Origin of the sequence: Streptomyces sp. HB132, assembly GCF_016909575.1 — a bacterium.
Classification (GTDB): domain Bacteria; phylum Actinomycetota; class Actinomycetes; order Streptomycetales; family Streptomycetaceae; genus Streptomyces.
The window spans coordinates 514,290-625,763 of record NZ_JAFBGA010000003.1 but is presented as its reverse complement, the minus strand read 5'-3'; the positions used below and the strand labels follow the sequence as shown (position 1 = coordinate 625,763).

Here is a 111,474-nt window from a genome sequence, read left to right as displayed (position 1 = left end):
GGCGGGGAGCGGAAGTCACGTGTGTGGTGTTGTCTCGGAAGCCTCGTGTACCTGACGGCCGCGGTCGCGTGAGAAGTCGACGAGCATGACGTGGCGGGGGTTCCCGACAACTGTCAGCAGGTTCTTGTACATGGTGCACATGCGGTCCTCGATCTCGTCGAGGTTCTGGTCGACGACCTGGGTGATGAGGGTGAGACCGGCCCATGCTCCGGCCAACTGATGCGCTGTCATCGGGATGTCCACATCCGGTCCCAGCTCGCCCTGCGCCTTCGCCTCGGTCAGCTGCTGGATGCTCAGTGTGATCCAGTCGGGCCACGGGGTGCCGTAGGTGGTGGGCGCGTCGCGAGCGATGGACAGGCGCAGGGCGGCCCGCAGGCCGGGCTCCCTGGTGGTGCGGTAAATCATGAGCATGCCTGTGTCGACGATTTCCTGGAGCTTGATGCTCTGAGGGGCCAAGTCTATTTCCAGCGTGCTCTGCAGCAGTTTCTTCGCCAGGTCCTGCTTCGACGTGAAGTGGTAGTAGAAAGCGCCCTTGGTCGCTCCGGCGGCGGCGATGATGCGGTTGACCGATGCCCCGCCGTAGCCTCTGGCCTCGAATTCCTGTCCGGCCGCGTCGAGAATCTTTTGCCGGGTCAGTCCGGCGCGACCCTTGGTCGGTTGTCCAGGCCTTGCGCGGTCTGCCATTGCCGCCCCGCCCTTCGTTCGTCTGTCGCGGTGTCGTGGCACGGTCGTGCGCGATGCTCCCGCCGCTGCCCTCGTCGCGGCAGGGCCGAGGGGACGGCTGGATCAGAGCCGGAGCGCGCGCTGCGCGACCCACTCAAGATCACTTCCGCATTCTTCCAGGCGGGGCGCCGGAACGCACAGTTCGCCCTCGCCGGCCCAGGGCGGCGAGCAGGACCCGACGCAGGCGGGGGCGAGCGCCCTGGGCCGGGGGCTGCCTCGTGGTCCCTCACCGGCGTACTCGACGGCCTTCGTCGTCCTGCTCCTCACGCTGCGCGCCTCCTCGGAGTCGCGGGCTGTCGTGGGGCCCATGGTGCCGGTGAGTTACCTGACTTGACCGTGCGCCGAGTGACGTCGCACACTGTGGCCCGCGAGAACAGACCAGGTGGTCTCCTGGGGGTGGCCTCTGGGGACGATGTCGCAAGAACGTTGCGCGCAGCGGTAGTTGGGGCGTATGCGGATTACCCGCAGAGGCTGCTGGTCTGGACTCCGATGCGTAGCGGGGGCTGCCGGACATGGCAACGCTTCTCGCTCGCCGATGGCCCCGGCTTGATGGACCAGGTGGGCCGCGTTCCACGTGTTCGAGCCGGTCCGGGTCCGGGGCGGTCGACGTGACGACGTGGGCCCGAGGGAGACGTGGATGGATTTTCTGATACAGGCAGGTGCCACAGGAGTGCCCCTCGCCGCAGCCCTGGCGGGCGGGAGCGCAGCGATGTACTACCGGCGCCGCGCGAGGAAGCTGGAGCACCGTGCGACCCGGCTGGCACGGGAACGGAACGCCGAAGCCGCCGACCTCGAGGCCGTCGCGGTCGCGCTCGACAGGCTGGCCTACGAGGTCGTGCCGGCCATGGTGCAGGCCGACCCGGAGGCGCGCATGCGCTTTCCCGGCCTGCTGCCGACATCGATCGAGGGCTCCGCCGTCGGCGAACGGTTGACCGCGCTCGCACAGTCACTGGGACACGCCGTCCAACAGGTTCGCGCCGAGGAGGCCACGGGGGCCGCCGACCGGCTGGCCGAGACGCAGAGGGCGGCCGAGGAGGCGACCTGGGCGGTGGTGCGTGGTGTCGCCACCTCCATGGTCGCCATCGCGTCCCGACTGAGCCGGCAGGTCAGCATGGGTGCGCGTGAACACGCCGACGACCAGGCGTACGCGTCACTGATGGCGATCGACCGGCACGGCCAGCAGCTGCTGCTCGCGGCGCAGAACTACCTGGTGCTCAGCGGCGGGAAGTTGTCGCGGAGATGGCCCGACTGCACGGTGGTCGACGTGGTGCGGGCGGCCATGGGTTACCTGGAGGGTTTCGAGCGGATCGAGCACAAGGAGTCAGGGACCCCGGGGACCGCCGTGACGGCCCGGGCCGTGGGCCCTGTCATCCACGCCTTCGCGCTGCTGCTCGACAACGCACTGCGCTACTCACCGCCCACCGCGCACGTGGAGGTCCGCCTGACCGAGGGGTACCACGGGGTGACGGTAACCATCGACGACGCGGGGATGGGCATGAGCCCCGAACAGGTCGCCGAGGCCCGGGAGGTGTTGTCGGGGGCGCTGGTGAACGACATCGCGCTGGAGGCGCAGCCCCGCGTCGGCTTCCGAGTGGTCGCGGCGCTGGGCCGGGCCTACGGGTTCCAGGCCGACGTGCAGGCACTTGCCTTCCAGGGCACCCGTGCGCTGCTGTTCCTGCCGAAGTCACTTCTGACAACGGTGGCGGAGCCCGCACCGTCGCCGCCCGCCCCGGATGTGCCGCCGGTGGCATCCGCCACCACCGAGAACGGCCTGACGGTTCGCCGGCCCCGCCGCGCGGCACCGCGGCGCACGACCGCCGCGGCCGGACAGGAGGACCTCGCCTCGGCTCAGCCCGGCCGGGCGAGTGTGGCCATGGCCTGGGCGCACGGGATCGGCCGGGGACGCCAGGACTCCGTCAACGACGACTGACTGACAAGGGAAAGTGACCATGGGGATGACCTTCGCGAACACCCACGCCAACGCATTGGGCTGGCTCCTCGACGAGAGCCTGGGCAGCCTCAGCTCCGTGCGGTGCGCCGTACTGATCAGTTCCGACGGCCTGCTGCACTCCCGTACGGCGGATCTGCCGCAGGACGCGGCGGAAAAACGGGCGGCGATGGGTTCGGGACTGCTCGGTATAGCGAGGGAGTACGGCGCCGTGTCCGAGGGCGGCGGGTGCCGTCAGGTACTGATGGAGCTGGAGGAGCGCCTGTGCCTGATCGGACAGGCCGGGACGAACATGCTGCTGCTGGTGGAGACGACCGGACCTGACGCCGACATCGCTGTCATCGCGGGGCAGATGGAACTGCTCGCCCGGCGCGTCGGCCAGCACATGAGGGTCGCGGACCGGCTGCCATCCGAGCACGCCCCGCGCCAGTGACCGGTCCGCGGCCGGACCCCGACCTCGTACGTCCCTTCGTCCGCGCCGGCGGGCGGGACCGGCCGCCGGCATCGGTGCGGCTGGAAACCCTGGTGCGTGCCGCCGGCGATGCGTGCGGCACGCTGCCGCCGGACGCCCACCGGGTGATGGACCTGGTCGGCGGGGCGCGGGGTGCGCTCGCGGTCGCCGACATAGCAGCCGCCCTGGACCTGCCCATCGCCACGGCCCGCATCCTCGTGGCCGACCTGCTCGACTGCCGCAGCCTGGCCACCCCGATCAGTACCCGCTCACATCAGCCCGACATCAGTGTTCTGCAGGAGGTGCTGCGTGGTCTCCGCGCACAGGTATGACCCCGCTCCGACCACGGCCACCCGGTCGGCGAAGATCGTGGTGGCGGGCAGCTTCGGCGTGGGCAAGACGACGTTGGTGGGCTCCGTCTCCCAGGTGGAGCCGCTGCGTATGGACGAGCCGATCACCGAGGCCAGTACAGGCGTGGACGACCTGCGCCGTACCCCGGCGAAGACCACCACCACCGTCGCGATGGACTTCGGGCGCGTCGCGATCAACGAGGACCTGGTGGTGTACGTGTTCGGCACCCCGGGCCAGACACGGTGGCGGTGGCTCTGGAAGAGCCTCGCCGAAGGCGCGCTGTGTGCACTGGTCCTGGTCGACACCCGCAGCCTGGATGAGTCCCACGAGGTACTGGATCTGGTGGAGGACCTCGGCGTGCCCTACGGAGTCGCCGTGAACACGTTCGACGGCGCGTCCCGGTACCCGACGGACGAGGTCCGCCAAGCCCTCGCGCTGGCGGAGGACGTGCTGCTCACTGTCTGCGACGCCCGTGAACGGGTCTCTTCCCTGAATGCTCTGATCGACCTGATCGAGCACCTGACCGCGTCCCACCCCCTGGAGCTTCAGCCGTGACCCCTCACACGCCTGCCTCCCATGTCCCCCTGTGGGACGAGGCGTTCGCCGCGGACCCGCACGGTGCCTACAGGCAGATGCGAGCCAGGTACGGGCCCCTGGTCCCTGTCGAACTCGCCCCCGGAGTGCCCGCCACACTCGTCATCGGCTACGCGCAGGCCGTACGCATCCTGCACGACGAGCCGCGCTTTCCTGCGGACCCGCGGCAGTGGCAGACCTCGGTGCCCGACACCTGCCCGGTCAAACCGATGCTGGAGTGGCGGCCCAACGCGATCCGCTCCAGTGGCCGCGAGCACGCCCGGTACCGGGAGGCGAACAGGGCCGCCCTCCATGGCGCCGACCAGCATCGGCTGCGCGGACTGGTCGAGCAGGTCTGCGAGGAGGCCATCGGCGGGTTCCAGGGCCACGGTCAGGCCGACCTGCTGAATCAGTTCGCCTGGAAGGTCGCCTTCGATGTCCTGTCCGAACTTCTCGGCTGCCCCGACGGCATAGGGAACCGCATCGCCAACGGAATCATCGAGCTCTTCGACGGAGTGAACGCCATCCGCGGCAACGAGATCCTCGGACAGGCGGTGGCCGACCTCGTCACGCTCAAGCGGCTACGGCCCGGCAATGACGTCACCTCCCACCTGCTCGCACACCCGGCGCAGCTGACCGACACGGAGATGAGCCACCAGGTCGTCACCCTCTACGGGGCGGGGATCGAGCCCGTGGTCAACCTGATCACCAACACGCTTCTGCAGTTGCTCACCGACCCGGTGGTCTCGGGGGACGTCCACGCCGGTGGCGCCTCCGTCCGTGAGGCCCTGGACCTCGTCCTGTACCGGGACCCGCCGATGGCCAACTACTGCGCCTCCTATCCGCCCCATCCCGTGGAGATCGACGGATACCTGCTTCCCGCCCACCAGCCGGTCGTCATCTCCATGGCCGGCTGCAACAACGACCCCGCCGTGGGTGCCCCTTCTTCCGGCAGCCGTGCCCATCTCGCCTGGGGTGCTGGACCGCACGCCTGCCCCGCCCGCCCGATCGCCCACCTCATCGCCGAGACCGCCATCACCCACCTCCTGGACGCCCTGCCCACGATGGTGCTCGCCCGCCCGGCGCAGGACCTCACCTGGCGGCCCGGCCCCTTCCACCGTGCGCTCACCCACCTGCCCGTGACCTTCCCTGCCGTCACCAGCCACTGAGGACTCCATGACCCCCTTCAGCGAAGAGCCCCTCGTTCTCGACCCCGCCGGCGCCGACCGGCACGCCGAGCACAGGCAGCTCCACGCCCGCGGGCCCGCCACCCCGGTCGACATCCTCGGCGTCAAGGCCCACGCCGTCTCCGATCCGGACCTGCTCAAGGAGATGTTGACCAGCCCCGCCGTATCCAAGGACGGGCGTGCGCACTGGCCGATGTTCGCGGAGGTCGTCCAGACCTGGCCGGCCGCGCTGTGGATCGCGGTGGAGAACATGTTCACCGCCTACGGGCAGGACCACCGCAGATTGCGCCGGATGGTCGCCCCGGCCTTCTCGGCCCGCCGGATCAAGGCGCTGACCGATGTCGTGGAGGACGTGGTCGACGGCGTCCTCGACGAGCTCGACTCCACTTACGCCGCCGGCGAGACCGTCGACCTGCGCGAGCGCCTCGCCTATCCGGTCCCGATCGCCGTCATCGGTAACCTCCTCGGTATCCCCGCCGGTGACCTGGCCCGATTCCGCACCGTGATCGACGGCGTGTTCGACACCACCCTCACCACCGAAGCCGCGGCCGCGAACACCAAGGCCCTGTACGAGATCATCGGACAGCTCGTGGACACCAAGCGCGCGGAGCCGGGCGAGGACCTCACCTCCCACCTCATCGCCGTTCGGGACGGTGACGGCGACGGCAAGGGCCTGACCGAAGCCGAACTCCAGGGCACGCTCCTGCTGATGATCAGCGCCGGGTACGAGACCACCGTCAACGTCATCGACCAGGCGATCAGCCTTCTGCTGACCCACCCCGAGCAGCTCGACCACCTCCGGTCGGGCCAGGCGAACTGGTCCGACGCCGTCGAGGAGACCCTCCGTCTGGAACCGCCCGTCACCCACGTGCCCCTGCGTTACGCGGTCACCGACGTCCCTCTCGACAACGGGCGGACGATCGCGCGTGGTGAGGCAATCCTCGTCTCCATCGGCGCCGCCAACGTCCACCCCGACTGGCACGGTCCCACCGCAGGCGACTTCAACGTTCAGCGCGCGAACCACGACCATCTCGCCTTCGGCTACGGCATGCACTTCTGCCTGGGGGCCCCTCTGGCTCGCCTGGAGGTCGCCACCGTCCTGCGCCGCTTGTTCGAGCGGTTCCCCCAGATCGCCCTCGCTCCCGATCGTGGCGATCTGGCACCTCTGGGCTCCCTGATCAGCAACGGCCACACCGCCCTGCCCGTCCGGCTCCGCCTGCCCGGGACGCCGTCGGACTGAGGTAGATCCCCTCGTGTCCCAAGTGGGTACCTCGCCGGGCGACGCGGTCCCGTCCGTGACGCGTTCGGCGAGGTCGTCCGCTCGAGGAGATGTTGCGTGACGTCACGAGCGACAGGTGTTCCCGCGTCAGCCGGCCCGCAAGTCCGTGCTCGACAGGATCGCCGCCCACGGAAGCTCCCTCCCGGCCGGTTCCTGACGTGGTTCGTGCAGAGGCCAGACATCCGCCCCGTACACCAGGGACACGCCGGCCCTGCGCAGCGTCCCGAGGTGTCCCTCCCATGCCGGGTGGCGTGCGTGTGCCGCGTTGATCCTGGGGAACACCACCACGGGTACGTCGAGGGTGCCGAGTGCTTCGCCCACCTGGGTCAGTGCCTGGTTGTCGGCGATGCCCGTCGCGAGCTTGGCGACGTAGTTCGCGCTCGCCGGTGCGACGACGTAGCGGTCGGCGACGGGGTGCGGACGGGGCTGCGCCGGCAGACGGGGTGTGTCCCGCACCGGCAGGCCGGTCAGTGACTCGAGTCGGTCCAGTTCACCGTTCGCCCTCAGCCAACGGCCGGCGGTCGGTGTGAGGGTCACGGCCACCTGCCAGCCGAGCGCGAGGGCCGGTTCCACCAGCCCGGTGCGAAGCGTCTCGAGCCCGTCGGTCGCCGTACCCACGACGCCCAGCACTCCGCGGCTGTCCACGCCCACCGTTCCTCCACCTGCCTCGGTCCGCCACTCGGCCGGTAGTACATCAGAGACGCGCACCGGACACCGGTCGCCGCCGCATGCCGGGCCGTGACTCAGCCGGCGATGCCGAGATCCTCACGCATGATGCGGTGCATGGCGCCGAGTTTCGGGTCTGCGGCCTTGAGGTCCAGGAGCAACCGCACGGCCGTCTCGCCCTCGCGGGGCAGACCGCGGTCGATGCGCTTGAGCGCGGCGTCCACCCCGGCCAGGACCACGTTGAGTTCACGGGAGGCGGCGAGGACGGCGTCGGGAACCATCATCTGGGCCTCGGCGTACCGGTCGCGGTAGTCGCGTCGGCCTTCCTCCAGCTGGGCCCGGTCGTCGTCGGTGTAGACGCCGTCGCGCATGCGGTGGAGGGCGTCCTTGAGGAGCGTGTGGAAGTGACCGGTCGCCCGGTTCATCGAGGTGTACGCGGTACGCCGGTCATCGAGCAGCCGTCGTCTCTCCTCCGCCTGTCCCTCCGCCGCGCGCTGGCGCTTCGTCACCCAGCTCGTGATCACCGGTGCGAAGAGCGTGCCGAGCACTCCGACGACCGCGGTGACCATGGCGGCTATGGCTGCACTCATGCCGATGACCCTAGTCATGCGCGCCCCGGACCGTCGCGGTGATCAGGGGACCGGTGCCGGGCGGGGCGTCCGGCGGGTCCCCGTGTCCGGCACGGGAAGCGTCGATGTGCGGGTCCTCGCGTCGATCCACCGGTCCCCGGGACGCTCGGGCGGGCCCCGGGATGCGAGCGGGCGAGGCGCAGGGGACCGTGGAGGCATGTCCGAGCATCCCCCCGTGATCGTGTACCCGCCCTCGTCGACCGGTGGGCGGCGGGTGACCGTGCGGGGGCAGATCGTCGGGCTGGCGCACGGGCGCGGGGACGTCGCCTCGTTCCTTCGGCGCGCCGGGCTCGCCCGGGGGGCCGATGAGATCGACCTGGAGCAGCCGGAGTTGATCGAGTGGCGAGGCGGAGACCTCGACACCTGGAGGTGAGCCCCCGTGAAATTTCGTGGAGCACACCGGCATGAGGCTTCACTCGAACCTCCCCCCGGCTACTACGGGGCGGGCGACGGCACTCCCGACGCCACGCAGCGGGGCCTGATCCTCGACTGGGTGGTGAGCCGACGGGTCGCGGCGGGATGGCGGGTGGAGTCCCGGTCCGGGAGCCAGGCCGTGCTGGTGCGCGGGCAGCCGGTCAATCACGTGCTGCACGCCCTTCTCACGGCCTTCTCCTGCTTCGTGTGGGGCGCGGTGTGGGCGGCCCTGGCACTGACCTGCAAGGTCGAGAGGGTGGTGCTCACCGTCGACGCACAGGGGCAGGTCATCACCGTGGGGGCGCCCTGAGCAGGGCCACGGCTGTCACCCGAACGGGTGCGTCCGGGTCGTGGCCGGTGAGGACGTCGCACAGGGTCGGAGCTGCCCGCAGCGGTGTGGGGCGGCCCGTCCGAGTGGAGGAACCGATGACCCAGTCAGCATCCGCCCCCGGCCCGTCGCGCCCCGCCGCCCCCGGCCCCGACAGCCCCTGGGCGGCGAGCGGCGCGATGTTCGCGGGGGTCGTGCTCCTCGTCGACGGCGTGCTCGCCGTCGTCAAGGGCATCGCGGGCGTCGCGTCCGACGACGTGTACACGCGCATCAACAACTACACGTTCGAATTCGGCATCACCGCCCGGGGACGGATCCACCTGATCCTCGGTGTGATCCTCGCGTTCGTCGGATGGAGCGTCCTCGAGGGCGCGGCCCGGGCCTGGGGCGTCGGTATCGGACTGGCCGCGCTGAACCTGATCGCCAACTTCGTCCGGCTGCCGTACCAGCCGGTGTGGGCGATCATCTCCGTCGCGCTGGACACCTTCGTGATCCGGGCCCTGTGCGCCCACCGGACGAAGCCGGTCATCTGACGTGGCCGCGGGGCGAGGCGGCCTGGAGCCGGACGCGATCACGGCGCTGGCCGCCGACGCGTACGTCTACGGTTCGCCGCTCGTCCGCCGGCTGTCGGCCGTCCAGGCCTGCCTGCGGGACGGCTGCGGAGCGCCGGCGCCCGCGGAGTTCAACGACTTCGCCCACGCGGACGGGCCCGCCACGCCGGGCACGCACGTCCCGTTCGCCCCGGCGGACCTCGTCGACGCCCTCGCCCAGCTCGACCTGTCCGGAGGCCCGGTCAGGCTGCACGTCCCCGACACCGCCGGGGCGTACTTCGTCCTGCAGTTCGTGGACGCGTGGAGCAACGCCTTCGCCTACCTCGGGCCCCGGGTGACCGGCGCCGGGGAAGGGGACTGGATGATCGTGCCGCCCGGTTGGGCCGGCACCGTGCCCGACGGGGTGTCGGGGGTGATCGACGCGCCGACCTCCGTCGTCTCCGTCGTCGGCCGCCTGGCGTGCGACGGGCCCGAGGACATGCCCCGGGTCAGGTCCCTCCAGCAGGAGCTCACGCTCACTCACCTCGGTGACAGGGCCCACCGGACCAGGCTCCCCGCGACCGAGCCGGGAGTGCCGGGGGAGCTGCGGTTCTTCGAGGAGCTCCGGGTGTGGATGGGCGACTTCCCGCCCTCCCGGGCCGACCGCGCCTACCAGGACCGCTTCCAGCCCCTGGGACTCCTGGAGGAAGGCATCTCGCCGTACGTCTCGGCCGGGCCCGGCCTCGTGCGCGCGCTGGGCCGAGGGCTCGCGCTGGGCAGGCTCCGGGTGGAGGAGGTCGCCCGCCGCACCGCGGTGACCGCCGACGGCCCGCCGGGCGCCTGGCAGAAGCACCCGCACCTGCGCGACTACAACCTGGACCACTTCGGAGTCGGCACGCTCGGACCACCGGAGTGGGTGATCTCCGACCGGGAGGCGTCGTACCTGGTCAGGGCTGTCGCGGCCCGGCGAGGCCACTGGCTGCCCCACGGGTACGAGGCGGTCTACGCGCACACCTCCCGTGACTCCCGGGGCCGCCCCCTCCACGGGGCCCACCGCTATGTGCTGCGCCTCGCCCAGCCGCCGCCGGTCCGGGGGTTCTGGTCGCTGACCGCGTACGACAGCCCCGGGGGTCACCTGGTCGCGAACGCCGCGGACCGGTACGTGATCGGGGACCGGACACGCGGGCTCGTCCACGGTGCTGACGGCTCGCTGACCCTGCACCTCTCCGCGGAACGCCCGGCTGACCCGGTCGAGGCGGCGAACTGGCTGCCGGTGCCCGCGGGCGGCTTCCTGCCGGTGATGCGACTCCACCTTCCCGACCAGGCCGTTCTCGACGGGAGATACGTCATCCCGCCGGTGGATCCGCTCGGGGACGGGCCGTCGCGTAGGTCCTGAGGCGTGATGTCAGTGGCGCGTCGCACACTGGAGGCATGTGCCGCAGCATCAAGACGCTTCGTCCGCCAGCCATCCCCGAAGAGGCCACCGAGGAGGAGATGAGAGCGGCCGCCCTGCAGTACGTGCGCAAGGTGTCCGGCTTCCGTGCGCCCGCCGCGCACAACCAGGAGGTCTTCGACCGCGCCGTGGCAGAGATCGCCGAGGCGACCCGGCGGCTGCTCGACGGTCTGGAGATAAGGGGCGCCGCCCGGGGCTGAGCGGCGGGGGCGGCCCGGTCCGGGTCTCAGACTCCTGCCGGGGCTCCGCCGGCCGCGGGTGTGTGGGCGGGGCGACGGACGACGAGGGCCGCCAGGGTGCCCGCCAGGAACAGGGCGAGGACCGACACGGCGGTGCCCAGCCAGCCCGCGCCCAGCCACTGACCTCCGAAGTAGCCGAGCCCCACGCTGTACACCGCCCAGGCCACTCCGGCCACGGCTGACCACGGCAGGAATTCCTTGATCTTACGGTGAGCGGCGCCCGCGCCCAGGGAGACGACGGACCGGCCTGCCGGTGCGAAACGGGCGATGACGACCAGCACCCCACCGCCGTGGCTGAGCGCCGCGCCGAGGCGTTCCTGCGCGGAGGTGAGCCGACGCGACCGGGCGATGGCCCGGTCGAGGCGCTCGCCGCCGCGCCAGGCCAGGCGGTAGGCGACGAGGTCGCCGATGACCGAGGCGGTGGCCGCGCAGAGGGTCAGGACCAGGAGCGAGGGGACCTGCCGGGCGGCCTCCCCGGCAGTGGCGGTGACCGTGGTGGTGCTCGCGGCCGCGGCCGTGGCCGCGGTGATGACGAGTACACCGCTGGGGAGGACGGGCAGGAAGACGTCCAGGAGTACCGAGAGGGCGACCACCGCGTAGATCCATGGGCTGCCGGTCAGCGCACCCACACTCTCGAGCACTGTCCACTCCCCGTTCCCCGAATTCCGTGCCGACGCTGCGTGGTCGCAGGGCGGAGAGCCGCGACGCCACGACGCCGCAAGGGGAGCGGCAGGAGCGGTAGGGCCAGCTGTACAGCGTACGCCTGCCGTTCACCCGGTTCACCTGGTATTCACCGGCTGGGCGGTCGATGTCGTGCAGCTCACCACGACTCCGGCCCTCCGCCTCGGAGGGCGGGGGGCCGGAGTCGTGGGACGTGGGGTCAGACCGAGACGGTCCGTGCCTTCTCGCGGGCGGGCTCCCCCTCGGGCTCGGAGCCGTCGCGCGAGGAGAACAGCCGGTCCACGGCCACGGCGCCGGGGCCGGTGAAGACCAGCAGCAGGAAGGCCCAGCAGAAGACGGCGGAGGCCTCGCCGCCGTTCTGCAGGGGGAACAGCGACTCGGGCTGGTGCACCTTGAAGTACGCGTAGGCCATGGAGCCGGAGGAGATGAGCGCGGCGACACGGGTGCCGAGGCCGAGCGCGACCAGGGTGCCGCCGACGAGCTGGATGACCGCGGCGTACCAGCCCGGCCAGGTGCCGGTGGGGACGGAGCCGCCGCCCGCGGAACCGCCGAGGACCCCGAAGAGCGAGGCGGCACCGTGGCAGGCGAAGAGGAAGCCGATGACGACACGGAAGAGGGCGAGTGCGTAGGGCTGGGCCCGGTTCAGGCGTATGGACATGGGGGGTGGGGCTCCTTCGGTCTGGGGACGTGAACCGATCGGGGCCCATCAGGTTAGGGAGACCTGAATTGTGCTTGCAAGTTCAACATTCTGTCGACTGGCTGAAAATTGGTCATTCGTTCGATGTCAGCGTGCACTCCAGAACGCCCTCGAGCTGTGCCCCCGTGGACCTGGCTCTGGCCTGAACCAATGACAGTGCGGCTTTCCGGCCGTGCAGTGTGAGGGTCATGAGCTGATTGCCGAACCAGGGTCCGCCCGTCTTGCGCCAGCGCATCGGCGGGCGCCCCGTCCGCCCGTGGAGCGCCAGCGCGCGCCCGAGCCATCGGCCCGCCCGGCTCCAGCCGAAGCGGAAGCCGGCGCGTATGTAGCCGGGGACGGAGTTGTGGACGGGGGAGCAGGTCAGTTGCAGGACGCGTGCGGTGCGGGTGCCGTCCGGGACGGAAGCGGACCACTGTGGTTCGGCGATGTAGGCATGGTGCACATCACCGGAAAGCACGCACACCGTCGCCGGTGCGTCCGGACCGCGGCCCGCTTCCCTCAAAAGCTCCGAAAGGTGGCGGAAGGACTCCGGGAACGCGGCCCAATGTTCCAGGTCCGCGGCCCGCCGTACCTTTTCCCCGCGGCGCGCCCAGCGTTCGCCCCGCTCGCCGCGGCACAGTGCCGCGTTCCACGCCTCCGCGTCATGGACGAGAGGCGGCAGCAGCCACGGCAGTGAGGTGCCGACCAGCAGATGGTCGTAGGCACCCGGGTCGGCGAGCATCTCGTCCCGCAGCCACCGGGCCTCCTCGTCGCGGAGCATCGACCGCTGCTGTTCCTCGAGGGTCCGGGCCGCCCGGGTGTCCACCATGAGCAGCCGTACTCGGCCGAAAACGCGCCGGTAGCTCCACCGGACCCGTGCCGGATCGGCGTCCGCGGCCGCCGCGTGGTCGCGCAGGGTCTCGGTGCCGTCCGGCACGGCGCGCACGGCGGCGTAGACCGGGTCGGCCTCCAGGGCGTCGGGGGAGAGGTTGCCGAGGTGCTGATAGACCCAGTAGGACATGAGCCCGCTGACGATCCGCTCGTGCCACCACGGCGTGCGACGCATGTCGCGGACCCAGGCTTCGCTGGTGTTCCAGTCGTCCACGACGTCGTGGTCGTCGAAGATCATGCAACTGGGGACCGTGGACAGCAGCCACCGCACGTCCGGGTCGCGCCAGGACTCGTCGTAGAGGTGGGTGTACTCCTCGTAGTCCGCGACCTCGGCGCCGGGGGCCTCGGACAGGTCGCGGCGCGCCGCGAGCCGTCGCCGGGTGGCCTGCGAGGTCTCGTCCGCGTACACCTGGTCGCCGAGCAGCAGGAGGACGTCCGGGCGTACGGCCGCGGGGTCGGCGGCGAGGTGCGTGGCGAGCGTGTCCAGCGCGTCGGGGCCGATCGGGTCGTGCCCGTGTGCGGGCGGGGCCGCCCACCGGCAGGAGCCGAAGGCGACCCGCACCGGACCCGCCTCGTCCGGCTGCGGTACGGCGGGCGTGCTGATGGTGCTCGGCGGGAAACGGGAGTCCTCGGGCGGCCACACGCGGCGGCCGTCGAGCAGCACCTCGTAGGGCGTGGTCGAGCCGGGTGTCAGACCCGTCACCACGACGAGGGCGTAGTGGTGCCCCTGGACGGCGAACGTGGGCGCGGCGCCGGCCGCACCGTCCGCGCAGCGCACCTCCGCCGTGCAGGGCCTGGTCGCCTCCACCCAGACCGTCGCCCGCGAACCGGACTCCCAGTCGACGTACCTCAGCAGTGGTCCCAGGCGTAGCCCGGCCATGTGTGCCCTCCTCGCGTCGCCGTGACCGATGGCTCCGTAGGGTACGGAACGACGGAGGAGGGCGGGTGGTTCCGCCGGGGCGGGAGGGGTCAGCAGCCGTTGAGCACGGACTGCAGGGCGCTCTTCTCGGTGGAGTCGACGGTCATGTCGTAGTAGTGCTTCACGTGCACCCAGGCGCGGGCGTAGGTGCAGCGGTAGGCCGTGCGGGACGGGAGCCACTCGCCCGGGTCCTGGTCGCTCTTGGACTGGTTCACGTTGTCGGTGACCGCGATGAGCTGAGGACGGGTCAGGTCGTTGGCGAAGGACTGCCGCTGGGCGGTGGTCCAGCTGCTGGCGCCGGAACGCCAGGCCTCGGCGAGCGGGACCATATGGTCGATGTCGAGGTCGGACGCGGCGGTCCAGGTGGCTCCGTCGTACTCCGAGTACCAGCTGCCACTGGTCGCGGCGCACGCGGAGTCCTGTACGACGCCGGTGCCGTCGCGCTTCAGCACCACTTCACGGGTGTTGCAGGCTCCCGACTGGGTGATCCAGTGGGGGAACTTGTCGCGGCTGTAGCCGGACGAGGAGCCCTCGGCGGAGACGCTGAGCTGGCCCAGATACGTACGGGCGGTCGAGGCGCTGACCGGGGTGGGCATCGCGGCCTGGGCGGTCGGGGCCGTGAGGAGCCCCGTGGTTGCGGCGAGCGCGGCCGAGGCGGCGACGACGGCTATGCGACGCGCGTAGATACCTGACATGTGAACTCCCTTGACGTGGGGGGATGTTGCGTCGGTGGCCTGCGGAGCCAGGCCATCGTGGCGGCGCCGGGTTTCGGTGGGGTGGTCGCCAGGTAACAGAGTGACGACATGCGCACGTCACATCAAGGGTTTGGACGATCGCGCTGACGTCCCGTCCGAAAGGTGTTCGAGGAGCGGTGTTGACGGACCGAAGGTTCCGGGGGAGGTCCGGGCCCGTGTGCGGCCTCTAGGGTGGCCGGGTGCTGCTTCCGGTCAGTCCCCTGCTGGGCGTCGTGCTCGCCCTGCTCCTGGTGTCCGCCGTCGCCGTCGCCGCGTGGGCCTCGCTGGGCCGGGCCCGCGAGATCGCGGTCGCCGGGCTGCGTGCCGCGGTCCAACTGGTGGCCGTCTCCCTGCTCATCGGCTGGGTGGTGGACTCCCTGGGGCCGTTGCTCGGCTTCCTGCTGCTGATGTTCGCCGTCGCGGTGCGCACCTCGGGCCGGCGGATCACCGCTAACCGCACCTGGTGGTGGGCCGCGCTGCCGATCGGCGCGGGCGTCGTGCCCGTGGTCCTGGTGCTGCTGCTCACCGGGCTCCTCCCGGTACGCGGCATCGCGCTGATCCCGGTCACCGGGATCCTCATCGGGGGCGCGCTCACCGCGACCGTGCTCGGCGGGAGGCGCGCGCTGGACGAGCTCGGCACGCGGCGGGGAGAGGTGGAGGCGGCCATGGCGCTCGGCCTGCTGGACCGGGACGCCCGGCTGGAGATCGCCCGTCCCGCGGCGTCGGACGCGCTGCTGCCGGGGCTGGACCAGACCCGGACCGTGGGGCTCGTCACCCTGCCCGGGGCGTTCGTGGGCATGCTGCTGGGCGGCGCCTCGCCTGTCGAGGCGGGCGCCGTGCAGCTCTTCGTCCTGGTGGCCCTGCTGGCGGTGCAGGTGGTAGCGGTCGCACTGGTACTGGAACTGGTCGCGCGGGGGCTGCTGCACCGGGAGTGAAGGCGCCGCCCGAGGTGTGCCGGAGGGCGGTCCCGGGCCGGGGGCTCAGGACCCGGGACGGACCGCCGGGGGGAGGGTTACGGAGCGTCGATGTGCAGGCGGATCGAACCGCCCGCGCCCGCTTCCACCCGGAGCCGCGTCAGGTCCTCCACATGGGCGTCGGGGGATAGGGCGGCCGCGCGCGGGCCGACGCCCACGACGCGCATGCCGGCTGCCCGGCCCGCCGAGATGCCCGCCTCGGAGTCCTCGAACACGATGCAGTCCGCGGGGTCGAAGCCCAGCTCGGCCGCACCCTTGAGGAAGCCCTCGGGGTCGGGCTTGCTGGCTCCCACCATCTCGGCGGTGACGCGGGTCCCGGGCATCGGCAGGGCCGCAGCCGTCATCCGGGCGCGGGCGAGCGCCTCGTCGGCCGAGGTCACGAGCGCGTGCGGGAAGCCCGCGATCGACGTCATGAAGGCGGCCGCACCACCGATGGGCACGACGCCCTCCGTGTCGGCGGTCTCCTCGGCCAGCATGATCCGGTTCTCCGCGTGGTTCTGCTCCATGGGGCGGTCCGGAAGCAGGGCGGCCATCGTGGCGTAGCCCTGGCGGCCGTGGACCACCTTGAGCGCGGCTTCGGGGTCGAGGCCCTGCGCGACCGCCCAGCGGCGCCAGCAGCGCTCCACCACCGCGTCGGAGTTCACGAGGGTGCCGTCCATGTCCAACAGGAGGGCGCGGGCTTCGAGGACGGTGGCCGGCATCGGCATGCTCCAGAGCGCGGGGGAACAGCTCGTGGCTGCGGAGGAAGAAAACAAGCAGCCCCGCCCGCCGGTCAGGGAGAACGAGCGGAGGCTACTTTGTTCCCACACGATACAAAAACCTGCGCCGAAACGCCAATCCGGTGGCCGGAAGCGTCGGAGCGAAGCCGTGCCCCCTCAGGAGCGGCGTCCCCCGCCGCTCGTCCGCGCCTCCAGGGCGCGACGCGTCTCCGGGCCGTAGACCCCTGGCGGGTCGCTCCTGACCGACACCCACCGCTGGTACTCGGCGACGGCCTCCTCCACACGCTCCGAGTATTCGCCGTCCTCCGGCCCCCGGTAGACCCAGGCCTCCTGCAGTCGCCGCTGGAGCTCGGAGACCTCGGCGCCGCGGTCCCCGCGTCGCAGCGTGGTCCCGGAGGCCTCCTCGGCGGGCGGCACCGCCGCCGCGGTGGTGGGAGCCCTGGTCGCGGACACGGAGGGCGCCGGCGACTTCGACGGGGCCGCGACGCGCGACGGTGACGGGCTCGCGGACGGGGGCGCGGTCGCCGAGGGCGATGCCGACGCGGACCGGGGCGGCGTGGCCGAGGGGGTCGTGGACGTTGCCGCCGACGGAGACGCGGACACGGAGGCGGCCGGCCCCCCGCTCACCTCCGGCGTGCTCGTCGCGACCTCCGACAGCGCCGCGTCCGTGGTGTCCTCGCCGTCGAACAGTCCGCCGGCGAACGCGGCCGTTCCCACCACCGCGGCGACCGCCGCCCCCACGGCGACCACGGCGAACGGCCGCCGACGGCGCGGCTGCACGGGATCCGGGCCACCGCCCGCATGGGCCGCGGCCGTCCGCCGAAGGGTCTCGTCCGCGACGACGGCGCCGGGCGTCGCGCCCGGCCCCGGCCCCGGCGCTTCGCCCGCCGCACCGTCCAGGAACAGCGGCGTCGTGACGGCCGCCGCCGGGACGGCGTGGTCCTGCGTGTCGTCGCTGTGCAGCCTCACGTACGGACGGATCCGCAACGGGTGGAAGTCCTCGGCCGCCGCTATCTCCGCCGCACGGGCGGCCTGCACGCCCCGCGCGGCCTCACCGGCGCCGCAGGCGCACCCGGCCCCGGGTCTCGCGCTCTGTTCGCCACCGCACTCCGGGCATACCTGTCCGGTCATCGTGGGTTCCCCTCCCCTTCGAACTGCCTGCGATTATGCAGGCCGTCGCGGGGAAGCCCAACGCCCGTAGTGTCGCTCGGCAGGCCATAACGTCACACAGCGGCCAGGATGGGGGTGAAGCGGACCCGAGGAGACGTTCATGGCCCAGCAGCTGAGCCCGCCACCCCTTGCAACGGGCGAGGGGCGGTCCCGGCGGAGCGTCCTGGTGTCCATCGGCGCGCTCCTCCTCGGCATGCTGCTCGCCGCACTCGACCAGACCATCGTGTCCACCGCTCTTCCCACCATCGTCAGCGAACTGGGCGGGCTGGACCATCTGTCGTGGGTGGTGACCGCCTACATGCTGGCGGCGACCGCGGCCACCCCGCTGTGGGGCAAGCTCGGCGACCAGTACGGACGCAAGAAGCTGTTCCAGACGGCCATCGTCATCTTCCTGGTCGGCTCCGCGCTCTGCGGCATGGCCCAGAACATGCCGCAGCTCATCGGTTTCCGCGCCCTGCAAGGACTCGGCGGCGGCGGGCTGATGGTGCTGTCGATGGCGATCGTCGGCGACATCGTCACCCCGCGCGAACGGGGCAAGTACCAGGGCCTCTTCGGTGCGGTGTTCGGTATGACCAGCGTCCTGGGGCCGCTCCTCGGCGGCTTCTTCACCGAGCACCTCAGCTGGCGCTGGGTCTTCTACATCAACCTGCCCATCGGCGTCGTCGCGCTGCTCGTCATCGCCGCAGCCCTGCACATCCCGGTCCGCCGCACCAAGCACCGCATCGACTACCTCGGCACCTTCCTCATCGCCTCCGTCGCCACCTGCCTGGTCCTCGTCGCCTCCCTCGGCGGCACCACCTGGGACTGGAGCTCCCCGCAGATCGTCGCCCTCGCGGTCCTCGCCGTGGTGTTGCTCGTGGCGTTCGTCGCGGCGGAGCGCAAGGCGGACGAACCGGTGCTGCCGCTGAAGCTGTTCCGGATGAGGACCTTCAGCCTCGTCGCCGTCATCAGCTTCGTCATCGGCTTCGCGATGTTCGGCGCCATGACCTATCTGCCGACCTTCCTCCAGGTCGTGCACGGCATCAGCCCGACCCTGTCCGGTGTGCACATGCTGCCGATGGTCTTCGGGCTGCTGCTCACCTCGACCGGGTCCGGCCAGATCGTGAGCCGGACCGGCCGCTGGAAGGTCTTCCCGATCGCCGGAACCGCCCTCACCGTGGTCGGTCTGCTGCTGCTCCACACGCTCTCCGAGACCAGCTCCACCTGGACGATGAGCCTCTGCTTCTTCGTCTTCGGGGCCGGGCTCGGCCTGGTCATGCAGGTGCTCGTACTGATCGTGCAGAATTCCGTCGGCTACGAGGACCTCGGCGTCGCCACCTCGGGGGCGACGTTCTTCCGGTCCATCGGCGCGTCGTTCGGAGTGGCGGTCTTCGGCACCATCTTCACCAACGGGCTGACCGGCCAACTCGAGGACGCGCTCAGCGGCCGTTCCCTTCCACCCGGCGTCGACGCCGGGGCGCTGGCCGCCGACCCCCGGGCCATCGGCCGGCTGCCCGCGGATCTGCGGCCCTCCGTTCTCAGCGCCTACTCGACGTCGATCACCGACGTCTTCCTCTACGCGGCACCCGTCGTCCTGGTCGCGTTCGTCTTCGCCTGGTTCCTCAAGGAGGAACCCCTGCGCGGATCCGTGACGGCGCCCGACAGCAGCGAGACCCTCGCCTCGAACCCGGTCCAGCGTTCCTCGTACGACGAGTGCGCCCGCGCCCTCTCGGTGCTCGCCACCCGTGAGGGACGCCGGGAGATCTACGAGAAGATCACCGAGAGGGCGGGCTACGACCTGCAGCCCGCCTCCAGTTGGCTGCTGCTGCGCATCAAACGGCACGGCACCGTCGAACCCGGCCGGCTGGCCGAGGTCGCACCGGTGCCGCTGAGGGTGATCACCTCGGCAGCCCGTCAGGTGGAGGGGCTCGGCTACGCCCGGCGTGAGGGGATGCAGCTGGTCCTCACCGAGCGGGGGGCGGAGGCCGTGGTCCGGCTGTCCCAGGCACGGGAGGAGTCGCTGGCCGAGCTGCTGGGCGACTGGTGGGGTCCGGACCGGCCCACCGACCTGGTCCGCCTGGTGACGGAGCTGTCGGCCGAGGTGAGCGGATCGAGCAGGGAGCGTCCTCACATGCCCGAACCGCGGCGCGACCACTCGGCCGGCTGACTCCTGCCCCGGGGCTCAGAGCTCCTTGGCGAGCCAGTGTTCCGCGTAGGGGCCCTGGTTGAACGCCGGGACCTGCCGGTAGCCGTGCTTCGCGTACAGCCCGCGCGCCTCGACCAGGTCGTCGCGGGTGTCGAGCCGGATCCGCCGCACCCCGTAGGCCCGCGCTGCGCTCTCGACGCCCGCGAGCAGCCTGCCGCCGCCGCCCGTCGAGCGGAAACCGGGCCGGACGAACACCCGGGTCAGTTCCGCCGTCGCCGCGTCGACCAGCAGGAGGCCCGCGCAGCTCGCCGGTTCACCGTCGTACCGTCCCACCAGGAACTCCCCGGTCGGCGTGGCGAGCAGGTCGACGCCGTCGTCCTTGAGGCCGTCGTCGATCTCCGCCGCGGTCGCCGGCCGGCCCCAGTAACGACTCGCCACCTCGTCGTAGTAGTCGCGCCGCAGCAGTGTCGCCTCAGGGGTGCCGAAGTGTTCGGGGGTCACGGTCCAGGTCATTGGTCCATTCTGTCCAGGGTGTGACGGGAAGACGAACCGATAAGCGCAGGGGGAGACGATGACGGCGGACAAGGCCCTCGAAGCGGCGGTCCAGCGGCTCGGGGCGCGGTGGACGCGGGAGCTGGCGCGGCCGGGCGGGAGCAGCTTCGTGTGCTCGCCCGCCGGACTGTGGCTGGCCCTGACCGCCGTCGCCGCCGGTGCCCGCACGGAGACGGCCGCGGAACTGCGTGCCCTGCTCGGCGTGGCCGGGCACGAGGCGGCCGCCGTCGTGACGGAGGCGGCGCGGGACTGGGGGCGCACCGAGGCGCTGAACGCGGCGACCAGGGTGTGGAACAGCGTGCCGCTCCACGAGGAGTACGAACGCTCGCTGCCCGACGTCGGGTTCGGCCCGGTGGACGTCGCGGAGGCCGACGCGTGGGTGCGCGAGCGGACCGGCGGCCTGATCGAGCGGCTGCCGCTGTCCCTCGGTGGGGACGTCGCGCTCGCCCTGGTCAACGTCCTGGCCCTGGAGGCGTTCTGGCAGGTGCCGTTCGACACGGCGCGCACCCGTGACGTCCCCTTCACCGACGCGGCGGGTACGACCGTGCCGGTGGGGACGATGCACGCCCCGGTCCGGCCGCGGGACGTGTGGACGGTGTCGGGCGCGTACGTCGTCGAGCTGCGCTGCCGTGCGGAGCCGGGCGGTCCGCCACCGGCGCGGGTCAGGTTCGTCCTGGGCGAGCCGGGCGGGGGTGCCGCCCAGGTCCTGCCCCTGGCGTGGGCCCCCGAGGAGGAGCGTGACCCCCTGGATGCCGAAGCGGTGACCTTGTCGCTGCCGCGCTTCACCCTGCGGACAAAGATCCGCATCACGGACCAGTTGCCGGCGCTCGGCGTGCGGCGGGCGACGGACCCCGCGGCGGCGGACTTCTCCGGCCTCTCGCCCGTACGCCTCCACATCTCCGAGGCGGTCCAGGAGGCGGTGGTGAGGATCGGCGAGAAGGGCGTGGAGGCCGCCGCGGTCACGGTCGTGGCGACGAGGGCCGCAGCCCCGAGGCCGCGTGCGGTGAGGCACATCGCCTTCGACCGGCCCTTCGGAGTCGTCGTCCTGGACGGGGCGTCGGACGTGCCCCTCTTCGCGGGCTGGCAGGCGGACGCCCCCCGGGGCGAGGGCTGACCCGGCGCCCCGGCGGGCGGACCGCGCCACGGAAGCCACCGAGGTCCCACCCACCGGGATGCGGGGCATCGTTTCGGCAGACCGGTGGTGACAGTCAGGCGAAGAAGGGGTTGATTGTGTCTACCTCATAGGGCAATGCGAGGCTTCATCCGCACATACCCGGGCCGAGGGGCAGTGCATGGAAACGGGAGGGTCGGCGCAGCGTGACAGATGCGGAGCGCAGTGTGCGGGGGTACGGGGCGGCGGAGCCGGGGAGCGGAGTGCTCACGCCGGACCGGGCCGGATCAGGTGCGATCCACCGGAAGGATCCCAGGGTCGCGGCTGCCGCAGCCGTCCTCTGGCTGCTCGTCGGCTTGCTTGCGGTACGGCAGGTGGCCGTGGTGCTGCGCCGTCCGCCCGGCGAACGCCTCGCCGATCTGGAGACCTGGACGGGTGCGACCGGGGTCCTGCACATCGCGGGATCCCTGTACGACCCGGGCAGGTTCACCGGGACACCGTTCGCCGGGCTGGTGCTGAAGCCGTTGACGGTCTCGGCGGAGCAGGCCCTCGGCGTCGTATGGACGTTCGGCTCGTTGCTGCTCGTCGTCCTGCTCGGTCATGTCGTCGTGCGCGCCCTGCCCGCACCTGTGAGCCGGCGCACCGCGTTCCTGGCCGCGCCCGTCGCGATCACCCTGCTGATGGTGTCGCTGCCCGTCCGCAACACCCTGTACCTGGGCCAGACCAGCGTCCTGCCGGTCCTGCTGGTGCTCATCGCCTGCTTCGCCGCACGCGGTGAGCGCCTCCCGGGCGTGCTCACCGGTGTCGCCGCCGCCCTCCAGCCCGCCGTCCTGCTGTTCGCCGTCCTGTTCTGGCTCACCGGGAGACGCCGGGCCGCCGTGAGCGGCGGCGTCACTTTCGCCGTGTGCACCGCGCTGGCCTGGGTGGTGATGCCGCGTGACTCCTGGGCGTACTGGGTGCACCATCTCGCGGGCGCGGGACTCGGCGAGCGACCGGACGGTCTGGCCAACCAGTCCCTGCACGGCGCGCTGCTGCGGTTCGGGCTCCAGGGGCCGGCCGAGATCGCCGTGTTCCTGGCCCTGGCCGCCGTCGTCGTCATTCTCGGGCTGCGCCGCGCGGCCCGCTACGCCCGGGACGGGCAGCTGCTCCTGGCGGTGGCGGTCACGGGCTGCGTCGCCGTCGCCGTGTCGCCCACCGCCTGGCAGCACCAGCTGCTCTGGGTGCTGCTCGCCGTCGTAGGCCGGGTCGGCACCCGCGCCTCGGACCGGCTGGTCTGGCCGGCGGTCGTGGTGCTCGTCCTCACCCTGCCCGGGAAGGCGCTGCTGCCGAACGTCGGCGTGATCCTTCCCGTACGCGACAACATGCTGCTCGTCGCCGCGCTCGGCGCCGCCTGCGCGGTGCCCTTCCTGTCCCGCACCTCGCCCCACTGGCACGAGCCGGTCCCCACGGACCACGCGAAGCCGGTGCCGGCGCGCTACGCGTGGGTGCCGCTCCTGCCGTTCTGGCGCCGGGTCCTCAGCCGCCCCAACCTGCTGCTGGAGCTCCTGCTCATCAGGGTCGTCTACTCCGCCTACGCGAAGGTCCGGCTGGCGGCGACCGCCGGGCGTTCCACCGCGGAGGAGCACGGCCGGCAGATCCACGCGGCCGAGCAGTGGCTGCACATCGACATCGAGCACTGGGCCAACCACACCGTCGTCGGCCTCCCCTGGCTGCGCGACTTCTTCGACTACTACTACTCGACGTTCCACTTCATCGTGCCGCTCGTGATCCTCGGAGTGCTGTACGCGCGGCGGCCCTCGGACTACCGCTGGGCCCGCAGCACCATCGGCTTCGCCACGGTCCTCGCCCTGGCCGGGTTCTGGTTCTACCCGCTGGCGCCCCCGCGCCTCATGCCGGGACTCGGCTACATCGACACGATCCACGGGGTGCAGGACCTCGACAGCCCCGATTTCGGGGCGCTGACCGCCGTCACCAACCAGTATGCGGCGATGCCGTCCCTGCACTTCGGCTGGTCGCTGTGGTGCGGTGTCGTGATCGTGTTGCTCGCGCCGAAGGCATGGATGAAGGCGCTGGGGCTGCTGCACCCGCTGTTCACCGTCTCCGCCATCGTCGCCACGGGAAATCACTGGGTGCTGGACGCGGTAGGCGGGGCGGTCGTGGTGGCCGCCGGCTTCGGACTGACGTACGTCCTGGCCGGACCGCGCAGGCTCCAGGCGGCCACCGGCACCGGCACAGGTAGCGGCACCGGCGTGGCCGAACGGCCGGGCCGGGAGGGTGTGGACGGTGTGGACACGCCGGTACCGGAAGCGGCGGGCAGCAAGGCGTAGGGACAACCGTGCCCGCGTCCGCGGAGAGGGACACCCTCTGTCCGCGTCCGCGGAGAGAGACACCCGGTCCGCGTCCGCGGACGGGCCCGAGGGGTGCGGGGGGCGGCCCTCATGAGCCGCCCCCCGCACCCCTCGGGCGTTGACCGCCACGTCCCCCGAGGCGCAGTGGGCGTCAGGCCCCGACCGAAGCGTCGGCCTCCGCGGGCACCCCGGTGCGCCGCTCCCCGAGCTGCTCCGTCGGCACGTGGGCCGTCTCGCGTGCGGAGAGCGCGGCGATGACCGGCGGGACGCAGAGCAGGGCGGCGAACAGGGCGACACCGGCCCAGTTGTCGCCGTCGGGGCCTGCGATCTGCGAGGCGAAGGCAACGGCGAAGCCGGCGATGGCGAAGCCGGTCTGGGTGCCGATCGCCATGCCCGAGAGCCTGACCCGGGTGGGGAACATCTCGGCGTAGAAGGCGGGCCAGATCCCGTTGGCCGCGCTGTAGACGACGCCGAAGACCAGTACTCCGAGTACCAGCGTCAGCGGATAGCTGCCGGTGGAGATCGCCCACAGGTACAGAGGCATCGCCACCGCGCTGCCGACCGCTCCGACGAGGAAGACCGGCCGACGTCCGACGCGGTCGGAGAGCCTGGCCCACAGCGGGATGGTGAACAGGGCGACCACGTTGGCCAGCGCGCCCACCCACAGCATGCCGGTGCGGCTCATACCGACGGCGTCGCCGGTCGCGTACGACAGGGCCCAGACGGTGAAGATCGTGCTCACCGTCGCGATCACGGCGGCGGCGACGACCCGCAGGACGTCGGCCCAGTGGTCGCGGAGCAGCACGGCCAGCGGCATCTTCGCCACGCCCTCGGTCGCCGCCTGCTTGGTGAAGACCGGGGTCTCCTCCAGGGTGCGGCGGATGACGTAACCGGTGACGGCGACGGCGACGCTCAGCCAGAACGGGATGCGCCAGCCCCAGGAGAGGAGCTGTTCCTCGGGAAGGGCGGCGACCGGGATGAAGGCCAGGGTCGCGATCAGCTGACCGGCCTGGGTCCCGTTGATGGTGAAGCTGGTGAAGTAGCCGCGCCGGTGCGGGGGCGCGTGTTCCAGGCTCATCGAGTTGGCGCTGGCCTGCTCACCGGCCGCGGATATCCCCTGCAGGATCCGCAGGACGACGAGCAGGACCGGGGCGGCCCCGCCGATCTGGTCCCGGGTCGGCAGGCAGCCGATGAGGAAGGTCGAGATGCCCATCAGCATCAGCGTGAAGACCATGATCTTCTTGCGGCCGAGCCGGTCCCCGACGTGACCGAGGAAGAGCGCGCCCACCGGACGGGCCGCGTAGGCGACACCGAAGGTGGCCAGGGACAGAAGGGTCGCGTTCGCCGGGTCGGACTCGTCGAAGAAGACCTTGGGGAAGATCAGCGCCGCCGCGCTGCCGTAGATGAAGAAGTCGTAGTACTCCAGCGCGCTGCCGATCCAGGCGGCGAGCGCGGCCTTACGGGGCTGGGCCGGAGGCTCGGAGGGTGGGCCGGAGGAAGGGTCGTGAGCGGTCACGTCGAGCTCCTTCGGGGGACGTTCCGTGCGGGGAGGGGCGAGCGGACCCGGCTAACTAACGCACTAGGTAGTTAGTTGCAGATGGCTAGGGATGTTGCGAGCAGTTGACGCCCCTGTCAAGAGTTCGCGCAGGATCCGACCCCGGTCCCCTCGGGCGTCCGTGCCCCGTGTTCCCGTGAGGTCCCGGTCGCCCGGCCGGCCGCCTTTGCCCTACGCCGCCCGGTCGGCCGTGAGGTACGCGATGATCATGTCGCCCAGCATGGCCCGGTAGTGCTCCCGCCGCCCCGCCTCCACCAGGTCACGCCCGAAGAGCGCGCCGAAGGTGTGCCTGTTCGCGATGCGGAAGAAGCAGAACGAGCTGATCATCGCGTGCAGGTCCACGGCGTCGACGTCCGCCGTGAACAGTCCCGACGCGCGCCCCGTGTCGAGGATGCGCCGCAGGACCTCGATCGCTGGGGAGCCGATGCGGCTCAACTCGGCGGATGCCGCGATGTGTTCGGCCTCGTGGATGTTCTCGATGCTCACCAGGCGGATGAAGTCGGGGTGGTCCTCGTGGTGGTCGAAGGTCAGCTCGGCCAGCCGGCGGACCGCCGCGACGGGGTCCAGGTGCTCGACGTCAAGCAGTTGTTCGGCCTCCCGGATCCTGCTGTACGCCCGCTCCAGGACCGCGGTGAACAGCTGCTCCTTGCCGCCGAAGTAGTAATAGATCATCCGCTTCGTGGTGCGGGTGCTGGCGGCGATCTCGTCGACCCGGGCGCCCGCGTAGCCGGTGCGGGCGAACTCCCGCGTAGCCACGGTGAGGATCTCGTCCTTGGTGCGCGCCGCGTCGCGGGTCCGTACGGCGGGCTGGGCGGGTCCTTCGGTGCTGGTCATCCGGATCCTTCGCGGCAGGCGGTGCGTGCTCGCGATTCTAGAGGCGGTGTGCCGGGCGGCCGATTCGGCCCGAGGGCTTCCCAGGGCAGCCGCCTTTGGGTATTACTAACTAACCAGTCCGTACACTGAGTTCCACGGGAAGTGAACGATGCCGAACCCACCGGTCCCGCCCCCGGGCGTTCCCGTGCTCGTGCTGAACGGACCCGGTCTCGATCCGCTGGGCCTGCCCTTCCGTCACCCCAGCCACGTCCCGGCCGTGGCCGGCACCGTCATCCGCGGGGCGGGCGCACACGGTCACGCCCCGGCGCCCGCCCACCTCGCCCATCTCCTGGAGGAAGAACCGATGAGCCCGGACTCCTATCTCGTCGGCCTCATCGGCTCCGGCATCGGCCCCTCCCTCAGCCCCGCGCTCCACGAGCGCGAGGCGGACCGGCAGGGGCTGCGCTACCTCTACCGCCTCATCGACATCGGCGCGCTCGGAGTCCCGCCGGAGAGGACGGGTGAACTCGTACGCTCCGCGCGTGACATGGGCTACGACGGCCTCAACGTCACCCACCCCTGCAAGCAGCAGGTCCTCGCCCACCTCGACGCACTCTCCCCGCAGGCCGAGGCGCTCGGCGCGGTCAACACCGTGGTCTTCGAGGGCGATCGCGCGATCGGTCACAACACCGACGCGACCGGCTTCGCCGCATCCTTCGCACGCGGGCTGCCCGACGCGCGGCTGGAGCGGGTCGTGCAGCTGGGAGCGGGCGGCGCCGGTGCCGCCGTCGCCCACGCCCTCCTCGCCCTCGGCGCCGGCCGACTGACCGTGCTGGACGCCCTGCCCGACCGGGCGGCGGCCCTCGCGGCCTCTCTGAACCACCACTTCGGACCCGGCCGGGCCGCCGCCGCGGACCTCCTGGACATCGCGGCCCGGACGTCGGGCGCCGACGGGCTGGTCAACGCCACCCCCATCGGCATGGCCGCCCACCCCGGACTCCCGCTCCCCGCGGACCTGCTGCACCCCGCGCTGTGGGTCGCCGAGGTCGTCTACCGGCCGCTGGAGACCACGCTCGTCCGCACCGCCCGCGCCCTCGGCTGCCCCACCCTCGACGGCGGGGGCATGGCCGCCTACCAGGCCGCCGACTCCTTCCGGCTCTTCACCGGCCGCGAACCCGACACCGCCCGGATGCTCGACGACATCGCCGACCTCACGTCCGCGCACTGAAGCCCGCAGGAGGACCGACATGCGCACGTCCATCGCCACCGTCTCGCTCAGCGGAACGCTCACCGAGAAACTCACAGCGGCCGCGCGCGCGGGCTTCGACGGCGTCGAGATCTTCGAGAACGACCTGACCGGCAGCCCGCTCGGCCCGGAGGAGATCAGGGAACGGGTGGCCGATCTCGGTCTGACGATCGACCTCTTCCAGCCGATGCGCGACATCGAGGCCGTCCCCGCCGACGAGTTCGCCCGCAACCTGCGGCGCGCCGAGCACAAGTTCCGGCTGATGCGGCGGCTCGGCGCCGACACCGTCCTGGTCTGCTCCAGCGTGTCGCCGTACGCCGTCGACGACGACGACCTCGCCGCCGAACAGTTGCACCGGCTGGCGGACCTCGCACAGGAGTCCGGTGTCCGGGTCGCGTACGAGGCGCTGGCGTGGGGCCGCCATGTCAGTACGTACGAGCACGCCTGGCGCATCGTCGAGGCCGCGGACCACCCCGCCCTCGGGATCTGCCTGGACAGCTTCCACATACTGGCCCGGGGATCCGACGTCACGGGGATCGATGCCGTCCCCGGCGACAAGATCTTCTTCCTGCAGCTCGCCGACGCCCCGCAGATGGCCCTGGACGTGCTGCAGTGGAGCCGCCACCACCGCTGCTTCCCCGGCCAGGGCGACCTCGACGTCGCCGGGCTTGTGCGGGCCGCCGTCCGCGCCGGATACGGCGGACCGCTCTCGCTGGAGGTGTTCAACGACGTCTTCCGCCAGGCCGACGCCGGCCGCACCGCGGTGGACGCCCGGCGCTCGCTGACGCTGCTCCAGGAGTCGGCGGGGCTCACCGCCCCGCCGGAGCCGGTCGTTCCCACCGGGTTCGCCTTCGTCGAGATCGCCACGGCCGACACCGCGAGGATCGCGCCCCTGCTGACCGCGCTGGGCTTCTCCCGTACGGCCAGGCACTCCGGAAAGCCGGTGGACCTCTGGGAACAGGGCGAGGCCCGCATCCTGCTCAACACCGACACCGGCAGCCACCGGCCCGAGCCCTCGCTCACCGCGGTGGGCCTGGAGAGCCCCCACCCCGCCGGGGCCTCCGCGCGGGCCGAGTCACTGCTCGCCCCCGTCCTGCCCCGGCGCCGCGCCCCGGGCGACGCCCCGCTGGACGCGGTGGCCGCGCCCGACGGCACCGAGTTCTTCTTCTGCGTCACCGAGCGGCCCGCAGGTGCGGAGCGGCCCGGGGACACCGGGCGGCCCGGAGCTGTCGGAGACGGTGCGGGCCCCGGCTGGATCGGCGACTTCACGCCCGCCCCGCACACCCCCGCCCCCATCGGGATCACCCGGGTCGACCATGTCGCGCTGACCCAGCCCTGGCACCACTTCGACGAGGCGACCCTCTTCCACCGCGGTGTGCTGGGCCTTCGCCCGCACGCGAGCGTCGACCTCGCCGACCCGTACGGACTGCTCCGCAGCCGCGCCGCCGGCAACGAGGACGGCACCGTGCGCATCGCCCTCGGCGTCGGGGCGTCGCCCACCCAGGACCTGGCCCGGGGCGGGCGCCCCCAGCACGTCGCCCTGATCACCGACGACCTCGTCGCCACCGTCCGCCTCGCCCGCGCGGCGGGCGCCCGGCTGCTGCCGGTGCCCGCCAACTACTACGACGACCTGGCCGCGCACCACGAGTTCGCCCCCGGGGAACTGGAGACCTACCGCGAGCTCGGGATCCTCTACGACCGCGACAAGAAGGGGGAGTTCCGCCACTGCTACACCGTCACCACCGGCCGGGTCTTCTTCGAACTCGTCGAGCGCGGTGGCGGATACGACGGATACGGCGCGCGGAACGCCCCCGTCAGGCTCGCCGCGCAGCACGCACAAGCCGAATGATCAGTCCGCCGGGGTGTCGAAGCCCGCTCGCGCGCCGAACGCTGCGCGACGCGTCGCCCGGCGCAGGGCCCTCAGCAGGGTGGGACCGACGGCCGCCGTCAGAGCCACGGTGAGGACGGCGCGGCCCAGGTCCCAGCCGAGCGAGGTGGCGGTGCAGTAGGCGAGGAAGCGGACCAGGTTCTCGTGGACCGGGGCGCCGGCGACGAAGGAGATCCCCGAGCCGAGCCCGGGCACGATCGTCCAGCCGTACAGATTCATCACCGTGCCGTACGCGAACGCCGCCACGAACCCGTACCCCGCCAGCATCAGCAGCTCACCCCGGCCGCGCAGCCCGTCCGGGCGCGGCAGCAGGCCCGCGCCCATGGTGAACCAGCCCATCGACAGCATCTGGAACGGCATCCACGGTCCGACCCCGCCCGTGAGCAGTGCCGAGGCGAACATCGTCACCGAGCCGAGCACGAATCCGAAGCCGGGACCCAGCACCCGGCCGCTCAGCACCATCAGGAAGAACATCGGTTCCAGGCCGGCGGTCCCCGCGCCCAGCGGACGCAGTGCCGCCCCGACCGCGGCGAGCACCCCCAGCATCGCGACGGACTTCGCGTCCAGGCCCGAGTCCGCGATCGTGGCGAGCACCACCCCCACGAGCAGCACGAGCAGGACGGCGAACAGCCACGGCGCGTCCTGCGCGTGGGCGAGACCGGAATCCGCTCCCGCCAGGAGCGGCCAGCCGAACGCGACCAGCCCGACCGCGCTGATCAGGACGAGCGCGGCGACGGCGTGCGGACCGAGCCGCACCGGCCGGGCCGACCCGGCCGTCACGCGAGGTCCTCCAGAGCCTTCCGTACCTGCGAGACGGTGAGCCACTCGCGGGGCGCCAGGATCTTCGCGGTCTGCGGGGCGAACGCCGGGGAGGAGACCACGACCTGCCGGGCCGGACCGTCGGCGACGACCTCACCGTCGGCCAGGATCACCACCCGGTGCGCCAGCTCCGCAGCCAGCTCCACGTCGTGCGTCGCCAGGACGATCGCGTGGCCCGCACCGGCCAGTCGCCGCAGTACGCCGACGAGCCGCGCCTTCGCCGCGTAGTCCAGGCCGCGCGTCGGCTCGTCCAGGAGGAGGAGCGGGGGCCGGGCGGTGAGCACCAGGGCGAGTGCCAGCGCGAGCCGCTGGCCCTCCGAGAGATCGCGGGGATGGATGTCGTCGGGCACGCCCGGCAGCAGTTCGGAGACCAGCGCGCGGCAACTGCCCGCGGGTGCCTCCGCGTCGGAGTCGGCCGCCGCGCACTCGGCGGCGACCGTGTCCGCGTACAGCAGGTCGCGCGGCTCCTGCGGGACGAGCCCGACCCGGCGCACCATGTCACCCGGCGAGGTGCGGGACGGGTGCAGACCGCCGACGAGGACGGACCCCGTGGAGGGCACGGTCATCCCGACGAGTGCCGACAGCAGGGTCGACTTGCCCGCGCCGTTGCGGCCCATCAGGGCCACGGTCTCGCCCGGCGTGACGGTGAGCGTCACCCCGCGCAGCGCCTGGACCCGACCGTGCCGCACCCCGAGTCCCTCGACCCGGGTGACGGTGTCCTGGACCGGGGCCGGCTGCCCGGCCGCCGCCGGACGACGGCCGAGCAGCCGGCCCAGGAAGCCGGGGCGGGCCGTGGCCCGGGCGGGGAGCGGCGCCACCACCGCGTCCGCCGGGTCCTCACGCGCGGGCGGTTCCACTCCGGCCAGTCGCTCCCGCAGGTCCACCGCCCGGCGCCGGGCGTCACGCACCGAAAGCGGCAGCGGATCCCAGCCCACCAGCCGGCCCAGGGCCACCACCGGCGGCCGGACGGGCGAGAGCGCCATGATGTCCGCGGGCGCCCCCATCACCGGCGCGGCGCCGGGTGCGGGCAGCAGGAGGACCTGGTCCGCGTACTGCACCACGCGCTCCAGCCGGTGCTCGGCCATCAGCACCGTCGTGCCCAGGTCGTGCACCAGTCGCTGGAGGACCGCCAGTACGTCCTCGGCCGCCGCCGGGTCCAGCGCGGACGTCGGCTCGTCGAGGACCAGTACCCGTGGGTGCGGGGTGAGGACCGAGCCGATCGCGACCCGTTGCCGCTGGCCCCCGGAGAGCGTGGCGATCGGCCGGTCGCGCAGCTCGGCGAGGCCCAGCAGATCCAGCGTCTCCTCGACCCGCCTCCGCATGACGTCCGGGGCCAGGCCCAGCGACTCCATGCCGTACGCCAGCTCGTCCTCGACGGTGTCGGTGACGAAGTGGGCGAGCGGGTCCTGCCCCACCGTGCCGACCAGATCGGCGAGTTCGCGCGGCTTGTGGGTCCGGGTGTCACGGCCGCCGACCGTGACCCGGCCGGTCAGGACGCCGCCGGTGAAGTGCGGCACGAGACCGGACACGGCACCCAGCAAAGTCGACTTGCCGACACCGGACGGGCCGACGGCCAGCACCAGTTCGCCCTCGGGAATCGTGAGGTCGATGCCCGACAGGGTGGGGCGTCCAGCGCCCTCGTACCGCACCGAGACCTGCTCGAACCGGATCACGTGCGCTCCTTGGAGTCCGAGAGTGAAGGGGGAAGCGGGGCCACAGCCGCGGGCAGCAGCCCGACCAGCACGGCGGCGGCCGGCCACAGCGGCAGTACGGGGGCCGAGAGCGGGACGACTCCAGGGCGCAGCGCATCCGGGGCGACGGCGCCCGCCCAGATCATCGCCGCCGCGACGGCGGCGCCCGAGGCCGCGACGAGCCAGGCGCGAACGCCCCAGCGGTCCGGCCGGTAGCGGGTGCGGACCGAACGGCGTCCGCCGAGCCTGAGCCCGGCCATCGCCGCGACCAGTCCGGCCAGCAGCAGAGGCAGCCCGTGCACGGCGCCCTGCGCGGCGAGCAGCCCGTACGTCCCCGCGCACACGCCCAGCAGCCCGCCGAGCGTGAGCACGTGCGTGGTGCGGCGGACGGCGGGCGGGACCTGCGCGGTGCGCCCGTATCCGCGCGCGTCCATGGAGGCGGCGACGGCCACCGAACGCTCCAGCGCGCCCTCCAGCACCGGCAGCCCGATCTGGAGCACCGCCCTGATCCCGCCGGTCGGACGGCCGCGCAGCCGGCGGGCCGTCCGCAGCCGCGCGACGTCGGCGACCATATTCGGCGCGAACGTCATCGCGACGACGACGGCGACGCCCACCTCGTACAGGGCGCCTGGCAGGGACTTCAGCAGGCGGGCCGGGTTGGCCAGCGAGTTCGCCGCACCGATGCAGATCAGCAGGGTGGCCAGCTTCGCGCCCTCGTACAGTGCGAAGACCACCTGCTCCGCCGTCACGCGGCCGCCGATCCTGACCCCCTGGGCCCAGCCGGGCAACGGCACCTCGGGCAGGGCGAACAGGGTGTGCGTGCCGGGGACGGACGAGCCGAGGAAGACGGAGAAGACCAGCCGCACGGCGACGACGACCAGTCCGAGCTTGATGAACGCCCCGTACGAACGGGCCCACGGCGCGTCCGTGCGGCGCGCCGCCACCACATAACCGGCCACCCCCACCAGCAGACCGAGCAGCAGGGGGTTCGTCGTACGGGACGCGGCGGTCGCCAGCCCGAGTGCCCACAGCCACCAGGCCCCGGCCGGCAGCGCGTTGCCTCGCGTCGCTCCGGGAGCGCGCAGGGCAGGGGGGAGCCGGGCCGGGCCGGTGGCGCGGGTCATCGGCGGCGGCGGGCCCGCAGCACGGCGGCGACGCCGAGGACGAGCACCGCGCCGACGCCGGCGAGCACACCCACGGACGGGCCGCCGCCGTCGCCGTCGGAGGCGGAGCCCTCGTCCGGGGTGGCTCCGTCGTCGGCGGAGGGCGTCCCGGCCGGGCCGGTGGCCTCCTGGGACCCGCCGTCCCCGGTCTGCTCACCGCAGCCGGACCGCGGGTACCCGGAGATCGCGCAGAGCATCGCCGAACTGTCGTACCGCAGGGGCTTCGCCACCGCGGCGAGTGCCTCCGCCGTGCTCGCGCCCGGGGCGACCTGGGCGCAGGCGGTACGCGGCACGGGCGGCTTCTCACCGGCCGGCGCGTCCGCCGCCGTGCCCGGGTCGATGACCAGCGCGATCCGCTTGAGGCCGTCCTTCGCCGGGGTGCCCGCGCAGACGGCCCCGAAGTCCGGTGCGCGGCGCGGCTGCGCCGAGTCCTGGGAGTCCTCGCTCACAGAGAACCGGAAGCCCTGCACCGCGCCGTCGTCCGGCCGGACGACGGAGGGGCCCTGGGCGGCGTACGTCCAGCCCTTCCCGCCGTCGCCCTCCCAGAACGACCAGTAGCGGTAACCGGCCGCCTGCGCGCTGCCCGCGCCCAGCACGGCCAGGACGGCGCCGACGAGGAGGAGCAGCGCCGCTGTGGCCGGCGGGCGCCTCACAGCTGCTGGTTCTTCCGGCGTCCGCTGAGCAGGAAGCCGATGCCCGCGCCGAAGGCCAGGCCGATGCCGATGATCCACCAGAGGCCGAGCCCCTCGTCCTCGCTGCTCGTGTCCGCCGGCTTCTCGGGGGCCGTCGCCGTCGGCGAGGGCACGGCGGTCGCGGCGGGCGCCGGGCCCGTGGCGTTCAGCTGCCGGACGAGGTCGACGCCGCCGAAGTCACGGGCGTCGGTGCCGGTCGCGTGGGCGGCGAGCACCAGCTGGGCGGTGGCGGCGGGGCCGCCCTCCTTCGCCCAGCCCTGGGCGTGCTTCTCCAGATACGCGACGGCCGAGGCCGCCTTGTCCTTGTGGCCGGCCGCCGCCAGCGCCACGACCGCGTCCGCCGTGTTGCCGAAGTCGGGCTGCGGCGCCGAGTCCTCGGCGCCCGGCATCGGCGGCAGGTTCAGATGTCCTGACCCGGCGAGAGCCTTCGCCAGGTAGGACGCGCCGTTCTGCGCGGACTGCTCCGCGGTGAGGCCGGTGCCCTCGTGGCAGACGGGGGCCTTCGCCGCGTTGTAGTTCCCCGCGGCCATGCCCTTGCCCATCGAGCCCAGGACCGCGGCCGCGGTGGCGTCCGCGTTCGCGGTGAGCTCGCCGTCCTTGCCCGGCTGGTAGGCGAACGCCCCGCCGTCCTCGCCGCCGCAGGGCAGCGCGAAGGTCCGCAGGGCCGTGTACGGCGTCTTCCCGCCCGCCTTGGTGACCTCGACGAGCGGCACACCCGCCCGCGCCAGCGCTCCGGTCACCACAGCCGTGGAGTTGGCGTCGCTCGGGCTGCCGGGGTTGTAGCCCCAGCCACCGTCCTTGTTCTGCACGGACTTCAGCCAGGCGACCCCGTTGTCCACGGTCTCGCGGTGCACACCGAGCTCGACCAGGGCCTGGACCGCGGCCGCCGAGGCGTTGGTGTCCGCGACCGTCCTGGAGTCGCAGGGCGCGGAGGCGTCGCGGTACGAGGCGAAGGCCCCGCTGTCGCACTGCTGGGCGACGAGCCAGTCCACCGACTGCGTGGCGGGCGTGACCAGCTCGATCTTCTGCGCGAGGAAGGCCAGCGACTGCCGCCACACCCCGTCGTACGTCGGGTCCTTGGTGCCGTACAGCCCCGCCGGGAGGTCGGGCGTGGAGGGCGACGGACTCGGCGCGGCGACCGCCGTCGGGGCGGCCGCTCCACAGAGCACGACGGTGAACGCGAGCGCTGCCGCGCGACGGCGTACGGACATGAAGGGCTGGGCCTCTCGAATGGGTTTCCCCTGCTCGAGCTGAGCCGAGCGCGTAGGGGTTGGGTCGGTGCCGGATTCGCACCGGCTTCCCCCTGTACGGGCAAGATGACGACCCGCCCACTCTACCGGGGCACTTCCTGACCCCTCCGCGCGGACAGCCTCACCGCGCACGCCCTGGGCCTTCCCAGCAGGTCAGAGCCATGGGAAACTCCGGCGGGGGTCACACGGGCGCGTGCCCGTGGGGGAGGAACGACCGGAGCGGGAAGCATTCAGTGCGCGGAACCAGAAGAGGCACGGCGGCCGTCGCCGTCGTGGCTGCCGGATTCATGACGGTGACGGCGGGCTGCGGCCTCACGGATGAGAGCGAAGGCGCCCCCGCCCCGTCCCCGGAGCCCACGCCGGCGTTCACCACACAGACGGTCGCCGACGAGATAGCCGGCCTCGCCCTGGCCGGTGGGCTCCCGGAGGGGGACACCTCCACGGCCGGACTGCCGAAGGGCGCCTGGCGCACGTGCGTCGCACCCTGGACCGGCGACGCGCCGGCGGCCGGGGCGGCCGACGCCTTCGAGGCGACGGTGATGCGGCTGCGGCAGCACGACTGGGAGATCGTCTCCAGCCACGCCGAGCAGGAGATCACCTACCGCACCCTCGCCAAACGCGGCTGGAAGCTGTACGCCCGGCACTACACCGGGGAGGGCGCCGGCGCCGGGCAGACCGTCGCCCTCACCGCCGTCGAGGACGGCTGCCGGCTGCCGAAGAGGGTCAGGGGCGACTACGAGGACCCGGCCTGACAGCCGGAGTCCGCGATCACGAAGTATCCCGCCGGGGACTCCCGGAGGGTGTGGGTGACGAACACGTTGTACAGCCCCATGTCCTGCCCCGACCCGTTCGCGTAGGAGTGGCCGCCCGAGGTGTGGGCCCGGCGGGCCGTCACGTGCGCGTAGTTCGTCGCCGTGAAGCACCGGGCCGGGGTGGCGCCGCCCGAGGTGGTCGCGGTCACGGCCGACGAGCCCGCCCCGGCGGACCCCGAGGAGCCGACGGCGGCCACGGTGTAGCGGTAGGAGGTGCCGGCGGTCAGCCCGGTGTCGGTGAAGGACGCGGAGGCCGTGGTCGTCACCTTCGCGCCGTCGCGGTACACCGCGTACGAGGCCGCGCCGGTGACCGCGTTCCAGGCCAGTGAGGCGCTGCTGTCCGTGACCCCGGTGACCTTCAGGCCCGCGGGCGCGGGCAGGCCGTCCCCGCCGCCCGACGCGCCCTTGTCCAGTCCCCAGAACACGCCGGTGTGGTACGACGAGCAGATGGTGTTCAGGAAGTACGCGGCCGTCGACCCGCACTGCCCGGTGCCCGAGCCCGGGTTCACCGGCAGACCGTGCCCCATGCCGGACACCAGGAACGTCTCCACCGCGGACCGGCCTGACGCGTCCTCGTAGACGCTCCGGGTGGTGTTGCCGGGCAGGCTCTGTGTGCTGGACGGGGTCTGGCCGATGCCCCAGACGTCGGTCCACTGGTCGCGCAGTGCCGTGGCGTTCGCAGGGTAGACCGTGTAGTCGGAGGTGCCCTGCCAGATCGCGACCCGGGGCCAGGGACCGGTCCAGCCCGGGTGGGAGCCGCGCACCTTGTCGCCCCACTGGGCGGGCGTGAGCGCCGGCGGGCCCGTCTGGCAGCCGGACGCCGCGGCCTGGCTGGTGGCGCACTGCGCGGGCAGCCCGGAGGCCACGGATCCGCCCGCGAAGACGTCCGGGTAGGCGGCCAGCAGATCGGCGGTCATCCCGCCGCCCGCCGACAGCCCGGTGACGTAGACGCGGCGGCCGTCGGAGCCGTACGTCTGCTTCGCGTACTCGACCATCTGCACGATGGACGCGGCCTCGCCCTGCCCCCGCGTGCTCTCGTTGCGGTCGAACCAGCCGAAGCAGGACAGCGGGTTGTTCGCCGAGGTGGTCTGCGGGAAGACGACGTCGAAGCCCCACAGGTCGGCGTACTGGGGCCAGCCCGAGTTGGTGTAGTACGCGTCGGCCGACTGGGTGCAGCCGTGCAGGGCGACCACCAGGGGCGCGCCCGCGGGCACGCTGTCGGGGGTGTACGCGAACATCTGGAGACTGCCGGGGTTCGAACCGAAGCCGGTGACCTGCTGGAGCCCTGCGGCGGCCGGGGCCGCGGGCGCGGCGACGGCGGACACCGGATGCGCGGCGAGCAGGGCGAGCAGGCCGCAGACGGTCGTGGAGGCGACGCGGCGGAGCAGGCGTCGAAGGATCGGTGGGCGCACGGTGGGGACTCCTCGTTCGGACGTGCGGGCATGCGGACTGCTGCCGGAACCTATGAGCCGGGGCCGCAGTCGCCCATGTGGGCGGCTGACACCCGCCGCGCACCGCTGTGTGCGGCGCTCCTCTTGCGTCCGCCGCGGCCGGGCGGGCACGCGGAGGGCCCGCCCGGCCGCACCATGTCGGCCACCACCATGGGGACGCGCCGGGGTGTGTGCACCGACCCCGTGTGATGCGGGCGGCGACGTCCTTACGGTGACGCTCATGGAGACTTCCCGGACCCCCCAGCACGACCCCCGCACGCTCGCCGGACGCACCGCCCTGGTCACCGGGGCCGCGAGCGGCATCGGACTGGCCTGCGCCGAGGCGCTCGCCGCCGCGGGGGCCCATGTCCACGTGGTGGACAAGGCGGGCGACGCCGCCAGGAGCCTGGCCGAACGGATCGGCGGAACGGCCTGGGTGGCCGACCTCTCCGTGGCCGAGGCGGTGGACGCGCTGCCCGCCGACGCGGACATCGTGGTCAACAACGCGGGGCTGCAGCACGTGGCGCCCGTGCACGAGTTCCCGCCGGACCGCTTCGCGCTGATCCACCGTGTCATGGTGGAGGCACCGTTCCGCATCTTGCGCCGGACCCTCCCCGGCATGTACGAACGCGGCTGGGGCCGCGTGGTCAACATCTCGTCCGTGCACGGGCTCCGGGCAAGTCCCTACAAGTCCGCCTACGTATCGGCGAAGCACGCGCTGGAGGGGCTCAGTAAAGTGGTCGCACTCGAAGCGGCGCCGCACGGCGTGACGAGCAACTGCGTCAGCCCCGGCTACGTCCGCACCCCCCTGGTCGAGGACCAGATCGCGGACCAGGCCCGCAGCCACGGCATCTCCGAGCAGGAGGTGGTGGGCCGGGTGCTGCTGGAGCGCAGCGCCCTCAAGTCGCTGATCGAGCCCGCCGACGTCGCGGGTGCCGTGCTGTGGCTGTGCGGGCCCGGTACGGGGCACATGACCGGCAGCTCCCTCACGATGGACGGCGGCTGGACCGCCAACTGACCACCGACCCCACCCCCGATACGCTGGAAGAACGATGGCCGCACATGTCTGAACCGTCCCCCTCCGCCACGCCCCTCCTGGCCCGCCTCCTCGACCTGCTGGCCGACGACGCCCCCGCCGAGGACCTGGGCGCCGTCACCTCGGAGGCCAGGGCCGCCGGTGTGCCCGCGGCCGAGCTGGCCGAGGTGGAGAGGGCGGCCGCGACCGCCCTGCGGATCAGGGGTGCCCTGCGCCAGCACCGGCGCAGGGAACTCCAGCTCACCGCCCTGTTCGACACGGCGGGGGACCTGGCGGCCTCCCGGGACCTGGACGACGTGCTGAAGGCGATCGTGCGGCGGGCCAGGATGCTGCTGGGCACCGACACCGCCTATCTCACGCTCCCCGACGAGGAGGCCGGGGACACCTACATGCGGGTGACGGACGGGTCGGTGTCCGTGCTGTTCCAGCGGCTCCGGCTCGAGCTGGGCGAAGGCCTAGGCGGACTGGTGGCACAGACCGCGAGCCCGTACGCGACACCCGACTACCGCACCGACGAACGCTTCCGCCACACCCGCAACATCAACGCGGGCGTGCTGGACGAAGGCCTGGTGGCGATCCTCGGCGTGCCCCTGCTGCTCGGCTCCAGCCGGGGCGGCACGGGCAAGGTCATCGGTGTCCTCTTCGCGGCCGACCGGGCCGCACGGGTCTTCAGCCCCGACGAGGTGGCTCTGCTCTGCTCGCTCGCCGCGCACGCCGCCATCGCCATCGACACGGCCCAGGCGCTGGACGACACCCGGGCCGCCCTCGCGGAACTCGCCGGGGCCAACGCGGAACTCGCCGAGGCCAACGCCGCCGTACGCGCGCACTCGGCCGCCATGCGGCGCGCCGAGGAGGCCCACGACCGGCTCACCGACCTGGTGCTGCGCGGCGGCGACGTGAAGGACGTCGCCGTGTCCGTCGCCGGCCTGCTCGACAGCCCCCTGACCATCCACGACCCCGGCGGGCGCCCCATGGCCGCCGTACGGCCCGACGGCACCGGATTCGCCGTCGACAGCATGGACGCCGGGTGGCTCGCCGGCACCGCCGAGGAGTCCCGCCACGGGGCGCGGGCCGTGCACCGCGACGGGCGGTGGATCTGCGCCGTGCTCGCCGGCCAGGAGCTCCTCGCCAGCCTGGTGCTGCACCGGCCGGACCGGCTCGACGACTCCGACCGCCGGCTCTTCGAACGCGCGGCCGTCGTCACCGGCCTGCTCCTGCTGCTGCGCCGCACCGTCGCGGAGACCGAGAACCGGATACGGGGCGAGCTGATCAGCGACCTGCTCGGCGACCCGGACCGCGACCCGGCCGGCCTGGCCGAGCGGGGGCGGCGCCTGGGCATCGATCTGGACCGGCCCCATGTCCTGCTCGTGGCGGAGGCGGCGGCCAGGGAGGGGCTCGGCGGCGCCGCCATGCGGTACCTGTTCGGTGGGGACATCCACGGGGTGAGCGCCGAACACGCGGGCACCGTCGTGCTGCTGATCGACTGCGACGACGGCACAGCCGCGGCCGACGCCGCACGCGCGGCGGCCGCACAGCTCGGCCACCTCGTCCAGGCACCCGTCACCGTCGCCGGCACGGGCCCCGCCCGGGGCGCCCGAGAACTCGCCGCCGCCTACGCTGAGGCCGCGCGCTGCCTGGGTGCCATGCGGGTGCTGGGCCGCGAGGGCGAAGGCGCCTGCGTCGGCGAGCTCGGCTTCCTGGGCGTCGTCCTGGGCAACGCGAAGGACGTGGACGGCTTCGTCGCCGCGGTGCTGGGCCCCCTGCTGCGCTACGACGAGCGGCGCGGCACCCACCTCGTACGGACGCTGCGGGCGTACTTCGGCGCGGGCGGCAGCCTGATCCGGGCCAAGGACGAACTGCACGTCCACGTCAACACGGTGGTGCAGCGCCTCGACCGGATCCAGGTGCTGCTGGGCCGCGACTGGAACGAGCCCGACCGCGCACTGGAGCTGCAACTCGCCCTGAGACTGCATCTCCTGTCGGGTGGCCGGGACCGCTGAGACGCGGCCGGCCCGGCCTCAGCGCGGGACGGACGCCGCCCGCAGCAGGGCGCCGGCGACCTCGCCGGCCCCCTTGTCGCCCGTCAGCACCGTGTAGTGGTTGACGTCCTCGACGCACACCGCGCCGACGCGGGTGCCCGGCTGGCCCGCCGCCGCGAGCCGGGACTCGTCGTACAGCCCCTGCTCCTCGTTCATCAGGCCCCGCTGAGCCCACAACAGCGTCGCGGGCCGCGGCAGTTCGCGTACGGCCGCGAGCACCTCCTCCTGGAACAGGCCCACCCCGTCCGTGCGCACGGCCTCCAGTCGGCAGCCCGAGCGCAGCGCGGGCTCCTCGCCCGTCAGGTCGCGCTGGATGTACGCCTCCACCTCCGGCGACCAGGCGTCGCCCCCGAACGCGGGGTGGGCCCGCCAGAACGACCGGTAGGCGTCCCGGTCGGGGAACGTCATCGACAGCCGGTCCATGGCCGGCCCGATCACGGCCGTGATCAGTTCGTCCGCCGACAGGTGCGTGGGTGCGGGAAAGCCGAACCCGCCGTCGACGAGCACCAGTTCGCCGAACTGTGCGGGATGGCGGACGGCCGCGAGCGCCGCGACGAACGCCCCCATCGAATGGCCCGCCAGCACCACCCGGTCCGGGCCGAGCGCCCCGGCCAGGGCGGCCGTGTCGTCGGCGTGGGCGGCGATGCCGTACGGGCCGGGCAGCCCGGCACTGCCGGCCCGGCCACGCAGGTCCGGGGCGACCAGCGTGACCCGGCCGTCGAGCAGCCGGGCCACCGTGCCCCAGGACAGCGCGTTGGCGGTGATGCCGTGCAGGGCCACGACGACCGGCGCGCCGGGATCGCGGGCGGGCCAGCGCAGCGCGGCCAGTTCACCGCCGGTGACGGGGACGCGGATCTCCTCGTACGAGGTCACTGGTTCTCCTTACGGGGTCGGCGCAGACGGGACGGCAGCCGGGCCAGGCCACCGGGCAGCAGGTGTACCACGGCCACGAACAGCACCCCGAGCAGGAACAGCGGCTGGGAGAGCGGCACGCGCAGGACAGCGGGCAGATCGGCGACGGCGCCCGATCCGGCGAGGTCGCCGAGCCGGTGGTCGGCCCAGGTGTAGAGGATGCCGCCGGCCATAGGTCCCCAGCGGGTGCCCGATCCGCCCAGCACCACCATGACGAGCAGCGACAGGGTGAAGTCCGAGGTCGTCGTCTGGGGCGTGGAGCCGCCCGTCAGCAGCAGGTGCACGAGTCCGCCCGCCGCCGCCAGCGCGCCGGCCAGCACGAAGGCCGTCAGCTTGAAGCCGTACGGCTTCAGGCCCAGCACCTCCACCCGGCGTTCGTTCTCCTTGATGCCCTCCCAGACCCGGCCGGTGGGGGAGCGCACTGCCCAGCGGACGACCCCGAGGGTGAGGACGAGGTAGGCCAGCGTGATCCAGTACAGATTCGCGGTGTGGTCGATGCCGACCAGCCACGAGGGCAACAGTTCCGCCGGGGCCGCCCGGCCCTCCTCGCCGCCGGTGAGGCCGCCCGGATTACGGGAGACGAGGATCGAGCCGGCCTGCGCGAAGGCCAGCGTCACCATGGAGAAGCCGATGCCGGTGACCCGCAGGCTCACCGAGCCCAGCACCAGGGCGAGCGCGGCGCCGGAGCACAGGCCGAGGACGGCGGCGGCGGCGAACGGCAGGCCCGCCTCCAGCAGGAACATGTTGGTGGCGTAGCTGCCCGCCGCGAAGTACAGCGCGTGCCCGAAGGACAGCAGCCCCGTACGTCCCAGCAGCAGGTCGTAGCCGGTGGCAAGGGCGCCGAAGAGCAGGCAGGTGGCGAGGAGTTGCAGGCTCCCCGGGCTCCCGACCGGACCGTCCAGCAGCCCGGGCAGGGGCAGCGCGCTGAAAGGCGCGACGATCAGGAGCACCAGGACGGCGGCGGGCCACCATCGCAGCGCCCGGGCCCTGTCGCGCCCGGGCGCCGGGGGCGCGGCGGTGGGTGTGGGTACGGGTGTGGTGGCGGTGCTCACGCGAGCCTCCCGGTCAGTCCGCGCGGCCGGACGAGCAGCAGCGCGGCGAGCAGGACGACGACCGCCAGGTCGCCGAGGCCCGCTGCGGTGTAGTAGTTGGCGAACTGCTGGACCAGGCCGATGACCACGGCCGCCACGGCCGCACCGGTCACCGACCCCATGCCGCCCGTGACCACGACGACGAAGGCGAAGATCAGCAGCGAGGTGCCCTGCCGGGGGTCGACCGAGCCGAAGTACAGGCCGCCGAGCGCGCCGCCCAGTGCGGCGGCGCACCCGCCGATCGCGAAGACCAGCGTGAACGCCTTGCGGACGTCGATGCCCAGAGCCGTCACCATCGCCCGGTCCTCGACCCCGGCACGTACGACCAGGCCGTGCCGGGTCCGTCCGAGGAACACCCGAAGGGCGACCAGCACGACGAGCGCCGCCGCGACGAGGACCAGCCGGTTGACCGGCACGTCCGCGCCCAGCAGCCCGAAGGTGCCGGACAGCGCCTTCGGGCCGGGGAAGGTCCGGGCGTCCGAACCCCAGATGCCCGACAGCAGCGCGGGCACGGCCAGCCCCACCCCGACCGTCGCCAGCACCTGCTCGCGCGGCCGGGTGTACAGCGGGCGTACGACGGCCAGTTCCAGCACCACGGCGGCCAGCGTGCCCACCGCCGTGCCGAACAGGACCGCGAGCGCGAAGCCCCAGCCGCCCGGTCCGGCGCCGGGAAGATTCCCGGACGCCGCCCACCAGGTGCCGTACGCGCCGATCGAGAGCAGCGCGCCGTGGGCGAAGTTGAGCACGTCCATCAGGCCGAAGATCAGCGAGAGCCCCGACGCGATGAGGAAGTACAGCGCTCCCAGACCGAGTCCGGTCATGGTGAGCAGCACGATGGTGGACATCAGGAATCCGCCTCCGCGGTGAGTGGGGCGAGAGGGCCCTGGCCGACGCCGAGCAGCCGGCGGGTGGCCTCCGCGTCGCCCAGCAGTCCGGCCGCAGGGCCCTGGTGGGCCGTTCGTCCGTCGGCGAGCACCACGCAGTGCTCGGCGAGCCGGCGGACGACGGCGAGGTTCTGTTCGACGAGCAGGACCGGCACCGCCTCCGCGGCGCGCTCCAGGACCTGGGCGACCTCGGTGACGACCTTGGGGGCCAGGCCCTTGGTGGGCTCGTCCGCGATGATCAGCCGGTTGCCGTTGAGCAGGGTGCGGCCGATGGCCACCATCTGCTGCTGGCCGCCGGACAGGGTTCCCGCCAACTGCGACCTGCGGAGCTTCAGTTCGGGGAAGAGCTCATGGACCAGGCCGTACGCCGGCCCGTCCGCGCCCCGGCGCTCGGCCAGCCGCAGGTTCTCCGCGACGGTGAGGCCGGCGAAGACCCCCCGGTCCTCGGGGGCGTATCCGATGCCCCGGCGGACCAGGGTGTGCGTGGGCAGGCCCACGGTCTCCTCCCCGTCGAGGAGGACACTGCCGGCGCGCGGAACCAGCCCGAGCACGCCGCGTACGGTCGTCGTCTTGCCCGCCCCGTTGCGGCCGAGCAGCGCGGTCACGCCGTGGCGTGCCACGTCCAGGTCGACGCCGTGCAGGATGTGCCGGCCGCCTATGAGGACGCGCAGGTCGCGTACGGCGAGCAGGGGTGCGGGGGACGTGTCCGCGGGGGGTGTGCTCACAGCCCCTCCCCGAGGTAGGCCTGCTGCACGACCGGGTCGGCGGTCACGGCGCCCGGGGTGTCCAGGGCGAGGAGACGGCCGTGGTGCATCACGGCAAGCCGGTCCGCCAGACCCAGCAGGACGTCCATGTGGTGTTCGACCATGAGTACGGTGCGGCCCTCCTCGCGGTGCAGCGTGCGGATCAGCTCGGTGAGGGCCGGGACCTCCTCGGCGCTCACCCCGGCCATCGGCTCGTCGAGCAGCATGAGCCGGGGCTCGCCCACCAGCAGCACGGCGAGTTCGAGCTTGCGTTTCTCTCCGTGGGAGAGCTCTGCCGCCGTGGCCCCCGCGCGGTGGCCGAGGCCCGTGCGCTCCAGTACGCCGTCCACCTCGGTGGTGTACGGGGACGCGCGCCGCCAGAGCCGGTGCGAACCGCCGTTCCTCGCCTGCGCGGCCAGCCGGACGTGCTCGGCCACGGTCATCTGCGGCCAGAGGCTGGAGGTCTGGAAGGTGCGCCCGACCCCGCGCCGCGCACGGGTGTGCACCGGCAGGCCGGTCAGGTCGGAACCGTCCAGCGCCAGGGTCCCCGCGGTGGGCAGGGCGATACCGCTGATCAGGTTGAACAAGGAGGTCTTGCCGGCCCCGTTGGGACCGATGAAGGCGAGGAACTCGCCTTCCCGGACATCGAGGGTGATGTCCTCGACGATGGTCGCCCCGCCGACGCGCCAGCCGAGGCCGTCCAGCCTCAGCACTGGGGTGTCCACCCGCGTGGTGGCGGTGCCGGATACCGTCACGGGTCAGCCCGCCGAGGGCTTCGCGGGCGGTGCCACCGCGTCCATCGGCTGCGTGCTCACCAGCTCGGGCCTCGCGGCCGCTCCCGTGCCGTCGAGCCTGGCCACGAACATCGGCTGCACGAGCGCGTGGTCCTCGGCACGGATCCGCTGCCGGCCCTTCACCCCGTCGAAGCTCCAGCCCTCCAGGGCCTTCACCATGGCGGCCGTGTCGGTGGCACCGCCCTCCTCGACGGCCCGCACGATCATCTGCGCCGCGGTGAAACCGTCGGTGCTGAACAGGTCGGGGGTGCCGCCCGCCTTCTCGACCCCGGCGATCATGGCCTTCTCCACGGCGTTGTCGCCGCCCGCACCGGGAAAGTAGTGCGCGAGGAAGGAGACTTTCGTGCCTGCCGCTCCGAAGACCGGGTACGAGGCCGTCCCGGCCAGCCCGGTGACGACCTTGCCGGCGTTCAGCACGCCCTGCTGGTCCAGCGCGGTCCACAGCGCCGGAGCGGTCGCGCCGGCCCATGCGACGAAGACCAGGTCGGGACCGCCCGCCTTGACCTGCCGGGCGAAGGGCGTCAGGTCGGTGGCGCTCGGCGGAGCCAGCACCGAGCCCACCGTCGCGCCCCGGGCACCCAGGACCGCCTTGACGGCGGCGACGTTGGCCTGGCCGAAGGTGGAGTCCTGCGCGAGGACGGTGACCTTCCTGCCCTTCGGGTCCCCGAGGATGGTGCCCGCGGTGAGGATGTCCTGGTAGGACTGCCGTCCTGACCGGAAGGTGTAGTCGTTGATCCCGGTCACGGCGTCCGTGGCGGCCGGGCCGTTGACGTAGAGCACCTTGTTCTGGGCGGCCAGCGGGGCCATCTGGAGGGCGACGCCGGAGTCGGTGGTGCCGGCCAGCACCTTGTAGCCCTTGCCGATCAGGTTCTTCGCGGCGGAGACCGCCTTGCCGGGGTCACCCGCGTCGTCCTGTTCGGTGACCTCGATCGGGTGGCCGCCCGCCTTGCCGGTGCCCTTCGTCGCGTGGTCGAGGCCCGCCATGAACCCGTCGCGGTACTGCTTCCCGTACGCGGCGAGCAGTCCCGTACGGGAGTAGACGAGCCCCACCTTCACGGCCTCGTCCCCGTCCCCGCCCTTGTCCGACCCGGAGCCCTCGCCCGCCTGCCCGGCGGCGGTGCATCCCGCCAGGAGCAGGCCGGCGGCGCCGAGCGCGAGGGCGGTCAGGGATCTTCTCTGGACGGTGCCTACGGCTCTGCGACGCATGGTGACCGGCTCCTCGACAGGGTTCGGGTGATGTCGGCCGAACCGTACGAACACCGTGGCGCCGTCGACATGGTGCAGGGAACCTCACCTGGGCAAGTGCCGGTGTGGGCAGGGCACATGGGCGTGGTCGGGCGGTTGTCGGCGCGGGGCGGCGTCAGCGTGTGCGGGGCGGGAGGTCGATCAGCCCGCACACCGTCTCGATGTCCCGCTTCACCTGCGCGATCGACTCCCGCCCGGACAGCCAGGTGATCAGCGCCGAGAGCCAGGTGTGCTCGATGACGCGGACCACGGACAGCTGCTCCTGCGTGGGCTCCTCCAGCCCCATCGCGTCCAGGACGATCGCCGTCGTCAGCCGGGACACGGCGTCCACCTCGGGGCTCACCCCGCGGTCCGCGAAGGTCAGTGCCCGCACCATGGCGTCCGCCAGATGGGGATCGCGCTGGAGTGCCCGGAACGCCCGCATCAGGGTTTCGGCGACCCGCCGGGCGGCGTCCTCCCCGGCGGGCGGCTGCCTGCGGAGCGTGACGTGCAGGTGCTGGAGCTGGTCCTGCATGATCGCGACCAGCAGATGGACCTTCGACGGGAAGTAGCGGTACAGCGTGCCCAGGGCGACCCCGGCGGCGTCCGCCACCTCACGCATCTGAACGGCCTCGAAGCCGCCCCGCCCGGCGAGCTGTGCGCCGGCCCGCAGAATGCTGCGGCGACGGGCCTCCTGGCGCTCCGTCAGGGGAGGCGCCGCCGGCCTGGCTTCCGCTGTCATCTGTCCCCATCCCCGTCTGTCCCCGTCGCAGAGGGAGAACCGGTTCCCTGTCCGGCCGGGCGCCGGTTTCCGGGCGCGCACAGCATGCCAGGGCATCCGTCGTGGCGCGAATCACCTGATCCGGCCGTCACGCCGACGCTACCTGCCGGTAGATTCGGTGCGGGTTGAACGAACGAGTCTGAAACTTGTTCTAGATTAGCGCGACCGGTTACGCTCCGGCGAAAACGCAGTGATGAAGGGGGCCGAGTGTGACCGCTGAGGCCATAGAGTCGGGCCCCCTCGCGGGCGGTGGCGCGTCGGACACCGACGGTGACCGGCCGTTGCGGATCGCACTCCTGACCTACAAGGGCAACCCCTTCTGCGGAGGCCAGGGCGTCTACGTCCGCCACCTCGGGCGAGAGCTGGCCCGCCTCGGCCACAGCGTCGAAGTGATCGGTGCCCAGCCCTACCCGGTACTCGACGAGGGCGTCCCGCTCACCGAGCTGCCGAGCCTCGACCTCTACCGCCACCCCGACCCGTTCCGCACCCCGGGACGCGGGGAGTACCGCGACTGGATCGACCTCGCCGAGGTCGCCACCATGTGGACCGGCGGCTTCCCCGAGCCGCTCACGTTCAGCCTGCGGGCGCGGCGGCATCTCCTCTCCAGGCGCGGCGAGTTCGACGTGGTGCACGACAACCAGACGCTCGGTTACGGCCTGCTCGGAGACCTCGGCGCACCCCTCGTCACCACGATCCACCACCCCATCACGGTCGACCGCCGACTGGACCTGGACGCCGCGGAGTCGGTGCGCCGCAGGCTCTCCGTGCGCCGCTGGTACGGCTTCACCCGGATGCAGAAGCGCGTCGCCCGCCGACTGCCCTCCGTCCTCACCGTCTCCGGTTCGTCGCAGCAGGAGATCACCGAGCACCTCGGGGTGCGCCGGGACCGTATCCGGGTCGTGCACATCGGTGCCGACACCGACCTCTGGGCGCCCGACCCCTCGGTCGCCGAGGTCCCCGGCCGGATCGTCACCACCTCCAGCGCCGACGTCCCCCTCAAGGGCCTCGTCCACCTCGTGGAGGCTCTCGCAAAGCTCCGTACCGAGAACCCGGCGGCGCACCTCGTGGTCGTCGGCAAGCGGGCCGAGGACGGTCCCGTCGCCCAGGCCATCGAGCGCTACGGACTCGGGGACGCCGTCGAGTTCGTCAAGGGCATCAGCGACGCCGAGCTCGTCGACCTGGTCCGAAGCGCCCAGGTCTCCTGCGTCCCTTCGCTCTACGAGGGGTTCTCGCTGCCCGCCGCCGAGGCCATGGCCACCGGGACCCCGCTGGTGGCGACCACCGGCGGCGCCATCCCCGAGGTCACCGGGCCCGACGGGGAGACCTGCCTCGCCGTGCCGCCCGGCGACGCGGGGGCCCTGGCCGCCGCGCTCGGCCGGCTCCTCGGCGACCGTGAACTGCGTGCCCGCCTCGGAGAGGCGGGCCGCGCCCGGGTGCTGGCCAACTTCACCTGGGCCAGGGCCGCCCTCGGCACCGTCGAGCTGTACCGTCAGTCGATCGCAGCCCGGGGAGCCCGCAGGTGAGCACCCCCGCGGCTCCCGGAATCCGTACCTCCGACCTCGAAGGCAGGCCCTCGTGCTGACCGTCGACTTCACCCGCTTCCCGCTCGCCGCAGGCGACCGGGTGCTCGATCTGGGCTGCGGCGCCGGCCGGCACGCCTTCGAGTGCTACCGGCGCGGCGCCCAGGTGGTGGCCCTCGACCAGAACGCCGAGGAGATCCGCGAGGTCGCGAAGTGGTTCGCCGCGATGAAGGAGGCCGGTGAGGCCCCCGCCGGTGCGACCGCCACCGCGATGGAGGGCGACGCCCTCAACCTGCCCTTCCCCGACGCCTCCTTCGACGTCGTCATCATCTCCGAGGTCATGGAGCACATCCCCGACGACAAGGGTGTGCTCGCCGAGATGGTCCGCGTGCTGAAGCCCGGCGGCCGGATCGCGATCACCGTGCCCCGCTACGGCCCCGAGAAGGTCTGCTGGACGCTCTCCGACGCGTACCACGAGGTCGAGGGCGGCCACATCCGCATCTACAAGGCCGACGAACTCCTCGGCAAGATCCGCGAAGCGGGCCTCAAGCCCTACGGCACCCACCACGCGCACGCGCTGCACAGTCCTTACTGGTGGCTGAAGTGCGCGTTCGGGGTGGGCCGCGACGGCGAGGACGCAGCGCTGCCGGTGCGCGCCTACCACAAGCTGCTGGTCTGGGACATCATGAAGAAGCCCCTGGCCACCCGGGTCGCCGAGCAACTGCTCAACCCGGTCGTCGGCAAGAGCTTCGTGGCGTACGCGACGAAGCCGCACCTGCCGAAGGCCGAGGCGTGAGCACGCCGGAGCAGACCGAACACCTCGTCCTGCCGGGTGTCCTGACGGCCGAACAGGCCGCCGAGACCGTGGCGGCGCTGCTCGCGGTGCAGCGCGAGGACGGGGCGCTGCCCTGGTTCCGCGGCCACCACCTGGACCCCTGGGACCACACCGAGACGGCGATGGCGCTGGACGCGGCCGGTGAGCACGAGGCCGCCGCCCGTGCCTACGCCTGGCTGGCCCGCCATCAGAACGAGGACGGGTCCTGGTACGCCGCCTACCACGACGGTGACCCCGGCAGCCCGACCGACCTCGGGCGCGAGAGCAACTTCTGCGCCTACGTGGCCGTCGGCGTCTGGCACCACTACCTGGCCACCGGCGACGACGCGTTCGTCGACCGGATGTGGCCGACGGTCTACGCTGCGATCGAGTTCGTGCTGGGGCTCCAGCAGCCGGGCGGCGAGATCGGCTGGAAGCGCGAGCCCGACGGCGCCCCCGTCACCGACGCCCTGCTGACCGGCTCCTCCTCCATCCATCAGGCGCTGCGCTGCGCCCTGGCGCTGGCCGAGGAACGCGAGGAACCGCAGCCGGACTGGGAGTTGGCGGCCGGGGCACTCGGCCACGCGATCCGCTGCCACCCCGAGCGCTTCCTGGACAAGAGCCGCTACTCGATGGACTGGTACTACCCGGTCCTCGGCGGCGCCTTCACCGGGCCCGCCGCGACGAAGCGCATCGAGGAGGGCTGGGACAGCTTCGTGGTCCCCGGCCTCGGCGTGCGCTGCGTGCTCCCCAACCCCTGGGTGACGGGCGGCGAGAGCTGCGAACTGGCCCTGGCGCTCTGGGTGACGGGGGAGTCGGACCGCGCTCTGGAGATCCTCCAGTCCATCCAGCACCTGCGGGCCGAGGGCGGCCTCTACTGGACGGGATACGTCTTCGAGGGCGAGCGAGCCGTATGGCCGGAGGAACTCACCACCTGGACGGCCGGATCACTGCTCCTCGCGGTGGCCGCGCTCGGGGGGGACGAGGCGACCACCGCGGTCTTCGGCGGAGAACGGCTGCCGACGGGACTGGAACCGGACTGCTGCCGTGAGGAGCCCGTCGGCTAGGAGCGGCGGAGGCGTCCCGCCACGGCGTGTCCGATGAACAGGTAGACGACGGCGGCCAGGCCGTAACCGGTGACGACGCGTGCCCACGCCTCGTCGAACGTGAACAGGTCGTAGGACCAGCCGGCCAGCCAGTGGGCCGACTCCTGCACGAACTGCACCAGGTCGTTGCCCCGGTTGGCGTCGAGCAGGTACATCAGGATCCAGAGAATGATGATGAAGGCCATGATGTCCGCGACGACGGCTATGACACGTGCGGCGGTACTGCTTCCTGAGCCAGTTCTGGGAGACATGCTCTCCGGATTGCCGCTTTACCGTAGGTGAAACCCTGCGGATGGCGCCGGGTTGCGGACCGTTCCCCCACGGGTGAGCCCAGCTGAAGACCCTCCACCTTCCAGCTGGGCATATAACCGGCTGAACAGACCTTCGGACGCCGCATAGGGTGCGGGGATGACTCTCCTTGCGTACGAGCGCTACTGCGACGAGATCCTCGTCCAGACCGACCTGCTGGGCGCACTGGTCAAGGACGCCGACCTGACGCGCCGGGTCCCGAGCTGTCCCGACTGGAACCTGCGCGAACTCGTCGTGCACGTCGGCGACGCACACCGCTGGGCCGGTGAGATGGTCCGCGGCAGGGCGGCCGAGGAGCTCCCGGAGGACCAGGTCGCCGGCGCCGGGGGTCCGGCGGGCGATGACGCGGCCGCCCTGGCGGGATGGCTGACCGCAGGTGCCGCCGCGGCCGTGGACGCTCTCCGTGAGGCGGGCCCGGACACCGAGGTGTGGACCTGGGGATGGGAACGCCGGACCGCCTTCTGGGCCCGGCGCATGGCCCATGAGACCGTCGTCCACCGGGCGGACGCCGCCCTCGCCACGGGGACGGCGTTCGAGGTCGCCCCCGACCTGGCCGCCGACACGATCACCGAATGGCTGGAGATCGTCGCCTTCGTCCAGTCGAACGGCGACCCGGAGGCAGCCGAACTGCGCGGCGGCGGAAGGTCCTTGCACCTGCACGCCACGGATGTCCCGGCGGCGGAGTGGCTGATCGACTTCGGAGACGACGCCTTCACCTGGCGCCACTCCCACGAGAAGGCGACCGTGGCCCTCCGGGGGCCGCTGACCGAACTGATGCTGGCCTTCAACCGCAGGCAGAAGCCGGACGAGGGCGGACTCGAGGTCCTGGGTGACCGGGGGCTCCTGGACTTCTGGCTGGACAGGTCGTCCTTCGGCTGAGACGGCCGGTACGAACGCGGCGCACGGCCGGGTACGACAGTGGCCCCCCGCCCGGAAGGGCGGGGGGCCACTCGCGTGCGGCGGCTCAGCCGCGCTGGATGCCCGAGGTGTCCTGGAGGACACCACGGCGGCCGTCCTGCGTCTGGGCGATGAGCCCGGTGCCACGCTGCTCGACCGCGAGGTACCACGTGCCGGGCGCGAGTTCGGCGATCGGGTTGGGGGCGCCGTCCTCACCGTGCAGCGGGCGGGCCACCGGTACCGCGAACCAGAAGGGCGTGAAGTCACCGGCCGGCGCTCCACCGCTCTGCGGAGCCGCCGCCTGCTGCTGCGGCTGGCCGGGCTGACCCTGCTGGGCGCCGTACGGCTGCTGCTGGCCCGGCTGGGCGCCGAACGTCTGCTGGCCACCGGGGTAGCCGTAGCCCGGGCCGGGCTGCTGGCCGTAGGCCGACTGCACGGCCTGTGCCGGGCGCGGTGCGCCCATCAGCGGGGCCTTGAGCGCCGGGACCAGCGGAGTGGCCACGGCGCCGCCGGCCAGCACCAGGGTGGCCAGCAGGCCGAGGATCAGACCGGCGCCCGCGTCACCGGCGTCGATGATCGTCCAGAACATGGTCCACAGGGAGAACACGGTGAACGCGGCGCCGAACTGGCCGAGTTCGAAGCCGACCACCTTGCGGCCCGGCATCGCGCGGCTGACGATCAGCAACGCCGCACCGATGATGCCGGCCAGGTAGATGCCCATCAGGACGGAAAGGCGGTCCCAGGCGTTCGCGCTGTAGCCCGAGCAGTCCGCGCCCGAGGGGCAGTCGTAGCCGGAGAGGTCGAGGAAAGAGGCGATGAACAGCACGACCGCTGCTCCGATCACCACGCCGTCGCCTCGGGAGAGGGAGCGGATATTCACGTGAAGGTCCTTAGTCGGTCGTCTCGTCGGGGCGGTCGTCGATGCCGCCTGAACGGCGGGTACGGCGCGAAGCTCGGGGCGGCTCCTCATCGTAGGGATGAATCTATCGTCTGCCCGGGCGGGTTGTGATGCTGCCCGGACCTCGGACCGGCTTTCCGCCCGATGTCATCACCGTTCGCGCAGAACTACTTCTTCAGATAGCTGCTGATGCCCCCGGCGATGCCGAGAGCCGCCTTCTGGCGCCAGCCCGCGCTGGTGAGCAGGGCGGCGTCCTCCGGATCACGCATATTGCCGCATTCGACGAACACCTTGGGCACCGTCGACAGATTCAGGCCGCCAAGATCGTCACGGGTGTCCAGTCCGGTGCCACCGCCGATGTAATTGGAGGCGGCACTTCCGGTGGCGCGTACGAAATTCCCGGCGATCCGTACTCCCAGCTCACGGGAAGGTGTCACGATCTTCGCGGTGTCCGCGCCGCCTCCGTCCACCGCGGCGGGGAGAATGACGTGGAATCCCCGGTTCCCGGTCGCGGAACCGTCGGCGTGGACCGAGACGACCGCGTCGGCCCGCTCCTTGTTGCCGATCCGCGCCCTCTCGTCGACGCACGGGCCGAAGGGGCGGTCGCCGTCCTGGGTGAGGACGACCTCGGCGCCCTGTTCCTCCAGCAGCGTGCGCAGCCGCCGGGAGACGTCGAGGGTGAACCGGGCTTCGGCGTAACCGGAGTCGGTGGCCGTTCCCGTGGTGTCGCACTCCTTGCGCCCGGTGCCGATGTCCACCTGGCTGTTGATCTCCCGGGTGTGCTCGCGGTTGCCCGGATTGTGCCCGGGGTCGATCACCACGGTGCGGCCCGTGAGCGGACCCCGGGGCAGGGGCTCGGCGGACGGGCTCGTGGCCGGAGCCGATGGGGCCGTGGATGAGGGAGGGGAGGACGGCGAGGGCGATCCGGTCCGGGTCGCCGCCCCCGGTCCTGCGGCGGGGCTCTGCCCGCCGTCGCCCGCGCACCCCGCGGCGGTCAGGCAGGCGCAGGCCAGGGCCGCGACCACGGACACGGGCCTCCGGCGCGTGTCCGTGCGCGGTGAGGGGGGAACGAAGTCTGCGTTACGCACGTCGCGATGCTACTCGTGCGGTTCAGATCCCCGTCCCCGTACGCCGCAGTACGCGCAGTGAGTCCGTCACCGAGATCTCGGTGAACGCACCTGATTCCAGGGCGCGTTGATGCACGCGGTACGGAGCCTGACCGCCGTCCGCCGGGTCGGGGAACACGTCGTGGATGACCAGCAGACCGCCGTCCGCGACCTTCGGGGCCCAGCCCTCGTAGTCACCGTTGGCGTGCTCGTCGGTGTGTCCGCCGTCGATGAAGACGAGGCCGAGCGACCCGCCCCAGACGGCCGCCACCTGCGGGGACCGTCCGACGAGCGCCACCACGTGCTCCTCCAGACCCGCCCGGTGCAGGGTGCGCCGGAAGGCCGGCAGCGTGTCCATCAGGCCGATCTCCGGGTCCACCACCGACGGGTCGTGGTACTCCCAGCCCGGCTGCTGCTCCTCGCTGCCCCGGTGGTGGTCGACGGTCAGGGCCATCAGCCCGGCCGCCCGGGCGGCGGCCGCCAGCAGGATCGCGGACCGCCCGCAGTAGGTGCCGACCTCCAGGAGCGGCAGCCCCAGTGCCGCTGCCTCTGCCGCGGCGGCGTACAGGGCGAGCCCTTCGTGGACCGGCATGAAGCCCTTGGCGGCCTCGAAGGCGGCGAGGACCTCCGGCTCGGGACGGGCGCAGGACTCGGCGGCCACGGGGTTCCTCCTGGTGGGGCGGTGGATCGGACGGCGTCCCATGGTGCCGTACGCCCCCGTGATACGGATCGGCGGGGCGTACGGGAGTACGCCCGGGTCAGCGTCGTACGGGTGCCTCGGCGGCGACCGGGGCCCGCTCCGCCGCGGCGAGCGCGTCGCCCGCGCTGCTGGCCAGCAGCACCGGGCGGGGCGGCCGCTGGGCCGGGAGGAACGCGGCCAGCACGAGGCCGATCAGCACCGCCCCCGTGGCGATCATGAACGAGGTCCGGAAGCCCTCCATGGTGGGGACCTCGACCGACCCCATCCGCACCGAGGTGTTCGCCAGCACCATGCCGATCACCGCACTCGACATCGAGGTGCCGATCGACCGCATCAGCGTGTTCAGACCGTTGGCCGCGCCCGTCTCCGACGCGTCGACCGCGCCGATGATCAGGGCGGGCAGCGAGGAGTACGCGAGCCCGATGCCCGCGCCGAGCACGACCGCGATCACCACCGTCTGCCAGGCCGCGCTCATCAGGCCGAGCCCCGCGCCGTAGCCGACGGCGATGACCAGCATGCCCAGGATCAGAGTGGTCTTCGGGCCGCGGCGGGCGGAGAGACGGGCGTACAGCGGGGCCACGAACATCATGGTCAGGCCCAGGGGTGCCACGCAGAGCCCGGCCACCACCATGGACTGGCCCAGGCCGTACCCCGTCGCCGAGGGCAGCTGGAGCAGCTGCGGCAGGACCAGCGACACGGCGTAGAAGGCGACCCCGACCATGATCGAGACGAGGTTGGTGAGCAGCACCTCACGGCGGGCGCTGGTCCTCAGATCTACCAGAGGCGCCGGTGAGCGCAGCTCGAACAGGCCCCACAGCACCAGGATCAGCAGGGACGCGGAGATCAGTCCGAGGGTCAGCGGAGAGGTCCAGCCCCAGTCGCCGCCCTTGGTGACGGGCAGCAGCAGGCAGACCAGGCCGAGGGAGAGTCCCAGCGCACCGACGAGGTCGAAGCGTCCGGGCGCGCGCAGCGGGGGCTCCGGCACGACGAGGACGGTCAGGGTCATGGCCAGCACCCCCAGCACGGCCGAACCGAGGAAGAGCGCGTGCCAGTCGGCGTGCTGGGCGATGACCGCGGCGGCGGGCAGTGCGAGTCCACCGCCCACGCCTATGGAGGAACTCATCAGGGCCATCGCCGAGCCGAGCTTCTCGCGCGGCAGCACATCGCGCATGATGCCGATCCCCAGCGGAATGGCCCCCATGGCGAAGCCCTGGAGCGCCCGGCCGACGATCATGATCACGAGGTTGTCCGTGGAGGCGCAGACCAGCGAACCGACGACCATCACGGCGAGGCTGGCCAGCAGCATCCGCCGCTTGCCGTACAGATCGCCGAGCCGCCCCATGATCGGCGTCGCGACGGCCCCGGCGAGGAGGGTGGCGGTCATCACCCAGGTCGCGTTCGCCGGGTCGGTGCCGAGGAGGGACGGCAGGTCCTTGATGACGGGGACGAGCAGGGTCTGCATCACCGCGACGGTGATCCCCGCGAACGCGAGCACGGGAACGACGCCGCCGCCCTTGGTCCTGGGCGGATCGGAGAGCTCTCCCGCGTGCTGTCCGTTCGTCGTCCGTTGCATACGTGTGGCCTCCGGGGCAGGGGGGAGAAGCGGGGGTCCGAGCGGGGTGGAGCGTGCGGTGGCATGCCGACGGGCAACGCCGACCGCCAAGTGTGTGCATGCTGAACGCTTCCGTACGCCCGCGTTATTCCGGTGAACGCGTCGTGAAAAGAGGAAAGTCGGCGAAGGTCCTACGACCGGAGGCGGAGGGCCGAGGGGCCGGAGGGGGACCCGAAACCGATGTATTGGACACGGGTGGCCTGCGAGTATGACACCCATGGTTGACGTCTCCCCGCCCACGCCGCTGCCCGCCCGGTCCAGAACCCGTACGTGGGCCGTGGTCGTCGCGGCCTGCACCGGCCAGTTCCTGGTCGTCCTCGACGTGTCCGTCGTCAATGTGGCGCTGCCGTCCATGCGCACCGACCTGGGCCTGAGCGCACCCGGACTGCAGTGGGTCGTCAACGCCTACTCGATCGCCTTCGCCGGCTTCATGCTGCTCGGCGGCCGGGCCGCGGACATATACGGCCGGAAGCGGATGTTCCTGACGGGGCTCGGCCTCTTCACCGCGGCCTCGCTGGCCGGCGGATTCGCGCAGGAGGGCTGGCAGCTCCTCGCGGCCCGCGCCGGGCAGGGACTCGGCGCCGCCGTACTGTCCCCGGCGACGCTCACGATCCTCACCGCCGCCGTCCCCGAGGGCCCCGCGCGCACCAGGGCGATCGGCACCTGGATGGCGGTCGGCGCGGGAGGCGGCGCGGCCGGCGGGCTGATCGGCGGGGTGCTCACCGACACCCTCTCCTGGCGGTGGGTCCTGCTCATCAACGTGCCGGTCGGCGTCCTCGTCCTCGCCGGAGCGGCGGTGTGGCTGGCCGAGGGCCGGGCGGGCGACCGGCGCCGCGTGGACCTGCTGGGCGCGCTGCTCGTCACGGCGGGCCTGGCGACCACGGCGTACGGCATCGTGCAGACCGAGGCCTCCGGCTGGACCGCGGCCGCCACCCTGGTGCCCCTGCTGGGCGGACTGGCGCTGCTCGGCGTGTTCGTCCTCGTCGAGGCGAGGGTGGCCGCGCCGCTGATGCCGCTGCGGGTCCTCGGAGTGCGCGCCGTCTCGGCGGCGAACGTGTCGATGCTGCTGCTGGGTTCCGCGACCTTCTGCATGTGGTACTTCATGACCGTCTACGCCCAGAACGTGCTGGGATACACGCCGTTGCAGGCCGGGTTCGCGCTCGTCCCGAGCTCCGCCGCCGTCTTCATCGGAGCGAAGGCCGCGCCCGCGATCATGGCGCGGACCGGAGCCAAGCCCCTGGCCGTCGCCGGTGCCCTGGTCGCCGCCGCCGGCTTCGGCTGGCAGTCCACCATGACAGAGCACGGCTCCTACCTCACCTCGGTCTGCCTCCCCGGTGTCCTCATGATGGCCGGGGCCGGACTGGCCTCCACCCCGTTGGCCACGCTCGCCACCTCCGGTGCGGCACCCGGCGACGCCGGACTCGTCTCCGGGCTGGTCAACACCTCCCGCACGATGGGCGGCGCGCTGGGCCTCGCCATCCTCTCCACGGTCGCCGCGGCTCGTACGGCGGGCTCCGAAGGGGCCGCCGAGATCACGGCCGGATACGCGCTGGCCTTCCGGACCTCCGCCGTGGTGCTGGTGGCCGGAGCGGTGATGATGCTGCTGTGGCTGCCTGGACGGCGCGGGGGTAAGGACACAGGCGGACGGCCGGACGTGCGGGCCGGCGGCCGGGCGGCACGCCACGGGAGCGAGCCCGCACCGGCGCTGCACTCGCCGGAGGCGTAGCGCCTCCCGCCCGGTGCGAGGGGCGGGGCGGCAGGCGCCGGCGTCAGAGCCAGCCCTGCTGACGTGCCGCGCGCATCGCCTCCATGCGGTTGCGGGTGCCCGTCTTGCCGATGGCCGAGGAGAGGTAGTTGCGGACCGTGGACTCCGACAGGCTCAGCCTCGCGGCGATGTCGGCGACCGTCGCCCCGTCCACGGACGCGTTCAGCGCGTCCCGCTCCCGTGGGGTCAGCGGGCTCGGGCCCGCGCCCAGGGCGGCCGCGGCCAGCGCCGGATCGATCACCGTCTCGCCGCCCAGTACCTGCCGGATCGCCTTCGCCAGCTCCCCGACCGGGCCGTCCTTCACCAGGAAGGCCGAAGCCCCGGCCTCCATCGCACGCCGGAGATAGCCCGGCCTGCCGAAGGTCGTCAGGATCATCACCCGGCAGTCCGGCACCTCCGTACGCAGATCGGCGGCCGCGTCCAGGCCGCTGCGCCCCGGGAGTTCGATGTCCAGCAGCGCCACGTCCGGGCGGGACAGCAGCGCCTCGTCAACGATCCTGTCCCCGGCGGCCACCTGGGAGACCACCTCGAAGTCCGGCTCCATCCCGAGCAGCAGGGCGAGCGCGCTGCGCATCATGCCCTGGTCCTCGGCGAGCAGGATGCGTACCGAACCCGTGGGGCGGTGGTCCTGCGGCATCTCGTTCACGAGTAACAGCGTATGGCCGGTGGCCTGTTGCGGCGGCGCGACGCGGCGGGGCGCTGATGGCGCCCCGCCGGGTTTCGCCCGTGCCTCTCGGTACCGGCTCGGCCTCCGGACGTGCAGCGGCTGACAGCAGTGCGGAATGTTATTTGGAGCGCGTTCACATATGGAGGGCGGCCGCCCGGGGCCGCGGAGCAGGGGGACGGCGTGAGCGCACGGCCGTGGCACTCGACCGTCTCCCCGGGGTTGCGGTGGCGCTCACGGCGTCCTGCGGCCGGGCTGCGGCGATCCATGGCGCGGAGGTCTCGGCGGAGCAGGTCGAGGGGCGATGGGACAGCGACGCGGGCAAATCCCTGACAGCGACGGCTGCGGGCCGTCGGAACGCCGGCTGCGCGGGCCCGTCCGACCTCAGCCGCAGTCCCGCCCCTCGGGGGCGCCCCACGCCCCGGCCGGCTTCTCGGGGGCGCCCCACACCCCGGCCGGGAGTTCCGCCGTCACGACGAAGCCACCGCCCGCGCCGGGGCCCGACTCCAGCGAGCCGCCCTCGGCGGCCAGCCGTTCGGCCAGGCCCTTCAGCCCCGTACCGCCGGCCCGCCCCACCGGCTGTCCGGGCCCGGTGCCGGCACCGTCGTCCGTCACGGTCAGCCTGACCCGTTCGGGCGTGGAGTCCAGCACGAACACGCAGCGCCTCGCGCCACTGTGGCGCACGACGTTGGTGACGGCCTCCCGCGCCACCCAGCCCAGCAGCGCGTCGGCCCGCGGGGCGGGCGGTGGGCCCGAGCGGTGGACGACCGTCTCCGTCCCGGCGGAGGCCAGCACCGGGCGTGCCCGGTCCAGCTCGGTGGCCAGACTCCCCTCCCGGTAGCCGGTCACCGCCTCACGGATCTCCCTGAGGGCCTGGCGGCCCACGGACTCGATGTCGGAGACCTGCGCGACGGCGGCGTCGATGTCGTGCGGGGCGAGCCTGCGTGCCGCCTCCGACTTGACGACGACGACCGACAGGGTGTGGCCGAGCAGATCGTGCAGATCACGCGAGAAGCGCAGCCGTTCCTGCTCGACCGCGCCGCGGGCCAGTTCCTCCCGGGTCGCCCGCAGCTCCGTCACCGTCTCGGACAGGGTGAGGATCGCGGCCGTCACGCCCCCGGAGATGAACGTGCCGTAGCCGATCGTCCAGGGCTCCGACACGTGATCGCCGCGCCACACCGCCACCGCGCACGCGCAGGCGGCCAGGACGAACAGGCCGACGACCAGCCGCCGGCCGCGCAGGATCGTGCCGCAGGCCAGTGAGAACAGGGGGAAGAACAGCAGCCAGTTGCCGCCGTAGCCGATAGCGAGACCGAAGGTGATGGCACCCATCGCGGCCAGCAGCGCGTAGGACGTGGCGGTCTCCCGTGCCCGCCTGTCGAAACCCCGGAACATCACCGAGATGTAGAGGGAGTTGAAGGCCAGCAGTCCCAGCGCGCCGACCCAGGGGTTCGGTGTCTCGCCCTGCCAGAGGTTGGAGAACGCGCCGAGGCCCATCAGCAGTGTGGGCAGCAGGGTGTACGGTCCCGGCCGTCCGATCCTCGCCCTTCGGGGCATCGCCACTGCGTTCACACCGTCCTCGCCGACCGACGGTAGGACATCACGGCGTAGCCGCCGGACAACAGCAGCCACACACCCAGCACGGCGAGGGAGCCGGCCGGCGGGGCGTGCCCGGCGATCGTCGACCAGCCCAGGTCGGCGAACCCGTACGCCGGGGTGAACTCGCCGACGGCGCGCAGCCATCCGGGGAACACGCCGAGCGGGAACCACAGTCCGCCGACGACCGCGAAGCCCATCAAGCAGGCCACGTTGACCACGCCCGTGCCCTGAGGAGTCAGCCGGTAGCCGTTGCCGATGCCGAGCAGGGTGAAGGGCAGCGCGCCGATCCACAGCAGCACCACCAGCGCCCCCCACTGCCAGGGCGCCAGCCGCACCCCGTTGACGAGTGCCCCGGCCAGCAGGACGGTCAGGACGGTCGGCAGGACCGTCACCGAACCGCTGATGGCCCGGCCCGCCACCGCGCGTCGGGGATCCAGCGGGGTGATCCTCAACTGCCGGAGCCAGCCGAGGGACTTGTCCGACGCGATGCCCGTACCGATCGCCATGGAGGAACCGAGCGCCCCGTACGCCGCCATACCGACCATCGACGCCGCCTTCCAGTCGTCGTACGTGCCGCCCCCTCCCAGATTCGTGAACAGCAGGTACATCATGACCGGCATGCCCGTCCCGAAGACCAGGAACGTCGGATCGCGCAGGGTCCGCCGGATCTCGAGAGCGACGTACGGGAACATCACACGGTCTCCTTCCGAGGAACGGCCGCCGCGGGGGCGGCCGGTGACGCGGCGGCGGTCGTCGGCCCGGACGCGGTCAGCGAGAGGAAGGCGTCCTCCAGGGTGGTCCTGCCCACCTGGAGGCCGCGTACGGCTCCGATCCGGGCCAGTGCGACGACGGTCGCGTCCGAGTCGTGCGTACGCAGCAGGACACGGTCCCCACGCACCTCGGCACCCACGACACCGGGGAGCGACTCGAGATCCGCGGCGGGCCGGCCGGCCAGGTCGATGGAGACCACACCGCCGCCCGCCGCGCGCCTGATCATCTCGCCGCTGCCGTCCGCGGCGATCCGGCCGCCGTCCAGGACGACGATCCGTCCGGCGTTCCCGTCGGCCTCCTCCAGGTGATGGGTGGAGAACAGCACGGTGGCACCACGCTCCGCGAAGGACCGGATCGAGCCCCAGAGGGCGTGCCTCGCCTCCACGTCCAGCGCGGCCGTCGGCTCGTCCAGCACGATCAGTTCGGGATTCCCGGCCAGCGCCACGGCGAAGCGGACGCGCTGCGTCTGGCCCCCCGACAGCTTGTCGACACGCCGGCCCGCGTACTCCGTCATCCCGGCGAGAGCGAGTGCCTCGGACACGGGAAGCGGACGCGGGTGGAGGGCCGCGACGAAGCGGACCAGCTCGCCCACCGTCACCCGGGGGATCGGACGGCCGTCCTGGAGCATGGCGCCGGCCAGCCCGGCGCGGACCGCCCGGCCGGGGGTGCGGCCCAGGAGGCGCACCGTGCCGTAGTCCGGTTCGTCCAGCCCCAGCAGGAGGCTGATGGCCGTGGACTTGCCCGCGCCGTTGCGGCCGAGCAGGGCGACGGTCTCGCCCCGCGCGACGGTGAGATCGACGCCGTCGAGTGCCCGGGCGGTGCGCCCCGCCCTCCCGAACGTCTTGACCACCGAGGTGAATTCCACCGCCGGGCCGGTCCTCGTGGTCCCCGCTGTCCGTGTCATGACGACGACGCTACGGAGCGGACGACCGACGCGGCAGGGGCGTGTGTACGGACTCCACGAGGACAAATGTCATGGGTGCGAGCCGTCGGGAGGGTGCTGCGACTGCCGTACGACACGAGGGCCGACACAGTCGTCCGGCGGTGTCGGCCCTCGTGTCGTACGGAGTGATTCAGACCGCCGCGCCGGCACCCCCTTCGGAGGTACGGCGGTGGCGGCCGTGCGGCTGCGCGGGCACGCTCTCCGCGGCCGCGCCTCCTCGGTGCTTTCCGTAGCCGGCGTCGGCCCCTCCCGTGCCCGCCTCGGGCGGACGCGTCTGGGTCGTGTCGGTTCGGGCCTCAGGCATGTGGGAAGTCTCCCCGTTGCAATCGCTTACGTGTGTGTCGCGGCCCGCGGCCGTCCGGCACGCTCACCCTCGGCGTCCGCGGAACGGCTGCGGAGCCGGAGCGGAGTTTATCCAGGTGTGGTGCGTCCGGTGAGAGGCGCCTGCCCCAGCGGAACGGGCTTACACACACCGAAGGCGGGCGTGGCCGTGGACACGTCCGTCCCCTGCGCCACGACCGGGCGCGCCTCGTCCACCGGAGCCTCCAGCAAGGCCACCGCGCAGGCGGCGCCCTCCTGCGAGTACGGCAGGTGCAGCACCCCCTCCCTGGTCCAGAAACCGGATCCCGCCAGCCACCCGCCGGGTGCCGCGAACTGGTGCAGCCGGCGTCCCGCGGGACGCCACAGACCCACCCAGCTGCCCGCCGCACCATCGATCCGCAGCGCCACCGCGCAGCTCTCCGGCATCAGCATCTGGCCCGGCTGCACGGCGAACGGCGTCAACGTCCCGCCCTGCGCGCGGAGGCACTCCGGGAACCGCACCGGCAGACAGCTGCCGAGCACGCCCCAGCCGAGCCGGTCCTGGCCGGGCGCGTCCGAGCGGACCAGCAGCAGGCCGCTGTCGGCGTCGGCCAGCAGCAGCCGGTCGTCGCTCTCCGGCGCGATCTGCAGGAGCGGGGTCACCTCGCCCCCGCGCCCCAGGTCCACGACGACCGCCTTCACGGGACCGCCGCCCGGCATCCGCCGGTCCAGGGCGAGCAGCCGGCCCTCCCGGTCGAGCCAGGCACCGCCCGAACAGCGTCCGGGAACGTCCGCGACATGCTCGGGGCCGAACGCGCCGCCCGCCACCAGCCAGATGCCGGTGGAGCGTGCACCGGGGAGCAGGGCGAACACGCTCATGCCGTCGGGGGACGGGGGGAGGAGCGCGATTTCCGGGCAGTCGAGGGAGCCCAGGAAGAGTTCGCCCGTGCCCGGCCCGGTCGGATAGAGCAGCGAGAACGTGTGCCGGTCCGCGCCCACCCGTCGGCGGATCAGGACCCGCCCGTCCGAGAGCGGCAGCACGTCCGAGTCGGCCTCCTCCGGCTGGTCGAGGGGGAGGGGCACGGCGTAGGGCTCGGGGCCGTCCAGCGTCCAGCGCTCGGGATACCACGCCGGTCCGGCCGTCTCCCCGGCCGTCGTGAGCCGTGCGGCGTACGCGTGGTCGGCGCCGATGGTGAGCGCGGGCGGCCCGGAGCGTGAGGAGGCGCGGGGGAGGACCGCCGCGGCGTTCCGTGGTTGCGGTGCGGGCGGTGTGGGTGGTGAAGCCGGTGCGGCCGTCACAGGTGGTGTTGGTGGTGAAGCTGATGCGGCCGTCACGGGTGGTGCGGATGGTGCCTGCGGTGCGGATGGTGCCTGCGGTACGGACGGGAGGGAAAGCCGGATGGAGAACGTCGGCGGCATGGACGGGATCGGTGGCATGGAGGCGAGGGGCGATGCGGTCCCGGCCGGGCCGACGCGGCCGACGGGTACGTCGGTCCTTCCGGGTGCGGCACGCCTCACGGATCCGCCGGGCGACGGCTCGGAGACCACCTGCCCGCGGGCGGCGAGGACCGCCCGGGCCGCATGGGGATCGTCCGGATCGGCCCGCACCCCCGCGTCGCGCTGTTCGGCGTCGCGGTCGGGTGCCCCCGCTCTGACGGGGTCCGCGCCCTCGTCCGAAGCGCCCGCGGCGCGGGGTTTCACGGGCTCGGCCGGCCCGTCCGGTTCCGCCGGTTCGGGCGCGGGCCCGGCCGTCGCGGCAGCCCCTGCGACTCCGGCGGTCTTGTTCTCGATGGCACAGGCAGTCATGGTCCGGTCACCTCCGGCAACAGAAGCTAGGTTTCGGACACCCTGCCGGACAACATGAGCCATGCCTCTTCACACATAAGGATGCCGATGTCCTGATTCGCCTGCGGAGGCGGGAGTGGCTGTGCTGCCGCGTCCACTCGCCCCGGGGTTTCGGCGCCGCCCACGGGAACACGGCCTCCGAAGGGCTCCGCGCCGCCCGAACCGCGTAACGATTCGTACCGGCCGCCGGTCCCGCTCCACGGGCCCGGGCGGCCAGGGGCGGCGGGGCACGGCGGCCAGGTAGCCTTTCCCCCGTGCCCCGTCTGTCTGAAGTCATCGCCGAACTCGACGCCCTCTGGCCCCCCGAGCGGGCCGAGGGATGGGACGCCGTCGGTACGGTCTGCGGCGACCCGGAAGCGGTGATCGACCGGGTCCTCTTCGCCGTCGACCCCGTCCAGCAGATCGCCGACGAGGCACGCTCCCTCGGCGTCCAGCTGATCGTCACCCACCACCCCCTCTATCTGCGGGGGACGACGACGGTGGCGGCCTCCACCTTCAAGGGCCGGGTCGTGCACGGGCTGATCAAGCACGACATCGCCCTGCACGTCGCCCACACCAACGCCGACTCCGCCGACCCCGGAGTCTCCGACGCCCTCGCCGGCGCCCTGGACCTGCGGGTCACCGGCCCCCTCGTGCCGGATCCCACCGACTCCGCCGGACGCCGCGGGCTCGGCCGGATCTGCGAGCTCGACAGCCCCCTGACCCTCCGCGACTTCGCCGCCCGTGCCGCCGCCCGGCTGCCCGCCACCGCGCAGGGCGTCCGGCTGGCCGGCGACCCGGACGCGGTCGTCCGCCGGGTCGCGGTGAGCGGCGGCTCCGGGGACAGCCTCTTCGACGCGGTACGCGCCGCCGGTGTGGACGCCTTCCTCACCGCGGACCTGCGTCACCACCCGGCCTCCGAGGCCGTTCAGCACTCGCCGCTCGGTCTCGTCGATGCCGCACACTGGGCCACCGAATGGCCCTGGTGCGAGCAGGCCGCCGCGCAGCTCGACGCACTTTCCGACCGCCACGGATGGGACCTCCGGGTCCACGTCTCGAAGCAGGTCACCGACCCCTGGACCACCCACCACTCTTCTGGAGCCCCCAACTGAACGCCGCGCCCGCCGACCAGATCCGACTCCTCGAAGTCCAGGCACTCGACGTACGTCTGTCGCAGCTCTCCCACAAGCGCACGTCGCTGCCCGAGCACGCCGAGCTCGACTCGCTGAACAGCGACCTCGCGCAGCTGCGTGACCTGCTGGTCGCCTCGCAGACCGAGGAGAGCGACACCACCCGCGAGCAGACCAAGGCGGAGCAGGACGTCGACCAGGTGCGCCAGCGCGCCGTCCGCGACCAGCAGCGGCTCGACTCCGGCGCGGTCTCCTCCCCGAAGGACCTGGAGAGCCTGCAGCGCGAGATCACCTCGCTGGCCAAGCGCCAGGGTGATCTCGAGGACGTCGTCCTCGAGATCATGGAGCGGCGCGAGTCCGCCCAGGAGCGCGTCGCCGAACTGACCGAGCGCGTCGGCGCGGTGCAGGCCAAGGCGGATGACGCGACCGCCCGCCGGGACGCCGCCAGCCGGGAGCTCGACGCCGAGGCCGCCACCGTGGCCAAGGACCGGGAGGTCGTGGCGGGTGCCGTCCCCGCCGACCTGCTCAAGCTGTACGACAAGCTGCGCACCCAGCAGGGCGGCGTCGGCGCGGCACGGCTCTACCAGCGGCGCTGCGAGGGCTGCCGCCTGGAGCTGAACATCACCGAGGTCAACGACGTGAAGGCGGCGTCCCCCGACACCGTGCTGCGCTGCGAGAACTGCCACCGCATCCTGGTCCGCACCGCGGACTCCGGCCTGTAGTGTCCGTCCCCCGCAAGCTGGTCGTCGAGGCCGACGGCGGGTCCCGGGGCAACCCGGGGCCCGCCGGATACGGTGCGGTCGTCCTCGACGCCGCCGATGCCGCGACGCTCGCCGAGGCGGCGGAGTACATCGGCGTCGCCACGAACAACGTCGCGGAGTACAGGGGCCTGATCGCCGGCCTGAAGGCGGTGAAGGAGCTGTTCCCGGACACGCCCGTACAGGTGCGCGTGCGGATGGACTCCAAGCTGGTGGTCGAGCAGATGTCGGGGCGCTGGAAGATCAACCACCCCGACATGAAGCCGCTCGCCGCGGAGGCCGCGAGTCTGCTGCCCGCGTCCTCGGTCACGTACGAGTGGATTCCGCGCGAGCGGAACAAGCACGCCGACCGGCTCGCCAACGAGGCGATGGACGCGGGCAGGCGTGGTGAGCGGTGGACCCCGGAGGCGTCGTCGGCCGATCTGGAGACGACGCGTCCCCCCGCCCTGGCGGAGCAACTGCCCCCGTCCGGCCCGCCCGGCGACGCAGCCGCGGGTGCCGCCAAGGTCCGCGCCGCGATGGCCGCCGCCCGCCCGGCGCGGGCAGCCGCGGCCGCGCAGGCGGGCACCTCGGCATCTCCGCAGGTGGGCTGGGGGAGCGCGCCCGACCTCGGTGAGCCCGCGACCTTCGTCCTGCTCCGGCACGGAGAGACGGCTCTCACCCCCGAGAAGCGCTTCTCGGGGAGCGGCGGCAGCGACCCCGAGCTCTCGGAGACCGGCCGGGACCAGGCCGTAAGCGCGGCCGAGGCGTTCGCCGCCCGCGGCGTGCTCCAGGACATCGTGAGCTCCCCGCTGCGCCGCTGCCGTCAGACGGCGGAGGCCGTCGCGCTCCGGCTGGGCCTGGAGGTCCGCATCGAGGACGGCCTGCGCGAGACGGACTTCGGGGCCTGGGAGGGGCTCACCTTCGCCGAGGTGCGCGAACGCCACGGCCCGGACCTCACCACATGGCTGGCGTCCCCCGACGCCGCCCCCACCGGCGGTGGCGAGAGCTTCGCCGAGGTGGCGGAGCGGGTATCGGCGACGCGCGACCGGCTGATCGCCCGGTACGCGGGTCGCACGGTGCTGCTGGTCACGCACGTCACGCCGATCAAGACACTGGTCCGGCTCGCGCTGGGCGCCCCGCCGGAGTCCCTGTTCCGTATGGAGCTCTCGCCCGCCTCCGTCTCGACGGTGGCGTACTACGCGGACGGGAACCCCTCGCTGAGGCTTCTCAACGACACCTCGCACCTGAGGTAGCGACGCCGGGGCGCCCCGCGCGCTCGTGGCGCTCAGCCGCGGCCCAGCGTCGACGCCTCGGCGGCCAGCCGCTCCACCCGTGCCCAGTCCTTCGCCGCCACTGCGTCACCGGGGACCATCCAACTGCCGCCCACGCAGCCGACGTTCGGAAGTGCCAGATAGGACGGCGCAGACGCGAGCGAGACGCCGCCGGTCGGGCAGAACCGGGCCTGGGGAAGCGGCGAGGACAGCGCCTTCAGATAGGCGGTGCCACCCGCGGCCTCGGCCGGGAAGAACTTCATCTCCGTGATTCCGCGCTCCAGCAGCGCGACCACTTCGGAGGTCGTCGAGACGCCGGGCAGGAACGGGACACCCGATGCCTTCATCGCGTCCAGCAGTGCGTCCGTCCAGCCGGGGCTGACCAGGAAGCGGGCTCCGGCCGCGACGGTCCCGGTCACGTGCGCCGGGGAGATCACCGTGCCCGCTCCGACCACGGCGTCGGGGACCTCCGCGGCGATCGCCCGTATCGCGTCGAGTGCGGCGGCCGTCCGCAGCGTGACCTCGATCGCGGGAAGCCCGCCCGCGACGAGCGCACGGGCCAGCGGCACCGCGTCGGCCGCGTCCTCCAGTACGACGACGGGGACGACGGGAGCGAGGTCCAGCACGGAGGTGGACACGGCGGCTGGCGCGGAGGAGGTCATGGAGTCATCCTGCCGCGCGGACCGCATGATGCGCAACGAGCGTTGCGCAGGGTGCAATGACTCAGTGGATCTCGGTGACCACCACGTCGAGCGCCCACGGTCGCCCGGCCCGCTGGGGAGCCTGCGCCTCCACCACGTGACCGAGGTCGCGCAGCACCTCCACCAGCTCCGCCGGCCCCTTCGGGCGTGCCCCGGCCAGCAGCAGATCGCGCACCATCCGGCCCTTGGTGGCCTTGTTGAAGTGGCTGACCACGGACCGCTTCTCGACCCCGTTCACCATCCGCGACTGGAGCACCCGCACACTCGCCGTGCGCTCCGCGACCTCACCCGAGGGCTTCCACGCCCCGGTGTACGCCGACGAGCGCAGATCCAGGACCAGCCCCTCCCCGGCCGCCTCGGGCATGACCGACGCCATCGGGGCGCGCCAGTACGCGTTGAGCGCCCCCAGGCCCGGCAGCTTCACCCCCATCGAGCAGCGGTACGAGGGAATCCGGTCGCCCACCCGCACCGCGCCCCACAGCCCGGAGAAGACCAGCAGCGACTTCCCGGCGCGCCGCCTGGCCGCAGCGTCCAGCGTGGCCAGGTCCAGGGCGTCGTACAGCACGCCGGTGTAGATCTCCCCGGCGGGCCGGGTACCGGCCGTGCGCAGCTCCGCGTTCTTCGCGATCTCGGCGCGCAGCCCCTCGCTCAGGCCGAGCACCCCACGGGCCTTCTCCTCGTCGGCCACACACAGCTCGACCAGCTCGTCGAGGATCGCGGCCCGGGCGTCCGCGAGACCCGGCAGGGACAGCGACTCCGGCTTCAGCGGTGCCCCGCGCCCCGAGGCGGCCTTACCTTCGGAGGGCGGCAACAGCACGAGCACGGGCGTTCTCCTTCTTGCGCGGAACAGGGCCCCGCGCACGTGGGAGCCCTCCCGGCAAGGGTACGGGCCGCCCTCCCCGGAACCGGCCCGGAGCCCTGCACGCCCCCTGCGGGGGCAAGGGCTCCGACGACCGGCTTGTCCGCATCTCGTACGATCACGTCCTCGGCTACGGACTGCGTACCGACTCCGTACCAGGGAAGGTCCTATGCGTGACTGACCTCGCCATCGCCCCCACGGCCGGCCGGCCCCGGCAGATCATCGCCGCCGCGCGTGCCCTGCTGGAGGCGGAGGGGCCCGAGGCGCTCACCATGCGCCGGCTGGCCGACCGGGTGGGCGTCAAGGCGCCTTCCCTGTACAAGCACTTCCCCGACAAGTCGTCCGTGGTGGCGGCACTGGCCGCCGAGATGCTCCGGGAGACCGCCGGAGTCCTGGAGGCCGCCGAGCGGGCGGCCCCGGGATCCTTCTCCGCACTCGCCACCGCCTACCGCACCTACGCCCTGGCCCACCCGCACCTCTACCTCCTCACCATGGGCCGCGCACTCCCCGCCGTGGAAGCGGCGGACGCCGCGGCCGCCCCGCTGTTCCGTGCCGCCGGGGGTGACGAGGACCGGGCCCGGGCGGCCTGGGCATTCGCCCACGGGATGGTCGTCCTGGAGCTCAACGGCCGCTTCCCTCCGGGTGCCGACCTCTCGGCGGCCTGGGAGGCGGGCATCGCGGCCTTCACCCCCGGCCCCGCCGGGTAGCATGGTCATCACGGCAGACGAGCCGGGCGGACGGCCGCGTGAGGATCTCCGGATCCTCCCGAGGAACGTCCGGGCTCCACAGGGCAGGGTGATGGCTAACGGCCACCCGGGGTGACCCGCGGGACAGTGCCACAGAAAACAGACCGCCGGGGACCTCGGTCCCCGGTAAGGGTGAAACGGTGGTGTAAGAGACCACCAGCGCCTGAGGTGACTCAGGCGGCTAGGTAAACCCCACCCGGAGCAAGGTCAAGAGGGAGCACCTCGGTGCTCCTGCGCGAACGTCCGAGGGCTGCCCGCCCGAGTTCGCGGGTAGACCGCACGAGACCGGCAGCAATGCCGGTCCTAGATGGATGGCCGTCTCCCCGGCCGCCGCGAGGCGACCGGGCGACAGAACCCGGCGTACAGCCCGACTCGTCTGCCGCCACCTGCGGCTTTGCTTTGGAAAGGGCCTCCGACCTGCGTCGGAGGCCCTTTCCGGTCTTTCGGGGGCTTGCCGCGTTAGGCGGTGAAAAGTCCCTCGGAAGTCCCTCGGACAGCGCTGAAAGTCCCTGAAAAGTCCCTGGGGCAGGTGGGTGGCGGGGGCCTCGGCATAGAGACATTGGTACTGCAGGACTTGTGGTGACTCTTGAGGCTGTATTACGCGGCCTCGGTGCTGGCCGGCGGATCGGTCCGCGCGGCCCATTCGGCGCGGGCTGCGGTGAGCCGAGGGTGCATCACACGCAGCTCATCCAACTGCCCGGCCACCGTTTGGATGAACTCGGCCAGCTGGTTCGGATCCATCGGGCCGGTGTACGTATCGGCGGCCACTTCGACCAGAACGTGCGGGACCCGGTAGGCCGGGCTGACCCTCGAGTTCGGGCTCACGCCGAGGGTCGCGCAGAGCAGCGGCCAGGACTCGTAAGCCTCGCTGTATTCGGCGCCGGCCTCAGCGCCGTACAGCTGGTGGTGGACGTCGGCCGGGTGGCGATTGCAGTCCAGGTCGTCGGTCGATGGGTGTTGAACCAGATGGACGGCACAGTCTGGCTGCCCCTGCCCCTTGATGCGGACACCGAGGATCACACCTTTGCTGACTGGGGTGTGGTGCGCCATGTATCCGATCTCCGAGCCTGCGCGCCGAACGGACAGCGCGCCGCTCGGCGTACTGAGCCCTCGGCGTCAAGTGAAGGTGCGCCGGCGGCCGGCGTCCTCAGGTGCGGCCACCTACCCCACCTGAGAATTGGTCGGTTCCGTCCCCTCGATCAGGAACCCTGCAATGTGCGGAGAGGAGGCACCGTGCGGATGATCAGTGTGGAAGCCGAACTGTGAACACGGTTTCCGTGCCTGGGCTGCTCACCACGGATACCTCTCCGCCGTGCGCTTGCACGAGGTGTCTGACTATGGAGAGTCCGAGACCGCTGCCCCCGGTGTTTCTGCTGCGGGACTGTTCGGCTCGCCAGAAGCGGTCGAATATACGGGGCAGTTCCTCAGGTTGGATTCCGCTGCCGGTGTCGGCGACGTGGAGCTCGACCCCGCCTTCCACCCGATGGGCACTGACTGTGACGGAGCCGTTCGGCGGTGTGTGGCGTATCGCGTTCGATAGGAGGTTGCCCAGTACCTGGCGTAGGCGGACGGGGTCGCCCTCGATGGTGAGGTCGTCCGTGAAGTGGCCGGTCAGTGCGACTCGGCCTGCCTGCGCGGCTGTTCGGTGGGCGTCGAGTGACTGTTCGGCCAGCTCCCGCAGGTTCAGTTCGCGGGGGTTGAGGCGCAGGGCGCCGGCGTCGGCCGCAGCGAGCACTTGGAGGTCGTCGATGATGTGCTGCAACAGGCCCGCTTCCTCCTGGAGCGAGGCCACGAGGGACGAGTCCGGATCCGCCAGACCGTCCTGGGCTGCGTCCAGCCAGCCGCGTATGTTGCTGAGCGGCGTCCGAAGCTCGTGCGCGATGTCGCTGACCATGACCCTGCGCTGTTCGTCGGTGCGTTCGCGCCGTTCCGAGAGCTCGTTGAGGGCCGCGGCCAGATAGCCGATCTCGTCCTTGGTGGTGATGGGGATCTGGAGGTGCCGGCCCGAGGGGGCGCGGGCTGCTTTGGTCAACGTCCGCAATGGACGGATGAGCCGAATCGCGATCATCGCGGTGATGGTGATGGTCACGGTGAGGACCAGGCCGGTGGTCCCCAGCACGCTCAGTGTCCCGGCCCTGGACAGATCGAAAACGGGAGTGGCCGGCTGGGCGGGGCTGGTGACGAACAGCAGTGCAGCCGGGGCGACATGGGGTGCCAGCTGTTCGCGCCGGCCTTCTTCCACGCAGTCGTCGAGGCGGGAGGAGCCCTGCTCGAAGTCGGCCTGGCCCAGCCGGAACTGCGTATCGATGGCCAGGGGTTCCTCGAAGCGTATGCGGTTGCGTTCCGCGCAGGTTCGGACGAGCGCGGTGAGTTCGGTGAGAGCCTTCGCCTCGGTCGGGGTGGGGGCGGACAGCTCCTTGGTCGCGCAGGTCTGAAGGGTGACCGCTCCGGAGCGGAGAGCCCGGATGGCGGGTCTGCCGCTGGGTTCCTCGACGATGTGCGTGTGCAGCCCCTGTGTGTCGTAGAAGCAGGAGACCTCCTGACGGGCGAGTCGCCTCAGCTCCTTACGTTCCGCGGTGGGAAGCAGGTAGGGGCCGACCGCCCGTGGGTCGATTCGGGAGACCTGCTCCGACGGGCCGGCGCCCTGGTCCGGAGCCGGGCTGAGGTGCAGAGGATCGATGACAGCGCTCGCGTTGAGGGGAAGCCGGTCGACGGCCGACCGGTCCGAGGCGGTGATGACCTCGCGTGCCCGCGTGGTGATGACGATGCCGCGCCCGGTTCTGCGGGCGAGATCCCGGACGGCCTGTTCGGCCTCGTCCCAGTTCGGGTGCACGGCCGCGAAGCCTTCGAGCGTGTCTTGGATGGTGGCGTCGTCCGCGAGGATCTGGCCCCGCTCCTGCTTGATGGCGAGTGTGGTGCTACGTGCCGTCAGCCAGGCCGTCGCGGCGATGGAGACCAGGGAGATCGCAAAGGAGGCGATCAGGAGGCGGAGCAGCAGGCTGTTGCGCAGCGGCACTTCAGGCGCCATGGTCGCCGCTGGTCAGTTTGTATCCGATGCCGTGAACCGTCACCAGGTGCTGGGGTCTGCGGGGTGAGATCTCGATCTTCTTCCGCAGGTTCAGTATGTGCACGTCCACGGTGCGCTCGGAAACGGTTCTGCCGTGGTCCGCCAGGCAGTCCAGCAGTTGGGACCTGGTGAAGACCCGATCGGGTGAGGCAGCCATCGCGCTCAGTATGCGGAATTCGCCAGGGGTGCAGTTCACCGGGCGATCGTGGACGAATACCTGGTGCCGGGTCGCATTCACCGTCAGCCGACCGACTGTGAGGGCTTCTCGGATCGCGGGTGCCACCGGAGCGGTGGCGAACGGAGGGGCTACGGATGCCGGATGGGCCGTGTGGCGGCTGCGGCGCAGCACTGTGCGGACGCGCGCGACCAGTTCGCGCGGTCTGAAAGGTTTTGTCATGTAGTCGTCCGCTCCGAGATCCAGGCCTCGGAGAAGGTCGTCCTCGGTGGAGCGGGCGGTGAGCATGAGGATGGGCAACTCGCCGGCAACCCGCAGGCGTCGGCATATCTCCAGTCCGTCCAGGCTGGGGAGCATCCAGTCGAGGACGAGGAGGTCCGGTGGTCGGCGGGTGGCTTCCCTGAACGCTGTCTCGCCGTCGTGTACGACGGTTACCTCATAGCCGTCGTGTACAAGGTAGCGACGGATCAACTCCGCCTGCTTCCGGTCGTCTTCCGCCACCAGTACGTATGTGGACATGGCCAGATCATAAGCCTGTGGTGCAGGGGTGGAAAATGAGGCAGCGGATCGGTTTCCCTGACAACTTCTTGACAATTGCGTGCTAGAGGCTGGCTTGCGCGCAGGCGCTAATATCTTCCTGACAATGTCATGTCAGGCTGTACTGCATGAGAAAAGTTGTGGCCGGTACCGGCTTCCATTCGTTGAGTATTTCACGTGAAAAGCTCTGGATCGCTTCCGGGGCCGTGGTGGCGGTGATGCTGCTTGCAGGTTGTTCCGGCTCCGATGGGAACAAGGAACCCGGTGTCGATTCCGTCGAGGAGTCCACTGGAACGGAATCGCGGAGTGGTGACGGCGCGGACGCGGAGGTGGACGACTTGGAGTCCGGCCGTCCTCAGCTCCGGATGGACACTTCGGCCATAGAGGAGTTGCGGATGACTCAGGGTTATCTCCAGTGCCTGAAGGATCAGGGTGTGAAAGTCAGTAAGGGTGGGACGAAATTGGAGGGAGGAGACCCCGACCTTCTGTGGTGGCCCAACGGGGACATGGCGGCGGATCATCCTGACGCGGAGAAGAAATGCCTGGGGAAGAAGCCTCTTCAGCCCCCGGAGACGGACCCGAAAAAGAACCCCAATTACATGGGCGACTATGCTGATTGGATTGCTTGCATGAATAAGAAGGGGTTCAAGGTGGATCCCCTTCCTAATGGTGGGGGTTGGAACTACAAAGCGGGCACGACGCCGCCCAGAAACGCTGATCAGATTGACCAGGAATGCATGATCGAGGCGTTCAGTGAAGAGTGACCGCGATCCTGCCGAGACGATGCCGCTGCGCGTGGCCGTTCAAGAAGGAAGCGAGGAGGTCCGTAACAATGAGGCGGACCTCCCTGAGCCGACGGCACGCGGCCGGAAGAAGGCGGTAGTTCTCGGTATCGTCGCCGTGCTCCTGGCGACAGGAGTGGGAGCCGGGTTGCTGTGGGCGGGCGGTGGCGGAAGGACGCCCGAGCCCGAGGCTGGTCCGAAGATCCGGCGGGTTGCGGTGGCCAAGACGGATATGTCCGGGGTCAGGGAGATGGAGGGCACACTCGGCTACGACTCCGTACGCACCATCCAGGGCGCCGGCGAAGGAGTGGTGACCTGGCTTCCGAAACAGGGTGCGACGGTCACACGTGGTGAGCAGCTGTACCGCGTCGACGAGCGTCCCACCGTGGTCTTCTACGGCAGTACCCCCATGTACCGCAGGCTCGACACTCTCGGCAGTGTCGGCCGTGACATACGGGTCGTGGCCGACAACCTGAAGGCCGTCGGCTACGACATCGGGCGACAGCCGGCTGCGGGCACGGTTGTTCAGCAGCGGACGCCGGTGGATCGGCGAACGTCCGCGGACGCCGGTTCCCCGACAGCGACCGCAACGGATCCGACGGCCACCGAGCCGGGCTCCGGCCCGCCCCCGTCGGCCCAGGGTGACGAGGCCGGCCAGGGGGCCGGGGCCGGCAACGCGGCGGAAGACCGGACGGGGGAGGGCCAGGCGCCCGTGCCCGCGCGGCAGGTCACGGTCAGGGAGGGCGACGGTGTGCTTACCGAGGGCCTGATGTCCGCGATCAAGCGCTGGCAGAAGTCCGTCGATGTCGAGCCGACCGGTGTTCTGGAGAGCTCCGACGTGGTGGTGACACGCGGGGCGGTCCGTGTCTCGGAGGTTTCCGCGCAGATGGGGGACGCGGCGGCTGATGAGTTGCTGTCGGTCACCGCCACCACCAAGTCCGTCCACGTTCCGATGGAGACACTTGACCTCGGGACCATCAAGGCGGGGCAGAAGGTCACCGTCGCACTGCCGAGTGGGACCGAAACCGCAGGTGAGGTCGCCACTATCGGCACGACCATCAAGGCGGACCAGGAAGGAGGGAGCGGCGCTGGGGTAAGCAAGATCAATGTCACCGTCTCGGTCGACGAGGCCGAAGCCGTCAAGGGGATCGACGCCGCGCCCGTACAGGTGAGGTTCGAGGGCGAGGCCAAGAAGGGTGTTCTCGCCGTTCCGGTCGGGGCTCTGCTCGCTCTGCGCGAGGGAGGCTACGCGGTGCGTCTGGCCGAAGGCCGTTCCGATGAGGGGCGTTCCGCCGGGGGACGGCTCGTTCCGGTCGACACGGGCATGTTCGCCCGGGGACTGGTCGAGATCAGCGGTGAGGGTATCGCCGAGGGCATGAAGGTGGAAGCGACAGCATGACCGAGGTCATCAGCGTCCTGGAGGCGAGCGTTGTCTACCCGCCCGAGGTACGAGCCCTCGACCGTGTGTCCCTGTCCGTCGCACAGGGCGAGTTGCTGGCGATTCTCGGCCCTTCCGGCTCGGGCAAGTCCACCCTGCTCAACATCATGGGCACACTGGCCCCGCCGACCAGTGGCAGTGTGATCATCGAGGGTTACCACGTGGCGGAGTTGTCCGACCGCGAACTGTCCGCCCTGCGCGGGCGCCGTCTGGGCTTCGTCTTCCAGCATTTCCATCTGACGGACGGGCTCACGGCGACGGAGAACGTGGCGACCGGTCTTCTGTATGCCGGGGTGCCGCGCAAGTACCGCAAGAGGATGGCCGTGGAAGCCCTGGCCCGTGTCGGTCTCGCGCACCGCGCCGACCATCTCCCGCACCAGCTCTCCGGGGGAGAGCGCCAGCGGGTTGCCATAGCCCGCGCGGTTGTCCACGAGCCGGCCCTCGTCCTCGCCGACGAGCCGACCGGTGCGCTCGATACGGCGAACGGCGAGGCGGCGCTCGCGCTGTTGACCGAACTCAATGCGGCAGGAACCACGATCGCGCTCATCACCCACGACCGGGACATCGCCGACCAGTTGCCGCGCAGGGTCCATATGTGCGACGGCCGCAAGGTCGCGGACACCGCACTGACCGAGAGCCTCACATGACAGCCACCCACTCCAAACACTCCCGCACCGGGCGCCCCCGATCCGAACCGTTCTCCCCCCTGCACTCAAGTGCCCCGTCCCGGCGCTCCCGCAGGTCCGCTACGAGCAGCGTCAAGCCCGTGCGGCTGTCCTTTCGGGACCTGTTGAGTCTGGGCATGCTCGGCCTGCGGACCCGCAAGATGCGCGCCATGCTGTCGGCGCTCGGCATCTCCATCGGTGTCGCCACGATGGTGATAGTGACGGCGATCCCGGCCTCCAGCCACCGGGCGTTGATCGAGGAAATATCGGCATTGGGCCCCAACATGCTGCGGGTACAGCCGGTCCCCGGGGAGTCCAAGCCGGTCCTGCTGCCCGAGGGGTCGGTCGACATGGTGCGCCGTATCGGGCCGGTCACCGGGGTGAGCGCGGTGGCCAACACCAACACGGAGGTGCAGCGTTCCGATGTCACCTCGGGGGAGGACTTCTCCAGTGCGGGGCTGAGTGTTCTGGCGGCCCGGCGGGACCTCCTGGATGTCGTGGGGGGCAGGGTCCTGTCGGGAAGGTTCTTCAGCAAAGCCGATGAGGAGTTCCCCACCGTGGTCCTGGGTTACCAGGCGGCCAGCCGTCTCGGTATCGGGGAGATCCCCGCGGACGAGCCGGCTCCGGAGATACGGATCGGCAGATCGTGGTTCACCGTCGTCGGCATCCTCCACTCCGTACCCCTGGCCGAGGAACTCGACGTCGCCGTAATGACGGGATGGACCGCGGCCAAGAAGACACTGCGGTTCAAAGGGAACCCCACGGTGATCTACATCAAGGCGGGGGAGGCACACCTGGAAGACGTACGGAAGGTACTGCCCGCCACCGTGTTCCCGGAGCAACCGGGACAGGTTCAGGTCAGCCGGCCGTCCGACGCCCTGGCCGCCAAGCGCGCAACGCAGAACTCCTTCTCCTCGCTCTTCCTCGGGCTGGCCGGTGTCGCCCTGCTGGTCGGCGGAATAGGCGTGGCGAACACCATGGTCATCTCGGTTCTGGAGCGCCGCAGCGAGATCGGGCTCCGTCGAGCGCTAGGTGCGACCCGGGGCCACATACGGGTCCAGTTCTTCACCGAGTCGGTGGCGCTTTCCCTGCTCGGCGCCCTCGCCGGAACAGTGCTCGGCGTGCTCGCCGCTGTCGGCTACGCGACCTATCAGGGCTGGCCGTCCGTCATCCCTCTGCCCTCGGTCGTAGCCGGCTGCCTCGGTGCCGTAGCGGTCGGCATGGTGGCCGGGGTGTACCCCTCGGTCCGTGCGGCCCGGCTCCCCCCGACAGAGGCGCTGGCCTCAGCATGAACGACCCGCGGACGAACTCACGGAGACCGGGGTGACTCCGAGCCGGCGTGGTGCGGGCCACCGGCCCCGGCGGGTGTTTCCGGCGGACTGTTTCCCGAACTGCCGGTCGAGTACGTCCGTGGGCCTCCGCGATCAAGGACCGGGGCGCTCGCGCGGCGGAGGCGCCACCAGGCTGCGCCCGGCCCTGTAAGGGCACCCGGCACAGCGGCCGCGTGCCCTTACAGGGCTCCGGCAACCTCCGGCGTTGATCAGCAGGAGGAGGAGACACGTCGCTGCCGAGCCTGGCGGCGACGTGTCCTTCGCCTCACACGCGCGGGGATCCGGCGTCGGCGGTGGACGTGGGGAGTGGTGTGGCGGTGAAGACGGAGTCCGGGTCGACTGCGGACTTCACCGCGAGCAGGCGTTCGGTGTTCGGCCCGTAGGAGTTCGCCACCTGGTCGGGAGTCTGCGGCCCCAGGAAGTTCACGTAGCCGCCCGGCAGGGAGAACGGTTCGAGGGCTGCGTGAGTCTCTTCCAGCCAGCGCAGGTGCGAGGACCTGCCGTCGCCACTGCCTATGTGCTCCTTGTTCTCGCCGTTCTCCCACATGGAGATCAGCTCGACCATGAGGTGAGGTTCGCGTCGGCCGAAAGCTGTGGAGCCGAGTGGTGGGCGGGTAGCCGCACCGTGGAACTGGTGCCACACGATCGCGGAGAACGGTGAGGTGAACTCCTGGGCGGCTCGGTCCAGGACGGTCGCGATGGAGCCCGTGACGCTCTGGACGGTCCGTGTGCGGATCGCGCCCATCCGCCCAGGTGGGAACATGGCGTCCGTCGCGGCCAGCGTCGTGGACCGGGCGACCGGTCCGATGTCGGCGAGCACGGGTGTACCGAGTTCGGCCAGTGCACGCACCGGCCCGTTCTCGGCGTTGCCCACCTCGAGGTCCCCTGACCAGGTCGGCGCGACGTACACGGTCGGCTTGCCGTCCGGGCCGGGAAGGAACCCCACGTCCACCGTCAGCTCGTCGGGACTGTCCTGAAGGATCCCACCGAGGTCGGCCAGAATGCCGGCGCTGTGGTCGATCGGGTAAAGGATGGTTCCCGAGACCACGGTCGGTACCGGGTGGAGACGGATCCGTGCCGAGGTCACGACGCCGAAGTTGCCGCCGCCGCCGCGCAACGCCCAGAAGAGGTCCGGGTGGTGTTCGGCGTCGGTGTTCACCCGCGAACCGTCGGCGAGGACGACTTCGGCGCCGAGCAGGTTGTCGGCTGCGAGCCCGAACTGCCCGAGAAGAGGACCGTATCCGCCTCCGAGTGTGAGGCCGACCATGCCGACGGAGCCCGCCGTTCCGGTGACGGCGGTCAGGCCCGCCCGCTCGGCGGCCGAGACGACGTCGGACGAGAGAGCCCCGCCACCCACCGTCGCGTGACGTCGGTTGACGTCGACCTGCACGTCCCTCATGTCGGTCAGATCGAGAGCCAGCCCACCGGGACGGAACGCCCGGCCCCAGAAGTCGTGCCCCCCGCCACGCACGGAGAGCGGCACTCCGTGGTTGCGAGAAGCGCGTACTCCCGCCTGCACGTCAGCGGTGCTCGCGCACCGCACGACGACCGAAGGACGGATTTCGACCGCTGCGTTGAACAACGCAACGGCTCGTGTGTACTCCGGTCCGCCGGTAAGCACACGGCCTGCAGGAATGTGGGACTTCAGCTCAGCCAGGAAGGCGGTGCTGACTGTGTCGTGGGCATCGGCGTCAGTAGGGGACTGCATGGTCACTCCTGTGTGTCACTCATCGGGTGCGGCTGTCGAGGGCGCAGTGTGGATGCGGCGGCAGGGCCGCTTCGGTCTGCCGGTCCGGCGAGGGGTTCCGGGCGTTCCGAACGCCGGACGGCGGGTGGTGTGCCGAGGACGGTGCTCGGTGTCCTGAATGCATCAGGAGCGGGGCGCGTCGGGTTCGGTGCACTGCTGGGCGAGGACGGTGGCCATGTCGGGCAGCAGAGCGGCCAGGGGATCGTGGGTCAGCTCCGTCATGCGTAGGCTTCCCTCGCACGTGGCGACACCCAGGACGTGTTCACCGGCCAGTTGGGTGGTCTGCGCCGGCCCCCACAGAGCGGTGAGACGGGCGCGGCCGTGTGCCGGTGCCTCGACCACCCCGAGATTGGTGATCTGGATGTCGGCGGCGGTGACAACGGTCATCATCGCCTCGGCCTCTTCGGGGGTGGTGGGCGGCTGCTGGGCCAGCGCCTGCGAACCGGCCTTGAGCACCCCGGGTGTCCGCTGGTGTTCAAGAGCCTGGTGATGATGCTGGGCCAGTTTCCAGAAGTCTTCGGCCTGGGACGCCTCGCTGACCGTCCGCGCTCCGGCGAACCGGTTGGCGACGGCGTCGGGCAGACCTGCGGCACGCCGCAGGTCGACCGGGCTCAGCACCCTCACCCGGGTGCGGCCCGCGCGGTGGAAGACCGTGCCCGCTGCAGCGCACAGGGCGGCGTGCACGGAGACGCCCTCCGCGCGGCAGCGGGTCACGAGCCGTGCGGTCAGACCGCGTTGCAGGGCCAAAGCGGATACGTGCGGTGTCCGCCCCGAGAACCGGGTCAGTTCGCCCGGCGTGTTCATCAGCTCCTCCTGGGGCGGCCCTGCGGGAGGCGTCGTCGCGTCGAGATCCTGCAGGAGGGCCTCCTGGGAGGGCGGTACATCCCGTCCCGGGGCCGGCCGGCCGCCCTCCTCGTCGCCGTCGAGGGCCGCGACCAGGTCCGCCACCACGCGCATGCCGCCGGTGCCGTCGGTGATCTGGTGGGCGAAGGTCAGCACGATGACGCTGCGGTCTCCGCGGGAATGAGTACGGTCCGCATGAGCGGGCCGGGCTTCGGCGCGATGGGGCGCGTCTGCTCACCGGCGACGACTGCCTGCCAGGGCGTTCCCTCGGTGGCTGTTTCGATCCTGATCGGGTCATCTGCCCAGCGGTATCGGGCCTGGGGCGCGCTGCGGTCGACCGAGACGCCGAGCAGCGGGTGCTGCGCCTGCACCTTCTGCAGTGCCCGCGCCAGCGTCTGCTCGGAGACCTTACGGTCGATCTCGGCGACCAGGGAGAACTGGACAGGGTTTCGGTGCATGTAGAGATCGATGGTCCGCTCGAAAGCTCCGAGTTCCCTCGCTGTCTCTGCGTGCGTGGGGCTGATCGACATGGAAGGATCCCTTCTCCGCTGATATGACGGAATCGCTAGGTGGACGCGCCCTGGCGAGGCGGGAGTTCGGACTGCTACTGAACGATCGTCCCGGCCGGCGGGCTCCCCACCAGGTGCTTCGACGTCTTGCGGAAGGCCCAGGCGACGACCAGCGCGGCCACCACGGTGAGGGGGGTGCCCATGGCGATCTTCGCGAAGGCGAGCCAGCCGGTGGCGTCGTGCACGTAGAGCCACTGCTTCACCACGAACCGGGCCCCGAGGACGCTCGCCGCTGCGAGCGTGGCTATGTCGTGTGCCCGCAGAACCTGACGGTCCGCGCGCCAGTCGTGCGCGCCCCCGTGCAGGAGGTTCCACGCCACGCCGCTCAAGGGGCGGCGAAAGAGCACCGAACCGAAGGTGGCGAGGAAACCTGCGAAGGCCACCCAGATGCCCAGCAGGAAGAAGTCCTTGGCGGAACCGGTGAGCGCGACGATGCCTGCCGCGACCAGAACGCCGGTCAGGCTGCCCGAGGCGGCGAGGAGACGTTCCCCGCGCACCAGCCGGGCCACGGTGAGCACCACGCCGGTTGCTACCGCCGCGATCACGGCTGCCTTCGTCGACAGCAAGGCGAGTGCGATCACGAACACCACGACCGGGACGGTCGAGTAGACGAAGCCGGCCGTGCCGCCCATGGACTCGAGCATGGGCGATCCCGGGGCGGGGGACGGCGCGCTTGTGCTGCCCCGGTCGTGAGTGGGGGAGGGGATGTGCTCGCCTTCGAGTTGGGTCATCGATCACTCCTGGTCATGTGCTGCGGTTGCAGCGTCTCTGGGGGGATTTCTGTTCGCGGTCGTACGGCGGTTCAGGCGCTCCAGCCGCCTCCCACGGCCCGGCTCGCGAGATAGGAGTCGCGCAGCGCCTTGCGCAGTCCGGGGACGAACGCGTCGAACCGCGCCGCTTGCGCCTTCAGGGCGGACTTGTGGGTGCGGCGGTCCTCCTTGCTCCACACCGAGGTGAGCTCCAGCTCGACCGCCAGGACTGCCATCGCCAGTTCGTCAGTCAGGCCATCGGCGGGAGCGCCGTCGAGCACGATCGCGCGCACCCGGACCTGCAGGTCGTGCACCAGGTCCGGGTGCACCACGGTGACCCTGTTGGTGGACACGACCCCCAGCTTCTTCACCCGTTCGATGGCGACATCCCCGGAGGCGACCAACTGGTCGCGGACCGGGGTTTCGGCTGTGTGCGCCTTGTTGTGCAGGAACTTGAGCCAGCCCTTGGGCTTGTCCTCGGGCAGGTCGTACCAGACCGAGGCCGTGAACGGATCCGTCGGCGGACCGCCGGGAGCCGCCGAACCTTCCCCCCGGTCGCGTCCAGCAGACCGTCGCGAGCCAACTCGGTCATCGCCCCGGCCCGCAGCAGCTGGCCGCGCCCCTGAATGTTGTCGAGCTGGAACTTCTCCTTCTTGACGGTGTAGCAGAGCATGTACAGCTTCTGAGCGAGAGTCGTGGGCATCAGAACTCCCCTGTGTGTTAGCCGAAATAAGCAAGGATTTTCTATCGCCGATAAGAGAGTTAAAAGTGCGCATTGGAAAGGTTCATCGGTCGCCCCCTCTCTTCCTCGAATCCCTGTCAAGGATCAGATGGAATGAATTGGGCATTCGCGCATCCTCAGGAAGTAACCGCTGTACCTCCGTCGCCGCTTTGTGTTCCAGCGGGTCTCCTACCTCCGGTTCGAGGCATGAAACCGGTGACGTTACGGCATAGTTCTGTGCACTCTGGAGAATGGATGTTTCGGGATCTTTTGCACGGTGCGCGCCGAGGCTCGCCGTCGTGACAGAGGCATAACAGGCGTCCGCCTCGCGCCGGGTTCCCGGCGGATCCTGGTCGTGCCGCCAGGCCTGTCCGCCGAACCGGGGCGGGTCGGGGGCGCGGTGGTGCGGAGACCGGGGTCGACGCCGGCAAGAGGTGTGCCGGATATCCGGAAGCACCGGTGGCAGAGGCCGTTGGTGCAACCGGAGTCGCCGTGGACGGGGCGATCTACCCCTGAACCGACCGGGCGGTGGTGTGCTGTGAGTGGGCGACGAGGGGTCTGTTTGCGTTCTGCTTCGCCTGGCCCGGGTCGTCGGTCGCGGCGGATTACATGGCTGGGACCGGCTCGGGCGACAACGGTGGACTTCGAGTGCCTCACGCGATGAGATGGATTGGTCTCGGTATCCGTGTTCGGTTGCCAGGCCGGAGCTGTCCGAGCTGCGAGGGCTTCGCTGTGGGCCGTGTCGGATGATCTACGGGGCGGGTCAAGCCGCTCCAGTCGGTGGGACAGGTGGCCGGTCGAATCCGGCACGCAAAGGGACGTGGCGGATCTGGACGACGCCACCCGGCTCACGCCCTGCTGGGTGCCATCCCGCCCACCCGTAGCAGCGAGCGCCCTCGGCCGGGGGCGATATCGCCAATCGGTCAGCGCGGCTCCGCCGGGCGGGCGCCTCGCAGGAACTGTGTCACCGCGGTGCCCACGAGGCCTTCGAGCCGCGCGGGCTCGATCATGCCGCTGTTGAGCATGGTGGTGATCCCCAGGACGGTCGCGTAGAGGATGAGCCCGATCTCCTCGGGGTCATCCCCCTCCAGCTCGCCGCGCTCCTGGCCCTCTTCGATCAGGTCGCTGATCTGGCCGAACGCGGCTGCGGCGGCCTCGGCGACCGCGGTCGCCCCGGGGCGGTGCTTGCTGGAGTTCATCAGCCCGGTCAGCGCGGCATTCTCGGTCGCGAACCGGACGTAGGCCGACGCGAACGCGTGCAGGCGGGCGGGCAGGTCGTCCTCGTCGCCGATCTCGTCCACCGCGGCCCGCAGCTTCTCGCCCAGGCGTATGAAGCCCGACTCGGCGAGGGCGTCGAGCAGCGCGCGGCGGTCCGCGAAGTGACGTCGGGGCGCCGCGTGACTCACTCCGACTTCCCGTGCCAGGTCCCGCAGGGAGAGCTGCTCGGCCCCGTGCGCCCTCAGGCTGCGCTCCGCCGCGTCGAGCAGGTCCGTGCGGAGATTCCCGTGGTGGTAGGGCCGCCGCTCGGTGGTGTCAGGCATGGGGGCAGCCTACCCAACTCGATGTTTCCATTGACAACAATGTTGGCAGTGTCTACTCTCGCGGTATGTCCAGATTCTCTCTCGCCGACCTGCCCGACCTGACCGGCCGCACCGCCGTCGTCACCGGTGCGAACAGCGGTATCGGGCTCGTCACGGCCCGTGCCCTCGCCGAGCGCGGAGCGCGGGTTGTCCTGGCCGTACGCGATCCGGAGAAGGGGGAGGCCGCGGCGGCGACCATGACGGGGCCGGTCCAGGTCCGCACCCTCGATCTCGCCGACCTCTCCTCCGTGCGGGCCTTCGCCCGCGGCCTCCCCGGTCAGGTCGATCTGCTGGTCAACAACGCCGGTCTCTCCCTGGGGCCGCTCTCCCGGACCGCGGACGGATTCGAGTTGCAGTTCGGGACCAACCACCTGGGCCACTTCGCCCTGACGAACCTGCTTCTTCCGCGCATCAGGGGGCGGGTCGTCACGGTGGCCTCGCTCGGGCACCGGCTCGGCTCCCTGGACTTCACCGACCTCCAGTGGCAGCGCAGGCCCTACCGTCCCAACGCCGCCTATGCGCAGTCCAAGCTGGCCAACCTCCTGTTCGCCGCCGAACTCCAGCGCAGACTCACCCGCGCGGGGTCACGCGTCATCTCCACGGCCGCGCATCCCGGCATCTCCTCGACGAGCCTCATGAGAGCGGAGGAGAAGCCCTCCCTCGGCTTTCGCGTCGAGAAGTTCCTGGTCGGGCTCGTCGCCCAAAGTGCCGAGGGGGGCGCCCTGCCCACCCTGTACGCCGCCACCGCGGACCTTCCGGGCGACAGCTATGCCGGCCCCGGCCGGCTCTGGGGCGTGCGCGGCGCACCGACGCTGGTCGGACGGTCCGACCGAGCACGTGACGGCTCGGCGGCACGGCGACTGTGGGAGGTGTCGGAGGACCTGACCGGCACGCGCTTCCCCCTGGACACGCCCGTAACCCCCGCCTCGTGAAAGGACCCACCCCTGTGATCCGTCGACCCGGAGACTCGCGGAAAGACCAGCGGAAGAACCCTCGGAAGGCCGACGAGCTCGTCGTCGTCTCCGGCGCCTCGTCGGGCATCGGAGCGGCGACGGCCCGTGCCCTCGCCTCGATGGGCTACCACGTTCTCGCCGGGGTGCGCACCGACAGCGAGGCGGACGCAGTCCGGGCCGACGGCATCGAACCGGTCACCTTGGACATCACCGTCCCGGAACACATCGGGGCCTTGGCCCGGCGGATCGCCGACGACCCCGAGCGGCGCGCCCTGCGCGTCCTGGTCAACAACGCGGGGATCGAGATCAACGCCCCCGTCGAGGTGCTCCCCCTCGCTCTGTGGCGCGAGCAGTTCGAGGTGAACCTCTTCGGACACATCGCCGTCATCCAGGAGCTCCTGCCCTTCCTGCGGCGGAGCCGGGGCAGAATCGTCAACATCAGCTCCGTGGGCGGGGTGGCCGCGCTGCCCGTCTTCGGGGCGTACGCGGGAACCAAGTTCGCCCTCGAAGCGGCCAGCGACTCCCTGCGCCGCGAGGTCTCGGCGCACGGCGTACAGGTGGTCGTCATCCAGCCCGGCGGCGTCCGGACCGAGATGGCCGCCCGCAGCGGTGACCTCTCCCTCGAACTCGCCGCCGCGATGAGCACCGAACACCAGCATCTCTACAGCCACCTCATCAACGCGACGGTGGCGTCCAACACGGCCTTCCTCGAACGCGCCCTACCGGCGGCGAAGGCGGGGGCCAAGATCGCCAGGGTGGCGACCACGCCCCGTCCGCGCGCCCGGTACACCCTCGGCACGGACGCCGCCTTCATCGTCCCCCTCACCCGATTCCTGCCGGCCCGGCTGATGGACACCATCCTCACCATGAGCCACCGGCCCCGGAACCCGAAAACCACGCCCACGCCCGCACCCGAGTCCGCAGGGAGTCCTTCATGTCCACGCTCGCCGACCGCATCGAACTGATCGAGCTGATGGGCCGCTACGCCGACATCGCCGACCTCAAGGACTTCGACAGCCTCCCCGCCCTCGTCCACACAGACTCCGTGACCCTCGACTTCTCCTCGGTCACCGGCCTGCCGCCCATGACCGTGCCGCTCGACGAGTACGTCCAGGTGCTGGGCCAGGCCTTCGCCCCCTTTTCCGCCACCCATCACACCATCACAGGTCACGTCGTCGAGATCGACGGCGACCGTGCGACCCTTCGTGCGCACGTCCGCGCCGAACACTGGGTGCCGGAAGAACGGGCGGGCGGCGGTCCGGACCGATGGCTGGTCGTCGGTTTCTACGACAACGAGGCCATCCGGACATCGCACGGCTGGCGCCTCAGCAGCGTCAAGCTCACCGCCAAGCACCAGGAGAACGCCCACCTGCTGGGGCCTGCCCCGGTCATATGAGCACGCCGACCGGCTCCTGGTACCACTCACACGGCTCGCACCATGAGCGCAGGTGCCGGTGGGTGGATCAGGCGGCAGGCCGGTGCGACGACGGCTACGAGGTGCCGTAGCCGTCGTCGCACACCCGGCGGGAAACGCGGGCCAGCTCCTGGTTGTGACCTTGAACAGTCAGCCCGTCAGTGAGCCCTTCCGCTGTGCTGAGGTCATGCCGTGGGTGTGTGCGTACGCGGTGACGGCCGGGCTGTGGCTCAACGCTCCACAGGGACAAGGGGGCGGGTGGTCGCGGGCGTGTCCGTCTTGCACACGGTGCCGTCGGCGGGGTGGGTGCCGTGGAGGAGCGCAGCGTCAACTGCCTTGTTGACACACGTGTTGATGCCGTAGGAGCCGTGTCCGACTCCTTCACGTGTGAGCAGGACAGCGGAGTCCAGGGTCCGAGTCATGTTTTCGGCCCAGTGGTGGGGGGTGACGGGGTCCAGTCGGCCTGCGACCACCAGTGCCGGGGGCGCACCGGCGCCTGTGAGCGGCTTGGTGACGCGGTCCGCGTTCGGCGCGGGCCACCGAGCGCAGTTGAGGGCGGAGTAGGCGGCCCGGGTCCCGATCCGCTTGGCCTCGGCAGTGGCCTTGGTGGCTGCGGCCTTGTGCGCGGCGATGCCGGCCGGGGTCTTCCAGTCGGCGCAGCGTACTGCGGTGTGGGTTTCGAACATCGCGGTGGGGACGGGGAAGGGGGATACCGTGACGCTGCTCCACAGGGTGTAGAGGGGTGCGCCGTTGCCCTTCTGCGCGGCCAGCAGCGCCGAGGTCAGCAGCGGCCAGGTGCTCTGGTCGCCGGCGAGGGCTCGGGTGGTCTCCAGGGCCTTCGCGCCGTCGAGTTCGCCGCCCGGGGCGGCGTCCCCCGTGGCGGGTGCGATCTTCAGCGGTTTCGCTTCCAGTGTGTCGATGAGTGTGTCGAACGCCGCCTCCGGGTCGCCTGCCCCGAACGGGCACACTGCGGTCCCTTCGGTGCGGCAGGTCTTGAACCAGGCGTTGAGGGTTCGCTCGCTTGCCACGGCGACGTCGTTCTGGAAGGGGAGGGAGTTGCCGAACCACTGGTTGGTGTCGACGGGCGCGTCGAGCACCATCTGGCGGACGCGGTGGGGGAAGAGAGTGGCGTACATGGGGCCGACCACGGTGCCGTAGGACAAGCCGTAGTACGTGATCTTGTCCTCGCCGAGCGCGGAGCGAACCTGGTCGATATCGCGGGCCACGTTGTCGGTGGACAGGCTGGCGAGGAACTTCCTACTCTGGTGTTCGGCACAGCCGTCGGTGAACGCGGCGGCATCGGCCAGCAGTCGCGGCAGAGGCTTGCCCCCGGGGACGGAAGGGTCGAAGTCGTTGCCGGCGGCCTCGGCTCGCTGCTTGTCGGTCAGGCAGCGCACGGCATGCGATTCGCCGACGCCGCGCGGGTCCATGGCGATGATGTCGAATCCGGCGAGCACCTCAGGGGAGAAGGCGCCCGGAGTGCCCGCTGTCTTGGGCAGATTGCGCAGTGTTTCGGTGGCGGAAACCCCGGGTCCGCCCGGGTTGAAGATCAGACTGCCGATGCGCTGGTCGGGATCAGTGGCCCGGTGCCGCATGACCGCGAGCGGGATCTGCGCGCCCTCGGGCTCGGTGTACTCCTGCGGCACCTTGATCGTGGCGCATTCCAGGTTCTTCCCGCAGGTGCTCCATGTGAGCGGGTCCGGGGAGGGAGCCGGGGCCGACGCGCCCGTGCTGCGCAGCCCCGAGGCACCGGACGAACACCCCGTCAGGACCATGAGGGCTGCAGCGAACGCCGCCCCGTACCTGGCGGCGGCCCGTGGCCTCAACTCGATCATGATCATCTTCCTTTCGTCCTACGTGTGTCATTCCCTGCAGCCCGGCCATGCCGGTCGCGCGAGGGGCCTGCCGAAGAGGGCTGGCGTGCTCGCGCCTTCCTCGCTTCGAGGAGTCAGTGACCGGCCGCGTCGAGCAGGGAGGAGTACCGCAGGCGGAGTGCGCGCTCCATGCTCGCCAGCACGGCCCCGCCCCCCAGTGCGAGGTTCAGCCAGATCGGCAGGTGTATGGGCGATTCGAATGTTCCGACCCGCTGTGTGACGGGGGGGATGTGAGAGACGGGTTCAGCGAGCTGCAACAGATTCAGGCCCACACCGATGACCAGCAGCAACACCGATCCGATGGCGACCGCCCGGCTCAGTCCCGGATGGCGGGCTCCGAAGCGCGCTCTCCGTCCCTCCGCCGAGGCGGGGTCGGGCGTGAGCTGAGACGGTTGTCCGTCCAGGGGGCGATAGTGGCAGCGTCTGATGCCGTAGCTGCTCATCGCCACTTCGATGACGCCCCCGTCGACAGGGAGGAGCGCGGGCAGTTTCGACTCGGCCGCATGCCTGCCGTCCTGGAACAGATGCGCCCGGATCCTGCTGTCGTCCAACCGCGCCCAGTGCCTCACGTCGACGGCGTACAGGCGTTCCTGCCCGCCGTCACCGGGAAGCCGTAGCCAGAACAGGGAGCGCACGGGGAGCTGCCACCAGCGGAATGCCTGCAGTTCCCTGCCGTCGCCCGGCTTGAGACGCCTTGATGCCGCCCACTGCTTCAACGCCATGCTTCCGCCCTTCCTGGGTACATCGGCCGCACCGCCACTAGTACAGCGTGTTAGGAGGGACGCTAGCACACTGTACTAGTACGGCGTGCTAGTACAGTGAAGGGTGCTGGGAGAAGCGAAGGAGAGCGGGACATGGAAACACGCGAGAAGATCCTCAAGGCCGCCGCGGAGATGATCGCCGAGGACGTAGCGGCGAAGCTGAGCGTGCGAGCCGTCGCCGCACGTGCGGGAGTGAGCACCGGCTCGCTGAGGTTCCACTTCCCCACCCAGCGCGCGCTGCAGGACAGCTTGCTCGAGCGGATCTACGAACATCTGCTGCCCGGCGACCCGATCCGGGACCAGACCCTGCCGCCCCGCGAACGGCTGCTGAACTGCCTGCGGCAGGTTCTCGCACTGACCGGCACCAACGAAGAGGCGCGAACCGCATGGGGCGCGACGTACCGGACCTTCATCGAGCCCGAGCCGACCGAACCGGTACGCGCCGCGTACCTCCGCCTCGAGCGGGAGGCGGAGCGCCGGGTCGAACACTGGCTGACCGTGCTCGCCGAGGAAGGCGCAGTGCCTCCGGGAGACCACACCCGAAACGTCAGGTTCCTTCTCGCCATCCTCAACGGACTCTCGTTCGAACGCGCCCTGCCCACCCGCGAATCCGTCCTCATCGCCGAGACCGAGACCCTCAACGCCGCGGTCGATCACGTTCTCTCCGCCGGCCCCGCAACACCCGTCGGGCCGACTCGGCCGTGAACCGAACCAAGCATCCCTCTGCACCGGTTGCTCCCGAGGGGCAGGGGCAGGGGCAGGGGCAGGGGCAGGGGCGCGGGAGCGGATTGATGTATGCCCCCTTGTGCGGGCCGCACCCTCTCACGCGCTCTCCGGTGCCGGGCCGCCGTTGGGTCATGGTTTTCAATGGGGTTCACGACGTGACCGCGTCGGCAGCACCGGACGGTGGGGGAGATTTCGATCATGGCGTGGAGCACCCGGGAGATGGCGGAGCTGGCCGGCGTCAGCCTCAGGGCCGTACGGCATTACCACGACATCGGTCTGCTCGATGAGCCGGAGCGCCGCTCCAACGGATACAAGCAGTACGGCGTCAGCCACCTCGTCCGGCTCCTCCGGATCAAGCGCCTCACCGCTCTGGGCTTCTCCCTCTCCCGGATCGCGGACATGGACGACTATCCGGATTCGGACCCCGATCCGCGTGATCTGCGGGCTCTCGACGCTGAGCTGGCCGCCACCATCGAACGGCTGCAATACGCCCGCGCGGAGGTGGGCGTCCTCCTGCGCGGACGCGCTGCGAGCGATCTTCCTCTCCGCTTCGCCTCCGTGGACGAGACCGCCGGGCTTCCTGACGCGGACCGCTCTTTCGTCACCGTCCTCGGCACGGTCCTCGGACCAAGTGGGATGGACGCCTATGCCGACTTGCTCCATCAGGAGCCCGCAGCCGGTGGCACGCGAACTCAACGAGCTTCCCGCCGATGCAGACGAACCGACCCGCCAGAGTCTCGCCGAGCGTCTCGTGCCTTACGTCCGAGGTCTCCGGGCCCGCCATCCCGGGCTCAGCGACCTTGCTTCAGACGCCCCGCGCGGCCGACAGCACACCGCCCGCACCATCGGCAAAGCCATCAGCGATCTCTACAATCCAGCCCAGGTGGACGTCATGAAGCGGCTCGATGGGCTCCTGTCCGATGTGGATACCCCACGGTGACCGCTTCTCTCGGCGCGCCGCCTCGTGACCCGGTGAGTGGGGCCCGGTGCCCGTCTGATGGTGTGACGAGTAGACGAAAGAGTCCTTGCCGCAACCTCTACTGCCTGGACACCAGCGAACCGTAGTCCGCGCGATCCACTGCCCACTGCCCACTGCCTTCTTTTGCAGGTGGTTACGGCGCCGGGCAGACGACGCGGATGCGGTGTTCGCCTGCCCGGCGCCGTCCCTCACTGCCGGCCGTCGCTCTCGCTCCCTGAGGCGTCGTTCTCGACGAGGATGGTGTGGACGCGTCGCAGCACGTCGAGGTGGGCGCGGTTGTGGAACTCGACCAGTGCGTGCACGGCGACCGACTCCGCAACAGCCCTTTCCCGGTGCGAGGCCAGCCCGAGGTCAGCCAGAGCAGGGTGGGCCCGGTGCTGCCGGCGGACTTCGGGTGCCATGCGCTCGGCCATCCGCTGCCGTACGTCGTCGGGAGCGTCCTCGTCGAGCGCCGCGAACTCCGCATCGAGGTCGCCGCGAGGTCCCGAAAGCTGTTCTCGGAGGGCGGCCATCGCTTGTGGTGTGAGGATGCTGGAGTAGGCCACCAGCAGGGACCGCTGGGTTTCGGGCAGGTCGTCGGCAAGTGTTTTGAGGTCAGAGGGCATGTCGAGCGCGGTTCGGTTGTCCATGACGGCAGCCAGTTCCCGCCGCATCCGCTGCCGGCGTTCGATGTCCGCCGCGAGTTCGGCGTCCAGGTCCCGGAGGATCCGCCGCGCCTTCTCATCACCGCTCTCGACCGAAGGGACATCCGCGAGGGCCACGCCGAGGTCGGTCAGTCTGCGGATACGCAGCAGGCGCACCAGATGGCTGACGCCATACCGCTTGTAGCCGTTGGATGCCCGTTGTGGCTCGTCGAGCAGGCCGATCTCGTGGTAGTGCCGGACGGCCTTGGCCGTCGTCCCCGCGAGTTCCGCCAGCTGACGGGTACTCCACGCCACCAGGATCCCCCTCTCCGGGATCGTGCCCTGCCGCCATTGAAGACCCTGCCCCTGGGGCAGGGTCAACTCCGGTCGGTTCCGGCCCGCCACGGGTTGACCGTGCCCCAGGGGCAGGGACTGGGATGGTCGCGACCACGCCCCACACACCGTTATGCGGAGACCGGACATGAAACGACAAAGCAGTGTCGGCCGAAGCCTGGCCCTCCTGGCGGTCATCGGCCTGGGCGCGTCACTGACCACTGTGCCCGCCGCCGCCGAGGAGACGAAAACGCCTCAGGCGAAGTGGGGCCAGTGCCCCGACGACGTCCTGGCAGAAGCCGCTCCGACCGTGCTGCAGTGCGCCACAGTGCCCGTGCCGCTGGACTACGCCCACCCGGAGGGCGAACAGATCGACCTCACCGTCTCACGGCTGGCCGCCACCGACCCGGACAAGAGGCGCGGCGTCCTCATGCTCAACCCGGGCGGTCCGGGCGGATCCGGGCTTGCGCTGTCCGCGCTGCTGGTGGCCCAAGGCCTGCCCAGCAGCGTCACCGACCGCTACGACCTGATCGGCATGGACACCCGCGGGGTCGGTCGTTCCACACCCGTCAGCTGCGGCTTCACCACAGACAGCCCCTACTACTCCAACATCCCGCCCTACGCGGTCGACGACGCCGCGGTCACCGCACAGGCCAAGGTCGCTGAGCAGGCAGCCAAGCAGTGCGCGGACAACGACGACGGCGGTCGGCTGCGTCACCTCACCACCGCGAACACCGCCCGCGACCTGGACCGGATCCGGGCAGCGCTCGGGGAGGAGAAGACCAGCTACCTGGGCTATTCCTACGGCACGGCACTCGGCGCCGCCTACGCCTCGATGTTCCCCGAGCGCTCCGACCGAATGGTGCTCGACAGCAACATCGGAGACACCCACCTCGACCGGGACGGCATGCGCCGCTACGCGCTCGGCATGGAGCAGACCCTGCCGGACTTCGCGAAGTGGGCCGCCGGCCGCCACGACAGCTACGGACTGGGCCGCACACCCAGTCAGGTCCGGGCGTCCTACCTCGCCATCGCCGGCAGGCTCGACAAGGCTCCCGTCGCGGGGATCGACGGTAACCTGTTCCGGCTCCTGACATTCGGCCACCTGTTCAAGCAGACGCAGTACCCCGCGCTGGCGCAGACCTGGCAGACGCTGATCGAGGGCGACGAGGCTGCGGTCCGCGGTCTGCGGTCCCTGCAGCAGGAAGGAGCGGACGGCCCGGTATCGCCGACCGACAACGCCCTGACCGTTTTCCTCGCCGTCACCTGCAACGATGTGGAGTGGCCCGAGGACATCAGCACCTACCGGCGTGGCGTCGCCGAGGACCGCGAGCGCTACCCGCTGTACGGCGCCGCCACCGCCAACATCACCCCCTGCGCCTTCTGGCCGTACGCCCCCGCCGGACCGCCTGCGGAGGTCGATACCGAAGGCCCGCGCAACGTGCTGCTTCTGCAAAACCGCAGGGACGCGTCGACCCCGCACGTGGGCGGGAAAATGCTGCGCGAGAAGTTCGGCGACCGCGCCCGGCTGATCAGCGTCGACGACAGCGGGCACGGCGTCTACGTTCTGGGCAAGAACTCCTGCGCGTTGAACACCACCACGCGCTATCTCGTCGAGGGCAAGATGCCCACGAAGGACACGTCCTGCCGAGCGGATTGACCACCGAACCCACTCCACCAGCAGCCGTCAGCCCTTGAGGAGCCGGTCGACGCCGATGTGCAAGTGGTTCGGCGGAGGCGCCCTGGTCCCCTCGGCACCGCCATCGGCACCAGGGGCAGAAGGTGCAAGTCATACCGCCCGGACAGGGATCGAGTCGCTCCTCGTTTACCCACCGGCAGTGAGACAGCTGTCCTCGGCTACGTGTCCGGGAACGGTGGATGCCCCTCCTGATGGCGGAAAAGCGAAGGTGAGAGTCAGCACGTACCGAATGCCGATAGCCACATGTGCTCGACAGGGCTCGGCGCTCATCCCCGTACGGTGGCCGGCTTCGCGTCACGCCGGTTCGTCCGGCCCGGGTTCCGCCGGATCAGTCCTGGAAACCCGCGATCGGTGCGGCGGCATGACTGACCGGGACGGTGTGAGTGACCCACGAGGTGCCGACGAGGAGGTGGAGGAGGAAGGACGTCGGCTCCGGAAGGTAGTGGGGAACGTCATCACCCAGGGCCAGGCCGCTCTGGAGGTAGGTGCTGGGAGCAACGGCGAGTGTGCTGCCCGCGTAGGCGGCGATGACGGGGCGGTGTACGTGGCCTGCCAGGACACGGGCCACGGTGGGATGACGGGAGACCACCTCGGCCAGCGCGTCCCCGTCCTCGAGACGCATGTCGTCCAGGAAGGGGATACCGACCGGGATCGGCGGATGGTGCAGGCACACGATCGCGGGCACACCGGGCCTTCGGCCGAGAACACCGTCGAGCCAGTCCAGTTGGGAGGGTCCGAGACGGCCGCCGGCGGAGCCGGGTACGTTCGAGTCCAGGACGACCACGGTGAACGCCGGACGGTCCACGGCATAGTGCGCCCGGCGTGCACCGCCCATGAAGTCCGTGCCGCCGAACGCGTCCAGCAGCGACGGGGGATCGTCGTGATTGCCGGTCACCAGATACATCGGAAGCGGGAAGCGGCCGATCACCTCACGCAGCGCTTCGTACTCGTCCGGACGCCCCCGGTCGACCAGGTCGCCGGTGACGACGACGCAGTCCGGCCGCGGGTCGAGCGCGAGGACGCGGCCGAGCGCACGGCTCAGCCCTGCTGCCGGGGCGCCGGCGAGCACGCCGGTCGTCATGTGTGGATCGCTGAGATGCGCGATGGAAACGGTCATGACCGCACGTTTTCCCCGCCACGGGTGCCGGGCAACCGATCACGCCGACGGCGAAACGGCAGACACGGCCGTTTCGGCGGACACCGGTGCCATGCGTGGTTGTGCCCGGCCCTCCTGGACACGGGCCGCCGTCGCCGGGCGGGGGCATATCGCGCAGAACGCCACCTTTCGCGAGTTCATCGGCCATCCTGGCCTCAGGCGGGACCTGCGGCGCCCACAACAGGCTGCGACTTCCCCCCGAACCGAGGGGACGACCGATGTCCGCGACGGAGGACCGAACTACCCGAGAACAACCCGGTCGTGACCTGTGAAGCCACCGAACGGGCCTTTGGCCGGGACATGCTGATCGCGCTGACACGTCATCCGAAGGCCCGCGCCGGTGCCGCGCCGGAGCCCCGCCGGGCGACCGAAGGGTGCGCACGGCCCGGCCCGGGCCAGGGTGATCGGACGGACCACGCGCGGAGGCGTCCCGGCGGGCGCCGGGCCGAGCCGGATCCGGCATCGGCCGGCAGCGGCACGGTCAGATGAACGGCGGGCGGCCCAGCCGGGTCATCCGCCACACCGTGCGCCAGCTCATCGGGTCGCGCTCCCCGCACTCCGTGCGCACCCCCTCGGCGAAGCCCGCAGCCCACGCGCGCAGCCCGGAGGCCGAGCGGGTACGGGCGAGGGTGAGCAGGATCCAGGTGCCGAGGTAGGCGGGGACCAGGGGGAGGGGCAGGTTACGGCGCGCCAGCCAGACTCGGTTACGAGCCGTCATACGGTAGTAGACCGCGTGCCGGGCCGGGGACGTCTTGGGGTGCTGGAGCAGCAGGGCGGGCTCGTAGAGGATCGTCCAGCCCGCGTCGAGGGCCCGCCATGACAGGTCCGTCTCCTCGTGCGTGAAGAAGAACTCGGCCGGCCAGGGGCCGGTTTCGGCGAGCATCCGCATGGAGAGCGCGTGACCGCCGCCGAGGAACGCGGTGACCGGGCCGGGGCGCATCGGGTCCTGGGCGCGGAGACGCGGGACGTGCCGACGCTGCGTCTCCCCGTGTTCGTCGGCGATGCGGAAGCCGACGATGCCGAGGCGCGGGTCGGCGGCGTACAGCTTCCGGACCCTGCGGAACACGTCCTTGTCCACGAGGAGTCCGTCGTCGTCCAGTTCGACCACCACGTCCACGTCACCGAATCCCGCGAGCGCGTCCAGGGCCTCGTTGCGGCCGCCGGGGCAGCCGAGGTTCACGTCGAGTTCGAGCATGGTCACACCGCCGGAGAGGTCCGCCAGGCCGGGGAAGGCGCCGTAGTCGGGGAGCGGCGATCCGTTGCCCACGACGATCACGCGGGCGGGCCGTACGTCCTGCATGGCCACCGACGCCAGCAGAGCCTCGACCTGCTGCGGCCGGTCTCCCATGGTCACGATGGATACGCCGATGCGTGGTTCGGACAAGGGTCGGCTCTCCTGCGGGTTCCGGTGACTGAGGGCATCGCGGTACCACCGCGGTGCCCGCGATCGTAACGTCTCGTGTTCAGCTGCCTGTCGGGCCCGGGCCATCCTGCTGACGGTCCCCGTTCAACTGGGCGTAGATCGGCATGTCCGGCGCCGGCCCCCGATCTCCCGCCAGCCGCGCAGCAGGCCCTCGCCCCGGTAGCCGGTACTCTCGGCCGTTCGTACCGAGGCGGTGTTCCGGGGTTCGATGAGGACCTGGAGGCGGGGAACGCGCAGGCCGTGCAGGGCCAAGAGGGTTGATGGTGCGCAGCGCCGCTTTCGCGACGCCCTGGCCACGGCCCGGGCCGGCCATCCAGTAGTCGAGAGTCGCCCTGCCCTCGGCCGCGCAGTCCGCTCGGCCGGGGCAAGGTCGACGACGACGAGTCGGTGGCCGCCGTCCGCCGGGCGCTCGACCTCGGTGTGACGTTCTTCGACACCGCGGACGTGTACGCGGCCGGGCACGGTGAAAGCCGAAGTGACGTCGTACCGAAGGGTCCGCGTCCGCCCGGCCCGCGCCCGTCAGCCGATGCGGGTCCCCGTCCCGCTCACCCTGATCCGCGCGTCACCCGGCCTGAGCTCGACGGTGAGGGTGCCGGGACGGCCCATGTCGGCGCCCTGGTGCAGGGTGAGGACCGCGTCGTCCGGGACGAGACCCGACTCGCGTGCGTACGCGCCGAACGCGGCCGCCGCCGCGCCCGTCGCCGGGTCCTCGACGACGCCGCCGACCGGGAACGGGTCGCGGACGTGGAAGACGGTGCCGGACTCCCGCCACACCAACTGCACGGTCGTCAGGCCGAGCCGGTGCATGAGGGCTTCGAGGCGGGCGAAGTCGTACGACAGGTCCGCCAGCCGCTCCCGGCTGACGGCGGCCAGCACCAGGTGGCGGGCGCCCGCGTACGCGATGCGGGGCGGCAGCGCGCTGTCCAGTCCGGCGGCCGGCCAGTCCAGGGCGGCCAGGGCCTCCGCCACGTCCTCGGGTGCGGCGTCGGTGGTGTACGGCTCGACGCTGGTCAGGGTGGCGCGGAGCTCGTCGCCCTCACGGGCGACGGTGACCGGGACCGTACCGGCGGGGGTGGAGAACACCAGATCGCCCGGGCCGTCCCGCTCGGCGAGCGCGATGGCGGCGGCAACCGTGGCATGGCCGCAGAAGGGCACTTCGGCCTTCGGGCTGAAGTAGCGGACGGTGTGGCCACCGTGCCCGTCCGGCTCGGTGAGGAACGCCGACTCGCTGTAACCCAGGTCCGCGGCGACGGCGAGCATCGCCTTGTCGTCGAGCCCGGAGGCGTCCAGGACGACCCCTGCCGGGTTGCCCCCGGCGGGGTCCGCGGAGAACGCGGTGTAGCGGAGGACCTCGGTGCCCGGCTGTGTGCTCATGTCGCGGGTCAACCACGGTACGGGGGTGCGCATTCCCGGTGGAGCCTCCGGCCGCGGGGGCCGGCGGCTCCCACAGCTTTCACCGATGAGCGTCGCGAGCTGTGCCCCGTCGGCGACGACTCGTGGGTCCTGCCGCCGGTATCCCGGCGTCGGCCTTCCGGGGACTTTCAGCGAACTGGCGGGATTTCCGGGACGTTCCGGCTCCGCGCCCGGGTGGTCCGGGGTCCTGGACTCCCCGGACCACCCCTGGCCGCACCCGCGGACCCCCCGGCCGCGGCGGCCCATTCGGATGGTCAGTGGCAGACCTTCACGCCGGTGCCCTTCCCCCAGGAGCAGGAGTCCAGGAGGGTGCCGCTCGGCTTGATCAGCCTGGCCTTGTCGCCGGTGTTGTTCCAGACGTACGAACCGCGGTTCCAGTACACGTGGGCCCCGGTGTTCTTCCCCTTGCCGGTGTGGACCCGGACCGTCTTCCCGGCGGCGACGGTGAAGCCGGGGAAGGTGTAGGTGTAGCCGGTGTCGTCCTTCAGCTTGTAGCCCTTCAGCTGCAGCTTGGACTTGCCGTTGTTGTGGATGTCGACGTACTCGGCGTTCAGGGACGTGTTCGTCCGGGTGTCCTTGCCGGGGCTGTCGTACTGGATCTTGCCGAGGTGCAGCCCGCCCTGATGGGAGGCCGCCGAGGCCGGGGCCGTGGCGAGGAGCGAGCCGGCCAGTGCGGTGGCGGCGGCCAGGGCGAGGGGCGCGGCGGTGCGTATGCGCATTCGGTGTGTTCCTTCTGTGTGTAACTGGTGAAGGCCAGTAGCATACGGTCAGCACGCGCTCTCCCGGGCTCAGTGATGGAAATATGCAAACTCCGTCATTCGGAGGTGAGTTCCGGGCGAGTGCGGAGCCGGGCGGTCAGCCCCGGCCGACGTACGGCATCGCGGTGGCCAGCACTGTCGCGAACTGGACATTGGCCTCCAGGGGCAGTTCCGCCATGTGCAGGACGGTCCGGGCCACGTCGTCCGCCGCCATGACCGGCTCGGCGGCGACCTCGCCATTCGCCTGGAGGATCCCCGCACTCATCCGCTCCGTCATGTCGGTCGCGGCGTTGCCGATGTCGATCTGCCCGCAGGCGATCCGGTACGGCCGCCCGTCCAGCGACAGGGACTTCGTCAGACCGGTCACCGCGTGCTTCGTCGCCGTGTAGGCGATGGAGTGCGGGCGCGGGGCGTGGGCGGAGACGGAGCCGTTGTTGATGATCCGGCCGCCCTGCGGGTCCTGCTCCCTCATCAGGCGGTAGGCCGCCTGCGCACACAGGAACGTCCCGGTCAGATTGACGTCCACCACCGTCCGCCAGTCCTCGTACGCGAGATCCTCGACCGGAGTCGAACGCGGCCCGAACGTCCCGGCGTTGTTGAAGAGCAGGTCCAGCCTGCCGAAGCGGTTCCCTACGGCGGTGAAGAGCGCGGCAACCCCGTCCGGGTCGCTCACGTCGGTCTGCAGGCACACCGTGGCGCCCGGGCCCGCCGCGGCGGCCGTCTCCTCCAGGGCGGCGGCCCGCCGCCCGGCCAGTGCCACCGTCCAGCCGGCACCCGTGAGGGTGAGAGCCACCGCCCTGCCGATTCCCGATCCCGCACCTGTGACGACCGCGATCCTCTGCTCAGCGTTCATGGCCCGGCAGCGTACGGGAGGTTTCGCGGCGGCCGGCACCCGGTGCTCATCGCACCGCCATGCGGATGTTGTGTACGTGCCAACGGGAAGTCGTCGCCCCGCACTCCAATGCCTCTGACAGCATCCGGCAGGGGAGGGGCATATGACACCCGCACAGATGAGCAGGACGCCCGGACGGGGCGGCCATTCGGCCGAGCTGCGCAGTGCCGCGCGGAGCTTCGGCTCCGATGTGGGCCGCCGCCGCTTCCTCACCGTCACCGGCGCCGCCGCCGCACTGGCCTTCGCCGTCAACCTGCCCGGCGCGGGCACGGCGGCAGCCGCCGAGCTCGACGCCCGGAAGATCACGGAGGACCCCTTCACCCTGGGGGTGGCCTCCGGAGACCCGCTGCCGGATTCCGTGCTGCTGTGGACGAGACTCGCCCCCCGCCCGTACGAGGCCGACGGCGGGCTGCCCGCCGAGCGCGTCGAGGTCCGCTGGGAGATCGCCCGCGACGAACGCTTCCGGCGTGTCGTCCGGCGCGGATCCACTACCGCGCACCCGGAGTTCGGACACAGTCTCCGGGTGGACGTGAACGGCCTCGACTCCGACCGGAACTTCTACTATCGCTTCCGTGCCGGCAGCTGGACCAGCCCCACCGGCCGCACCCGCACCGCACCCGCCCACGGCGCCCGCAACAGCTCCCTGACCCTGGCCGCCGTCTCCTGCCAGGCTTACCACGACGGCTACTTCACGGCCTACCGGCACCTCGCGGACGAGGACGTCGACGTGGTCTTCCACCTCGGCGACTACCTCTACGAATACGCCGTCACCGCCACCGGCGGCGCCCGGAAGTACACCGACCGCGTCCTGCCGGACCACTACGCCCGGGAGACGCTCACGCTCGAGGACTACCGCATGCGGTACGGCCTCTACAAGTCCGACCCCGACCTGCGCGCCGCGCACGCAGCGCACCCCTTCGTCGTCACCTGGGACGACCACGAGACCGAGAACAACTACGCGGGCGACACCCCGGAGAACAGCGTCCCCCCGGAGGAGTTCCTGCTCCGCAGGGCCGCCGCCTACCGCGCCTACTGGGAGAACCAGCCGCTGCGCACCCCGCAGCGCCCCACCGGCCCCGACATGCGGCTCTACCGCCGGCTGCGCTTCGGCCGGCTCGCCCGGTTCGACATCCTCGACACCCGCCAGTACCGCAGCAACCAGGCGTACGGCGACGGCTGGAAGGTCCCCGGACCGGAGTCCGAGGACCCTTCGCGCACCATGACGGGCGCCGCCCAGGAACGCTGGCTGCTCGACGGCTGGAAGACCTCGGACACCCGGTGGAACGTCGTACCGCAGCAGGTCACCTTCGCCCGGCGGCGAGACGTCCCGACCGACGCCTACAAGCTGTCCATGGACTCGTGGGACGGCTACCCCGCGTCCCGGCAACGGATCATGGACGGCGCGGAGGCCGCCGGCATCGAGAACCTCATGGTCCTGACCGGAGACGTGCACGTCGGCTACGGCTTCGACCTGAAGAAGGACTTCGACGACCCGGCGTCCCGCACCGTAGGCACGGAGATCGTGGCCACCTCGATCTCCAGCGGCAAGGACGGCTCCGAGAAGCCCGCCAACTGGAACAACCTGACCCGGGCCAACCCGCACATGAAGTTCTACGACGGCCGCCGCGGCTACGCGCTCGTCACCCTCGGGACGGAGCTGGCGCGTGCCGACTTCCGTACGGTGCCGGCGGTCACCACACCCGGTGCGCCGGTCAGCACGGCCGCCTCTTTCGTGACCGAGGCCGGGAACCCGGGGCTCACCCCCGCGTGAACCCGGCCCCGCACGGGGTCAGGCCCGGTCGTCCGCGGGATAGCGGACGCCGACACGGTCACGCACCGCGTCGAGCGTCCGCATCACGGCGAGCGAACCCTCCAGCGGCACCAGCGGCGACTCCTTCTCGCCCGCCAGCAGTGCGCGCGTCACCTCGGCGGCCTCGTACTGCATGCCCGAAAGCCCCTGCGGGCCGGGGCCCGTGACGATCTTCTCGGGCTCGTGGCCCGGCCGGTGCAGGACGAAGTGCTCCGGGTGGAAGAAGCCCTGCGGGAAGTCGATCCGCCCGGCCGTTCCGGTGACCGACGCGACGGTCGGCAGGTCCCCGACGATCGAACAGGTCAGCAGCGCCGTGGCACCGGAGTCCCACCCCAGCAGCATCCCGGTGTTCAGGTCGACGCCCTCCGGCGACAGCAGCGCGTCCGCCTGCACCCGGTCCGGCTCGCCCAGCAGCAGCTGCGCGAACGACACCGGATAGACCCCGAGGTCCAGCAGCGCGCCGCCGCCCAGCGCGGGATCACGCAGCCGGTGCTCGGCCCCGAACGTGCCTGCGAAGCCGAAGTCGGCCTGCACCGTGCGGATCTCGCCGATGGCGCCGTCCCGCACCAGCTCGGTCATCCGGCGTATCAGCGGATTGCAGTACGTCCACATGGCCTCCATCAGGAACAGACCGCGCTCCCGGGCCAGATCCACCAGCTCCCGCGCCTCACGCTCGTTGAGCGTGAACGCCTTCTCGCACAGCACGTGCTTGCCGGCCCGCAGAGCGAGCCCGGCGGCCTCCCGGTGCGCGGAGTGCGGGGTGGCGACGTAGACGACATCGACGGAGTCGTCGGCGACGAGCTCCGCCCAACTCCCGTACGCCCGACCGATACCGAACCGCTCGGCGAACGCCTTCGCGGAGGCCTCGGTGCGGGACGCGACCGCCACGACCTCGGCCCCGGAGTCCTTCATCGCCAGCAGGTCCCCCGTGAAGGTCGCGGCTATGCCGCCCGTCGCCAGTACACCCCAACGCACAGTCCCACTCATGCCCGCCCGCTCCCACGCAAAAAGGTATCGACCACTACGACTGACCTGAGAGCATAGATGCGGATTCAACGAAGCGGAGACGAGGATGCCGGACAGCGGCGCGAGCCGGGCCCAGCAAGAGCACGAGCACATACCGACGAGCAACGAGTGCGCCACGCGCGGCGCCCCGGCCACCGCCACCCCCACCGCTGTGGGTACGGCCGGGCCGACGGCCACGAACACCGCGGCGGGCATCCCCGCCGCCTCCATCACCACCACGCCGGGTCTCCCGGCCACCTCCACGACGACCGCCCGGCGCGTCGGACTGCTGGTCACCCTGGTGCTGGGCGGGCTCACCGCACTGCCGCCCCTCTCCATGGACATGTACCTCCCGGCGCTCCCGGAGGTCACCGACGCCCTGCACGCCCCGGCCGCGACGGTCCAGCTCACCCTGACGGCCTGCCTCACCGGAATGGCGCTCGGCCAGCTCGTCGTGGGCCCCATGAGCGACCGCTGGGGCCGGCGCACCCCGCTGCTCCTCGGCATGGTCGTCTACGTGATCGCCACCGCGATCTGCGCCGTCGCCCCCACCGCGGAACTGCTCATCGGCTTCCGCCTCCTGCAGGGCCTGGCCGGAGCCGCGGGCATCGTGATCTCCCGGGCCGTCGTACGTGACCTCTACGACGGCGACGAGATGGCCCGGTTCTTCTCCACCCTGATGCTGATCTCGGGCGTCGCGCCCGTCATCGCGCCCGTGATCGGCGGTCAGGTGCTGCAGTTCACGGACTGGCGTGGCATCTTCGTCGTCCTCACCCTCATCGGGGTGCTGCTCACCCTCGTCGTCTGGAAGTGGCTCCACGAGACACTGCCCGCGGAACAGCGGCACACCGGCGGTGTGGGAGACGCGCTGCGCACCATGCGAGGGCTGCTCGCCGACCGGGTGTTCACCGGGTACATGATCGCGGGCAGCCTCGCCTTCGCCGCTCTCTTCGCCTACGTGAGCGCGTCCCCGTTCGTCGTCCAGGAGATCTACGGTGCCTCGCCCCAGACCTTCAGCCTGCTCTTCGGGATCAACTCCGTCGGGCTGATCGCCGTCGGCCAGATCAACGGCAAGCTGCTCGTCGGGAGGGTGAGCCTGGACAAGGCGCTCGGCGTCGGCCTCGCCGTCATCTGCGCCGCGGCGATCGCGCTGCTGCTGATGACCTCCGGGGTCTTCGGCGAGGTCGGCCTGCTGCCGGTGGCCGTCGGGCTGTTCGTGCTCATGTCCGCGATGGGCCTGGCGATGCCCAACACCAACACCCAGGCCCTGATGCGCACGAGGCACGCGGCCGGCTCCGCCTCGGCGCTGCTGGGGACGACCCAGTTCCTGATCGGTGCCATCGCCTCGCCCCTGGTCGGGATCGCCGGTGAACGGACCGCCGTCCCGATGGCCGTGGTGCAGGTGGTCTGCGCACTGTCCGCGGCGGCGTGCTTCCTGCTGCTGTGCCGGCCGTGGCGGAACACGCGCTCCGTGCGGGAGCCGCTCACGAAGTGAGCGGCCGGGGTGACCCGGACCGTCGGACCGTGGAGCACCGGGCTGCGGAGGGAGGGGGCCCTGCGCCTACAATTCGGCGGTGAACGACTCCCTCTCCACCGCGGAAACCCTGCGTGCGGCGCTGGCCGCCCTGCTCGACGGGCTGCCCCCGACGCAGGCCGCGCAGGCCGTCGACCGGCTGATCGCCAGCTACCGCGGGACCACCCCCACCGACGCGCCCATCCTGCGGGACCGCTCCGACGTCGCCGCCTACGCCGCGTACCGGATGCCCGCGACGTTCGAGGCCGTACGGTCCTGCCTCGCCGCACTCCGCGAGGCCGCGCCCGACTGGGTGCCCGCCACCCACACCGACATCGGAGGCGGCACGGGCGCGGCGAGCTGGGCGGTCGCGGGGGCCTGGGACGGGCCGCGCAGCACGGTCCTGGACTGGTCCGAACCGGCCCTCGCGCTGGGCCGTGAACTGGCCGAGGCCTCCGGCGTCCCCGCGCTGCGGGCCGCCACCTGGGAACGGACGAGGATCGGCACGTCACCGGCTCCGGCGCCGACGGACCTGGTGACCGTCTCGTACGTGCTCAAGGAGCTCACCGCCGGGAACCGGGCAGCGGTCGTGGACGCCGCGGCGTCGGCCGCCCAGGCCGTCGTGATCGTGGAGCCCGGCACCCCCGACGGCTACGACCGCGTCATCGAGGCCCGCGACCGGTTGATCGCCGCGGGGCTGAGCGTCGCGGCGCCCTGCCCGCACGACGGGGCGTGCCCCATCGAGCGGGGCTCGGACTGGTGCCACTTCTCGGCACGGGTGAGCCGCTCGTCGCTGCACCGTCAGGTCAAGGGCGGCTCGCTCAGCCACGAGGACGAGAAGTTCAGCTACGTCGTGGCGACCCGGTTCGCCACGGACCCGGTCAGCGCCCGGATCATCCGCAGACCGCAGATCCGCAAGGGCCAGGTACTGCTGGAGCTCTGCACCCGGGACGAGGGCCTGAAGCGCGCCACGGTCACCAAGCGGCACGGCGTGCTCTACCGTGCCGCCCGGGACACCGCGTGGGGCGACGCCTGGCCGCCGCCCGAGGACGAATAGGCCCGTTCCCTCTCCGCCCGGTCGGATCAGGCCCGCAGCTCCTGGGTGCAGCACTTCACGCTGCCGCCGCCCTTGAGCAGTTCACCCAGATCCATCGGGACCGGCTCGAAGCCCCGGTCCCGCAGCGGGTCGAGGAGCCCCACGGCGGCCTGGGGGAGCAGCACGTGGCGTCCGTCGCTGACGGCGTTGAGGCCCAGCAGGGCGGCGTCCGCCTCCTCGGCCAGCAGTGCGTCGGGGAAGAGCCGGGCCAGCACGGACCGGCTGCCCGGCGAGAAGGCCCCGGGGTAGTACATGATCTCGTCGGCCGTGTCGTCGAGGACGCAGAGCGCCGTGTCCAGGTGGTAGTACCTCGGGTCCACCAGATCGAGGCCGATCACCGGGCGCCCGAAGAACTCCTGCGCCTCGTCGTGGGAGAGCGGACTGGACCGGAAGCCCCGCCCCGCCAGCAGATACGACGCCGTCACGGCGAAGTCGCCCTCGCCCTCGTTGACATGGGCCGGCTCGTGGATCTCGGTGAAACCGTTGGCACGGAACCACTCGCGGTGCGCCTCGGCCTCGGCGAACCGCTCCCGGTAGGCGAACAGGGCGCCGAGCACCCGGCCGTCGATCACGGTGGCGCCGTTGGCGGCGAACACCATGTCGGGCAGGTCGGAACGGGGGGTGAGGAGCTCCACGGTGTGACCGAGGGCCCGGTAACGGTCACGCAGATCCTCCCACTGGGTGATGGCCAGGGGCAGGTCCACGGGTTTGGACGGGTCCATCCACGGGTTGATGGAGTACGTGACCTCGAAGTGGGCCGGGGCACACATCAGGTAGCGACGAGGGGTGGCGTCACGGGTCAATGCAGGCTCCTCACGAACGGCGGCCGTGGCCGCGGAACGGTGGGATGCGCACGGGGTGTGTGCGCGCCTTCATGGTGCGCCCGCGCCGGGCCGTTGCGCAGTGATCCGTTCGGGTGGTTCGCGGGCGACGGCTGTTGACCCGGCAAGACGATACGTATCGGACCGCGAGCCCCTAGGCTGGTCCGATGTCATCCCACAAGGCACCCGACTCCAGCCGTCGCAGCGACCGCTCCCGCCGCGCCATCCACGACGCGGCACTCGCACTCGTCGGCGAGGTGGGCTACGCGAGGACGACCATCGAGGGTATCGCCGCCCGGGCCGGGGTCGGAAAGCAGACGATCTACCGCTGGTGGCCGTCGAAGGCGGCCGTGCTCATGGAGGCGTTCCTGGACATGGGGGCCCGGCAGGCCGCGGACGCGGACGCGACGGGAGGAGGGGGCGAGCACGGGATCCCGGACACCGGCGACCTGGCGGCCGACCTCAAGGCGGTACTGCGGGCCACGGTCGACGAACTGAACGACCCCGCGACCGAGGCACCCACCCGGGCCCTGACCGCCGAAGCCGTCATCGATCCGGCGCTCGGGGCCCAATTCGTCGAAAATCTTCTCGAACCACAGCTCCAGTTGTATGTCACACGCCTGCGCTCGGCCCAGGAGGCCGGCGAGGTGCGCGCGGACGTCGATCCGCGTGTCGCGCTGGAGCTCCTGATCGCCCCGCTCGCCCACCGCTGGCTGCTGAGAACGCTTCCGCTGACCCACGCGTACGCGGACGCCGTCGTCGACCACACCCTGCGGGGGCTGTCGGTCGGGCCATGAGTCCGTCCCTGATTCCGTGACATTCCGTACGGGTCGGGCGACCTCTGCGCGACGGCCCGGGCACCCCGCTTGGGCACTCTGGCCACCCGAGGAGCAGGATGGTGCGACGATGGAGGAGTAACCGCTGAGGTGAGGGGATAGATGGGCGCCGATTCCGGCCGCTATCGCGGCACAGAGGGCAGGATTTCCCAGTGGCTGCGCAGGCGGCCGAAACCGCAGCCGGAGGCCGACGACGCGGCGCGGCTGGCGCTGCTCCTGGCCGTCGCCGAGGCAGGAATGCCCATCTCGCCCGCGGCTCACCCGTCCGGATACCGATGTTCCTGCGAACGTATCGGCTGTCCCACTCCCGCGCGGCACCCCGTCTCGTTCGCGTGGCAGACGCAGTCCACTACGGACAGCGCGCAGATCGAGCGCTGGGCGGCCGGTCAGCCGCTGGCCAACTTCATCACCGCGACGGGCATGATCCACGACGTCCTCGACGTCCCCCTCACCGCCGGGCTGTCGGCCCTGGAGCGGCTCACGGCCGCGGGCATCGACGTCGGCCCCGTGGCCCAGTCCGGCACCGACCGGATGCTCTTCTTCACCGCCACCCGCGGCACCCCCGACGACGAGGACGAGTGGTGGCCGTGCGAGCTGGACTGCCACCCCGAGACGATGGACGAGCACCCGGGATTCCGCTGGCACTGCCGCGGCAGCTACGTCCTCGTGCCGCCCGCACGGCTCCCCGGTGAACTGGACGTGCACTGGGTCCGTGGACCGGAGCACCCGCTGCCCGACCCGCTGACCCTGCTGGAGACGCTGACCGACGCCTGCGCGCGGTACGCGGACACGGCCGACGAGAGCGATCTCGACCACGACGCGGTGGCCTGGCCGCTCAGCCGCTGAGAGCTGTCGCGGCGGGCCGGCGGCCGTGCGGTGGGCAGGGCCCCGTGCAGGGCCCTGCCGTCCGAAGCGGTCAGGACCCCTGCGCCGCGACCAGGCCGGGCAGCCGGTTGATCACGCGCACCCGTCCGTCCGCGGCCCCGGCGCCCCCCGCGCCCTTCTCGGGCACGTACGCCAGCTGGCTGGAGACGCGTTCCTTGGTGAGGGTGCTCTTCACCTCGCCGGTCAGCAACGCCCGCACGTCCGCCGTGACCGTCGGCCGCAGCCCCTCGGCCGCCGTCTGCCGCTCGAAGTGCTTGCTGCTGAAGAAGACCAGCGCCCCGCCGTCCTCCGTCGTCAGGCCGAGCGGCGCGAACGTCCCGGAATCCAGCGCCTGGTCGACGTACTGGTAGGAGAAGCCCGCCCTGCGGGTGTTCTTCCGCGCCTCCCGCCAGACCGAGGTCACCGACCCCGGGGCGAACACGTCCGGGGAGCCCTCACCGAGGTAGTCGGTGTACGTGGCGCTCAGATCCGCCGGCGGGGTGGCCAGCGCGGCGTCCGCGTCCGCGGAGGGCACGGGCTGTGCCCAGCCGTCGGCGTCCTTGCGGAACTTCGGGATCTCGGACGGGGAGGCCACCGCCAGGTACGCGACCTTCCACGGCGCGCCCGGCCCGGTACGGACGAAGGCCAGCAGCCAGCGGGTGTCCAGCTTCCCGCCGTCCTGGTCGCGGTTGGAGTCGGTGTCCGCGACGAACCAGCGGGGCCATCCCGCCTTCTTGGGGATGGTGTACGAGGCGTCGGTCAGCTCCAGCGGCTTGTGCCGCGCGTTGCCCTCGGGACTGTTCTTCTGCCGTGCGGCCAGGCCCGCCTGGTTGATCGCGCCGAGCGAACCGGTCACCACGTCCTCGTCGAGCGCCGGATCGTACGCCTTGTCCGCCTTGTTGTACGCGACCGTGAAGTCCTTCAGGGCCTTCGCGGCCTCGGACCTCGTCGCCCCCGGAACTACCTCCAGCTCACCGTGTACCGTCACGCAGCCGCTCGCCGTCACGGCCACTGCCGTCACCGTCGCGAGCCCCGCCGTCAGTCGACCCAGCCTTCTCATCCGTTGTCTTCTGCGCCTTCTGATCCGTCGTCCGCACTGACCGCCTGAACCCTACCGGGGCGAGGAACAGCGCGAGCGTGGGGATGAGATACAGCGCCCACACCGTGACCTGGAGAACGGTCGGATCCGCCTGGAAGTTGAAGACTCCCTTGAGCAGGGTGCCGTACCAGCTGTCCGGCGGAATCGTGGTCGTGATGTCGAACGCCTTGTCCCGCAGGCCGCCGAGGAAGCGGGCCTCCTGCAGGTCGTGCACGCCGTAGGCCAGTACCCCCGCCGCGACCACCACGAGCATGCCGCCCGTCCACGTGAAGAACTTCGACAGGTTGATCTTCAGCGCGCCCCGGTAGAACAGCCAGCTCAGCACGATCGCGGTCGCGATGCCCAACAGCACCCCGATCAGCGGTGACGAGGAGCCCTCGCCGCTCGCCCGCACCGACGCCCACACGAAGAGCGCGGTCTCCAGGCCCTCGCGGCCGACCGCCAGGAAGGCGGTCGCCACCAGGGCGCCGGTGCCCATCGCGAGCGCCGAGTCCAGCTTCCCGTGCAGTTCCCTCCTCAGGTGCCGCGCGGTACGCCGCATCCAGAACACCATCCAGGTCACGAGCCCGACGGCGATGATCGACAGCGAACCGCCGAGCATCTCCTGCGCCTCGAACGTCAGCTCCTGCGAGCCGAATTCGAGCGCGGCGCCGAAGGCGAGCGAGATGGTGCAGGCGATCGCGATGCCGGTCCACACCGGGCGCAGCGCGTCACGGCGGCCGGTCTTGACCAGATAGGCGATGAGGATGCAGACGACGAGGCCGGCCTCCAGCCCCTCGCGCAGGCCGATCAGATAGTTGCCGAACATGCCGGTCCTTCCACGGTGCGGGTCATGAGAACAGCGCCAGGGTCACGAGAACAGTGCCCGGCCCCACCAGTCGTCCTTGTCGCGGACGCCGGGCGGAACGGCGAAGACCGCCGAACCCACGTGCTGGATGTATTCGTTGAGCGCGTCCGAGGCCGCGAGGCTGCGCTGCACCGGGATGAAGCCCGTGCGGACGTCCCGCTGGTAGGCCAGGAAGAACAGCCCCGCGTCGAGCCTGCCCAGGCCGTCCGTACCGTCGGTGAAGGAGTAGCCGCGGCGAAGGATCGTCGCCCCGTCGTTGGTGTCCGGGTGCGCCAGGCGGACGTGCGCGGTCGGCAGCATCGCCTTCAGGAACGGTTCGTCGCGCTCCTTGGCCTTGCCGACCGGGGCACCCTCGCCCTTGTCCCGGCCGAAGATGTCCTCCTGCTCCTGCAGAGGAGCCCGGTCCCACGTCTCGATGTGCATGCGGATGCGCCGGGCCACCAGGTACGACCCCCCGGCCATCCACCCGGCGTCGTCCGTCCGTCCGGCCCACACGTGTTCGTCCAGGGCCGCCTCGTCCGTGCCCGCGATGTTCCGGGTGCCGTCCTTGAACCCCATCATGTTGCGCGGGGTCTGCGTGCCGGGCGTCGTCGAGGACGTCTTGCCGAACCCCAGCTGCGACCAGCGGATGGCGGTGCGGCCCATCCCGATCCTGGCGAGGTTGCGGATGGCGTGCACGGCGACCTGCGGGTCGTCCGCGCAGGCCTGGACACACAGATCCCCGCCGCTGCGGGCGGAGTCCAGGTTGTCGCCGGGGAACTTCGGCAGATCCACCAGCGCCTCGGGCCGCCGGTCCTCGAGGCCGAAGCGGTCCCGGGCGAACAGGGACGGGCCGAAGCCGATCGTGAGCGTCAGCCGCGACGGCCGCAGGCCCAGTGCCTCACCCGTGTCGTCCGGCGGGGCCTCGGCCGGCCCTCCGTACGCCCCCTCGCCCACAGTCCGTCCGGCCGTCATCCGCTCGGCGGCCCGGGTCCATTCCTTCAGGAGGGAGACCAGTTCGGCCCGGTCCTTCGTCGTCACGTCGAACGCGGCGAAGTGCAGCCTGTCCTGGACCGCGGTGGCGATCCCCGCCTGGTGCGCTCCGTGGAAGGGCACCGCCGAGCCGCTGTCCGCGGCCTGCTCGGTGTTCCCGCCGGAGCGCACCGCGGCGACGGCGCCGCCGGCCGCCGCGGCGCCGAGCGCCAGCCCGGCACCGCCCCAGCCGAGCAGCGCGCGGCGCGACGGCTCGGGAGCGGTGCCCGTGTCCTTGTCCCCGGTGTCCCCGGCCATGTCTTCGGCTCCCGCTACTTCGTGACCGCGGCGGCCAGCTTGGACAGCGGCTCCGCCAGCGCGTTGACCGCGTCGGAGAGTTCCTTGCGGTCCGCCTTGCCGACCTTGTCGTACGAGGTGAAGTCGTAGGAGGTCTTGTCCTTGCGGTACTTGTCCAGCAGGGTGTTCAGCGCCGCGAACTGCTTGTCCAGGGAGGCGGTCAGCGCGGCGTCGTTCTTCGAGGCGATCGGCTCGAGGAGCGTGTAGGACCGTTCCGCCCCCTCGACGTTCGCCTTGAAGTCGACGAGGTCGGTGTGGCTGTAGCGCTCCTCCTCGCCGGTGACCTTGCCGGTGGCGACCTCGTCGAGGAGCTCCTTGGCGCCGTTGGCCATCGAGGTCGGGGTGATGTCGGCCCGGCCGACCCGCTTCTGCCAGTCCAGCAGGTCCTTGTGGAGGACCGGGGCGAGCTCCTTCTCCTCGGCGCCCAGCTTCCCGTCCTGCCACAGCGCCTTCTCCAGGCGGTGCCAGCCCGTCCACTTCTGACCGTCCTCCAGGCCGTCCTCGCGGACGTCGACCTTCGGGTCGATGTCACCGAAGGACTCGGCGACCGGTTCGGTGCGCTCCCAGCCGATACGGGAATCCGCGTACGCCTTCTTCGCCGCCTCGACGTCGCCCGCGGCCACGGCGTCCGTGAAGACCTTCACCTTGGGCAGCGTCTCGTCGGCCTGCGCCTGTACGTAGTCGCGGTATCCGGCGACGGCCTTGTCCATCTCGGGGCTGCGGGCGGCGGCCTTCCCTCCGGTCGCCTCGACCGTCTGGCGGATGCCCTTGCCCTTCATCCCGGGCTTGCAGGCGATCTCGTACGTCCCGGCCTTGATCTCGGCCGTGATCCTCGCCCTGGTGCCCGGGCCGATGTTCTCGCGCTCGGTGACGATCCGGTCGTCCGGGAAGAGGACGTAGACCTCGGTGACCTTCGAGCCCTTGTTCTCCACGGCGAGTTCGACGTGTCCGGCCGGGAACTTCTTGGACGACACCTCGCAGGAATCGTCCTTGGCGACGACCTTCACGGCGCCGTCGCTCCTGCCGTCGCTCTTCTCGGCGCAGCCCGTGACGGCGGTCAGTGCGGCCACCGCGGCGACAGCGGTGACGACGGAGGGACGAACGGCTCGCATGCGGGGCTCCACGAGGGTGAAAGAGCGGGGGGTGGTGCGGACGAATAGCAGGTGAGGCGCGCCTAACTTAACCGTGCCTTACCTCGCCGATACCCACAGTTCGCGTGATTCGGGTCTCACTCCGTAGGGCTGGAAACAGCCCGGTCACAGGGGGCCCATGCGGAACCCACCGAAAGGTCAAGGACGGGTCAAGCAAGCCCTTTCGCCGTGACGCGCGGCCACCCGGCCCGCCGGCGGGGGAGGGGTGCCCGGCCGGCTGCCGGTGCGCCTCGACGGTGACCGCGGCGGGCCGCCGCCCTGCCGTCCGGTCCGCCTCCCGGCCGCACCGGCACTCCACGCCGGTGCGATCCTGTCGCAGGCCGGGGTGCGGACGGTGCTTGAATGCGTGCGTGAACGACTTCGACGTACCCGACGGCATCGACGTACTGCGCGTGTTCTGCGGCCCCGACGGCCGGCACGGCAACCCGCTCGGGGTCGTACGGGACGGGCGCGGCTACCCCGACGACGACTCCCGGCAGGCGCTCGCCCGCAAGCTCGGTTTCAGCGAGACCGTGTTCGTGGACGACCCCGAGCGCGGCGACGTCGACATCCGCACGCCGGACCTCCGGCTGCCGTTCGCCGGGCACCCGCTCGTCGGTGCGGCCTGGCTGCTCGACCTGGAGATCCTGGAGCTGCCCGTCGGGGACGTGGAGGCGCGCCAGGACGGCGAGTTCACCTGGATCACGGCCCGTCCCGAGTGGGCGCCGCCGAGGACCCTGGAGCGGTACGCCTCGGTCGCGGAGGTCGAGGCGCTGACCGGACCGCCCCCCGGCGAGGGCCGGCTCTACGTCTGGGCCTGGGAGGACGAGGCCGCCGGCCGCGTACGGGCGCGGGGCTTCCCGCGCCGAGGGGACGAGCGCGGCGACAGCCGCTCCGGTGGGGCCGGGGCTCGCGTCGGGGGGATCGACGAGGACGAGGCGACCGGCGCCGCGGCCATGCTGCTGAGCGCCCAACTCGGCCGGGCGCTCAACATCACGCAGGGCCGCGGCTCCCAGATCCTCACCGCGCCCGCACCGGACGGCATGGTGGAGGTCGGAGGCCGCGTCCTTCTGGCTGTCGCGTCCTGACCGGGGTGCGCGGCGCCGGAAGGTGTCACGCGCTGAGCGG

Annotated in this window: 106 protein-coding genes, 1 other RNA gene and 3 pseudogenes (1 of these 110 cut by a window edge); 48 read left to right on the top strand and 62 right to left on the bottom strand. The window is 71.5% G+C overall.

Going from position 1 to position 111,474, the window contains the following annotated elements; translation table 11 throughout:
* Positions 1 to 15: 15 nt before the first annotated feature.
* Positions 16 to 684 carry a TetR/AcrR family transcriptional regulator gene (locus tag JOC24_RS10540; RefSeq protein ID WP_205019925.1) on the bottom strand — a complete coding sequence of 223 codons (669 nt, stop codon included), beginning with the start codon at positions 682 to 684 and terminating at the stop codon, positions 16 to 18.
* Between the two features lie 676 nt (positions 685 to 1,360).
* Between JOC24_RS10540 and JOC24_RS10535 the strand changes: the two genes are divergently transcribed.
* The 6 genes from JOC24_RS10535 to JOC24_RS10510 are packed head-to-tail and all read left to right on the top strand — an operon-like array spanning position 1,361 to position 6,473.
* Complete coding sequence (locus tag JOC24_RS10535) at positions 1,361 to 2,653, top strand: ATP-binding protein (protein ID WP_205019924.1); 1,293 nt, start codon at positions 1,361 to 1,363, stop codon at positions 2,651 to 2,653.
* Between the two features lie 19 nt (positions 2,654 to 2,672).
* Positions 2,673 to 3,104, top strand: a complete 432-nt coding sequence (locus JOC24_RS10530; protein WP_205019923.1) for a roadblock/LC7 domain-containing protein — start codon at positions 2,673 to 2,675, stop codon at positions 3,102 to 3,104.
* Positions 3,101 to 3,454 carry a DUF742 domain-containing protein gene (locus JOC24_RS10525; RefSeq protein ID WP_205019922.1) on the top strand — a complete coding sequence of 118 codons (354 nt, stop codon included), beginning with the start codon at positions 3,101 to 3,103 and terminating at the stop codon, positions 3,452 to 3,454. The genes JOC24_RS10530 and JOC24_RS10525 overlap by 4 nt, the downstream gene beginning before the upstream one ends.
* On the top strand, positions 3,432 to 4,028 hold the full coding sequence (locus JOC24_RS10520) for an ATP/GTP-binding protein (protein WP_307792661.1): 597 nt from the start codon (positions 3,432 to 3,434) through the stop codon (positions 4,026 to 4,028). Before JOC24_RS10525 ends, JOC24_RS10520 begins: the two co-directional genes overlap by 23 nt.
* The gene (locus JOC24_RS10515) at positions 4,025 to 5,215 is read left to right on the top strand and encodes a cytochrome P450 family protein (RefSeq protein WP_205019921.1); all 1,191 of its coding nucleotides are present in this window, start codon (positions 4,025 to 4,027) and stop codon (positions 5,213 to 5,215) included. The genes JOC24_RS10520 and JOC24_RS10515 overlap by 4 nt, the downstream gene beginning before the upstream one ends.
* Before the next feature lie 7 nt (positions 5,216 to 5,222).
* Complete coding sequence (locus JOC24_RS10510; RefSeq protein ID WP_205019920.1) at positions 5,223 to 6,473, top strand: cytochrome P450 family protein; 1,251 nt, start codon at positions 5,223 to 5,225, stop codon at positions 6,471 to 6,473.
* Between the two features lie 126 nt (positions 6,474 to 6,599).
* Here the strand turns inward: JOC24_RS10510 and JOC24_RS10505 are convergent, their stop codons facing one another.
* Positions 6,600 to 7,157 (bottom strand): flavoprotein, encoded by a 558-nt coding sequence (locus tag JOC24_RS10505; protein WP_205019919.1) that lies wholly within the window; start codon positions 7,155 to 7,157, stop codon positions 6,600 to 6,602.
* Positions 7,158 to 7,255: 98 nt separating this feature from the next.
* Complete coding sequence (locus JOC24_RS10500; protein ID WP_205019918.1) at positions 7,256 to 7,768, bottom strand: hypothetical protein; 513 nt, start codon at positions 7,766 to 7,768, stop codon at positions 7,256 to 7,258.
* Between the two features lie 196 nt (positions 7,769 to 7,964).
* Between JOC24_RS10500 and JOC24_RS10495 the strand changes: the two genes are divergently transcribed.
* The 5 genes from JOC24_RS10495 (at position 7,965) to JOC24_RS10475 (ending at position 10,732) form a co-directional block, all read left to right on the top strand.
* Complete coding sequence (locus tag JOC24_RS10495) at positions 7,965 to 8,180, top strand: hypothetical protein (protein ID WP_205019917.1); 216 nt, start codon at positions 7,965 to 7,967, stop codon at positions 8,178 to 8,180.
* A gap of 6 nt (positions 8,181 to 8,186) precedes the next feature.
* On the top strand, positions 8,187 to 8,531 hold the full coding sequence (locus JOC24_RS10490) for a hypothetical protein (RefSeq protein ID WP_205019916.1): 345 nt from the start codon (positions 8,187 to 8,189) through the stop codon (positions 8,529 to 8,531).
* Between the two features lie 116 nt (positions 8,532 to 8,647).
* Positions 8,648 to 9,082, top strand: a complete 435-nt coding sequence (locus JOC24_RS10485; RefSeq protein WP_205019915.1) for a DUF7144 family membrane protein — start codon at positions 8,648 to 8,650, stop codon at positions 9,080 to 9,082.
* 1 nt (position 9,083) lies between these two features.
* Positions 9,084 to 10,475: a DUF1254 domain-containing protein gene (locus JOC24_RS10480; RefSeq protein WP_205019914.1), complete on the top strand. Its 1,392-nt coding sequence runs from the start codon at positions 9,084 to 9,086 to the stop codon at positions 10,473 to 10,475.
* A 35-nt stretch (positions 10,476 to 10,510) separates the two neighbouring features.
* Positions 10,511 to 10,732 carry a DUF2277 domain-containing protein gene (locus JOC24_RS10475; protein WP_205019913.1) on the top strand — a complete coding sequence of 74 codons (222 nt, stop codon included), beginning with the start codon at positions 10,511 to 10,513 and terminating at the stop codon, positions 10,730 to 10,732.
* 26 nt (positions 10,733 to 10,758) lie between these two features.
* Here the strand turns inward: JOC24_RS10475 and JOC24_RS10470 are convergent, their stop codons facing one another.
* The 4 genes from JOC24_RS10470 to JOC24_RS10455 all read right to left on the bottom strand — a co-directional run bounded on the left by JOC24_RS10470 (position 10,759) and on the right by JOC24_RS10455 (position 14,633).
* Positions 10,759 to 11,412 carry a DedA family protein gene (locus JOC24_RS10470; protein ID WP_205019912.1) on the bottom strand — a complete coding sequence of 218 codons (654 nt, stop codon included), beginning with the start codon at positions 11,410 to 11,412 and terminating at the stop codon, positions 10,759 to 10,761.
* Positions 11,413 to 11,651: 239 nt separating this feature from the next.
* Entirely contained in the window at positions 11,652 to 12,110 is a 459-nt protein-coding gene (locus tag JOC24_RS10465) for a DoxX family protein (RefSeq protein ID WP_205019911.1), read from the bottom strand.
* Between the two features lie 112 nt (positions 12,111 to 12,222).
* Positions 12,223 to 13,899, bottom strand: a complete 1,677-nt coding sequence (locus JOC24_RS10460) for an alkaline phosphatase D family protein (protein ID WP_205019910.1) — start codon at positions 13,897 to 13,899, stop codon at positions 12,223 to 12,225.
* An 89-nt stretch (positions 13,900 to 13,988) separates the two neighbouring features.
* Positions 13,989 to 14,633: an HNH endonuclease family protein gene (locus JOC24_RS10455; protein WP_205019909.1), complete on the bottom strand. Its 645-nt coding sequence runs from the start codon at positions 14,631 to 14,633 to the stop codon at positions 13,989 to 13,991.
* Positions 14,634 to 14,872: 239 nt separating this feature from the next.
* Between JOC24_RS10455 and JOC24_RS10450 the strand changes: the two genes are divergently transcribed.
* Complete coding sequence (locus JOC24_RS10450) at positions 14,873 to 15,607, top strand: ABC transporter permease (RefSeq protein WP_205019908.1); 735 nt, start codon at positions 14,873 to 14,875, stop codon at positions 15,605 to 15,607.
* Between the two features lie 77 nt (positions 15,608 to 15,684).
* Here JOC24_RS10450 and JOC24_RS10445 read toward each other — a convergent pair whose 3' ends face one another.
* Both JOC24_RS10445 and JOC24_RS10440 read right to left on the bottom strand, forming a co-directional pair.
* Positions 15,685 to 16,347, bottom strand: coding sequence for an HAD-IA family hydrolase (locus JOC24_RS10445; RefSeq protein ID WP_205019907.1), 663 nt, complete (start codon positions 16,345 to 16,347; stop codon positions 15,685 to 15,687).
* A gap of 174 nt (positions 16,348 to 16,521) precedes the next feature.
* Positions 16,522 to 17,496, bottom strand: a complete 975-nt coding sequence (locus JOC24_RS10440; RefSeq protein WP_205019906.1) for a peptidoglycan-binding domain-containing protein — start codon at positions 17,494 to 17,496, stop codon at positions 16,522 to 16,524.
* A gap of 139 nt (positions 17,497 to 17,635) precedes the next feature.
* Between JOC24_RS10440 and JOC24_RS10435 the strand changes: the two genes are divergently transcribed.
* The gene (locus JOC24_RS10435; RefSeq protein ID WP_205019905.1) at positions 17,636 to 19,681 is read left to right on the top strand and encodes an MDR family MFS transporter; all 2,046 of its coding nucleotides are present in this window, start codon (positions 17,636 to 17,638) and stop codon (positions 19,679 to 19,681) included.
* Between the two features lie 15 nt (positions 19,682 to 19,696).
* Here the strand turns inward: JOC24_RS10435 and JOC24_RS10430 are convergent, their stop codons facing one another.
* Positions 19,697 to 20,173, bottom strand: coding sequence for a GNAT family N-acetyltransferase (locus JOC24_RS10430; RefSeq protein ID WP_205019904.1), 477 nt, complete (start codon positions 20,171 to 20,173; stop codon positions 19,697 to 19,699).
* Between the two features lie 58 nt (positions 20,174 to 20,231).
* Between JOC24_RS10430 and JOC24_RS10425 the strand changes: the two genes are divergently transcribed.
* Together JOC24_RS10425 and JOC24_RS10420 are read left to right on the top strand one after the other, a co-directional pair.
* The gene (locus JOC24_RS10425) at positions 20,232 to 21,326 is read left to right on the top strand and encodes a serpin family protein (protein ID WP_205019903.1); all 1,095 of its coding nucleotides are present in this window, start codon (positions 20,232 to 20,234) and stop codon (positions 21,324 to 21,326) included.
* A 293-nt stretch (positions 21,327 to 21,619) separates the two neighbouring features.
* Positions 21,620 to 23,650 (top strand): bifunctional glycosyltransferase 87/phosphatase PAP2 family protein, encoded by a 2,031-nt coding sequence (locus tag JOC24_RS10420; protein ID WP_374104492.1) that lies wholly within the window; start codon positions 21,620 to 21,622, stop codon positions 23,648 to 23,650.
* Between the two features lie 172 nt (positions 23,651 to 23,822).
* On the opposite strand, the gene JOC24_RS10415 is transcribed toward JOC24_RS10420, so the two are convergent.
* Positions 23,823 to 25,187, bottom strand: a complete 1,365-nt coding sequence (locus tag JOC24_RS10415; protein WP_205019901.1) for an MFS transporter — start codon at positions 25,185 to 25,187, stop codon at positions 23,823 to 23,825.
* 210 nt (positions 25,188 to 25,397) lie between these two features.
* On the bottom strand, positions 25,398 to 26,060 hold the full coding sequence (locus tag JOC24_RS10410; protein ID WP_205019900.1) for a TetR family transcriptional regulator: 663 nt from the start codon (positions 26,058 to 26,060) through the stop codon (positions 25,398 to 25,400).
* 343 nt (positions 26,061 to 26,403) lie between these two features.
* Between JOC24_RS10410 and JOC24_RS10405 the strand changes: the two genes are divergently transcribed.
* Both JOC24_RS10405 and JOC24_RS10400 read left to right on the top strand, forming a co-directional pair.
* Positions 26,404 to 27,267 carry a shikimate dehydrogenase gene (locus JOC24_RS10405; protein ID WP_205020026.1) on the top strand — a complete coding sequence of 288 codons (864 nt, stop codon included), beginning with the start codon at positions 26,404 to 26,406 and terminating at the stop codon, positions 27,265 to 27,267.
* Between the two features lie 19 nt (positions 27,268 to 27,286).
* Complete coding sequence (locus JOC24_RS10400) at positions 27,287 to 29,134, top strand: bifunctional sugar phosphate isomerase/epimerase/4-hydroxyphenylpyruvate dioxygenase family protein (RefSeq protein WP_205019899.1); 1,848 nt, start codon at positions 27,287 to 27,289, stop codon at positions 29,132 to 29,134.
* Here the strand turns inward: JOC24_RS10400 and JOC24_RS10395 are convergent, their stop codons facing one another.
* From JOC24_RS10395 to JOC24_RS10375, 5 genes are read right to left on the bottom strand one after another with little or no spacing between them, the layout of a single operon-like run.
* Complete coding sequence (locus JOC24_RS10395; RefSeq protein ID WP_205019898.1) at positions 29,135 to 29,953, bottom strand: ECF transporter S component; 819 nt, start codon at positions 29,951 to 29,953, stop codon at positions 29,135 to 29,137.
* Positions 29,950 to 31,665, bottom strand: coding sequence for an ABC transporter ATP-binding protein (locus JOC24_RS10390; RefSeq protein WP_205019897.1), 1,716 nt, complete (start codon positions 31,663 to 31,665; stop codon positions 29,950 to 29,952). Before JOC24_RS10390 ends, JOC24_RS10395 begins: the two co-directional genes overlap by 4 nt.
* On the bottom strand, positions 31,662 to 32,807 hold the full coding sequence (locus tag JOC24_RS10385) for a CbiQ family ECF transporter T component (protein WP_205019896.1): 1,146 nt from the start codon (positions 32,805 to 32,807) through the stop codon (positions 31,662 to 31,664). The genes JOC24_RS10390 and JOC24_RS10385 overlap by 4 nt, the downstream gene beginning before the upstream one ends.
* Complete coding sequence (locus JOC24_RS10380; protein ID WP_205019895.1) at positions 32,804 to 33,499, bottom strand: SCO2322 family protein; 696 nt, start codon at positions 33,497 to 33,499, stop codon at positions 32,804 to 32,806. The genes JOC24_RS10385 and JOC24_RS10380 overlap by 4 nt, the downstream gene beginning before the upstream one ends.
* Positions 33,496 to 34,749: a prenyltransferase/squalene oxidase repeat-containing protein gene (locus JOC24_RS10375; protein ID WP_205019894.1), complete on the bottom strand. Its 1,254-nt coding sequence runs from the start codon at positions 34,747 to 34,749 to the stop codon at positions 33,496 to 33,498. The genes JOC24_RS10380 and JOC24_RS10375 overlap by 4 nt, the downstream gene beginning before the upstream one ends.
* 272 nt (positions 34,750 to 35,021) lie before the next feature.
* Between JOC24_RS10375 and JOC24_RS10370 the strand changes: the two genes are divergently transcribed.
* Positions 35,022 to 35,540 (top strand): hypothetical protein, encoded by a 519-nt coding sequence (locus JOC24_RS10370; protein WP_307792660.1) that lies wholly within the window; start codon positions 35,022 to 35,024, stop codon positions 35,538 to 35,540.
* Here the strand turns inward: JOC24_RS10370 and JOC24_RS10365 are convergent.
* Positions 35,522 to 37,012 carry an extracellular catalytic domain type 1 short-chain-length polyhydroxyalkanoate depolymerase gene (locus tag JOC24_RS10365; RefSeq protein ID WP_205019893.1) on the bottom strand — a complete coding sequence of 497 codons (1,491 nt, stop codon included), beginning with the start codon at positions 37,010 to 37,012 and terminating at the stop codon, positions 35,522 to 35,524. The genes JOC24_RS10370 and JOC24_RS10365 overlap by 19 nt on opposite strands.
* A gap of 259 nt (positions 37,013 to 37,271) precedes the next feature.
* Here JOC24_RS10365 and JOC24_RS10360 point away from each other — a divergent pair, with 259 nt between their 5' ends.
* Both JOC24_RS10360 and JOC24_RS10355 read left to right on the top strand, forming a co-directional pair.
* Positions 37,272 to 38,048 (top strand): 3-hydroxybutyrate dehydrogenase, encoded by a 777-nt coding sequence (locus tag JOC24_RS10360; RefSeq protein WP_205019892.1) that lies wholly within the window; start codon positions 37,272 to 37,274, stop codon positions 38,046 to 38,048.
* A gap of 44 nt (positions 38,049 to 38,092) precedes the next feature.
* A complete protein-coding gene (locus JOC24_RS10355; RefSeq protein ID WP_205019891.1) occupies positions 38,093 to 40,066 on the top strand; it encodes a helix-turn-helix domain-containing protein in 1,974 nt (657 codons plus the stop codon).
* Between the two features lie 18 nt (positions 40,067 to 40,084).
* Here JOC24_RS10355 and JOC24_RS10350 read toward each other — a convergent pair whose 3' ends face one another.
* The 7 genes from JOC24_RS10350 to JOC24_RS10320 form a co-directional block, all read right to left on the bottom strand.
* Positions 40,085 to 40,978, bottom strand: coding sequence for an alpha/beta hydrolase (locus JOC24_RS10350; RefSeq protein ID WP_205019890.1), 894 nt, complete (start codon positions 40,976 to 40,978; stop codon positions 40,085 to 40,087).
* Positions 40,975 to 42,069 (bottom strand): branched-chain amino acid ABC transporter permease, encoded by a 1,095-nt coding sequence (locus tag JOC24_RS10345; RefSeq protein WP_205019889.1) that lies wholly within the window; start codon positions 42,067 to 42,069, stop codon positions 40,975 to 40,977. The genes JOC24_RS10350 and JOC24_RS10345 overlap by 4 nt, the downstream gene beginning before the upstream one ends.
* Positions 42,066 to 42,953 carry a branched-chain amino acid ABC transporter permease gene (locus tag JOC24_RS10340; protein WP_205019888.1) on the bottom strand — a complete coding sequence of 296 codons (888 nt, stop codon included), beginning with the start codon at positions 42,951 to 42,953 and terminating at the stop codon, positions 42,066 to 42,068. Before JOC24_RS10340 ends, JOC24_RS10345 begins: the two co-directional genes overlap by 4 nt.
* Complete coding sequence (locus JOC24_RS10335) at positions 42,953 to 43,717, bottom strand: ABC transporter ATP-binding protein (protein ID WP_205019887.1); 765 nt, start codon at positions 43,715 to 43,717, stop codon at positions 42,953 to 42,955. The genes JOC24_RS10340 and JOC24_RS10335 overlap by 1 nt, the downstream gene beginning before the upstream one ends.
* Positions 43,714 to 44,490, bottom strand: coding sequence for an ABC transporter ATP-binding protein (locus JOC24_RS10330; protein ID WP_205019886.1), 777 nt, complete (start codon positions 44,488 to 44,490; stop codon positions 43,714 to 43,716). The genes JOC24_RS10335 and JOC24_RS10330 overlap by 4 nt, the downstream gene beginning before the upstream one ends.
* 3 nt (positions 44,491 to 44,493) lie before the next feature.
* Entirely contained in the window at positions 44,494 to 45,735 is a 1,242-nt protein-coding gene (locus tag JOC24_RS10325) for a substrate-binding domain-containing protein (protein ID WP_205019885.1), read from the bottom strand.
* A gap of 154 nt (positions 45,736 to 45,889) precedes the next feature.
* The gene (locus JOC24_RS10320) at positions 45,890 to 46,495 is read right to left on the bottom strand and encodes a TetR family transcriptional regulator (RefSeq protein WP_205019884.1); all 606 of its coding nucleotides are present in this window, start codon (positions 46,493 to 46,495) and stop codon (positions 45,890 to 45,892) included.
* Between the two features lie 248 nt (positions 46,496 to 46,743).
* Between JOC24_RS10320 and JOC24_RS10315 the strand changes: the two genes are divergently transcribed.
* Genes JOC24_RS10315 through JOC24_RS10305 form a run of 3 tightly spaced genes read left to right on the top strand, consistent with a single transcriptional unit; the run spans position 46,744 to position 49,935 of the window.
* Positions 46,744 to 48,057 carry a glycosyltransferase family 4 protein gene (locus JOC24_RS10315; protein ID WP_205019883.1) on the top strand — a complete coding sequence of 438 codons (1,314 nt, stop codon included), beginning with the start codon at positions 46,744 to 46,746 and terminating at the stop codon, positions 48,055 to 48,057.
* A 52-nt stretch (positions 48,058 to 48,109) separates the two neighbouring features.
* Positions 48,110 to 48,850: a class I SAM-dependent methyltransferase gene (locus tag JOC24_RS10310; protein ID WP_205019882.1), complete on the top strand. Its 741-nt coding sequence runs from the start codon at positions 48,110 to 48,112 to the stop codon at positions 48,848 to 48,850.
* On the top strand, positions 48,847 to 49,935 hold the full coding sequence (locus JOC24_RS10305) for a glucosidase family protein (RefSeq protein ID WP_205019881.1): 1,089 nt from the start codon (positions 48,847 to 48,849) through the stop codon (positions 49,933 to 49,935). Before JOC24_RS10310 ends, JOC24_RS10305 begins: the two co-directional genes overlap by 4 nt.
* Here JOC24_RS10305 and JOC24_RS10300 read toward each other — a convergent pair.
* Positions 49,932 to 50,225: a hypothetical protein gene (locus JOC24_RS10300; RefSeq protein WP_205019880.1), complete on the bottom strand. Its 294-nt coding sequence runs from the start codon at positions 50,223 to 50,225 to the stop codon at positions 49,932 to 49,934. The two genes, JOC24_RS10305 and JOC24_RS10300, sit on opposite strands and share 4 nt — an antisense overlap.
* A gap of 157 nt (positions 50,226 to 50,382) precedes the next feature.
* Between JOC24_RS10300 and JOC24_RS10295 the strand changes: the two genes are divergently transcribed.
* Positions 50,383 to 51,162 (top strand): maleylpyruvate isomerase family mycothiol-dependent enzyme, encoded by a 780-nt coding sequence (locus JOC24_RS10295; RefSeq protein ID WP_205019879.1) that lies wholly within the window; start codon positions 50,383 to 50,385, stop codon positions 51,160 to 51,162.
* 85 nt (positions 51,163 to 51,247) lie between these two features.
* On the opposite strand, the gene JOC24_RS10290 is transcribed toward JOC24_RS10295, so the two are convergent.
* From JOC24_RS10290 to JOC24_RS10275, 4 genes are all read right to left on the bottom strand, one after another.
* Positions 51,248 to 52,060: a DUF5336 domain-containing protein gene (locus JOC24_RS10290; RefSeq protein ID WP_205019878.1), complete on the bottom strand. Its 813-nt coding sequence runs from the start codon at positions 52,058 to 52,060 to the stop codon at positions 51,248 to 51,250.
* Between the two features lie 185 nt (positions 52,061 to 52,245).
* Positions 52,246 to 53,166, bottom strand: coding sequence for an N-acetylmuramoyl-L-alanine amidase (locus JOC24_RS10285; RefSeq protein ID WP_205019877.1), 921 nt, complete (start codon positions 53,164 to 53,166; stop codon positions 52,246 to 52,248).
* A gap of 22 nt (positions 53,167 to 53,188) precedes the next feature.
* Positions 53,189 to 53,845, bottom strand: a complete 657-nt coding sequence (locus JOC24_RS10280) for a class I SAM-dependent methyltransferase (RefSeq protein ID WP_205019876.1) — start codon at positions 53,843 to 53,845, stop codon at positions 53,189 to 53,191.
* A gap of 97 nt (positions 53,846 to 53,942) precedes the next feature.
* Positions 53,943 to 55,457 carry an MFS transporter gene (locus tag JOC24_RS10275; protein WP_205019875.1) on the bottom strand — a complete coding sequence of 505 codons (1,515 nt, stop codon included), beginning with the start codon at positions 55,455 to 55,457 and terminating at the stop codon, positions 53,943 to 53,945.
* Positions 55,458 to 55,713: 256 nt separating this feature from the next.
* On the opposite strand from JOC24_RS10275, the gene JOC24_RS10270 reads away from it, so the two are divergent.
* Complete coding sequence (locus tag JOC24_RS10270) at positions 55,714 to 57,222, top strand: MFS transporter (RefSeq protein ID WP_205019874.1); 1,509 nt, start codon at positions 55,714 to 55,716, stop codon at positions 57,220 to 57,222.
* A gap of 43 nt (positions 57,223 to 57,265) precedes the next feature.
* Here JOC24_RS10270 and JOC24_RS10265 read toward each other — a convergent pair whose 3' ends face one another.
* The 6 genes from JOC24_RS10265 to JOC24_RS33965 all read right to left on the bottom strand — a co-directional run bounded on the left by JOC24_RS10265 (position 57,266) and on the right by JOC24_RS33965 (position 62,957).
* On the bottom strand, positions 57,266 to 57,898 hold the full coding sequence (locus JOC24_RS10265; protein ID WP_205020024.1) for a response regulator transcription factor: 633 nt from the start codon (positions 57,896 to 57,898) through the stop codon (positions 57,266 to 57,268).
* A gap of 411 nt (positions 57,899 to 58,309) precedes the next feature.
* Positions 58,310 to 59,482: a sensor histidine kinase gene (locus JOC24_RS10260; protein ID WP_205019873.1), complete on the bottom strand. Its 1,173-nt coding sequence runs from the start codon at positions 59,480 to 59,482 to the stop codon at positions 58,310 to 58,312.
* An 11-nt stretch (positions 59,483 to 59,493) separates the two neighbouring features.
* Positions 59,494 to 60,216, bottom strand: a complete 723-nt coding sequence (locus JOC24_RS10255) for an ABC transporter permease (protein WP_205019872.1) — start codon at positions 60,214 to 60,216, stop codon at positions 59,494 to 59,496.
* Positions 60,216 to 61,199 carry an ABC transporter ATP-binding protein gene (locus JOC24_RS10250; RefSeq protein ID WP_205019871.1) on the bottom strand — a complete coding sequence of 328 codons (984 nt, stop codon included), beginning with the start codon at positions 61,197 to 61,199 and terminating at the stop codon, positions 60,216 to 60,218. Before JOC24_RS10250 ends, JOC24_RS10255 begins: the two co-directional genes overlap by 1 nt.
* Before the next feature lie 169 nt (positions 61,200 to 61,368).
* Positions 61,369 to 61,542 carry a hypothetical protein gene (locus JOC24_RS10245; RefSeq protein WP_205019870.1) on the bottom strand — a complete coding sequence of 58 codons (174 nt, stop codon included), beginning with the start codon at positions 61,540 to 61,542 and terminating at the stop codon, positions 61,369 to 61,371.
* A 107-nt stretch (positions 61,543 to 61,649) separates the two neighbouring features.
* A complete protein-coding gene (locus JOC24_RS33965; protein WP_374104491.1) occupies positions 61,650 to 62,957 on the bottom strand; it encodes a hypothetical protein in 1,308 nt (435 codons plus the stop codon).
* Between the two features lie 680 nt (positions 62,958 to 63,637).
* On the opposite strand from JOC24_RS33965, the gene JOC24_RS10235 reads away from it, so the two are divergent.
* The 3 genes from JOC24_RS10235 to JOC24_RS10225 are packed head-to-tail and all read left to right on the top strand — an operon-like array spanning position 63,638 to position 66,485.
* Entirely contained in the window at positions 63,638 to 64,474 is an 837-nt protein-coding gene (locus tag JOC24_RS10235) for a Nif3-like dinuclear metal center hexameric protein (RefSeq protein ID WP_205019868.1), read from the top strand.
* A complete protein-coding gene (locus JOC24_RS10230) occupies positions 64,471 to 65,214 on the top strand; it encodes a zinc ribbon domain-containing protein (protein ID WP_205020023.1) in 744 nt (247 codons plus the stop codon). Before JOC24_RS10235 ends, JOC24_RS10230 begins: the two co-directional genes overlap by 4 nt.
* The gene (locus JOC24_RS10225; RefSeq protein WP_205019863.1) at positions 65,214 to 66,485 is read left to right on the top strand and encodes a bifunctional RNase H/acid phosphatase; all 1,272 of its coding nucleotides are present in this window, start codon (positions 65,214 to 65,216) and stop codon (positions 66,483 to 66,485) included. The genes JOC24_RS10230 and JOC24_RS10225 overlap by 1 nt, the downstream gene beginning before the upstream one ends.
* A gap of 32 nt (positions 66,486 to 66,517) precedes the next feature.
* On the opposite strand, the gene eda is transcribed toward JOC24_RS10225, so the two are convergent.
* Positions 66,518 to 67,165 (bottom strand): bifunctional 4-hydroxy-2-oxoglutarate aldolase/2-dehydro-3-deoxy-phosphogluconate aldolase, encoded by a 648-nt coding sequence (gene eda / locus JOC24_RS10220; RefSeq protein WP_205019861.1) that lies wholly within the window; start codon positions 67,163 to 67,165, stop codon positions 66,518 to 66,520.
* Positions 67,166 to 67,226: 61 nt separating this feature from the next.
* Positions 67,227 to 68,027 (bottom strand): peroxide stress protein YaaA, encoded by an 801-nt coding sequence (gene yaaA, locus JOC24_RS10215; protein ID WP_205019858.1) that lies wholly within the window; start codon positions 68,025 to 68,027, stop codon positions 67,227 to 67,229.
* A gap of 209 nt (positions 68,028 to 68,236) precedes the next feature.
* Here yaaA and JOC24_RS10210 point away from each other — a divergent pair, with 209 nt between their 5' ends.
* Positions 68,237 to 68,770 (top strand): TetR/AcrR family transcriptional regulator, encoded by a 534-nt coding sequence (locus JOC24_RS10210; protein ID WP_205019855.1) that lies wholly within the window; start codon positions 68,237 to 68,239, stop codon positions 68,768 to 68,770.
* Positions 68,771 to 68,788: 18 nt separating this feature from the next.
* An RNA gene (gene rnpB, locus JOC24_RS10205) (RNase P RNA component class A) lies at positions 68,789 to 69,188 on the top strand.
* A 218-nt stretch (positions 69,189 to 69,406) separates the two neighbouring features.
* On the opposite strand, the gene JOC24_RS10200 is transcribed toward rnpB, so the two are convergent.
* The 3 genes from JOC24_RS10200 to JOC24_RS10190 all read right to left on the bottom strand — a co-directional run bounded on the left by JOC24_RS10200 (position 69,407) and on the right by JOC24_RS10190 (position 72,570).
* The gene (locus JOC24_RS10200; RefSeq protein ID WP_205019853.1) at positions 69,407 to 69,859 is read right to left on the bottom strand and encodes a DUF6907 domain-containing protein; all 453 of its coding nucleotides are present in this window, start codon (positions 69,857 to 69,859) and stop codon (positions 69,407 to 69,409) included.
* 193 nt (positions 69,860 to 70,052) lie between these two features.
* Complete coding sequence (locus JOC24_RS10195; RefSeq protein WP_205019850.1) at positions 70,053 to 71,837, bottom strand: sensor histidine kinase; 1,785 nt, start codon at positions 71,835 to 71,837, stop codon at positions 70,053 to 70,055.
* Entirely contained in the window at positions 71,827 to 72,570 is a 744-nt protein-coding gene (locus JOC24_RS10190) for a response regulator transcription factor (RefSeq protein WP_205019848.1), read from the bottom strand. The genes JOC24_RS10195 and JOC24_RS10190 overlap by 11 nt, the downstream gene beginning before the upstream one ends.
* A 146-nt stretch (positions 72,571 to 72,716) precedes the next feature.
* On the opposite strand from JOC24_RS10190, the gene JOC24_RS33120 reads away from it, so the two are divergent.
* From JOC24_RS33120 to JOC24_RS10170, 4 genes are all read left to right on the top strand, one after another.
* Complete coding sequence (locus JOC24_RS33120) at positions 72,717 to 73,352, top strand: hypothetical protein (protein WP_239580105.1); 636 nt, start codon at positions 72,717 to 72,719, stop codon at positions 73,350 to 73,352.
* A gap of 31 nt (positions 73,353 to 73,383) precedes the next feature.
* Positions 73,384 to 74,769 carry an efflux RND transporter periplasmic adaptor subunit gene (locus JOC24_RS10180; RefSeq protein ID WP_307792659.1) on the top strand — a complete coding sequence of 462 codons (1,386 nt, stop codon included), beginning with the start codon at positions 73,384 to 73,386 and terminating at the stop codon, positions 74,767 to 74,769.
* On the top strand, positions 74,766 to 75,455 hold the full coding sequence (locus tag JOC24_RS10175) for an ABC transporter ATP-binding protein (protein WP_205019842.1): 690 nt from the start codon (positions 74,766 to 74,768) through the stop codon (positions 75,453 to 75,455). Before JOC24_RS10180 ends, JOC24_RS10175 begins: the two co-directional genes overlap by 4 nt.
* Positions 75,456 to 75,574: 119 nt before the next feature.
* Complete coding sequence (locus tag JOC24_RS10170) at positions 75,575 to 76,765, top strand: ABC transporter permease (protein WP_307792658.1); 1,191 nt, start codon at positions 75,575 to 75,577, stop codon at positions 76,763 to 76,765.
* A gap of 304 nt (positions 76,766 to 77,069) precedes the next feature.
* Here JOC24_RS10170 and JOC24_RS10165 read toward each other — a convergent pair whose 3' ends face one another.
* The 6 genes from JOC24_RS10165 to JOC24_RS10145 form a co-directional block, all read right to left on the bottom strand.
* Entirely contained in the window at positions 77,070 to 78,512 is a 1,443-nt protein-coding gene (locus tag JOC24_RS10165) for an FAD-dependent oxidoreductase (protein ID WP_205019839.1), read from the bottom strand.
* Positions 78,513 to 78,674: 162 nt separating this feature from the next.
* The gene (locus JOC24_RS10160) at positions 78,675 to 79,550 is read right to left on the bottom strand and encodes a phthiocerol/phthiodiolone dimycocerosyl transferase family protein (protein ID WP_239580103.1); all 876 of its coding nucleotides are present in this window, start codon (positions 79,548 to 79,550) and stop codon (positions 78,675 to 78,677) included.
* Complete coding sequence (locus tag JOC24_RS33115; protein WP_239580101.1) at positions 79,544 to 79,924, bottom strand: hypothetical protein; 381 nt, start codon at positions 79,922 to 79,924, stop codon at positions 79,544 to 79,546. The genes JOC24_RS10160 and JOC24_RS33115 overlap by 7 nt, the downstream gene beginning before the upstream one ends.
* 74 nt (positions 79,925 to 79,998) lie before the next feature.
* Complete coding sequence (locus JOC24_RS10155) at positions 79,999 to 80,694, bottom strand: DUF3159 domain-containing protein (protein ID WP_205019837.1); 696 nt, start codon at positions 80,692 to 80,694, stop codon at positions 79,999 to 80,001.
* A 71-nt stretch (positions 80,695 to 80,765) separates the two neighbouring features.
* The gene (locus JOC24_RS10150; protein ID WP_239580099.1) at positions 80,766 to 81,488 is read right to left on the bottom strand and encodes a GOLPH3/VPS74 family protein; all 723 of its coding nucleotides are present in this window, start codon (positions 81,486 to 81,488) and stop codon (positions 80,766 to 80,768) included.
* A gap of 868 nt (positions 81,489 to 82,356) precedes the next feature.
* Positions 82,357 to 82,974, bottom strand: coding sequence for a TetR/AcrR family transcriptional regulator (locus JOC24_RS10145; RefSeq protein ID WP_205019834.1), 618 nt, complete (start codon positions 82,972 to 82,974; stop codon positions 82,357 to 82,359).
* 65 nt (positions 82,975 to 83,039) lie between these two features.
* Here JOC24_RS10145 and JOC24_RS10140 point away from each other — a divergent pair, with 65 nt between their 5' ends.
* Genes JOC24_RS10140 through JOC24_RS10130 form a run of 3 tightly spaced genes read left to right on the top strand, consistent with a single transcriptional unit; the run spans position 83,040 to position 85,362 of the window.
* Entirely contained in the window at positions 83,040 to 83,945 is a 906-nt protein-coding gene (locus JOC24_RS10140; RefSeq protein WP_205019832.1) for an oxidoreductase, read from the top strand.
* Positions 83,946 to 83,959: 14 nt separating this feature from the next.
* Positions 83,960 to 84,931, top strand: coding sequence for an SDR family oxidoreductase (locus JOC24_RS10135; RefSeq protein WP_205019831.1), 972 nt, complete (start codon positions 83,960 to 83,962; stop codon positions 84,929 to 84,931).
* Entirely contained in the window at positions 84,901 to 85,362 is a 462-nt protein-coding gene (locus JOC24_RS10130; protein ID WP_205019828.1) for a nuclear transport factor 2 family protein, read from the top strand. Before JOC24_RS10135 ends, JOC24_RS10130 begins: the two co-directional genes overlap by 31 nt.
* A 248-nt stretch (positions 85,363 to 85,610) precedes the next feature.
* Here the strand turns inward: JOC24_RS10130 and JOC24_RS10125 are convergent, their stop codons facing one another.
* Entirely contained in the window at positions 85,611 to 87,215 is a 1,605-nt protein-coding gene (locus tag JOC24_RS10125) for an alpha/beta hydrolase (RefSeq protein ID WP_205019826.1), read from the bottom strand.
* 113 nt (positions 87,216 to 87,328) lie between these two features.
* Positions 87,329 to 87,976, bottom strand: coding sequence for a hypothetical protein (locus tag JOC24_RS10120; RefSeq protein ID WP_205019824.1), 648 nt, complete (start codon positions 87,974 to 87,976; stop codon positions 87,329 to 87,331).
* A 132-nt stretch (positions 87,977 to 88,108) separates the two neighbouring features.
* Between JOC24_RS10120 and JOC24_RS10115 the strand changes: the two genes are divergently transcribed.
* From JOC24_RS10115 to JOC24_RS33955, 3 genes and pseudogenes are all read left to right on the top strand, one after another.
* Positions 88,109 to 88,720 (top strand): TetR/AcrR family transcriptional regulator, encoded by a 612-nt coding sequence (locus JOC24_RS10115; RefSeq protein ID WP_205019822.1) that lies wholly within the window; start codon positions 88,109 to 88,111, stop codon positions 88,718 to 88,720.
* Positions 88,721 to 88,939: 219 nt separating this feature from the next.
* Positions 88,940 to 89,083, top strand: a pseudogene (locus JOC24_RS33960) (MerR family DNA-binding transcriptional regulator); the annotation flags it as partial.
* A gap of 337 nt (positions 89,084 to 89,420) precedes the next feature.
* The gene (locus JOC24_RS33955; protein ID WP_307792664.1) at positions 89,421 to 89,681 is read left to right on the top strand and encodes a hypothetical protein; all 261 of its coding nucleotides are present in this window, start codon (positions 89,421 to 89,423) and stop codon (positions 89,679 to 89,681) included.
* Between the two features lie 227 nt (positions 89,682 to 89,908).
* On the opposite strand, the gene JOC24_RS10105 is transcribed toward JOC24_RS33955, so the two are convergent.
* Positions 89,909 to 90,658, bottom strand: coding sequence for a helix-turn-helix domain-containing protein (locus JOC24_RS10105; protein WP_205019820.1), 750 nt, complete (start codon positions 90,656 to 90,658; stop codon positions 89,909 to 89,911).
* Positions 90,659 to 90,824: 166 nt separating this feature from the next.
* On the opposite strand from JOC24_RS10105, the gene JOC24_RS10100 reads away from it, so the two are divergent.
* Positions 90,825 to 92,336, top strand: coding sequence for an alpha/beta hydrolase (locus tag JOC24_RS10100; protein ID WP_205019818.1), 1,512 nt, complete (start codon positions 90,825 to 90,827; stop codon positions 92,334 to 92,336).
* Positions 92,337 to 92,703: 367 nt separating this feature from the next.
* Here JOC24_RS10100 and JOC24_RS10095 read toward each other — a convergent pair whose 3' ends face one another.
* Together JOC24_RS10095 and JOC24_RS10090 are read right to left on the bottom strand one after the other, a co-directional pair.
* Positions 92,704 to 93,492: a phosphodiesterase gene (locus tag JOC24_RS10095; RefSeq protein ID WP_205019817.1), complete on the bottom strand. Its 789-nt coding sequence runs from the start codon at positions 93,490 to 93,492 to the stop codon at positions 92,704 to 92,706.
* A 520-nt stretch (positions 93,493 to 94,012) separates the two neighbouring features.
* A complete protein-coding gene (locus JOC24_RS10090; RefSeq protein ID WP_205019816.1) occupies positions 94,013 to 94,915 on the bottom strand; it encodes a glycosyltransferase family 2 protein in 903 nt (300 codons plus the stop codon).
* A 390-nt stretch (positions 94,916 to 95,305) separates the two neighbouring features.
* On the opposite strand from JOC24_RS10090, the pseudogene JOC24_RS10085 reads away from it, so the two are divergent.
* Positions 95,306 to 95,422 (top strand): annotated as a pseudogene (locus JOC24_RS10085) (aldo/keto reductase); the annotation flags it as partial.
* 51 nt (positions 95,423 to 95,473) lie between these two features.
* Here the strand turns inward: JOC24_RS10085 and JOC24_RS10080 are convergent.
* From JOC24_RS10080 to JOC24_RS10070, 3 genes are all read right to left on the bottom strand, one after another.
* On the bottom strand, positions 95,474 to 96,328 hold the full coding sequence (locus JOC24_RS10080; RefSeq protein WP_205019815.1) for a PhzF family phenazine biosynthesis protein: 855 nt from the start codon (positions 96,326 to 96,328) through the stop codon (positions 95,474 to 95,476).
* Positions 96,329 to 96,621: 293 nt separating this feature from the next.
* Positions 96,622 to 97,086, bottom strand: coding sequence for a lamin tail domain-containing protein (locus tag JOC24_RS10075; protein ID WP_205019814.1), 465 nt, complete (start codon positions 97,084 to 97,086; stop codon positions 96,622 to 96,624).
* Positions 97,087 to 97,222: 136 nt separating this feature from the next.
* Positions 97,223 to 97,978: an SDR family oxidoreductase gene (locus JOC24_RS10070; RefSeq protein ID WP_205019813.1), complete on the bottom strand. Its 756-nt coding sequence runs from the start codon at positions 97,976 to 97,978 to the stop codon at positions 97,223 to 97,225.
* Between the two features lie 142 nt (positions 97,979 to 98,120).
* Here JOC24_RS10070 and JOC24_RS10065 point away from each other — a divergent pair, with 142 nt between their 5' ends.
* Positions 98,121 to 99,788 (top strand): alkaline phosphatase D family protein, encoded by a 1,668-nt coding sequence (locus tag JOC24_RS10065; protein ID WP_205019811.1) that lies wholly within the window; start codon positions 98,121 to 98,123, stop codon positions 99,786 to 99,788.
* 18 nt (positions 99,789 to 99,806) lie between these two features.
* On the opposite strand, the gene JOC24_RS10060 is transcribed toward JOC24_RS10065, so the two are convergent.
* Complete coding sequence (locus JOC24_RS10060) at positions 99,807 to 100,814, bottom strand: Gfo/Idh/MocA family protein (RefSeq protein WP_205019809.1); 1,008 nt, start codon at positions 100,812 to 100,814, stop codon at positions 99,807 to 99,809.
* A gap of 85 nt (positions 100,815 to 100,899) precedes the next feature.
* Between JOC24_RS10060 and JOC24_RS10055 the strand changes: the two genes are divergently transcribed.
* Both JOC24_RS10055 and JOC24_RS10050 read left to right on the top strand, forming a co-directional pair.
* Positions 100,900 to 102,327, top strand: coding sequence for a Bcr/CflA family multidrug efflux MFS transporter (locus JOC24_RS10055; RefSeq protein WP_205019807.1), 1,428 nt, complete (start codon positions 100,900 to 100,902; stop codon positions 102,325 to 102,327).
* Positions 102,328 to 102,406: 79 nt separating this feature from the next.
* On the top strand, positions 102,407 to 103,402 hold the full coding sequence (locus tag JOC24_RS10050; RefSeq protein WP_205019806.1) for a small ribosomal subunit Rsm22 family protein: 996 nt from the start codon (positions 102,407 to 102,409) through the stop codon (positions 103,400 to 103,402).
* A gap of 26 nt (positions 103,403 to 103,428) precedes the next feature.
* On the opposite strand, the pseudogene ddaH reads toward JOC24_RS10050, so the two are convergent.
* A pseudogene (gene ddaH, locus JOC24_RS10045) lies at positions 103,429 to 104,265 on the bottom strand (dimethylargininase); the annotation flags it as partial.
* 164 nt (positions 104,266 to 104,429) lie between these two features.
* On the opposite strand from ddaH, the gene JOC24_RS10040 reads away from it, so the two are divergent.
* Positions 104,430 to 105,059, top strand: a complete 630-nt coding sequence (locus JOC24_RS10040; protein ID WP_205019801.1) for a TetR/AcrR family transcriptional regulator — start codon at positions 104,430 to 104,432, stop codon at positions 105,057 to 105,059.
* 141 nt (positions 105,060 to 105,200) lie between these two features.
* The gene (locus tag JOC24_RS10035) at positions 105,201 to 105,944 is read left to right on the top strand and encodes a bifunctional DNA primase/polymerase (RefSeq protein ID WP_205019799.1); all 744 of its coding nucleotides are present in this window, start codon (positions 105,201 to 105,203) and stop codon (positions 105,942 to 105,944) included.
* A 70-nt stretch (positions 105,945 to 106,014) separates the two neighbouring features.
* On the opposite strand, the gene JOC24_RS10030 is transcribed toward JOC24_RS10035, so the two are convergent.
* The 4 genes from JOC24_RS10030 to efeO are packed head-to-tail and all read right to left on the bottom strand — an operon-like array spanning position 106,015 to position 110,328.
* A complete protein-coding gene (locus tag JOC24_RS10030) occupies positions 106,015 to 107,022 on the bottom strand; it encodes an SCO2278 family lipoprotein (RefSeq protein WP_205019798.1) in 1,008 nt (335 codons plus the stop codon).
* Complete coding sequence (gene efeU, locus JOC24_RS10025; RefSeq protein ID WP_205019796.1) at positions 106,934 to 107,869, bottom strand: iron uptake transporter permease EfeU; 936 nt, start codon at positions 107,867 to 107,869, stop codon at positions 106,934 to 106,936. The genes JOC24_RS10030 and efeU overlap by 89 nt, the downstream gene beginning before the upstream one ends.
* 42 nt (positions 107,870 to 107,911) lie before the next feature.
* Positions 107,912 to 109,177, bottom strand: a complete 1,266-nt coding sequence (efeB, locus tag JOC24_RS10020; RefSeq protein ID WP_205019794.1) for an iron uptake transporter deferrochelatase/peroxidase subunit — start codon at positions 109,175 to 109,177, stop codon at positions 107,912 to 107,914.
* 14 nt (positions 109,178 to 109,191) lie between these two features.
* The gene (gene efeO / locus JOC24_RS10015) at positions 109,192 to 110,328 is read right to left on the bottom strand and encodes an iron uptake system protein EfeO (RefSeq protein ID WP_205019793.1); all 1,137 of its coding nucleotides are present in this window, start codon (positions 110,326 to 110,328) and stop codon (positions 109,192 to 109,194) included.
* Positions 110,329 to 110,717: 389 nt separating this feature from the next.
* On the opposite strand from efeO, the gene JOC24_RS10010 reads away from it, so the two are divergent.
* On the top strand, positions 110,718 to 111,434 hold the full coding sequence (locus tag JOC24_RS10010; RefSeq protein ID WP_205019792.1) for a PhzF family phenazine biosynthesis protein: 717 nt from the start codon (positions 110,718 to 110,720) through the stop codon (positions 111,432 to 111,434).
* A gap of 25 nt (positions 111,435 to 111,459) precedes the next feature.
* Here JOC24_RS10010 and JOC24_RS10005 read toward each other — a convergent pair whose 3' ends face one another.
* Positions 111,460 to 111,474: the 3' portion of a biliverdin-producing heme oxygenase gene (locus JOC24_RS10005; protein WP_205019790.1), read on the bottom strand. 648 nt of this gene lie beyond the right edge of the window; the window shows 15 of its 663 coding nt (coding positions 649-663); its start codon lies beyond the right edge, outside the window; its stop codon occupies positions 111,460 to 111,462.

What these genes read in the sequence shown, in the direction of transcription:
- JOC24_RS10540 (WP_205019925.1), bottom strand. Translation starts at nt 684, where the DNA reads ATGGCAGACCGCGCAAGGCCTGGACAACCGACCAAGGGTCGCGCCGGA.
- JOC24_RS10485 (WP_205019915.1), top strand. Translation starts at nt 8,648, where the DNA reads ATGACCCAGTCAGCATCCGCCCCCGGCCCGTCGCGCCCCGCCGCCCCC.
- JOC24_RS10455 (WP_205019909.1), bottom strand. Translation starts at nt 14,633, where the DNA reads ATGTCAGGTATCTACGCGCGTCGCATAGCCGTCGTCGCCGCCTCGGCC.
- JOC24_RS10145 (WP_205019834.1), bottom strand. Translation starts at nt 82,974, where the DNA reads ATGCCTGACACCACCGAGCGGCGGCCCTACCACCACGGGAATCTCCGC.
- JOC24_RS10535 (WP_205019924.1), top strand. Translation starts at nt 1,361, where the DNA reads ATGGATTTTCTGATACAGGCAGGTGCCACAGGAGTGCCCCTCGCCGCA.
- JOC24_RS10095 (WP_205019817.1), bottom strand. Translation starts at nt 93,492, where the DNA reads ATGACCGTTTCCATCGCGCATCTCAGCGATCCACACATGACGACCGGC.
- JOC24_RS10355 (WP_205019891.1), top strand. Translation starts at nt 38,093, where the DNA reads ATGTCTGAACCGTCCCCCTCCGCCACGCCCCTCCTGGCCCGCCTCCTC.
- JOC24_RS10150 (WP_239580099.1), bottom strand. Translation starts at nt 81,488, where the DNA reads ATGCGCACTTTTAACTCTCTTATCGGCGATAGAAAATCCTTGCTTATT.
- JOC24_RS10195 (WP_205019850.1), bottom strand. Translation starts at nt 71,837, where the DNA reads ATGGCGCCTGAAGTGCCGCTGCGCAACAGCCTGCTGCTCCGCCTCCTG.
- JOC24_RS33115 (WP_239580101.1), bottom strand. Translation starts at nt 79,924, where the DNA reads ATGTCGATCAGCCCCACGCACGCAGAGACAGCGAGGGAACTCGGAGCT.
- JOC24_RS10125 (WP_205019826.1), bottom strand. Translation starts at nt 87,215, where the DNA reads ATGATCGAGTTGAGGCCACGGGCCGCCGCCAGGTACGGGGCGGCGTTC.
- JOC24_RS33120 (WP_239580105.1), top strand. Translation starts at nt 72,717, where the DNA reads ATGAGAAAAGTTGTGGCCGGTACCGGCTTCCATTCGTTGAGTATTTCA.
- JOC24_RS10430 (WP_205019904.1), bottom strand. Translation starts at nt 20,173, where the DNA reads ATGACCTGGACCGTGACCCCCGAACACTTCGGCACCCCTGAGGCGACA.
- JOC24_RS10275 (WP_205019875.1), bottom strand. Translation starts at nt 55,457, where the DNA reads ATGCAACGGACGACGAACGGACAGCACGCGGGAGAGCTCTCCGATCCG.
- efeU (WP_205019796.1), bottom strand. Translation starts at nt 107,869, where the DNA reads ATGTTCGGCAACTATCTGATCGGCCTGCGCGAGGGGCTGGAGGCCGGC.
- JOC24_RS10270 (WP_205019874.1), top strand. Translation starts at nt 55,714, where the DNA reads ATGGTTGACGTCTCCCCGCCCACGCCGCTGCCCGCCCGGTCCAGAACC.
- JOC24_RS10495 (WP_205019917.1), top strand. Translation starts at nt 7,965, where the DNA reads ATGTCCGAGCATCCCCCCGTGATCGTGTACCCGCCCTCGTCGACCGGT.
- JOC24_RS10140 (WP_205019832.1), top strand. Translation starts at nt 83,040, where the DNA reads ATGTCCAGATTCTCTCTCGCCGACCTGCCCGACCTGACCGGCCGCACC.
- JOC24_RS10385 (WP_205019896.1), bottom strand. Translation starts at nt 32,807, where the DNA reads ATGACCCGCGCCACCGGCCCGGCCCGGCTCCCCCCTGCCCTGCGCGCT.
- JOC24_RS10120 (WP_205019824.1), bottom strand. Translation starts at nt 87,976, where the DNA reads ATGGCGTTGAAGCAGTGGGCGGCATCAAGGCGTCTCAAGCCGGGCGAC.
- JOC24_RS10055 (WP_205019807.1), top strand. Translation starts at nt 100,900, where the DNA reads ATGCCGGACAGCGGCGCGAGCCGGGCCCAGCAAGAGCACGAGCACATA.
- JOC24_RS10530 (WP_205019923.1), top strand. Translation starts at nt 2,673, where the DNA reads ATGGGGATGACCTTCGCGAACACCCACGCCAACGCATTGGGCTGGCTC.
- JOC24_RS10190 (WP_205019848.1), bottom strand. Translation starts at nt 72,570, where the DNA reads ATGTCCACATACGTACTGGTGGCGGAAGACGACCGGAAGCAGGCGGAG.
- JOC24_RS10070 (WP_205019813.1), bottom strand. Translation starts at nt 97,978, where the DNA reads ATGAACGCTGAGCAGAGGATCGCGGTCGTCACAGGTGCGGGATCGGGA.
- efeO (WP_205019793.1), bottom strand. Translation starts at nt 110,328, where the DNA reads ATGCGAGCCGTTCGTCCCTCCGTCGTCACCGCTGTCGCCGCGGTGGCC.
- JOC24_RS10255 (WP_205019872.1), bottom strand. Translation starts at nt 60,216, where the DNA reads ATGTTCCCGTACGTCGCTCTCGAGATCCGGCGGACCCTGCGCGATCCG.
- JOC24_RS10040 (WP_205019801.1), top strand. Translation starts at nt 104,430, where the DNA reads ATGTCATCCCACAAGGCACCCGACTCCAGCCGTCGCAGCGACCGCTCC.
- JOC24_RS10200 (WP_205019853.1), bottom strand. Translation starts at nt 69,859, where the DNA reads ATGGCGCACCACACCCCAGTCAGCAAAGGTGTGATCCTCGGTGTCCGC.
- JOC24_RS10475 (WP_205019913.1), top strand. Translation starts at nt 10,511, where the DNA reads ATGTGCCGCAGCATCAAGACGCTTCGTCCGCCAGCCATCCCCGAAGAG.
- JOC24_RS10500 (WP_205019918.1), bottom strand. Translation starts at nt 7,768, where the DNA reads ATGAGTGCAGCCATAGCCGCCATGGTCACCGCGGTCGTCGGAGTGCTC.
- JOC24_RS10100 (WP_205019818.1), top strand. Translation starts at nt 90,825, where the DNA reads ATGAAACGACAAAGCAGTGTCGGCCGAAGCCTGGCCCTCCTGGCGGTC.
- JOC24_RS33965 (WP_374104491.1), bottom strand. Translation starts at nt 62,957, where the DNA reads ATGCCGCCGACGTTCTCCATCCGGCTTTCCCTCCCGTCCGTACCGCAG.
- JOC24_RS10360 (WP_205019892.1), top strand. Translation starts at nt 37,272, where the DNA reads ATGGAGACTTCCCGGACCCCCCAGCACGACCCCCGCACGCTCGCCGGA.
- JOC24_RS10465 (WP_205019911.1), bottom strand. Translation starts at nt 12,110, where the DNA reads ATGTCCATACGCCTGAACCGGGCCCAGCCCTACGCACTCGCCCTCTTC.
- eda (WP_205019861.1), bottom strand. Translation starts at nt 67,165, where the DNA reads ATGACCTCCTCCGCGCCAGCCGCCGTGTCCACCTCCGTGCTGGACCTC.
- JOC24_RS10325 (WP_205019885.1), bottom strand. Translation starts at nt 45,735, where the DNA reads ATGCGTCGCAGAGCCGTAGGCACCGTCCAGAGAAGATCCCTGACCGCC.
- JOC24_RS10030 (WP_205019798.1), bottom strand. Translation starts at nt 107,022, where the DNA reads ATGAGAAGGCTGGGTCGACTGACGGCGGGGCTCGCGACGGTGACGGCA.
- JOC24_RS10410 (WP_205019900.1), bottom strand. Translation starts at nt 26,060, where the DNA reads ATGACCAGCACCGAAGGACCCGCCCAGCCCGCCGTACGGACCCGCGAC.
- JOC24_RS10295 (WP_205019879.1), top strand. Translation starts at nt 50,383, where the DNA reads ATGACTCTCCTTGCGTACGAGCGCTACTGCGACGAGATCCTCGTCCAG.
- JOC24_RS10115 (WP_205019822.1), top strand. Translation starts at nt 88,109, where the DNA reads ATGGAAACACGCGAGAAGATCCTCAAGGCCGCCGCGGAGATGATCGCC.
- JOC24_RS10245 (WP_205019870.1), bottom strand. Translation starts at nt 61,542, where the DNA reads ATGCCTGAGGCCCGAACCGACACGACCCAGACGCGTCCGCCCGAGGCG.
- JOC24_RS10250 (WP_205019871.1), bottom strand. Translation starts at nt 61,199, where the DNA reads ATGACACGGACAGCGGGGACCACGAGGACCGGCCCGGCGGTGGAATTC.
- JOC24_RS10435 (WP_205019905.1), top strand. Translation starts at nt 17,636, where the DNA reads ATGGCCCAGCAGCTGAGCCCGCCACCCCTTGCAACGGGCGAGGGGCGG.
- JOC24_RS10035 (WP_205019799.1), top strand. Translation starts at nt 105,201, where the DNA reads ATGGGCGCCGATTCCGGCCGCTATCGCGGCACAGAGGGCAGGATTTCC.
- JOC24_RS10510 (WP_205019920.1), top strand. Translation starts at nt 5,223, where the DNA reads ATGACCCCCTTCAGCGAAGAGCCCCTCGTTCTCGACCCCGCCGGCGCC.
- JOC24_RS10080 (WP_205019815.1), bottom strand. Translation starts at nt 96,328, where the DNA reads ATGAGCACACAGCCGGGCACCGAGGTCCTCCGCTACACCGCGTTCTCC.
- JOC24_RS10155 (WP_205019837.1), bottom strand. Translation starts at nt 80,694, where the DNA reads ATGACCCAACTCGAAGGCGAGCACATCCCCTCCCCCACTCACGACCGG.
- JOC24_RS10375 (WP_205019894.1), bottom strand. Translation starts at nt 34,749, where the DNA reads ATGTCCGTACGCCGTCGCGCGGCAGCGCTCGCGTTCACCGTCGTGCTC.
- JOC24_RS10265 (WP_205020024.1), bottom strand. Translation starts at nt 57,898, where the DNA reads ATGCCGCAGGACCACCGCCCCACGGGTTCGGTACGCATCCTGCTCGCC.
- JOC24_RS10300 (WP_205019880.1), bottom strand. Translation starts at nt 50,225, where the DNA reads ATGTCTCCCAGAACTGGCTCAGGAAGCAGTACCGCCGCACGTGTCATA.
- JOC24_RS10060 (WP_205019809.1), bottom strand. Translation starts at nt 100,814, where the DNA reads ATGAGTGGGACTGTGCGTTGGGGTGTACTGGCGACGGGCGGCATAGCC.
- JOC24_RS10445 (WP_205019907.1), bottom strand. Translation starts at nt 16,347, where the DNA reads ATGCCGGCCACCGTCCTCGAAGCCCGCGCCCTCCTGTTGGACATGGAC.
- JOC24_RS10320 (WP_205019884.1), bottom strand. Translation starts at nt 46,495, where the DNA reads ATGACAGCGGAAGCCAGGCCGGCGGCGCCTCCCCTGACGGAGCGCCAG.
- JOC24_RS10130 (WP_205019828.1), top strand. Translation starts at nt 84,901, where the DNA reads ATGTCCACGCTCGCCGACCGCATCGAACTGATCGAGCTGATGGGCCGC.
- JOC24_RS10260 (WP_205019873.1), bottom strand. Translation starts at nt 59,482, where the DNA reads ATGCCCCGAAGGGCGAGGATCGGACGGCCGGGACCGTACACCCTGCTG.
- JOC24_RS10340 (WP_205019888.1), bottom strand. Translation starts at nt 42,953, where the DNA reads ATGTCCACCATCGTGCTGCTCACCATGACCGGACTCGGTCTGGGAGCG.
- JOC24_RS10400 (WP_205019899.1), top strand. Translation starts at nt 27,287, where the DNA reads ATGCGCACGTCCATCGCCACCGTCTCGCTCAGCGGAACGCTCACCGAG.
- JOC24_RS10405 (WP_205020026.1), top strand. Translation starts at nt 26,404, where the DNA reads ATGAGCCCGGACTCCTATCTCGTCGGCCTCATCGGCTCCGGCATCGGC.
- JOC24_RS10175 (WP_205019842.1), top strand. Translation starts at nt 74,766, where the DNA reads ATGACCGAGGTCATCAGCGTCCTGGAGGCGAGCGTTGTCTACCCGCCC.
- JOC24_RS10440 (WP_205019906.1), bottom strand. Translation starts at nt 17,496, where the DNA reads ATGACCGGACAGGTATGCCCGGAGTGCGGTGGCGAACAGAGCGCGAGA.
- efeB (WP_205019794.1), bottom strand. Translation starts at nt 109,177, where the DNA reads ATGGCCGGGGACACCGGGGACAAGGACACGGGCACCGCTCCCGAGCCG.
- JOC24_RS10460 (WP_205019910.1), bottom strand. Translation starts at nt 13,899, where the DNA reads ATGGCCGGGCTACGCCTGGGACCACTGCTGAGGTACGTCGACTGGGAG.
- JOC24_RS10425 (WP_205019903.1), top strand. Translation starts at nt 20,232, where the DNA reads ATGACGGCGGACAAGGCCCTCGAAGCGGCGGTCCAGCGGCTCGGGGCG.
- JOC24_RS10165 (WP_205019839.1), bottom strand. Translation starts at nt 78,512, where the DNA reads ATGCAGTCCCCTACTGACGCCGATGCCCACGACACAGTCAGCACCGCC.
- JOC24_RS10075 (WP_205019814.1), bottom strand. Translation starts at nt 97,086, where the DNA reads ATGCGCATACGCACCGCCGCGCCCCTCGCCCTGGCCGCCGCCACCGCA.
- JOC24_RS10065 (WP_205019811.1), top strand. Translation starts at nt 98,121, where the DNA reads ATGACACCCGCACAGATGAGCAGGACGCCCGGACGGGGCGGCCATTCG.